This is a genomic window from Amycolatopsis saalfeldensis (assembly GCF_900110575.1).
In the GTDB taxonomy this organism is placed as follows: Bacteria; Actinomycetota; Actinomycetes; order Mycobacteriales; family Pseudonocardiaceae; genus Amycolatopsis; species Amycolatopsis saalfeldensis.
The window spans coordinates 111,771-227,113 of the sequence record NZ_FOEF01000001.1 but is presented as its reverse complement, the minus strand read 5'-3'; the positions used below and the strand labels follow the sequence as shown (position 1 = coordinate 227,113).

At 72.7% G+C, this 115,343-nt stretch carries 81 protein-coding genes and 2 pseudogenes (2 of these 83 cut by a window edge); 50 read left to right on the top strand and 33 right to left on the bottom strand.

All coding sequences use genetic code 11. From position 1 onward, the window contains the following. The 4 genes in view from BMY97_RS00925 to BMY97_RS00910 are tightly spaced (at most 60 nt apart) and all read left to right on the top strand, a layout consistent with a single transcriptional unit that may run on beyond the window. Positions 1-61, top strand: the final stretch of a protein-coding gene (locus BMY97_RS00925) for an FAD-dependent monooxygenase (RefSeq protein WP_091611069.1). It extends 1,130 nt beyond the left edge of the window; the window shows 61 of its 1,191 coding nt (coding positions 1,131-1,191); its start codon lies off the left edge, out of view; it ends in the stop codon at positions 59-61. 41 nt (positions 62-102) lie between these two features. Next, positions 103-495, top strand: coding sequence for a MerR family transcriptional regulator (locus BMY97_RS00920; protein ID WP_091611066.1), 393 nt, complete (start codon positions 103-105; stop codon positions 493-495). Then, positions 492-803 (top strand): thioredoxin, encoded by a 312-nt coding sequence (gene trxA / locus BMY97_RS00915; protein ID WP_091611064.1) that lies wholly within the window; start codon positions 492-494, stop codon positions 801-803. The genes BMY97_RS00920 and trxA overlap by 4 nt, the downstream gene beginning before the upstream one ends. A gap of 60 nt (positions 804-863) precedes the next feature. Further along, a complete protein-coding gene (locus BMY97_RS00910) occupies positions 864-1,514 on the top strand; it encodes a DUF998 domain-containing protein (protein ID WP_091611062.1) in 651 nt (216 codons plus the stop codon). Positions 1,515-1,543: 29 nt separating this feature from the next. Here BMY97_RS00910 and BMY97_RS00905 read toward each other — a convergent pair whose 3' ends face one another. Both BMY97_RS00905 and BMY97_RS00900 read right to left on the bottom strand, forming a co-directional pair. Beyond that, on the bottom strand, positions 1,544-2,164 hold the full coding sequence (locus BMY97_RS00905) for an Rv1733c family protein (protein ID WP_091611059.1): 621 nt from the start codon (positions 2,162-2,164) through the stop codon (positions 1,544-1,546). Positions 2,165-2,319: 155 nt separating this feature from the next. Next, positions 2,320-2,742, bottom strand: coding sequence for a hypothetical protein (locus BMY97_RS00900; protein WP_091611057.1), 423 nt, complete (start codon positions 2,740-2,742; stop codon positions 2,320-2,322). Between the two features lie 323 nt (positions 2,743-3,065). Between BMY97_RS00900 and BMY97_RS48095 the strand changes: the two genes are divergently transcribed. Both BMY97_RS48095 and BMY97_RS00890 read left to right on the top strand, forming a co-directional pair. Continuing rightward, entirely contained in the window at positions 3,066-3,701 is a 636-nt protein-coding gene (locus tag BMY97_RS48095) for a GNAT family N-acetyltransferase (protein WP_091611054.1), read from the top strand. Beyond that, positions 3,634-4,155: an LmrA/YxaF family transcription factor gene (locus BMY97_RS00890; protein WP_342743985.1), complete on the top strand. Its 522-nt coding sequence runs from the start codon at positions 3,634-3,636 to the stop codon at positions 4,153-4,155. Before BMY97_RS48095 ends, BMY97_RS00890 begins: the two co-directional genes overlap by 68 nt. A gap of 12 nt (positions 4,156-4,167) precedes the next feature. Here the strand turns inward: BMY97_RS00890 and BMY97_RS00885 are convergent, their stop codons facing one another. After that, positions 4,168-5,376, bottom strand: coding sequence for a cysteine desulfurase-like protein (locus BMY97_RS00885; RefSeq protein ID WP_091611049.1), 1,209 nt, complete (start codon positions 5,374-5,376; stop codon positions 4,168-4,170). Between the two features lie 52 nt (positions 5,377-5,428). On the opposite strand from BMY97_RS00885, the gene BMY97_RS00880 reads away from it, so the two are divergent. The 4 genes from BMY97_RS00880 (at position 5,429) to BMY97_RS00865 (ending at position 8,622) form a co-directional block, all read left to right on the top strand. Beyond that, positions 5,429-5,995: a TetR/AcrR family transcriptional regulator gene (locus BMY97_RS00880; protein ID WP_091611046.1), complete on the top strand. Its 567-nt coding sequence runs from the start codon at positions 5,429-5,431 to the stop codon at positions 5,993-5,995. Further along, positions 5,992-6,639 (top strand): peptide deformylase, encoded by a 648-nt coding sequence (locus BMY97_RS00875; protein WP_245787078.1) that lies wholly within the window; start codon positions 5,992-5,994, stop codon positions 6,637-6,639. Before BMY97_RS00880 ends, BMY97_RS00875 begins: the two co-directional genes overlap by 4 nt. A 69-nt stretch (positions 6,640-6,708) precedes the next feature. After that, entirely contained in the window at positions 6,709-7,713 is a 1,005-nt protein-coding gene (locus tag BMY97_RS00870; RefSeq protein WP_091611044.1) for an alcohol dehydrogenase catalytic domain-containing protein, read from the top strand. A 75-nt stretch (positions 7,714-7,788) separates the two neighbouring features. Continuing rightward, positions 7,789-8,622, top strand: a complete 834-nt coding sequence (locus tag BMY97_RS00865) for an isocitrate lyase/PEP mutase family protein (RefSeq protein WP_091611041.1) — start codon at positions 7,789-7,791, stop codon at positions 8,620-8,622. A 57-nt stretch (positions 8,623-8,679) separates the two neighbouring features. Here BMY97_RS00865 and BMY97_RS00860 read toward each other — a convergent pair whose 3' ends face one another. From BMY97_RS00860 to BMY97_RS00840, 5 genes are all read right to left on the bottom strand, one after another. Next, positions 8,680-9,105, bottom strand: coding sequence for a cold-shock protein (locus BMY97_RS00860; RefSeq protein WP_245787077.1), 426 nt, complete (start codon positions 9,103-9,105; stop codon positions 8,680-8,682). A gap of 165 nt (positions 9,106-9,270) precedes the next feature. Continuing rightward, complete coding sequence (locus BMY97_RS00855) at positions 9,271-10,641, bottom strand: NAD-dependent succinate-semialdehyde dehydrogenase (protein ID WP_091611036.1); 1,371 nt, start codon at positions 10,639-10,641, stop codon at positions 9,271-9,273. A gap of 75 nt (positions 10,642-10,716) precedes the next feature. After that, a complete protein-coding gene (locus tag BMY97_RS00850; protein ID WP_245787076.1) occupies positions 10,717-11,211 on the bottom strand; it encodes a methylated-DNA--[protein]-cysteine S-methyltransferase in 495 nt (164 codons plus the stop codon). Between the two features lie 11 nt (positions 11,212-11,222). Further along, positions 11,223-12,689 carry an AlkA N-terminal domain-containing protein gene (locus BMY97_RS00845; protein ID WP_091612743.1) on the bottom strand — a complete coding sequence of 489 codons (1,467 nt, stop codon included), beginning with the start codon at positions 12,687-12,689 and terminating at the stop codon, positions 11,223-11,225. 50 nt (positions 12,690-12,739) lie between these two features. Continuing rightward, positions 12,740-13,294, bottom strand: a complete 555-nt coding sequence (locus tag BMY97_RS00840; RefSeq protein WP_143086093.1) for a hypothetical protein — start codon at positions 13,292-13,294, stop codon at positions 12,740-12,742. Between BMY97_RS00840 and BMY97_RS45720 the strand changes: the two genes are divergently transcribed. Both BMY97_RS45720 and BMY97_RS00835 read left to right on the top strand, forming a co-directional pair. Next, positions 13,284-13,499 (top strand): hypothetical protein, encoded by a 216-nt coding sequence (locus tag BMY97_RS45720; RefSeq protein WP_143086092.1) that lies wholly within the window; start codon positions 13,284-13,286, stop codon positions 13,497-13,499. The genes BMY97_RS00840 and BMY97_RS45720 overlap by 11 nt on opposite strands. Before the next feature lie 30 nt (positions 13,500-13,529). Further along, a complete protein-coding gene (locus BMY97_RS00835; protein ID WP_091611027.1) occupies positions 13,530-13,949 on the top strand; it encodes a DUF5709 domain-containing protein in 420 nt (139 codons plus the stop codon). Here BMY97_RS00835 and BMY97_RS00830 read toward each other — a convergent pair. Continuing rightward, on the bottom strand, positions 13,930-14,841 hold the full coding sequence (locus BMY97_RS00830; protein WP_245787075.1) for a DUF3800 domain-containing protein: 912 nt from the start codon (positions 14,839-14,841) through the stop codon (positions 13,930-13,932). The two genes, BMY97_RS00835 and BMY97_RS00830, sit on opposite strands and share 20 nt — an antisense overlap. 128 nt (positions 14,842-14,969) lie before the next feature. On the opposite strand from BMY97_RS00830, the gene BMY97_RS00825 reads away from it, so the two are divergent. From BMY97_RS00825 to BMY97_RS00805, 5 genes are all read left to right on the top strand, one after another. Continuing rightward, on the top strand, positions 14,970-15,218 hold the full coding sequence (locus BMY97_RS00825; protein ID WP_091611021.1) for a hypothetical protein: 249 nt from the start codon (positions 14,970-14,972) through the stop codon (positions 15,216-15,218). Between the two features lie 1,548 nt (positions 15,219-16,766). Further along, entirely contained in the window at positions 16,767-17,831 is a 1,065-nt protein-coding gene (locus tag BMY97_RS48090) for a S1C family serine protease (RefSeq protein WP_245787074.1), read from the top strand. Positions 17,832-18,108: 277 nt separating this feature from the next. After that, on the top strand, positions 18,109-18,651 hold the full coding sequence (locus BMY97_RS00815) for a sigma-70 family RNA polymerase sigma factor (protein WP_091611018.1): 543 nt from the start codon (positions 18,109-18,111) through the stop codon (positions 18,649-18,651). Continuing rightward, positions 18,651-19,364, top strand: a complete 714-nt coding sequence (locus BMY97_RS00810; protein WP_091611015.1) for an anti-sigma factor family protein — start codon at positions 18,651-18,653, stop codon at positions 19,362-19,364. The genes BMY97_RS00815 and BMY97_RS00810 overlap by 1 nt, the downstream gene beginning before the upstream one ends. A gap of 100 nt (positions 19,365-19,464) precedes the next feature. After that, the gene (locus BMY97_RS00805; protein WP_091611011.1) at positions 19,465-19,797 is read left to right on the top strand and encodes a hypothetical protein; all 333 of its coding nucleotides are present in this window, start codon (positions 19,465-19,467) and stop codon (positions 19,795-19,797) included. Here the strand turns inward: BMY97_RS00805 and BMY97_RS00800 are convergent. Together BMY97_RS00800 and BMY97_RS00795 are read right to left on the bottom strand one after the other, a co-directional pair. Further along, on the bottom strand, positions 19,784-20,614 hold the full coding sequence (locus tag BMY97_RS00800; protein ID WP_091611008.1) for an alpha/beta hydrolase family protein: 831 nt from the start codon (positions 20,612-20,614) through the stop codon (positions 19,784-19,786). The two genes, BMY97_RS00805 and BMY97_RS00800, sit on opposite strands and share 14 nt — an antisense overlap. A 12-nt stretch (positions 20,615-20,626) precedes the next feature. Then, the gene (locus BMY97_RS00795; protein ID WP_091611004.1) at positions 20,627-22,072 is read right to left on the bottom strand and encodes a xylulokinase; all 1,446 of its coding nucleotides are present in this window, start codon (positions 22,070-22,072) and stop codon (positions 20,627-20,629) included. Positions 22,073-22,105: 33 nt separating this feature from the next. Between BMY97_RS00795 and BMY97_RS00790 the strand changes: the two genes are divergently transcribed. Next, on the top strand, positions 22,106-22,924 hold the full coding sequence (locus BMY97_RS00790) for a class I SAM-dependent methyltransferase (RefSeq protein ID WP_091611000.1): 819 nt from the start codon (positions 22,106-22,108) through the stop codon (positions 22,922-22,924). A 15-nt stretch (positions 22,925-22,939) separates the two neighbouring features. Here the strand turns inward: BMY97_RS00790 and BMY97_RS49455 are convergent. The 3 genes and pseudogenes from BMY97_RS49455 to BMY97_RS00780 all read right to left on the bottom strand — a co-directional run. Then, positions 22,940-23,044: pseudogene (locus BMY97_RS49455) on the bottom strand (aromatic-ring hydroxylase C-terminal domain-containing protein); the annotation flags it as partial. Positions 23,045-23,068: 24 nt separating this feature from the next. After that, the gene (locus BMY97_RS46785) at positions 23,069-23,287 is read right to left on the bottom strand and encodes a hypothetical protein (protein WP_091610997.1); all 219 of its coding nucleotides are present in this window, start codon (positions 23,285-23,287) and stop codon (positions 23,069-23,071) included. 125 nt (positions 23,288-23,412) lie between these two features. Further along, positions 23,413-23,589, bottom strand: coding sequence for a CsbD family protein (locus tag BMY97_RS00780; protein WP_091610994.1), 177 nt, complete (start codon positions 23,587-23,589; stop codon positions 23,413-23,415). Between the two features lie 128 nt (positions 23,590-23,717). Here BMY97_RS00780 and BMY97_RS00775 point away from each other — a divergent pair, with 128 nt between their 5' ends. Beyond that, the gene (locus BMY97_RS00775) at positions 23,718-25,199 is read left to right on the top strand and encodes an amidohydrolase family protein (RefSeq protein ID WP_091610992.1); all 1,482 of its coding nucleotides are present in this window, start codon (positions 23,718-23,720) and stop codon (positions 25,197-25,199) included. Positions 25,200-25,398: 199 nt separating this feature from the next. Continuing rightward, complete coding sequence (locus BMY97_RS00770) at positions 25,399-25,608, top strand: TOBE domain-containing protein (protein ID WP_091610989.1); 210 nt, start codon at positions 25,399-25,401, stop codon at positions 25,606-25,608. A 9-nt stretch (positions 25,609-25,617) separates the two neighbouring features. Here the strand turns inward: BMY97_RS00770 and BMY97_RS00765 are convergent, their stop codons facing one another. The 3 genes from BMY97_RS00765 to pdhA are packed head-to-tail and all read right to left on the bottom strand — an operon-like array spanning position 25,618 to position 28,987. Beyond that, on the bottom strand, positions 25,618-26,859 hold the full coding sequence (locus BMY97_RS00765) for a dihydrolipoamide acetyltransferase family protein (protein ID WP_091610986.1): 1,242 nt from the start codon (positions 26,857-26,859) through the stop codon (positions 25,618-25,620). Next, positions 26,859-27,887 (bottom strand): alpha-ketoacid dehydrogenase subunit beta, encoded by a 1,029-nt coding sequence (locus BMY97_RS00760; RefSeq protein ID WP_245787073.1) that lies wholly within the window; start codon positions 27,885-27,887, stop codon positions 26,859-26,861. Before BMY97_RS00760 ends, BMY97_RS00765 begins: the two co-directional genes overlap by 1 nt. Then, entirely contained in the window at positions 27,884-28,987 is a 1,104-nt protein-coding gene (gene pdhA / locus BMY97_RS00755; RefSeq protein WP_091610983.1) for a pyruvate dehydrogenase (acetyl-transferring) E1 component subunit alpha, read from the bottom strand. Before pdhA ends, BMY97_RS00760 begins: the two co-directional genes overlap by 4 nt. A gap of 150 nt (positions 28,988-29,137) precedes the next feature. Between pdhA and BMY97_RS00750 the strand changes: the two genes are divergently transcribed. Further along, positions 29,138-29,590, top strand: coding sequence for an Lrp/AsnC family transcriptional regulator (locus BMY97_RS00750; RefSeq protein ID WP_245787072.1), 453 nt, complete (start codon positions 29,138-29,140; stop codon positions 29,588-29,590). A gap of 14 nt (positions 29,591-29,604) precedes the next feature. Here BMY97_RS00750 and BMY97_RS46780 read toward each other — a convergent pair whose 3' ends face one another. Further along, entirely contained in the window at positions 29,605-29,751 is a 147-nt protein-coding gene (locus tag BMY97_RS46780; protein ID WP_177231119.1) for a hypothetical protein, read from the bottom strand. 30 nt (positions 29,752-29,781) lie between these two features. On the opposite strand from BMY97_RS46780, the gene BMY97_RS00745 reads away from it, so the two are divergent. Further along, entirely contained in the window at positions 29,782-30,201 is a 420-nt protein-coding gene (locus BMY97_RS00745) for a hypothetical protein (protein WP_091610978.1), read from the top strand. Between the two features lie 251 nt (positions 30,202-30,452). Here BMY97_RS00745 and BMY97_RS00740 read toward each other — a convergent pair whose 3' ends face one another. The 3 genes from BMY97_RS00740 to BMY97_RS00730 all read right to left on the bottom strand — a co-directional run bounded on the left by BMY97_RS00740 (position 30,453) and on the right by BMY97_RS00730 (position 32,334). Beyond that, positions 30,453-30,950: a GNAT family N-acetyltransferase gene (locus BMY97_RS00740; protein ID WP_245787071.1), complete on the bottom strand. Its 498-nt coding sequence runs from the start codon at positions 30,948-30,950 to the stop codon at positions 30,453-30,455. 71 nt (positions 30,951-31,021) lie between these two features. Continuing rightward, positions 31,022-31,750 carry a VOC family protein gene (locus BMY97_RS00735; protein ID WP_091610975.1) on the bottom strand — a complete coding sequence of 243 codons (729 nt, stop codon included), beginning with the start codon at positions 31,748-31,750 and terminating at the stop codon, positions 31,022-31,024. Positions 31,751-31,809: 59 nt separating this feature from the next. Further along, complete coding sequence (locus BMY97_RS00730; protein ID WP_091610972.1) at positions 31,810-32,334, bottom strand: TetR/AcrR family transcriptional regulator; 525 nt, start codon at positions 32,332-32,334, stop codon at positions 31,810-31,812. Between the two features lie 81 nt (positions 32,335-32,415). On the opposite strand from BMY97_RS00730, the gene BMY97_RS00725 reads away from it, so the two are divergent. The 3 genes from BMY97_RS00725 to BMY97_RS00715 all read left to right on the top strand — a co-directional run bounded on the left by BMY97_RS00725 (position 32,416) and on the right by BMY97_RS00715 (position 34,696). Next, a complete protein-coding gene (locus BMY97_RS00725) occupies positions 32,416-33,327 on the top strand; it encodes a TIGR03564 family F420-dependent LLM class oxidoreductase (RefSeq protein ID WP_218156648.1) in 912 nt (303 codons plus the stop codon). Positions 33,328-33,441: 114 nt separating this feature from the next. After that, entirely contained in the window at positions 33,442-34,140 is a 699-nt protein-coding gene (locus tag BMY97_RS00720; RefSeq protein WP_091610967.1) for a GNAT family N-acetyltransferase, read from the top strand. A gap of 94 nt (positions 34,141-34,234) precedes the next feature. Continuing rightward, on the top strand, positions 34,235-34,696 hold the full coding sequence (locus BMY97_RS00715) for a DUF2269 family protein (protein ID WP_091610964.1): 462 nt from the start codon (positions 34,235-34,237) through the stop codon (positions 34,694-34,696). On the opposite strand, the gene BMY97_RS00710 is transcribed toward BMY97_RS00715, so the two are convergent. Then, positions 34,665-35,525 carry an alpha/beta hydrolase gene (locus tag BMY97_RS00710; protein WP_091610962.1) on the bottom strand — a complete coding sequence of 287 codons (861 nt, stop codon included), beginning with the start codon at positions 35,523-35,525 and terminating at the stop codon, positions 34,665-34,667. The two genes, BMY97_RS00715 and BMY97_RS00710, sit on opposite strands and share 32 nt — an antisense overlap. Before the next feature lie 163 nt (positions 35,526-35,688). Here BMY97_RS00710 and BMY97_RS00705 point away from each other — a divergent pair, with 163 nt between their 5' ends. Genes BMY97_RS00705 through BMY97_RS00695 form a run of 3 tightly spaced genes read left to right on the top strand, consistent with a single transcriptional unit; the run spans position 35,689 to position 38,214 of the window. Next, positions 35,689-36,468 (top strand): thioesterase II family protein, encoded by a 780-nt coding sequence (locus BMY97_RS00705; protein ID WP_091610959.1) that lies wholly within the window; start codon positions 35,689-35,691, stop codon positions 36,466-36,468. Further along, complete coding sequence (locus BMY97_RS00700; protein WP_091610957.1) at positions 36,461-38,035, top strand: acyl-CoA carboxylase subunit beta; 1,575 nt, start codon at positions 36,461-36,463, stop codon at positions 38,033-38,035. Before BMY97_RS00705 ends, BMY97_RS00700 begins: the two co-directional genes overlap by 8 nt. Next, positions 38,035-38,214 carry an acyl-CoA carboxylase subunit epsilon gene (locus BMY97_RS00695; RefSeq protein WP_091610954.1) on the top strand — a complete coding sequence of 60 codons (180 nt, stop codon included), beginning with the start codon at positions 38,035-38,037 and terminating at the stop codon, positions 38,212-38,214. Before BMY97_RS00700 ends, BMY97_RS00695 begins: the two co-directional genes overlap by 1 nt. Positions 38,215-38,219: 5 nt before the next feature. Here the strand turns inward: BMY97_RS00695 and BMY97_RS00690 are convergent, their stop codons facing one another. The 4 genes from BMY97_RS00690 to BMY97_RS00675 all read right to left on the bottom strand — a co-directional run bounded on the left by BMY97_RS00690 (position 38,220) and on the right by BMY97_RS00675 (position 41,826). Next, on the bottom strand, positions 38,220-38,675 hold the full coding sequence (locus tag BMY97_RS00690) for a nitroreductase family deazaflavin-dependent oxidoreductase (RefSeq protein WP_091610952.1): 456 nt from the start codon (positions 38,673-38,675) through the stop codon (positions 38,220-38,222). A gap of 83 nt (positions 38,676-38,758) precedes the next feature. Beyond that, positions 38,759-39,412, bottom strand: coding sequence for a response regulator transcription factor (locus tag BMY97_RS00685; protein ID WP_177231118.1), 654 nt, complete (start codon positions 39,410-39,412; stop codon positions 38,759-38,761). 45 nt (positions 39,413-39,457) lie between these two features. Then, entirely contained in the window at positions 39,458-40,573 is a 1,116-nt protein-coding gene (locus BMY97_RS00680) for a sensor histidine kinase (protein WP_091610949.1), read from the bottom strand. Further along, complete coding sequence (locus BMY97_RS00675; RefSeq protein ID WP_091610946.1) at positions 40,564-41,826, bottom strand: nucleotide disphospho-sugar-binding domain-containing protein; 1,263 nt, start codon at positions 41,824-41,826, stop codon at positions 40,564-40,566. The genes BMY97_RS00680 and BMY97_RS00675 overlap by 10 nt, the downstream gene beginning before the upstream one ends. 298 nt (positions 41,827-42,124) lie before the next feature. Here BMY97_RS00675 and BMY97_RS00670 point away from each other — a divergent pair, with 298 nt between their 5' ends. Next, a complete protein-coding gene (locus tag BMY97_RS00670) occupies positions 42,125-43,075 on the top strand; it encodes a proline iminopeptidase-family hydrolase (protein ID WP_091610943.1) in 951 nt (316 codons plus the stop codon). Next, positions 43,068-44,027 (top strand): ACP S-malonyltransferase, encoded by a 960-nt coding sequence (locus BMY97_RS00665; RefSeq protein ID WP_091610940.1) that lies wholly within the window; start codon positions 43,068-43,070, stop codon positions 44,025-44,027. The genes BMY97_RS00670 and BMY97_RS00665 overlap by 8 nt, the downstream gene beginning before the upstream one ends. Here the strand turns inward: BMY97_RS00665 and BMY97_RS00660 are convergent. Further along, positions 44,020-44,265: a phosphopantetheine-binding protein gene (locus BMY97_RS00660; protein ID WP_091610937.1), complete on the bottom strand. Its 246-nt coding sequence runs from the start codon at positions 44,263-44,265 to the stop codon at positions 44,020-44,022. The genes BMY97_RS00665 and BMY97_RS00660 overlap by 8 nt on opposite strands. Positions 44,266-44,396: 131 nt before the next feature. Between BMY97_RS00660 and BMY97_RS00655 the strand changes: the two genes are divergently transcribed. The 9 genes from BMY97_RS00655 to BMY97_RS00615 all read left to right on the top strand — a co-directional run bounded on the left by BMY97_RS00655 (position 44,397) and on the right by BMY97_RS00615 (position 73,779). Then, the gene (locus BMY97_RS00655; RefSeq protein ID WP_091610934.1) at positions 44,397-45,920 is read left to right on the top strand and encodes an AMP-binding protein; all 1,524 of its coding nucleotides are present in this window, start codon (positions 44,397-44,399) and stop codon (positions 45,918-45,920) included. A 123-nt stretch (positions 45,921-46,043) separates the two neighbouring features. Further along, positions 46,044-46,415: a hypothetical protein gene (locus BMY97_RS00650; RefSeq protein WP_091610932.1), complete on the top strand. Its 372-nt coding sequence runs from the start codon at positions 46,044-46,046 to the stop codon at positions 46,413-46,415. 210 nt (positions 46,416-46,625) lie between these two features. Beyond that, positions 46,626-48,089: an AMP-binding protein gene (locus BMY97_RS00645; RefSeq protein WP_245787070.1), complete on the top strand. Its 1,464-nt coding sequence runs from the start codon at positions 46,626-46,628 to the stop codon at positions 48,087-48,089. Further along, positions 48,086-49,300: a type III PLP-dependent enzyme domain-containing protein gene (locus tag BMY97_RS00640; protein WP_091610927.1), complete on the top strand. Its 1,215-nt coding sequence runs from the start codon at positions 48,086-48,088 to the stop codon at positions 49,298-49,300. The genes BMY97_RS00645 and BMY97_RS00640 overlap by 4 nt, the downstream gene beginning before the upstream one ends. Then, entirely contained in the window at positions 49,297-49,794 is a 498-nt protein-coding gene (locus BMY97_RS00635; protein WP_091610925.1) for a cobalamin B12-binding domain-containing protein, read from the top strand. Before BMY97_RS00640 ends, BMY97_RS00635 begins: the two co-directional genes overlap by 4 nt. A gap of 72 nt (positions 49,795-49,866) precedes the next feature. Next, the gene (locus BMY97_RS00630) at positions 49,867-51,141 is read left to right on the top strand and encodes a methylaspartate mutase (protein WP_091610922.1); all 1,275 of its coding nucleotides are present in this window, start codon (positions 49,867-49,869) and stop codon (positions 51,139-51,141) included. Continuing rightward, complete coding sequence (locus tag BMY97_RS00625; protein WP_091610919.1) at positions 51,138-52,334, top strand: cytochrome P450; 1,197 nt, start codon at positions 51,138-51,140, stop codon at positions 52,332-52,334. The genes BMY97_RS00630 and BMY97_RS00625 overlap by 4 nt, the downstream gene beginning before the upstream one ends. 107 nt (positions 52,335-52,441) lie before the next feature. After that, positions 52,442-68,395 (top strand): type I polyketide synthase, encoded by a 15,954-nt coding sequence (locus tag BMY97_RS00620; RefSeq protein WP_218156647.1) that lies wholly within the window; start codon positions 52,442-52,444, stop codon positions 68,393-68,395. Then, a complete protein-coding gene (locus BMY97_RS00615; protein WP_281246872.1) occupies positions 68,392-73,779 on the top strand; it encodes a type I polyketide synthase in 5,388 nt (1,795 codons plus the stop codon). The genes BMY97_RS00620 and BMY97_RS00615 overlap by 4 nt, the downstream gene beginning before the upstream one ends. A 92-nt stretch (positions 73,780-73,871) precedes the next feature. Here BMY97_RS00615 and BMY97_RS00610 read toward each other — a convergent pair whose 3' ends face one another. Together BMY97_RS00610 and BMY97_RS00605 are read right to left on the bottom strand one after the other, a co-directional pair. Further along, entirely contained in the window at positions 73,872-74,138 is a 267-nt protein-coding gene (locus BMY97_RS00610; protein ID WP_245787069.1) for a hypothetical protein, read from the bottom strand. A gap of 119 nt (positions 74,139-74,257) precedes the next feature. Continuing rightward, entirely contained in the window at positions 74,258-75,052 is a 795-nt protein-coding gene (locus BMY97_RS00605; RefSeq protein WP_091610910.1) for a thioesterase II family protein, read from the bottom strand. Between the two features lie 229 nt (positions 75,053-75,281). Between BMY97_RS00605 and BMY97_RS00600 the strand changes: the two genes are divergently transcribed. Further along, complete coding sequence (locus BMY97_RS00600) at positions 75,282-77,885, top strand: helix-turn-helix transcriptional regulator (protein WP_245787068.1); 2,604 nt, start codon at positions 75,282-75,284, stop codon at positions 77,883-77,885. 67 nt (positions 77,886-77,952) lie between these two features. Beyond that, entirely contained in the window at positions 77,953-78,123 is a 171-nt protein-coding gene (locus tag BMY97_RS00595) for a helix-turn-helix domain-containing protein (RefSeq protein WP_177231117.1), read from the top strand. A gap of 79 nt (positions 78,124-78,202) precedes the next feature. Here the strand turns inward: BMY97_RS00595 and BMY97_RS00590 are convergent, their stop codons facing one another. Genes BMY97_RS00590 through BMY97_RS00580 form a run of 3 tightly spaced genes read right to left on the bottom strand, consistent with a single transcriptional unit; the run spans position 78,203 to position 81,156 of the window. Next, complete coding sequence (locus tag BMY97_RS00590; protein ID WP_091610901.1) at positions 78,203-79,162, bottom strand: NAD-dependent epimerase/dehydratase family protein; 960 nt, start codon at positions 79,160-79,162, stop codon at positions 78,203-78,205. A gap of 13 nt (positions 79,163-79,175) precedes the next feature. Further along, the gene (locus tag BMY97_RS00585) at positions 79,176-80,468 is read right to left on the bottom strand and encodes a nucleotide sugar dehydrogenase (RefSeq protein ID WP_091610900.1); all 1,293 of its coding nucleotides are present in this window, start codon (positions 80,466-80,468) and stop codon (positions 79,176-79,178) included. Positions 80,469-80,502: 34 nt separating this feature from the next. Further along, on the bottom strand, positions 80,503-81,156 hold the full coding sequence (locus BMY97_RS00580; RefSeq protein ID WP_245787067.1) for a PIG-L deacetylase family protein: 654 nt from the start codon (positions 81,154-81,156) through the stop codon (positions 80,503-80,505). Positions 81,157-81,454: 298 nt separating this feature from the next. Here BMY97_RS00580 and BMY97_RS00575 point away from each other — a divergent pair. Further along, a pseudogene (locus BMY97_RS00575) lies at positions 81,455-91,219 on the top strand (SDR family NAD(P)-dependent oxidoreductase); the annotation flags it as partial. Positions 91,220-91,392: 173 nt separating this feature from the next. Here the strand turns inward: BMY97_RS00575 and BMY97_RS00570 are convergent. After that, on the bottom strand, positions 91,393-92,127 hold the full coding sequence (locus BMY97_RS00570) for a TetR/AcrR family transcriptional regulator (RefSeq protein WP_091610892.1): 735 nt from the start codon (positions 92,125-92,127) through the stop codon (positions 91,393-91,395). Positions 92,128-92,197: 70 nt separating this feature from the next. Between BMY97_RS00570 and BMY97_RS00565 the strand changes: the two genes are divergently transcribed. The 8 genes from BMY97_RS00565 to BMY97_RS00525 all read left to right on the top strand — a co-directional run. Beyond that, positions 92,198-92,617 carry a hypothetical protein gene (locus tag BMY97_RS00565; protein WP_091610890.1) on the top strand — a complete coding sequence of 140 codons (420 nt, stop codon included), beginning with the start codon at positions 92,198-92,200 and terminating at the stop codon, positions 92,615-92,617. A 154-nt stretch (positions 92,618-92,771) separates the two neighbouring features. Beyond that, on the top strand, positions 92,772-93,008 hold the full coding sequence (locus BMY97_RS00560; RefSeq protein WP_091610887.1) for a hypothetical protein: 237 nt from the start codon (positions 92,772-92,774) through the stop codon (positions 93,006-93,008). A gap of 14 nt (positions 93,009-93,022) precedes the next feature. After that, a complete protein-coding gene (locus tag BMY97_RS00555; RefSeq protein WP_091612726.1) occupies positions 93,023-93,781 on the top strand; it encodes an ABC transporter ATP-binding protein in 759 nt (252 codons plus the stop codon). Next, positions 93,778-96,342, top strand: a complete 2,565-nt coding sequence (locus BMY97_RS00550) for an ABC transporter permease (protein ID WP_091610885.1) — start codon at positions 93,778-93,780, stop codon at positions 96,340-96,342. The genes BMY97_RS00555 and BMY97_RS00550 overlap by 4 nt, the downstream gene beginning before the upstream one ends. A 96-nt stretch (positions 96,343-96,438) precedes the next feature. After that, on the top strand, positions 96,439-97,350 hold the full coding sequence (locus BMY97_RS00545) for a nucleotide disphospho-sugar-binding domain-containing protein (protein WP_177231116.1): 912 nt from the start codon (positions 96,439-96,441) through the stop codon (positions 97,348-97,350). 191 nt (positions 97,351-97,541) lie between these two features. After that, positions 97,542-102,791 (top strand): type I polyketide synthase, encoded by a 5,250-nt coding sequence (locus tag BMY97_RS00540; RefSeq protein ID WP_091610879.1) that lies wholly within the window; start codon positions 97,542-97,544, stop codon positions 102,789-102,791. After that, positions 102,776-107,665 (top strand): type I polyketide synthase, encoded by a 4,890-nt coding sequence (locus BMY97_RS00535; RefSeq protein WP_425425222.1) that lies wholly within the window; start codon positions 102,776-102,778, stop codon positions 107,663-107,665. The genes BMY97_RS00540 and BMY97_RS00535 overlap by 16 nt, the downstream gene beginning before the upstream one ends. A 47-nt stretch (positions 107,666-107,712) precedes the next feature. Next, on the top strand, positions 107,713-115,343 hold the 5' portion of the coding sequence (locus BMY97_RS00525; protein WP_218156646.1) for a type I polyketide synthase. It continues 2,974 nt past the right edge of the window; the window shows 7,631 of its 10,605 coding nt (coding positions 1-7,631); it begins with the start codon at positions 107,713-107,715; the stop codon falls past the right edge of the window.

The following is a 115,343-nucleotide window of genomic DNA, read 5'->3' as shown; positions in this document are numbered from 1 at the left end:
GGGCTCCCGCGCCGCGAACGCGGTCGAGTACCGCGAATACCCCCACCGGGTCGCCAGCTGAGAGGTTGCCTTCACGCGAGCGTCAAGGTTTAGCGTCAGGGCATGCGGATCGGCGAGTTCGCCCAGCGGGCGGGGACCACACCACGGGCACTGCGCTTCTACGAGGCGCAGGGGCTGATGCCGGCGGAGCGCTCGGCGAACGGGTACCGGGAGTACGACGAGGACGACCTGCGTCTGGTCAGCGAGATCCAGACCCTGCGCACGGTCGGGTTCAGCCTCGACGACACCCGCCCGTTCGTCGAGTGCCTGCGCACCGGCCACGAGACCGGCGACTCGTGCGCCGAGTCGGTCGAGGTCTACCGCCGCAAGCTCGAAGAGGTCGAGGCCTGCCTGCGCGACCTCGGCGCCGTGCGGGCCGCGTTGATGGACAAGCTCGCCGAGGCCGCCGCCCGCACCGGGACCTGCGTCGTCCCCGCCGAGGAAGGAATCCGATGACCACCGATGCCACGTTCGCCGCCGAGGTGCTGGAGCACGACCAGCCGGTGCTGGTCGACTTCTGGGCCACCTGGTGCCCGCCGTGCCGGATGATCGCGCCGGTGCTGGCGGAGATCGCGCAGGAGCGCGCCGGCTCGCTGACCGTGCGCGAGGTGAACACCGACGAGAACCCCGAGACCGCGCGGGCGTACCAGGTGATGTCGCTGCCCACGCTGATGCTCTTCCGCGGCGGCCGGCCGGTGCGCGCGTTCGTCGGCGCCCGCCCGAAGGCCAAGCTGCTCGCCGAACTGGACGACGCCCTCAGGTGAGCCCTGAGCCGAGCCGATAACTTAAGGCAGGCAGCGTCGGACCACGGGGAGGCCCCACCCATGAACGCACTCGTCCGCTCGTACCTGTTCCTCCGCCGCGCGATCGGGGTGCTGGGCTTCGCCCTGCCGATCGTCGTGATCGCCGGCAAGGAGATCCTGGAAGGCGGTGGCCTGCTCGGCTCGTTGAGCGGCTACTACTACAGCGACATGCGCAACGTCTTCGTCGGCATCCTGTGCGCGATCGGCGTGTTCCTGATTTCCTATCGCGGCTACGGCCGGATCGACGACATCGCGGCCGACGTCGCGGCGGTCGCGGGCATCGGCGTCGCGCTGTTCCCCACGAGCCCGTCTTCGCCGACCGCCACGGAGCACGCGATCGGCGTGGCGCACCTGGTCTTCGCGGCAGTGTTCTTCCTGACGCTGGCCTTCTTCTGCCTGTTCCTGTTCACGAAGTCGGACGGTTCCGTTGCCACGCCGAGGAAAAAGGCACGCAACGTGCTGTACCGCGTGTGCGGGGTGGTGATGCTCGCCAGCCTGGCCCTGGTCGTGCTCGTGGGCCTCTTCTTCAACACCGCCACGGCGTCACTGCACCCGACGGTCTGGCTCGAGTCGCTGGCGATCTTCGCGTTCGCGCTGGCCTGGCTCGTCAAGGGCGAAACCCTCTTGGCCGACGTCCCGCAAGCGCGGGCGGAAGTGCCCCAGCCCGCTTGAGCCGCCGGCGACCCGATGTCCACAGTGGACTAACGCACGGCTTCCGGGCCGGCGAACTGCTGCCACTCGGCCGCCCACCGGGCCGCGCGCTGCCGGTCGAGCACCCGGCGGGCCACCCAGTAGGCCCCGGTGAGCAGGGCGATCACGCACAGCCAGGCGAAGGCCCCCACGAGCACGCCGTTGGTCACGGCGTCGGCGCGGGTCAGCGGAGCGGTGGTCTGCTTGCCCCGGTGGTCCAGCCAGATCGGCGTCCGCGCGCCGACGGTCGCGTCGCCGGCGGACACGGTGACCACGCCGGTGCGCGGTGAGCCGTTGGGCAGCCGCCAGCCGGCGGTCACGCGCGAGTTCTGCGTGATGGGCGCGCCGTCGCCGACGGCCGCGGGCTGCGGTGCGGTCTTCAGCACGGTCGCGATGACCTCGTGCCGGGTGCGGGCCTGCGCGTCGGAGGCCGCCGTCTCCATGGCCACGTCCGCCTGCCCCAGTGCCAGCACCAGCGGGACTGCCAGCAGTGCGAGCACGATCGCCACCGCGAGGAAGGCGCCCTCGAGCCGGTCGGACCGCCGCACGAGTGGATTGCGGGCGGCCCCGAGCCGCCGGAGCAGTCGTGTGCAGGGATGGGGCGGTCTGCCGCCCCGGGCCTTGTTCCGCATACCCCCATGCTCCTCTGACGGGTTCACGAGCGCTGTGTCCGGCACAACGTTTTGCCAGGATTTAGGGAGAAATCAGTGTGTTCCTCAGCACCATTCGGGCCTGGTGTCGCCCCTGTGAGTGAACGCGGGTCGCCGCGGCCCGGCTGTTCCGGTGCTCAGTCGACCAGCCGGAGGGCGGCCGTCGGGCTGTAGGACTTGCGGCGGCCCAGGCCGTGTTCCGCGACGATGCTCAGCTGGATCGAGCGGTCGGCGGGGGCCCAGTAGCCGGTGCGGACGAAATAGCCGTCCATCGAGCAGAGGCGGTTCGCGGTCTTGCGGGAGCTGATCGTCTCCCAGCCCCATTGCCGCCCGCTCGCCTCGACGCCGTTGCGCCGGACGTACAGCCGCGGATTTCCGATTTCCCGGCAGTACGTGCTGCCTTCGGAGATGTAGAGCACGCCGTCGACTTTGTAGAAACGCTTGCCGTCGAGCAGGCTCACCTGCCCGGAGAGGGTGAAGCGGACGCGACCGCCTTCATGGCCGTCCATCGTCCACTCGACGCAGAATTCCTTTGTCGGAACCTCGAGCGACTGGGTCATGGCCTTTCCCCTTTGCTGACCGAGCTGGAGAGTCCATTGAAAGATAGGGATAAAACCGGGTCCGGGGAGGTTTTGGGAACGGTTTTCACCCGATGAGGCCTACGCGGGAACTGATCGTGACCGACGCATGAATTCCGGCTTTTTTAGCGCCTATGGGTGATGGCGGACACGGCACGTGAATACGAATAACCTCCCGGGGTCCGCGTACCACCGTTTCGGCGGGGTGGGGCCGGTTCGCGGAGCCTGGCCGTGTCGCCTGCGTGAGCAATATTATGACACTCGTCATAGTGAGTCGATCAGCCCTGCCGTGCTAGACCTGGACTATGACAGCTGTCATAACGGTGGACGGGCCGGCGACGGACGAAGACGTGACCAGCCTGGTCCGGGCGTGCTCGCCGGAGAGCCTCCGGCTCCGCTTCATGCTCGGCGGGCCGCCGGACGCGGAGCGGATCCTGCTGCTCTACCGGCCTTACCTGCTGGCCGGGACCACGCTCGTCGCCAAGGCCGGCGACGTCCCGATCGGCTTGCTGAACCTCGTCCCGGACGACGTGCGCCGCGCCGATCTCGGCATTCTCGTGGTGGACGCGTGGCATCGGCGGGGCGTCGCGAGCGCGCTGGTCCGGCACGCCTGGCGGGAGGACCGCTGGCAGGGCTGGACGGTGCACGCGACCGTGCAGGAGGGCAACGCGCCCGCCGAGGGCCTGCTGCGCCGGCACGGGTTCCGCCTGATCCCGGTGTTCGAGCGCGGCGAGCGGGACTTCGAGCTGGTCGTGGCGGCTAGCCTGGCGAACGTGGTGAAGGAGGTCGTTGATGGCGGAGAGGCCGGCCAGGGAGCGGATGGTGTTCAGCGCCGCGCAGCTGCTGAGGACCCACGGGGTCGGCGGCACCGGGATGCGGGACGTGGTCGCGCACGCGGGTGCGCCGCGGGGCTCGCTCCAGCACTACTTCCCCCGGGGTAAGGACCAGCTCCTCGCCGAGGCCGTGGACTGGGCGGGCGGGTACGCCGCGCGCCGCGTGCGTCGCGGCTTCGAGTCCCTCGACGAGCCGACGCCGGGCGGTCTTTTCGCCGCGATGGCCGCCCAATGGCGCGATGAACTGATCGAACGTGACTACGACGGCGGCTGTCCGCTGGTCGCCACGGTCGCCGACGCGGCCGCGGTCAACGAGCCGCTGCGCGAAGCCGTCAGCTCCGCGTTCACCGGCTGGCAGCGTCCGGTCGCGGAGGCGCTTTCGCAGCTGGGAGTTCCGCCGGACCGCGCGGCCTCGTTGGCGGTGCTGATGATCAGCACGCTGGAAGGCGCCGTCGTGCTGGCCCGCGCCCATCAGGACGTGGGCCCGCTCGACGTGGTGGTGGAGGAATTGCGGCCGCTGCTGGACGGCGCGGTGGACAAGCGGCGTCGTCGGTCCGCCTGAAGTCCCGGTCCGTCAAAGGGCCGCCACCGCGCTGATCAGCCGGTCCACCTCCGCGGCGGTGGTGTACGGCGCGATGCCCGCGCGGACCGCGCCGGTGTCGCCGAGGCCGAGGTGCCGTGAGCACTCGATGGCGTAGAACGTCGCGGCCGGCGCGTTGATCCCGTGGCTCGCGAGGTGCTCGTACACGGCCTTCGGCGTGAAGCCCTCGACGGTGAACAGCACCGTCGGCGTACGGCGGCGGTCCGGAGAGCCGTATCGGACCACGCGGGGCAGCTCGGCGAGACCGGTGTCGAGCCGTTCGCGAAGGGCTTCCTCGTGTGCCTCCAGCTCGGCCATCGACGTCAGAAGGCGCTCTCGGCGGCCGCCTCCGGCCGGCACGAGGCCGGCGAGGAAGTCGATCGCCGAGCTGGCGCCCGCGAGCAGTTCATAGGGCAGGGTGCCGAGTTCGAACCGCTCGGGCACGGCGTCGCTGGAGGGCACCAGCTTGTCGGGCCGCAGCGTCTCCAGCAGCTCCGGGGCCGCGGCCAGCAGGCCGAGGTGAGGGCCGAGGAACTTGTACGACGAGCACGCGTAGAAGTCCGCGCCCAGCTCGCCGACGTCCACCGGCGAGTGCGGCGTGAGGTGCACGCCGTCGACGTAGCTCAGCGCGCCCGCTTCACGCGCTTTCGCCGTGATGGCGGGGATGTCCGGGCGGGTGCCGAGCAGGTTGGACGCCGCCGTCACGGCCACCAGCCGCGTCTTCGCCGAAAGCAGCGAGGCCACCGCGTCGACGGGCAGCTCACCCGTCACCGGGTCGAAGTCGGCCCAGCGCACGGTGACCCCGCGCGCCTCGGCGGCCTGGATCCACGGCCGGATGTTCGCGTCGTGGTCGAGGCGGGTGACCACGACCTCGTCACCGGCGCGCCAGTCCTTCGCGATGGCCCGCGAGAAGTCGTAGGTCACCTGCGTCATGCTGCGCCCGAAGACGACGCCCTCGGGCCGGGCGGCCAGCAGGTCGGCGGCCGCTTGACGGGCCTCCCGGACGATGCCGTCGGCGCGGCGTTCCGCGGGCGTGATCGCGCCCCGGTTGGAAATCGCGGAGCAGAGCGTGGCGGCGACGGCCTCGCCCACCACGTCCGGCACCTGGGACCCGCCGGGCCCGTCGAAGTGGGCAGCGCCTTCGTCCAGCGCGGGGAAGTGCTTGCGGATCGCGTTCACGTCGTAGGCCACGTCGCCCAGCATGCCGCAGATCGGCTGCTTGGCAAGGTGAGACGACCGGTCATATGCTGGCGGGATGCCTCGTCCCAGCGTTCGTGAGGTGATCGTCGAAACGGCGGTCACGGAGTTCCACCGCCACGGGTTCGCGGCCTGCTCGGTCGACACCATCACCCGGGCCGCCGGAGTGCCGAAAGGGTCGTTCTACAACCACTTCAAGAGCAAGGAAGACCTCGGGGCCGAGGTCGTCGCCCGGTACGCGGAGAACTCCGGGTGGCGCGACGGGCACGGCGACCTCGGGCCGCTCGACACCCTCCGCGCCCGCTTCGGCGTGATGCGCGACGTGCTGGTCGCGGCTGATTTCACCCGCGGCTGCCTGATCGGCAACATGGGCGCCGAGCGCGCCGACCACAGCCCGGTGATCCGCGAGCAGGTCGCGGCCAGCCTGAGCTCGTGGTCGGGCCACATCGCCGAGTCGATCCGCGAGGCCCAGCGGGCCGGCGAGGTCCCGGCCGACCGCGACGCCGACCGGCTCGGCCGGTTCGTGCTGGACGCGTGGGAGGGTGCGATCATCCGGGCCAAGGTGGCGAAGTCCGCCGCCCCGCTGGACGACTTCTTCGCGGTCGTCTTCGGCTCACTGTTGTGAAGGGGGAGCGCTTGCTCACCGACCTGGTGGACGAACTGCTCGCGCGGCCGCTGCCGTGGCCCATCGTCCAGGCGGGCGACCCGGTGCTGCGGAACCCGGCGCTGCCGTATGCGGGCGAGCTGGCCGACGGCACGCTGGCCGCGCTGATCGAAGGCATGAAGGTGACCATGCACGAGGCTCCCGGCGTCGGCTTGGCAGCGCCGCAGATCGGTCTGCCGGTGCGCCTCGCCGTGGTCGAGGACCGCGCGCAGGAGCGTCCCGGCGTGCCCGCGTCGACGCTCGAGGCACGCGGGATCGCGCCGCTGCCGTTTCGGGTCCTGGTGAATCCGCGCTACACCCCGCTGGGCGAGGAGCGCGCCGCGTTCTTCGAGGGCTGCCTGAGCGTGCACGGCTGGCAGGCGGTGGTTACCCGCCCGTTGCGCGTCCGCCTCGAAACGGAGGACGAGACGGGCTCGTCGCTGGAGGAAGAGCTGGCCGGCTGGCCGGCCCGCATCGTCCAGCACGAGACGGACCACCTGGGCGGGACGCTGTACCTGGACCGCGCGGAGCTGCGCAGCCTGTCCACCCACGCCGCGGTCGCCGAGCGCTGGGCCCAGCCGACCCCGGAGAACGCCGCGAAGGAACTGGGCTTCGAGCTGCCCTGAACACTTTCCGCCCGATCCGTCGGGCGAACTCTTTTGACAGTGCTTAAGACGACCGGTCATATTCAATTCATGACAACTTACCGAGCCTTCGAGGTCACCGGGTCCCGCCGGTTCCGGCTGGTCGAACGGGAGCTGGCCGAGCCGTTGCCCGGCCAGGTGCGGGTGAAGGTCGAATACTGCGGCGCCTGCCATTCCGACGTCCTCGGCGTCGAAGGGCTGCGGGCCCACCCCGAGCGTCCGGTGGTGCCCGGGCACGAGATCGTCGGCGTGATCGACGCCGTCGGCGCCGGGGTGCGGGCCTGGCGGGTGGGCGAACGGGTCGGCATCGGCTTCCTCGCCGGCCACTGCGGCGAGTGCGAGCACTGCCGCCGTGGGGACTTCGTCAACTGCGCCGATCAACCGCAGACCGGCAGCGACGTGGACGGTGGGTATGCCGAATACGCGTACGCCCGGACGTCCGGCCTCGCCCGGGTGCCCGATGGACTGTCCTCTGTGGACGCAGCGCCGCTGCTGTGCGCCGGCCTGACCACCTACAGCGCCCTCGGCCGGATCGACGCCCGCCCTGGTTCGCTGGTCGCGGTGCAGGGCATCGGCGGGCTCGGCCATCTCGGCGTCCAATACGCGAAGGCGCTCGGCTATCGCGTTGCCGCCATCGCACGGGGCACGGACAAGGCGGAGCTCGCCGCGGACCACTACATCGACAGCTCCGCCGAAGACCCCGGACGGGCGTTGCAGGCGCTCGGTGGCGCGGCGGCGATCGTCGCGACGGCCGCGAGCGGCGCGTCCATGTCCCCGCTGGTCGCCGGCCTCGCGCCACGCGGGCGGCTGATCGTCGTCGGCGCGGCGGCCGACCCGATCGAGGTGCAGACCTCGGACCTGATCTTCGGCACGCGGACCGTCAGCGGCAGCCTTACCGGTTCGTCGATCGAGAACGAGGACAGCCTGGCGTTCGCGAACGCCCGCGGCATCCACCCGATGACCGAGGTGCTGCCCTTCGCCGAGGCGCCCCGGGCGTACGAGCGCATGCTCTCCGGCCAGGCCCGGTTCCGCGTGGTGCTCGAACTGGGAGCTTGATCGGCGCGCGGTTTTTGTCGGTGCCCGCTGCTAGCTTCTCCCTGGGTCGGCGAGCGCCGGCCGGGGAGGATCGTCATGACACTGGAATCGTTGCGGGACAAGGCAAAGGCGTTCAGGGCGGCGCATGAGGGGTCAGTGCTGGTGCTGCCGAACGCCTGGGACGCGGGCAGTGCGGCGGTCATCGAGCGCGCGGGCGCCCCGGCGATCGCCACGACGAGTGGCGGCGTTTCGTGGGCCCTTGGTCAGGGCGACGGGCAGCGGCTCAGCCGGGCGGAGATGGTGGCGGCGGTGCGGCGCATCGCCGCGGCCGTCACGGTTCCGGTGAGCGCGGACATCGAGGGCGGTTACGGGGCGGCTCCGGCCGACGTCGCGGCCACGGTCTCGGCGGTCGTCGAGGCGGGCGCGGCCGGGGTGAACCTGGAGGACTCGATCGCGGGCACCCTGAACCTGTTCGCTCCATCGGACCAGGCGGAACGGCTGCGTGCGGCCCGCGAGGCGGCAGCGGCGGCCGGGCTGCCGGAGCTGGTGATCAACGCGCGGACCGACGTGTACCTGTTCGGCGTCGGCGCCCCGGAGGGCCGGCTGGACGACGTGCTGGCCCGGGCCGCCGCCTACGCCGAGGCGGGCGCGGACTGCTTGTTCGTGCCCGGCCTGGTGGACCTCGAAGTCCTGCGCGGGCTCACCGCGGCCGCCCCGATCCCGGTCGCCGCCATGGCGGGTCCGGGTGCGCCCTCGGTGTCCGAACTTGCGGATGTGGGCGTCCGCCGGGTGACCGTCGGCACGGCCATCGCCCAGGCGGCGTACACCCTCGCCGAACGCGCGGCGGCCGAGATGCTGACCAAGGGCACCTATGCGGAGCTGGGGCAAAGCCTGGACTTCGGCACGCTGAACGCCCTGTTCGGACGGTGAGCCGTGGTCAGCGCCCGCCGGAGCCGGTGGTCGCCGCCTGCCCGGCGGCGACCACGGTCAGTCGTCCAGCCAGCCGTGAGACCGCGCGAGCGCCGTCACGCACCGCCGCACGGCGAGGATCTGCTCACCGTTCAACGAGGACGCTTTGACCAGCAGCTGCTCGGTGAGCTCTTCGAGGAACTCGTGTTCCGGCAGCAGGTCACCGAGATCGTCGTCGTGCGCCGGACGGCGCTGCCCGGTTTCGACCAGGCTGACCCGGGCGGCCTTGAGGCCCCGGTCGCCCTCTTCGGTGTCGAATTGCAGCTGCACGCCGGGCGCGAGCAGTCGCTTGTCGAAGTGAATGTCATTCACATGCAGGAAGACATCGTCCCCGCCGTCGTCGGGCGAGACGAAACCGAACCCGCGAGCCTCGTCGAAATGAACAACTTTACCTGTGACCACAGCACTGTCCTCATCCTCGTAAATCCCACCGGACGGATCCACCGCACCGTCGCCAGCAGGATAACCACGAAGGTCGCGCGAGCCGGGAGGCGCCTGCCCGAACGCCTGCGACGGTGGCCGGGCCGGGCCGGCGGAGAGGTCGTCCGTCCACCGGAGACAGTGGCCGCCCGCCGTTCCGGATCGCCGGCGCGGGGGTTCTGCAGCAGGTTACTTCCCTTGCACCCACACGGTTTTCGGGTTCACGAACGAACGCGGGCCGAAGGCGGCCAGCTCCCGGCCGTAACCCGAGTTGCGGGTGCCGCCGAAGGGGACCTCCGGCGTGGACTCGGTGAACTTGTTGACGTACATCATGCCGGTGTCCACCTCGGCGACGAACTTCTCCTGCTCGGCCTCGTCGGTGGTCCAGGCCGAGCCGCTCAGGCCGAACGGGGAGTCGTTGGCGACGCGGACCGCCTCGTCGGTGCTGCTGACCCGCCAGACCAGGGCGACCGGGCCGAAGAACTCCTCATGGTGGCCGGGGGAGCCGTCCGGGATGTTGGCGAGCACCGTCGGCGGGTAAAAGTGACCCGGGCCGTCCAGGGGCGTGCCGCCGGTGAGCACGTCGGCGCCCGCTTCGACGGTGTCTCGCACCTGCTGGTCGAGGGTCTTCACCGCATCGGCCGAAGACAGCGGGCCGAGATCGGTGTCGTCGGCCATCGGGTCGCCGATCTTCAAGGCCTCCATCCGCGCGACCATGTGCCGCAGGAATTCGTCGGCGATGGACTCGTGCAGCAGGAAGCGCTTCGCGTTCACGCAGGACTGCCCGTTGTTCAACATCCGCGACGCCACAGCCTGCTTCGCCGCTTCCTCGACGTCCGCCGAAGGCATCACGATGAACGGGTCGGCCCCGCCCAGCTCCAGCACGCTCGGCTTGACCGCCCCGCCGGCCGTCGCGGCCACCTGCCGCCCGGCGGGCTCGCTGCCGGTCAGCGTCACCGCGCGCACGCGGTCGTCCTCGATCACACCCTTGACGGCCGAGGACGGGATGAGCAGCGTCTGGAAAACACCCTCGGCGAAACCCGCGCGCTGCAGCACGTCCTCGATCTTCAGCGCGCACTGCGGCACGTTCGAAGCGTGCTTGAGCAGCCCGGCGTTGCCCGCCATCAGCGCCGGCGCCGCGAACCGGAAAACCTGCCAGTACGGGAAGTTCCACGGCATCACCGCGAGCACCGGGCCCAGCGGCTCGTAGCGGGTGAACACCCGCGCGCCGTCGATCGGCCAGGGCTCGTCCGCCAGCATCTCCTCGCCGTGATCGGCGTACCAGCGGCAGCCCTTCGCGCTCTTGTGCACCTCCGCGACGGCGGAGGCCAGCGTCTTGCCCATCTCGAGCGTCGCGAGCCGGCCCAGCTCACCGGCCTCCTCGTCGAGCAGGTCGGCGGCGCGGTGGAGCCAGCCGGCGCGCTCGGCGTACGAGGTGTGCCGGTAGCTCGCGAACGCCTGAGCCGCGCGCGCCAGCTTCCCGTCGAGCTCGCCGGCGGTCAGCGCGTCGAACGAGAGCAGCCGTTCGCCGGTCGCGGGGTTCACGGATTCGATGGCCACAGCGCACTCCTTCGTCGGCGGTTCTCACGAGCCGGTTACCCGTCCGCACTCTGCCACCAAACCGCAGCTCATCGCTCAGAAGAGTGCCGGGGCGCGGCCGCTTTCGAAGTCCAGCAGCTGCCGTTTGCGGTCGAGCCCGCCGCCGTAGCCGGTGAGGCTGCCGCTGCTGCCGACCACCCGGTGGCAGGGCACGATGATGCTGACCGGGTTCTTGCCGTTGGCCAGCCCGACCGCCCGCGAGGCAGCCGGCCGCCCGATCTGCTCCGCCAGCTCGCCGTAGCTGGTCGTCTCGCCGTACGGGATGGTGGTCAGCGCGCGCCAGACCGTCTGCTGGAACGGCGTCCCGTGCAGTGCGAGCGGCAGGTCGAACTCGGTGCGCGAGCCCGCGAAGTACTCCTCGAGCTGGGTGATCACCCCGCCGAACGGCCGCTCGTCACGTTCGCCGAACGTTTCCCGCGGCGGCAGGTGCCGCTGCCGTGTCATGTAGACGCCGGCGAGCCGGCCGTCGCGGGCGACGAGGGTCAGCTCGCCCACCGGGCTTCCCAGCATCGTGTGCACGGTGGTGGGCATGGTCGTTCCTGTCATGCGGGGATGCGGTTCACGGCGTGGTCGCCGGTGGCCCACAGATACTGGACGGCGTACGCGCGCCAGGGCCGCCAGCGCTCGGCGCGTTCGATCAGCCCGGCCGGTTTCACGGGCAGCCCCAACGCCTCGGCGGCGAGCTTGATGCCCAGGTCGGTGGCGACGAACGCGTCGGGATCGCCCAGCGCGCGCATGGCGATGGTCTCCACCGTCCACGGTCCGAAGCCGCGCAGCCCGGCCAGCTGGGCCCGCGCCCGGTCCCAGTCGCCGCCGACGGTCAGGTCCACCTCGCCCGAGGTCAGCGCGTCGAGCAGCCCGAGCAGTGTGGACCGGCGTGACTTCGGCATCGCGAGAGTCTCGGGATCGAGGCCCGCCAAGTCCTGCGGGAGCGGGAACAGGTGGGTGAGGCCGCCCTCGCGGTCCTCGATCGCGGTGCCGTGGGCCAGCACCAGCCGCGCAGCGTGGGTGCGGGCCGCGGCCGTGGACACCTGCTGGCCGAGCACCGCGCGGACGGCGAACTCGTCCGGGTCCGTCGTCCGCGGCACCCGGCGGCCGGGGTTCTTCGCGACGAGTGGCGCGAGCTCGGGGTCGGCCGCCAATTGCTCGTCCACCGCGACCGGATCGGCGTCGAGGTCGAGCAGCCACCGGCAGCGGCTGGTCGCCGCCGCGAGGTCGCGCAGATCGGTGAGGTTCAGCCGGCACGCGATGTGGTCCGGAGTCGGCCGCAGTGAGACCACGCCGTGGCCATGGGGCAGGCGCAGCGTGCGGCGGTATGCGCCGTCGCGCCATTCCTCGACGCCGGGCACTGCCGTGGCCGCGAGGTGGCCGAAGAGGTTGTCCGGGCACAGCGGCTTGCGAAACGGCAACCGCAGCGAAAGCCCGCCCGGCGACGCCTGCTCCGCGCCTTTTGCGCGCGACCGCAGTTCACTGGGTGTCAGCGCGAAAACCGTGCGCACGGTGTCGTTGAACGTGCGGAGGCTGGCGAACCCGGCGGCGTGCGCGACGTCGCCCATCGGCATCCGGGTGGTCTCCACGAGCAGTCGCGCGGTCTCCGCACGCTGGGCCCGCGCGAGCGCGAGAGGCCCCGCGCCCAACTCGGCGTACACCTGCCGCTCCACCTGCCGGACGCTGTACCCGAGCCGCGCGGCGAGCCCGGTGACGCCCTCCCGGTCGACCACCCCGTCCGCGATCAGCCGCATGGCCCGCGCGACGAGGTCCGCGCGCTCGTTCCACTGCGGTGATCCGGGCGAGGCGTTGGGGCGGCAGCGTTTGCACGCCCGGAACCCCGCCGCCTGCGCGGCCGCGGCGCTGGGGTGGAAGCGCATGTTCTCGACCTTGGGAGGTACGACGGGGCAACTCGGCCGGCAGTAGATCCCGGTGGTCACCACGGCGGTGAAGAACCACCCGTCGAACCGCTCGTCCTTCGACTGCACCGCGCGGACGCAGCGTTCGGTGTCCTCGTACACGATGGTCAGTCTGCCCGGGGTGACCGACAAAACCTCGCGAAAAAACGACATCACCCTTGAGCGCAGTGAAGAAGACGAAGAGCACGTTCGCCACGAGCCACCACGTGCTGAGCGTGGACAGCTGGCCGGTTGCCGTTGAGAGGCCGGACAGCAGGAAGTAGCCGCCGGAGCCCACGAGAAAGCGCACCACAGACGCGAAGGCGGACGGCTTCTCGCCGCGCGCGTTGACACTGGTCAGCAGCACCGCGCGCTGGCCGACAGTCACGCCGTTGCCGGACGAGCAGCAGCACCACGGCGGGCAGCCGGGTGCCGAGCGCGGCGTCGAGCATCGGCTCGCCCCGGCCGGTGAGCTGCGCGGGGTCGTGGAGGTATTCCACCGCGCGCACGCGGACGACCAGCCCGGCGCCGAGCACTGTGACGCCCACCAGATCGAGCACCATGCCCAGCAGCCGCCGTCCGGTGCGGACCGGACGGGGCTCCTCCGGGGCCGGCTGGAACCGCCGGGCGAACACCCCCCATGGCACGAACAGCGCGACGTTGAACAGCACCTGCCGCAGCGCCGGGTTGCCGAGCAGCCCGGTGTTGAACTGCCGCATGTCGCTCAAGAACGAAGGCGAGGCCCACGATCGCCCGGCCCACGCCGAACTCGCCGCGTCGCCGGTGGCTGACCGCGACGTACGGCACCACGAGCACGATCGCGAGCCCGAACCCGGCGAACAGGGCCAGCATCGTCGGCCCACCCCACTGCGTCACCCGTTGACTCCTCTCCGTGCGCATCGGCGCGGGGAGGATATCGACGACGCGCAGTAGCCTTCGGAGAAGCACCCGAGAGGAGCCGTCGTGGACGACGACATCGAGGACAACGCCGACACCGGCGTGCTGGACTCCGAGGACACCCTGCAGGACAGCGATCCGTACGACGAGGGCTACTCGCCGCCCGAGCGGCCGTTGGCGGTCAATGACTGGGGCACCACGGCGGGCGAGGAGCTGACCGGCGAGAGCTGGGATGGCCGCCTCGCGCGCGAAGTGCCCGACACCCCGTACGACACCAGCGACGGCCTCGGCGACAGCGAGGACACCGACGGCGAACTGGTCGACGACGAGGTCGGCGACCTGCGCTCGGGCCGGCTGGTCGCGACCAACGAGGGCTTCGGCGTCGACAGTGACGAGGAGCTGCACGCTTCCGACGTCGGCATCGACGGTGGCGCTGCTTCTGCCGAGGAAGCGGCCGTGCACGTTGTCAGCCCGCGGGACCTCTAGGCAGAGCGTGATCTTCGGCCCACACCGAGGCCGGGAGCACGTACGGCCGGAGCAGGCCGGTCAGCTCGGCGTCGGCGTGGCCGTGCAGGTGGTCTTCGGCGATCCGTCGCGCGACGCCGGCCAGGAAGTCCGCCACCTGGACCCGCGGGTCGGCGCGGGAATCGACGAAGCGCAGGTCACGGCCGGGCCCGAGGAGCAGATCGAGCCGCTCGGGCGTGAGCGACTGCTGTTCGTCGTGGACGATGGTGGTGGGCCGCCAGTGCGCGACGGTGTCGACGAGCGCGGGCATCAGCGGGTCCAGCGGCGGCACGAGCTTGGGGTTCGCGAGCAGCTGTGCCCGTAATTCCTCGATGTGCGGCCGCGCCCGCGCGAACCGTCCGGCCCGCGCGAAGAACTCCGCGGGCGACGTTCCCTCGTGACGCGGTGAGGTGCGCAGCAGATCGGTGAACGAGCGCAGGAATTCCGTCCAGCCTTCGGTGCGCGCTCCTTCACGGTGCAGGGCGAGGGCCCGCGCGTCCGGGCGCCGGTTGAGGCATTCGGGGTAGGGGACCTGGTCCACGAGCAGGTCCACCACCTTGCCCGCGACGAACAGCGCCTTGTCGGCCAGCAGCACGCTCGCGTCGCCAGGGAGCGGTCCGGACGGCCCCAGCAGCCACACGAGCGCCGCGCGGTTCTTGCCCCTGAGCAGGTGGTTCGCCTTGTACTCCAGCGCGGGCGAGCGGATCCGTTCGCGCAGCTCGGCGACGCAGCCGGCGGCCTCGGCCACGGTCAGCCGGACGCCGGCGTGGGCGAACACGTCCGTGTTCGCGCCGATGAGGTTCTCGCCCTCGGAACCGGACTCGTCGCACGCGATCTCCGCGACGTCCCCGGCGGGAACGCGCCTGGGCCGCACGCACCCGGATCCTGCCAGACCGCGGTGACCGCGGCGACCCCGTTTCTCAGGGAACCCCTGGGGTGATTTTCCCGGATGTGACCATGGCCGCCGGCGGCGCACCATGGGGGACGGCGAAGGGAGTCGTCATGGTGCTGGCGGAGGAGGAAGTCCGAGCGCTCGAAGACGTGCGGCGGGGCCTGCTGGCCGTCCACAATGGATTCCTGGGGGCGGCGACGTGTTACCTGTGGTCCGCGGGCGGGCGCGTGCCGCCGTGGGAATGCCAGGCACTGGACCGGCTCCTGCGCCGCGGCCTCGCCGCAGTGGCCCGCCGCCGCGGCACGGTGGACAGCCCCGTGGTCCTGACCGACCTCGGCGCGGTGCGGTTGGCTGCTTGAGTCTGGGACTGTGCCTCGTCTCGGTCGGCCGTGCACGGTGCCCGGGCTGCCGAGTGTGAATGGTCCTGTCACGCCGTTCGGTTCGACGCGGGTTCTCTTCTGCCCCAAGGAATTTTCGACGCGTGGAGCCGCACGCTGCCCCGCGTCGAGCCGGCGTCTTATCGCGCTGCGCACTGGACTGACGCGTCGACGTACATCGAGTTCGGCGGACGACTGGCTGCGTGCGCGAGCCACTGACCAACTGAACGCGATGCGGCTATTGACCGCCTGCCGAAGCCGAGATGTGGCGGTTGGCCGGTCGCCGGGACTCGGTGCGGCTGTTGCCCGGCTGCCGGGATCGAGAGGTGGCGGTTGGCTGGTTGCCGCGACGCGGTGCGGCTGTTGCCCGATTGCCGGGGCCGAGGTGTGGCGGTTGACCGGTTGCCGGGACTCGGTGCGGCTGTTGCCCGGCTGCCGGGGCCGAGGTGTGGCGGTTGGCTGGTTGCCGGGACTCGGTGCGGCTGTTGCCCGGCTGCCGGGGCCGAGGTGTGGCGGTTGGCCGGCTGCCGGGATCGAGGTGTGGCGGCTGACCGGTTGCCGGGACGTGGTGCGGCGGTTGACCTGCAGGTGGGACTGAGATGCGGCAGCTAACCGGTTGCCGGGACTGCGATGTGGTGGTTGACCGGCTGTCCGGAGGGCGAGGCGGTTGCCGACCGGCCGCCGGGAGGGCGGGTGTGCACCGCGCTCCCGGCGGCACGGCGGTCGGCGGCCGTGGCGGTGATCCCAGTACCCCGCGCCGGCCTGGCGCCGACCTGGTGAAGGGAGCAAGATCAACTCGAACCTAACCCACGGCGGCAGGCGGACGGCAGTACTCTCCCCGATCGTGTCGGTTGAACCGCGCCGGCACGGGACCCGTGTAGGTGACGGATCGATCCGAGCGGCAGGTGAACACCCACGATGACCGAGCAGCCGAACTCTCCGCTCGGCGCGCCATGGGCGCAGCAACCGGTGCAGCCCACGGCCCCGCCTGGCCCGCGGCCTGCTCCGGGCCAGGGGCCAGGACCGGCGCCGGCCCCGAATGCCCAGCTCAGCGCCCCTCTGGCGCAGCAGCCGGCGGCCCCGTGGCCAAACCCGGGCTCGGCCACGGGGCCTGGATCTGGGCCGGGGTCGGACGGCGTGCTTGGTGCGCCGAGGGCGCAGGAATCGGTGCAGTCGGCGACCCTGCAGTCTGGCTCGGGCTCGGCTGCAAGGCCTGGATCTGCGCCGGAGTCGGATAGTCCGCTCAGTGCGCCGTGGACGCAGCAGTCGGCGGCTCCGCAGCGAGGTTCGGGGTCCGGGCCGGAACCAGACGGCCCGGTCGGTGCGCCTTGGGTGCAGCAACCGGCTTCGGCCGGTGGACTGCCGTCGGGGCCTGGGCCTGATTCAGAGTCGGACAGTCTGCTCGGTGCGCCGTGGGCACAGCAGGTAACGCAGCAGCAGCCACCGCAACAGCAGCCACCGCCGCAAGCGGAGCTGCCGTCGGGGTCAGGGCATCGGCCCAGGCCACGAGGCGAGGCGAGGCGTGGGCGGTTGCGGGCGTTCGGGATCTCGGCGGTGGTCCTCGTGCTCGCGGTGCTTGCGGGGGTCGCGCTGGGGCACTACGCGCAGGGGACGGCTCCCGCGCCGGTCAGTGAGGCTCGGGCGGTGCCGGCGAACCTTGACGTCGCGGCGGTAGCCGCGAAGGTGAGTCCGGCGTTGGTCAACATCGAGGTTCAGCTGGGGCTGGAACAGGGTGGCGCGGCGGGCACCGGGATCGTGCTGAGTGCCGACGGGCTGGTCCTGACCAACAATCACGTGGTCGAGGGCGCCGCCACGGTGCGGGCCACCGACATCGGCAACGGGCGGGCGTACAGCGCCGTCGTGCTCGGGTACGACCGGAGTCACGACATCGCCGTGCTCAAGCTCGACGGGGCGAGCGGGCTGGCTGCCGCGCAGCTCGGCGATTCGGCGAAAGTCGTGGCCGGCGACGGGGTGGTGGCGCTCGGCAATGCGGGCGGGCTCGGCGGTCAGCCGATCGTGTCGCCGGGGCGGGTGACGGCGCTGGGCCAGTCGATCACCGCGTCCGACGAGACCACCGGCGCCACCGAGACCCTGACCGACCTGATCCAGGTGGACGCCGACATCCAGTCCGGCGATTCCGGCGGCTCGCTGGCCGACGCGCAGGGGCGCGTGATCGGCGTCGACACCGCCGCCGGCGCGGGCTACCAGTTCGAGGAGGGCCAGCGCGCGCACGAGGGGTTCGCCATCCCGATCAACCGGGCGGCGGCCATTGCGGCGCAGATCGTGGCCGGGCGCGCTTCCCCGACCGTCCACATCGGACCCAGCGCGTTCCTCGGGCTGACCGTGGTCGACGGGGGCAACGGCTCGGGCGCGCTGATCAAGTCGCTGGTGGCCGGCGGCCCCGCCGCGAAGGTCGGCCTGAAGCCGGACCTGCTGGTCGTCGCGATCGACGGGCAGCCGGTGCGGTCCGCGACCGCGCTGATCACCGTGATGGACACCCGTCATCCCGGCGACCGGCTGAAGGTCACCGTCGCCGGGCAGGGCGGGCAGCAGGCCACGGCCACGGTGGTGCCGGAGAGCGGGCCGGTCGGCTGATCCCCTCCGGAAGCGCCGACGGCGGAATCGGCTGTCCTGCGCCGGACTGGCCGAACTGCCCGTAATGTCCTGGCACGAACGGGCAGGGTTCGATGTCCGAAGGACACCTCGCGCCCGACTGGCGGACTGCTCCATTCGAGGGACGTGTTCACTGTCTCGTGGCCGGCCTGGCCACCGTCAGTGGATACGAGCCTCGTGGGGGACGGCCGTTCGCGCTGTCCTAAAGTTCTGCGCAACACGGCGGGGGTGACTTCGCCGGTTCGGGAGGGTGGTCCGGATGGCCGGGTTGAGAACCCGTCACCGCCAAGAGGTGGCCGACGAGGCGCTCGTCCGCTCGTTGTTCGAAGAGCACGGCAAGGCGATGCTCGCCTACGCCACCAGGCTCCTCGGTGACCGCAGCGCCGCCGAGGACGTGGTGCAGGAGGCGCTGGTGCGCGCTTGGCGCAACCCGGAGAGCCTGGTCAACGGCAAGGGCTCGGTACGCGGCTGGCTGCTGACCGTGGTCCGCAACCTGGTGATCGACAAGGTCCGGGCCCGCGACGCGCGGCCCGCGGAGGTCGCCGAGTCGCCGACCACCGTCGCCGTGGAGCGCGACCACTCGGACCAGGTCGTGGATTCGATGGTGGTGCTCTCCGCGCTGGACGGGCTGTCGCTGGAGCACCGTGAGGTCCTCGAGCAGATGTACCTGCACGGCCGGACCGTGACCGAAGCCGCCGAAAAACTGGGTATCCCGCCGGGGACCGTGAAATCCCGCTCGTACTACGGCCTGCGCGCGTTGCGTGAGCTGTTCGGGAACCAGCGGGCGGAGGGGGTGGCCTGATGGGCATGCACGACGAGCACGCGGACCTGGCCGGCTACGTCGCCGGTGAGCTGTCCCCGGGCGAGGCACAGGCTGCTGAGACCCACCTGGCGACGTGCGGGGACTGCCGCGCCGAGGTCGAGTCGCTGAACGAGATGCGGGAGTTCCTCGGCGCGCTGCCGCCCGAGGCGCTGCTGGACGATCCGCCCGAGGGCGGTGACCTGCTGCTTCAGCGCACGCTGCGACAGGTGCGCTCGGAGGCGCGCAGTTCGGCCGGCCGGGGCCGGTTCCTCACGGTCGCGGCCGCTGTGGTGGTCGTCGCCGCCGCGCTGGGCGGCGGGGTGCTGGTCGGCCGCTCGGGCTCGGGCGGCGCGTCGCCGGAGGCCGGGGCGGGGCAGCAACCGCCGCCTCCCGCGACGTCGACCGCCGTGCCCGGTACGAAGGTCGTCACCGGCAGCGGGCCCGGGGCCAAGTTGACGGCGAGCATCGTGCCCGCCGCGGGCTGGGTCAAGGTGGAGGCGTCCGTGAGCGGCATCCCGGCCGGGCAGAAGTGCCGGCTCGTGGTGGTGGGCAAGAACGGCGACCGCGAGATCGCCGGCGGCTGGCTGGTGTCGGAGAAGGCCTCCCGCGAGGGCGCCAAGCTCTACGGCTCCGCGCTCGTCGCCCCCGCCGACGTCGCCTCGGTCGTGGTCGAGAACACCGACGGCCACGAGTTCGTCCAGGCGGACGCCTGACCGGTTGGTCCACTGAGGACAGACGGACGGGCCGAAAGTACGAGCGGTCCCGGCCGTCCGGGCGAGGCGCCGGTGGGGCCGGCGGGACGAGACTCCGGGCATGAGGAAGATCGTCCTGCTGGGCCTCGTGGCGCTGGGGCTCACGGCCTGCGCGGCCCCGCCCACCGTCGACGCCGAGTTTCGGGTGGAGGGCAAGGGAACCGCGCAGCTGACCTACCAGTTTCCCGGCTCGAAGCTGCCGGAAGTGGTGACGACGCAGCTGCCGGTGATCATCAAGCGCTCGCCGGCGGGCTCGGGCCCGGTGACGCTGAGCGTGCGGCCGGCGTCCGGGATCGTCACCTGCCGGATCGTGCTGGCGCACCAGGAAGTCGCGAAGCAGACCGGCGGGAACGTCGACTGTCGCGCCGATCTGGCCGGCGCTACGTCGAACTAGCCAGCCAGGCGCGGACGTGCGGCCAGGCCTCGCCCTCGAGATCGGTGACCTGGAAGTGGCTCAGGCCCGGCAGTTCGAGGTAGTCGACCGGGTCGCCCGCGGCCCGCGCGGCGGCGACGTAGGCGCGGCTGTGCTCCACCGGCACGCGGACGTCGGCATCGCCGTGGACGATCAGCTGCGGCAGGCCCAGCGGGAGGCAGGTCAGCGGTGACGCCTCGGGGTCGGGGGCGGTGAGGAAGAGGTCCGTCGCCCCCTCGCCAAGGCCTTCGGCGGAACTGCGCGGCAGATCAGTGAGCGGCGCGAGCCCGACGGCCGCGGACAGCCCCGCACGCGCGGCGGCCAGCAGGGCCAGGTGACCGCCCGCGGAGTGGCCGATCGCCACGGTGGGAAGTGCCGCACCTGCTGCGGCGGGCGGCGTCGCATCCGCTGCGGTGGGCTCGGCTGCGGCGGGCTCAGCTGCGGTGGACGCTGCCGAGGTGGATCCGGCTGCGGCTGACTCTGCTGCGGCGAGCCCGGCAGGGGTGGACACGCCGCCAGCGGACGCAGCATCGGCGCGGGCGGCGGCGATGGCGGCGAGGACGTCGTCGAGGGTCTGGGGCCAGGCGCCGCCGTCGCCTTCGGTGCGGCGGTACTCGATGTTCACCGTGAGCCAGCCGGCTGTGGCGAGGTCGGCGCACAGGGCGTCGAGCTGGTGCAGGTCGTGGCGGGCGCGCCAGAAACCGCCGTGCAGCACGAAAGCCGTGCCGTGCACGGGCTCGGCGCCGTGCACCTCGACGAACTGGCTTGGCTCGTCGCCGTAACGGATCGTCCTCGTCATCCGGCCATTACATCAGCCGTCGCGGAAGGTGGCGAGGTGCGAGTGGGCCTCCGCCAGGCCGTTGTACGAAGCGCGGTACGCCTCGTACAGCGGGGTCAGGTCTGTCGCCGGTTCGAAGACGCGCTCGACGGTGACGATCGCGTCGGCCGCCGTTTCCACGTCGCGGTACAGGCCCGCGCCGACAGCGCCCAGCAGGGCCGCGCCGAGCGCGCCGCTGTCGCGGACCCGCAGCCGTTCGAGCGGGCGGCCGAGCACGTCCGCGTGCAGTTGCGTCCAGAGGTCGCTGCGCGCTCCGCCGCCGGAGAAGGTGAGGGACGGCAACGGGCTGCCGCAGGCCTCGTCCACCGCCTCCAGCACGTGCCGCGCGGAGCAGGCGACCCCGGTCAGCACGGCGCGCGAGAGGTCCGCGCGGCTGGTGCCCGAGCCGAGCCCGAGGAAGCTGCCGCGCACGTCGGCGTCCCACAGCGGCGCCCGTTCGCCTTGCAGGTACGGCGTGAAGACCACCCCCGGTGCGCTGTCGGCGGCCGAGGCGAACACTCCTTCGACGCTCTGGCCGGAGACCCGGCCCCACCACCGCACCGCGTCGCCGGCGGCCTGCGTCGGCCCGGCGTGGACGAAAAGCCCGTCGCGCGGCGGAAACCGGACCAGCCCGCGCACCGCCGCACCCTGGCGTGACGCGCCGGCGACCACCAGCGAGGTGCCGCACGAGATCATGCCCCGGCCGGGCGAGGTGGTGCGGGTGCCGAACACCGAGCCGAACGCGTCCATGGTGCCGACCACCACGGGCGCGCCGCCCAGCTGCGGCGAAGGGCCCAGCGGGGTCTCGGGTTCGAGGAGCTCCGGCAGCCGCTCGGCCAGGCCGTCGACGAGTGCGACGGCCTCGGGCAGGTAACCGTCGGCGCCGGCGATCCGGACGCCGGAAAGCTTGTCCGTGGCGACGCGCCCGGTGAGCCGCGCGCCGATGAAGTCCTTGGGGCTCAACAGCCAGCGCGCCCGGGCCCACAACTCCGGCTCCTCGCGGGCGAACCACGCGGCGCGGGCGCCGGCGAACGACGCGTCCAACGCCACCGGGCCGCCCCAGATGCGGGTCTTGTCGTCGTCGGTGAACCGCGCGTCGAGTTCCCGCGCGAGGCCGGCGCACCGCTGGTCCTGCCAGATCACGGCCGGGGTCAGCGGGTTCAGCCCGGCGTCGGCGAGCAGGTGGGTGTTGACCTGGCTGACGATGCCCGCCGCGCGGACGGCCCCGGGCGGGAGTCCGGAAAGGACGGCCCGCAGCGCCGTCACGCAGCCGCGCCACCAGTCCTCCGGGTCCTGCTCGGCCCAGCCCGGCCGGGGCCGGGTGATCGGGTAGGCCACCGAGTGCGCGCCGGCGGGGCGTCCGCTCGCCGTGAACGCCGCGACCTTGACCGCGGTCGTGCCGACGTCGATGCCCAGCAGCACCGCCTCGCCGTTTTCCATGTCCCCACATCTACCAGGCGCTACGTTCGGGGCATGAGTGCATCCGCCGAGGACTTCCTGCGCCGCTACCACGACCGCAACCCGGACGCCAATTCCACGCTGGGGCTTTCCGGGCAGGTCGTCGGCGACGGCCGGAAGAGCTACGACGTGCTGGCCGACCGGGTCGCCGGGGCGCGGCGGGTGCTCGACCTCGGCTGCGGTGACGGTGTGCTGCTGGAGATCCTGGCCGGCCGCGGCGCCGAAGTCCTCGCGGGCATCGACCTCTCCTCGGGCGAGCTGGACGCGGCCCGGCGTCGTCCGGCGCTGGCCGGAGCCGACCTGCGCCAGGGTCGCGCGCAGGAGCTGCCGTTCGAGGACGGTTCGTTCGACGCCGTCGTGTCGCACATGGCGTTGATGCTGATGGCGGATGTGCCGGTGATCGCCGCGGAGGCCGCGCGAGTGCTGGCGCCCGGCGGCACCTTCGCGGTCGCCGTCGGGGCGGGCCCGGCGGACGCGGCGGAGGTGTTCCTTTCCCTTGCCCGGCCGATGTTCGACGCGGTGCCGAAGGAGCGGCAGCTGCCGAAGGCGGGCGATCCCCGGACCCGCCGCCGTGACGGCCTCGACGAACTGCTGGCGCCGGCCGGTTTCGAGCCGGTCTCGTGGGACACGCTGGTGCTCGACCTCGGCGGTCCGGCCGAGGAGGTCTGGCACCGCTGCTGCGAAACCTACTATCCGGTGTCCACATTGGACGACGCGCAACTGGCCGAGCTGCGCGTCGCGTTCGAGGCCTCGACCCGAGAGTTGCTGACCGAGGACGGCCGCCTTCCGTCGGGGGCCAAGATGAGCCTCGCCGTCACGCGTCTGCGGAGCTGATCTCCGACGGCGCGCCGACGCCCAAGCGACGTAACCGTCCGGCCGGATCAGCAGGGCGGTCGGCGCTTCGCCGGTGGCCGTGGTGGTGATCGTGTCGACGCGGTCCTGCCACGGAGCGGCGACGGCCGCCGGCGAGCCCCAGGTTCAGACCCGGCCCGCCGATCGACGAAGGGTGACCGGGACGTCGTCGTCGGTGATGGCGAGCAGCACGGGGTAGAGGTCGGTGGCGGCGTAGGCCTTGAGGAATTCCCCTTGCAGCGCGGGCTCGGCCAGCATCAGCCGGGTGCCTTCGATCCACTGTGGATCCGGGACCTGCTCGCCCGCGCCCGCGAGGTCCTGGGCGAAGCGGGGTCGATCCGGCAAGGCGCCACGGTAACCCCAACGTGCGTATCACGCAAACAGTGCGTGTTGCGCAAATTTAGCGAGAACGGACAAACGAGCCCCGGGACCCAGCGCTGGGCCCCGGGGCTCCGCGGTCTCGGTGAAGGTCAGTCCTTGACACCCTTGACGGCGTCCTTGACCTTGTCGGCCGCCTGCTTGAGGTGGCTCTTGCCCTGCTCGGCCTTGCCTTCGGCCTGCCACTGCTCGTTGTCCGTGGCGTCGCCGACGGCCTCCTTGGCACGGCCCTTCAGCTCTTCGGCCTTGTTCTCCATTTTGTCGTTCATCGTCAAATCCCTCCGGTAGTCCGTACTCGGCGGCTACCCGGCTCCGGAGGGGCCGAAACTTTCCCTTGTCCAGCCCGGCTGATCACCCCTACGTTGGACATGCCGGAGTCCCCGTCGCAGGAGCGATCGTGACCAGTTCGTCGGACAGTTTCCCCCTGGTGATCAGTGGCGGCCGGGTGATCGACCCGGAGAGCGGCTTCGACGCCGTCGCGGATGTCGGCATCAGTGACGGCACCGTGGGCGCGGTGTCGGTCACACCGCTGGCGGGCGCGCGGCGGATCGACGCGACCGGGCTGGTGGTCTGCCCCGGGTTCGTCGACCTGCACAGTCACGGCCAGGCCATTCCCGAGCAGCGGCTTCAGGCGTTGGACGGTGTCACCACAGCGCTCGAGCTCGAAGCAGGCATCACCCCGGTCGCCCGCGCGTACGCGAACGCGGCCGCGGAAGGCCGTCCGCTGAACTACGGCTATTCGACGTCGTGGGCGCTCGCGCGCATGGCCGTGCTCGCGGGCGCGCCGCTCGACGGGCCCGCGAACACCGTGATCACGCACTTGGGCAACCCGGCCTGGCAGGTGGACGCCTCGCCGAAGCAGCGGGCGGCGATCTTCGAGCACCTTTCGGCCGATCTCGCCGCCGGGGCGCTGGGCATCGGCGTGCTCGCCGGGTACGCGCCGCACCTCGATCCCTCGGAATACCTGGCCGTCGCCGAGCTGGCGGCGCAGGCCGGGCTGCCGACTTACACGCATGCGCGCCCGCTGGTCGAAGCGGACCCGGACGTCCCGGTCGACGGCGCCGAGGAGATCGTCCGCGTCGCGGGGCAGACCGGCGCGCACATGCACTACTGCCACGTGAACAGCACCTCGGCCCGCCAGATCGACCGCGTGCTGGGGCTGGTGGAGCGCTGCCGTCTCGAAGGCGCGATGGTGACCACCGAGGCCTACCCGTACGGCGCCGGCTCGACCGCGATCGGCGCGGCCTTCCTGTCGCCGGAAAACCTTGCGCGCCAAGGGATCCGCACCGACACGCTGGTGCTGGTCGCCACCGGCGAACGGATCGCCGACGCCGCCCGGCTGGCCGAGGTCCGCAAGGCCGACCCCGGCGCGCTGACGCTGCTGCACTTCCTCGACGAGGACGATCCGGCCGACCGCGCGCACCTGGACCGCGCACTGCTGTTCGAGGACGCCGCCGTGGCCAGCGACGCCATGCCGCTGACCTGGACCGGCGCGAGGCCCGACCCGCTGGCCTGGCCGCTGCCGCCCGGCGCGCTCGGCCACCCGCGTGGAGCGGGCACTTTCGCCAGGGCATTGCGCCGCCTCTACCGCGAGACGGGGAAGCTCACGCTGTCCGAGGCGATCGCGCGCTGCTCGCTCGTGCCCGCGCAGGTGCTCGATGAGGTGGTGCCCGCGATGCGGCGCAAGGGCCGCCTGCGCAAGGGGAGCGACGCCGACATCGTGGTGTTCGACCCCGAGCGCGTCACCGACCAGGCGTCCTACGCGGACGGCACCCGGCCTTCGCTCGGCATCCCGCACGTCCTGGTCAACGGCGTCCCGGTCGTCCGCGACGGCGAGATCGTGCCGGACGCGCTGCCGGGCCGGGCCGTGCGCGGCTGAGCCGGACTCGCCCGGGGCGTCGAAAGTCACAGCGATTCGCGGGTGCCGGTCGCCGGTGCCGATCCGTGCGCAGGTGCGGTGCCAGAGGCGTGACTATCGACGCAGCCGTCGTCACGCGGTCGCGGCGGGGCCGATACCGGGTGCGAAAGCCGTTTACCGTCACGGTGTTCTGCCCCTCCCAGCGTCAAGGACTGTCCACATGCGCCTGTCTACTCGCAACCAGCTCACCGGCACCGTCTCGGCCGTCAAGCCCGGCTCGGTGATGACCATCGTGACCGTGCAGCTCGAGGGCGGCCAGTCCGTGGTCGCCTCGATCACCAAGGACGCCGCCGAGGAACTCGAACTCGAGGTGGGCAAGCCGGTCACCGCGCTGGTGAAGTCCACCGAGGTCATGCTCGGCGTTGAATGACCCGGTGAGCTAGACGTTCCGCAGCAGGCGCAGCGGCGATTCGACGCAGTCGGCGACGAAGCGCAGGAAGCCGCCCGCCGTGCCGCCGTCGCAGGCGCGGTGGTCGAAGGCCAGCGTCAGCTCCGTGATCTTGCGCGGCACCACCTGGCCCTCGACGATCCACGGCCGGTCGATGATCCGGCCGATGCCCAGGATCGCCACCTCGGGGTGGTTGATGATCGCGGCGGAACCGTCGACGCCGAAGACGCCGTAGTTGTTGATGGTGAAGCTGCCGCCGGTCAGCTCGGCCGGCGCCAGCTTGCCCGCCCGCGCGCGCTCGGTCCGCTCGGCCAGCGCCGCGGACAGCTCCTCGACGGTCAGCGCGTGCGCGTCCGGCACCACCGGCACGACCAGGCCGCGGTCGGTCTGCGCGGCGAAGCCCAGCTGGACCGCCGACGGGACCACGATCTCGTCACCCTCGATGCGCGAGTTCAGCTCCGGGAAACGGCGCAGGCCGGCCAGCGCGAAGCGGGACAGCAACGCCAGCAGGCTGACCTTCGGCGCCGAGGGGTCGGCGTTCAGGGCGGCGCGCAGTTCCAGCAACGGGGTCGCGTCCACGTCGACCCACACCGTCGCCTCGGGGATCTCGCGGCGTGAGCGGGTGAGCTTGTCGGCGACGGTCTTTCGGATGCCCCGCAACGGGATCCGGTATTCACCGGTGTCCGCGACGGCGACCGGCGCGGTGGCCGGGGCCGCGGCCGCCCGCTCGACGTCGGCCCGGCTGATCAGCCCGCCGGTGCCCGAGCCGGTCAGCGTGCGGATGTCCACACCGGACTCCTTCGCCAGCCGCCGCACGAGCGGGGAGACCACGCGGATCCGGTCCTGGGCGGACTTCGGCGCGGCGTGCACGGCGGGTCGGGCCGCGCCGCGCGGGCGCCGCATCCGCCGGGCCCGCGTGGTGCCGGTGCCGTAGCCGATCAGCACGTTTCCGCTGCCTTCCGACGGGGCCGGTGTCACCACTCCGGGCTCGACGAACGCGCCCTCTTCCACGGTGATCAGCGGAGTGCCGACGGCGAGCGTGTCACCCGCCGCGCCGTGCAGCGTCGCCACGCGCCCGGCGAACGGCACCGGGACCTCGACGCTGGCCTTGGCCGTCTCGACCTCCACCACCGTCTGATCCACGGTCACGGTGTCGCCCACTGCCACGTGCCACGCGACGATCTCGGCCTCGGTCAATCCCTCGCCGAGGTCCGGCAGCTTGAAGACGGCCATCACGCACCCCCCGCCGGGGCGCTGTCGTCCCACTGCAAGCGTTCGATCGCGTCCAGGATCCGGTCGACCCCCGGCAGGTGGTGCTGCTCCAGATTCGGTGCGGGATAAGGAATATCGAAGCCCGCGACGCGCAGCACCGGCGCCTCCAGATAGTGGAAGCAGGTCTCGGACAGCTGCGCGGCGACCTCCGCGCCGTAACCGCAGAACCGGCTCGCCTCATGCACCACGACGGCGCGGCCGGTGCGGCGCACGGACGCGGCGACGGTGTCGAGGTCGAACGGGGAGAGGCTGCGCAGGTCGATCACTTCGGCGCTGTAGCCCTCTTCTTGCGCGGCCGCGGCGGCTTCCAGCGTGGTGCCGAGCGCGCCGCCGTAAGAGATCAGCGTGAGGTCGGTGCCCGGCCGGCGCACTTCGGCGCGGTCCAGCGTCGAGCCGCGGTGGTCCAGCCGCGCGGTCTCCTTCTCCCAGTACCGGCGCTTCGGCTCCAGGAAGATCACCGGGTCCGGGCTGTCGATTGCCTGGCGCAGCAACGCATACGCGTCGCTGGGTGAGGAAGGCGTGACGACGCGCAGGCCGGCCGTGTGGGTGTAGTAGACCTCGGAGGAGTCGCAGTGGTGCTCGACGCCGCCGATGCCGCCGCCGTAGGGGATCCGGATCACGATGGGCAGCTCGACCCGGCCGTGCGTGCGGTTGCGCAGCTTCGCCAGGTGGCTGGTGATCTGCTCGAACGCGGGGTAGGCGAAGGCGTCGAACTGCATCTCCACGACCGGGCGCAGGCCGTTCATGGCCATGCCGATGGCCGTGCCGACGATGCCGGCCTCGGCCAGCGGCGTGTCGAACACGCGGGCCTCGCCGAAGCGGGCGGCGAGCCCGTCGGTGACGCGGAAGACGCCGCCGAGCGTGCCGACGTCCTCACCGAACACGAGCACTCGCTCGTCCTCGGTCAGCGCGTCGGCCAGCGCGCGGTTGAGCGCGCCCGCCATGGTCAAGGTGTCCGAAGCCGACGGTGCCTCGGCGAACGTGGTCATGCCTGGTCCCCGGTGGTGAGTTCGGCGGTCAGCTCGGCGGCCTGCTGCCGCAGGGCGGCGGTCGGCTCGGCGTAGACGTGGCGGAACAGCTCCGCCGGGTCGAGTTCGGTGTCGACGTTCATCCGCTCGCGCAGCGTGGCCGCCTCGGCCTCGGCGCGGGCGTCGATTTCCTGCTGACGCGCGTCGTCGAGCAGCCCGCGGTCGGTCAGGTACTGCTTCAGCCGGGCGATCGGGTCGCGGGCCAGCCACTGTTCGACCTCGGCGCGGTCGCGGTAGCGGGTGGCGTCGTCGGCGTTGGTGTGCGATTCCACGCGGTAGGTGACGGCTTCGATCAGCGTCGGGCCTTCGCCGGCGGCGGCGCGGGCGACGGCCTGCTCCACCACGGCGTGCACGGCGGCGGCGTCGTTCCCGTCCACCAGCACCGAGGGCATGCCGTAGCCGATTCCCTTGTGTGCCAACGAAGGCGCCGCGGTCTGCTTCGCGAGCGGGACGCTGATGGCGTACCCGTTGTTCTGCACCAGGAAGACCACCGGCGCCTGCCAGACGGCCGCGAAGTTGAGCGCCTCGTGGGTGTCGCCCTCGCTGGTCGCGCCGTCGCCGAGCAGGACGAGCGACACGGAGTCCTCGCCCTTGATCCGCGCGGCGTGCGCGAAACCGACGGCGTGCAGGGTGTTCGTGGCCAGCGGCGTGCACTGCGGTGCGACGTTGGCGCGGTACGGGTCGTAGCCGCAGTGCCAGTCGCCGCGCAGCAGCGTCAGCACCTCGACCGGGTCGACGCCGCGGGCGACCACGGCCATCGAGTCGCGATAGGTGGGAAAGAGCCAGTCCTGCGGGCGCAGCGCGAGGATCCCGCCGATCTCGGCGGCCTCCTGCCCGCGCGCCGACGGGTAGACGGCCAGCCGGCCCTGCTTCGTCAGCGCCGTGGCCTGCGTGTCGAAGCGGCGGCCCGCGACCATGCCGCGGTACAGCCGCAGCAGCACCTCACCGTCGGGCAGCTCCAGCGCGGGATCGGGCACTGGGCTGCCGTCGGCGGCGATGAGCGCGAGCGGCTCCGCGCTGGGCAGCAGGTGCGAGGCGGCGGCACGTTCCGTGGTGGTCACCGGCAGCTCCGATCCGACGATTCGACGTGAAGACGGTTAAGGCGAATCCTCGCTCTCGGGCGATCAGCTATCCAGAGATCACGATCAAGTGTGGAACAATGGCTCGTTGAGCTGGGATCTGCTGGATCTATGGTGTCGAGAGGGGTGCGGATGCCCGAGTCGGGTGGACGAATGGCGGCGGTGCTCGACGAAGTCGACCTGAAACTGATCGCCGAGCTGAAGGCCGACGGCCGGGCGTCGATGCGCGCGCTGGCCGAACGCGCGCACATCTCGCGCGCGGGCTGCTACACCCGGGTGGAGCGGCTGCACCGCGAAGGCGTGATCACCGGGTACGCGGCGGTCACCGACCCGCGCCGGATGGGGCAGGGCCTTTCGGCGTACGTCTACCTCAAGGTCACGCAGAACTCCTGGCGCACAGTGCGCACGGCGCTCAAGCAGATCTCCGAGATCGAGCACGGCGGCCTCGTCTCGGGTGACAACGACTTGATCCTGTTCGTCCGCACGCGCGACGCGGACAGCCTGCGCGACCTGGTCTTCGAACGGCTCCAGTCGATGCCGGACGTGCTCTCGACCCACACGGTCCTGGTGTTCGACGAGCTTTAGCAGACCGGGTGGCATCACCCCGCCGGGTGGGCCGGGAGGCCGCCGGGCCGGGCGCGGCTCGCGTGAACCGGCTCCGCGTTGAAGACTTCGACGTCGAACGCGTCGGCGTTGAGGAACGAACCCGTGATCGCCCAGTCGGGTTTGACCGCTTCGTGGTTCACTCGCCGCACTTTCGCGGAAGGGAGTGGATCATGCGGCCGAGCACGGCGACCGGGCCGCTGCGGCACTGGGCGCCCGAGGTCGGGGACGCCGAGGTGGCCTTCGCGTGCGCGCCACTGCCCGGCGCTCCCGCCGACGCGCTGCCCCGCGTGTGGCCGGGCCGCGGCCTCGGCCTGCCCGAGACCGACGTGCCCGGGCTCGTCACCGCCCTCGGCGCCGTGATGGCGACGCCGCAGTTCTGGCGCGCCCGCCGCTCCGGCGCGGGCCGCGGCAGCGAGCAGATCTGGTCCATGCCCCACACCGACCCCTCCGACGGCTTCCTCTACGTCGCCGGCCCCTGCGGCCGCTGGAACAACACCGCGGGCTACCGCCCGGTCCACACCTTCGCCATCCCCCTCGGCGACGTGGGCGGCCTGCGCAGCCGGCTGGCCGCCCACTTGCACACTGGCTGAGTCGCCGGCAGTGCTTCACCGGGTACGCGGCGCGGGGTCGGGCGCGTTGCTTCGCCGGAAACACCGCGCGTCTGGCGGCTTTGCCTGGCTCGCCGGCGTTGCTTCTCCGGGTGCGCGGCGCGTGTGGGCGGCCCTGGCCGAGCCTAGGCGCGCTGGTTCGCCGGAAACACCGCGCGTGCTGGCGGCATTGCCGGGCTCGGGTCCGCTGTTTCACCAGGAACACCCCGCGTTCGGGCGGCACCGGCGCGGGGTCAGGCGCGTTGCTTGACCAGGAACACCGCGTGCGCGATATGCCCCGCCACCGGCCCGGGCTGGTCGACGAGGCGGTAGCCCGCCCGCTCGTACATCGAGATGTTGCGGGTGCTCTTGGCGCCGGTGAACAGGGTGAACCGGCGTAGCTCGGCGGGGGCCTGGTGCTCCACGTGGGCGAGCAGGAACCGGCCCAGGCCGCGGCCCGCGAGGTCCGGTGCGACCATCAGACGGCCGACTTCCCAGTCTTCGCCGTCGGGCTTGCCGCGGACCGCGCCCACCAGGCGGGGACCCTGGCGCACGGTCCAGACGCGCCACGTGCTCGTCCAGGCACGCACGTCTTCGAGGCTTTCGTGCAGCGCGGGGATCTCCAGGGTGTCGTTCAGCAGTGCTTCTTGCAGCCAGCAGCAGCGTTGCAGCACCAGCAGCTCCGGCGCGTCCGCCTCGGTCGCGGCCTGCAGGCGGGTGTCCGGGAGGCCGGTCAGCTCATCGAGTTCCACTGCACCTGTCTAGTCACCTTCTTCGCGGGCCGCAATGAGGTGGACCAGGGCGTGCACTGTGGACGGTCGGCTCAGCTGCGGGCGATCGCGGTGAACTCGGTGCCGAACGGGTCGGTGATCGCCGCCATGCGGCCGTACGGCGTGGGCTCGGCGGGCTGGGCCGTGCCACCCGCCGCGGTGGCTTTCGCGACTGTCGCGTCGGCGTCGGCTACCTCGAAGGTGGTGGCCCAGGCCGAAACCTCGGCGCCCGGGGCGGCGAAGATGCCGCCGACCTCGTGGCCGTCCGGGCGGCGCAGGAACGTGAAGTCGGCGCCGGGCAGGTCGTTGTTGCCGTCGAGGGTGAAGCCGAAGACCGCGCAGTAGAAGTCGCGGGCCTTTGCCGCCGCGGGGGTCAGCAAATCGTTGCGCACCAAGGTGTCCGGCTCGTTCACCAGCCTGGCCCCCGGGAACCCCCGGCCCAGCCACAGCCCGAACCGCGCCCCGGTGGGGTCGAGCGCGAACGCGGCCCGCCCCCGTCCCGCGACCTCGTGCGGCTCGGCCAGCAGCACCCCACCGGCGGCGGTGACGGCCGCGGCACTCGCGTCGACGTCCTCCGTGGCGAGGTGGACGTCCCAGCCGTGGCCGCTCTGGTCGGCCTGCCGCAGCCCGGCGACGGGGAGGCCGCGCAGCAGGCAGTCACCGCCGTCGAACTCCCAGCCGAACACGCGGCAGTAGAACTCCCGCGCGCGCTCCAGGTCGGGCACGGCCAGGTCGATCCAGGTGGGGGTGCCGAGCGGCTGGTTGCGGTCGACGCGGCTCATCGGGATTCCTTTCGACGGTGTGCTCGCAAGCTAATCCGCCATCAGGACAGCCGTGGTCCTCAATCCGCGCGGAGCCCGTCGAGCATCACGACGGTCAGGTAGTCGTCGGCGCGCGCGCCCGGACGGCAGACCACCACGCTCACCAGCCGCACCACCTCGCGCGGCGGGACGTCCTTCCGCAGCGTGCCCTCTTTCTGGGCCCGCTCGACGAGGTCGGCCAGGAGGTCGTCGACGGAGCGTTCCAGCTCGGCCAGCCCAGCCTCCTCCGGTACCAGTTCCGACAGCGACTTCGCCAGCGCGAGCGGCAAAGTCGCGCAGTGCCGCACGATCGCGTGCAGTTCGCCCCACGCCGAGTCCTCGCGTTCACGGGCGGCGCCGGCGAACTCCGTCATCGCGCGCAGCGCGCTCACGCCGATCTCCAGCGCGAGCGCCTGACGGTCGGGGAAGTGCCGGTAAAGCGTGCCGACGCCGAGGCCCGCGGCCGCCGCGATCTCGCACATCTGCACGTCGGGCCCGCGCTCGGCGAACAGCCGCACGGCGTTCGTGACGATCCGTTCGCGGTTGCGCACCGCGTCCGCCCGCATGACCAGCCCCTTCCCAGAAAGCGGAATCTCTGCTTCAGCTTAGGGTAGGGTCGGCGACACAAGGTGAATTCAGGATTCCGTTTGGGGGCAGTCGTGAAGATCGGGCTCTACTCCGCTCGTCCGCAGGGGCTCGAGGCCGTGGTCGAGGAGGCTGCGGTGGCCGAGCGTTCGGGGCTGGACAGTGTGTTCCTGCCGCAGCTGACTTCGTGGGACGCGCTCACGGTCGCGGGGCTGATCGGGCAGCGCGTGCCGCGGATCGGCCTCGGGACGGCGGTGGTGCGCACCTTCGCGAGCCATCCGCTCGCGCTGGCCGGCCAGGCGCTGACCGTGCAGGCGGCCGTCGGCGGGCGGCTGACGCTGGGGATCGGGCCGAGCCACCGGGAGATCATCGAAGGCCAGTACGGCCTGTCCTACGACCGCCCGGCGCGGCACGTCCGCGAGTACCTGCAGGTGCTGCAACCGTTGCTGCGGGGCGAAACCGTCGACTTCCGCGGGGAGACGCTGGCCGCCACCGGGACGGTCGACGTGCCGGGGGCCGAGGCGCCGTCGGTGCTGGTGTCCGCGCTCGGGCCGGTGATGCTGCGCCTGGCCGGCGAGCTGGCGGACGGCACGGTGACCGTGTGGACCGGCGCCGATCTGCTGGGCGACGACATCGTGCCGAAGGTGACCGAGGCCGCGCGCCGGGCGGGACGGCCCTCGCCTCGCGTGGTGGCGACGGTGATGGCCGGCGTGACCGCCGATCCCGGCCGCGTCCGCGAGGACATCGCGGCGCGGTTCAGCGGGGCCGGCGCGTTCGCCAGCTATCGGCGAGTGCTTGCGGCACAAGGGAAGTCCGGCCTGGAGGACACGGTGGTGGCCGGGTCCGAAGAGGAGGTGGCCGCCGAGCTGCGGCGGTTCGGCGACGCCGGCGTCACCGAGCTGGTGATCAGCCCGGTCGGTGACGAGGCGGAGCGGGCCCGGACCGTAAAGCTCGTGAGTGTTCACGACGCTTAGAACCGTCCTGAACACTCACGAGCGGTGGGGCCCACCAGGTGGGATCCGGTGGCGGCGGGCCCCGCGCCGAACGCATCCTGGATCGGGATCCCCGAGCACGGAATGGCAGGCAGGATGAGTTCGTCGCCGCTGGACAACCCGGTGTGGGCGGCCCTCACGGGGCCACACGCGGACTTCGCCGAGCAGAAGGGCCAGGTGCTGCGGTATCCCGTGGACGTCAGCCCGTTCCTCGCCGTCCCCGACGCCCCGGACGAGCACCTCTGGCAGGACATCGCCGATCTGGCCGGGCCCGGCGCGACGGTGGTGACCGTCGGGGGGCCGGCGGCGCCGCCGGAAGGGTGGACCCGGCTGCAGGACATACCGGGCGTCCAGATGGACGGCTCCGGCCTGGTGACCGAGGCGTTGACCGCCGGGGAGTTCACCGTCGCGCGGCTGGGCGAGGCCGACGTGCCGGAGATGCTCGAACTCGTCGCCAAGACCCAGCCCGGGCCGTTCCTGGCGCGGACGGTCCTGCTGGGCGCCTACCTGGGCCTCCGGTATGAGGGCGCGCTCGTCGCCATGGCCGGGGAACGGCTGCATCCGCCCGGATGGACCGAAATCAGTGCCGTGTGCACCGATCCGGCCTTCCGCGGGCGCGGGCTGGCCGCCCGGCTCGTGCGCGCGGTCGGCGCCGGGATCCGGGACCGGGGCGAGACGCCGTTCCTGCATGCGGCGGCGTCCAACGTCCATGCCATCCGCCTGTACGAGACGCTCGGGTTCCGGCTCCGCCGGGAGCTGGTCTTCTCCGCCGTCCGAGTACCCGGCGAGTCCTGATCGGACGTTTTCCGGGCTGGTGGCGAGAATCCGGCGGAACGAGGCGGACGAGCCGGTTCCGGGCGGGCCGGCGGCGGGGCTAGCGTGCTCGTTCGTGAGCAAAGTCTTCCTGTCGATCCACGTGCTGGCGGCGATTCTCGCCGTCGGGCCCGTGGCCGTGGCCGCCAGCATGTTCCCCGCCGCCCTCAAGCGCGGCGACACCGGCACGCTGCGGCTGCTTTACCGCATCTGCCGGGTGTACGCGTGGGTGGGCATCGCGGTGCCGCTGTTCGGGTTCGCCGTCGCGGGCACCATGCACGTCACCGGTGACACCTGGGTGCTGGTGTCCATCGGGCTGACGGCCGTCGCGGCGGCCGTGCTGGCGCTGCTGGTCCTGCCCGGGCAGCGCGCGGCGCTCGCCGAGCCCGAAGCCGAGCCTGGTGGCGGCGTCGCGACCGCTGTCGACACCCGCCGTCTCGCGGCCCGGCTGGGCATGGTCACCGGGGTGTTCAACCTGCTGTGGGCCGTGGTGACCGTGCTGATGATCATCCGGCCGGGCTCGTCGACCGGGGTGTGAGGCGCCCGGCCAGGATCCCCGCCAGCTCCGACGGCCGCACCAGTGCGCGCAGGTGGCTGCTGTCCAGGGAAAACACGTCGAACGGGCGGCCGGGGGTGAGCGCGTCGGCCTCCTTGATGAACCGGTCCTGCAGGGCGAGCGGGACGCTCAGGTCGCCGGTCAGCCGCACGTAGCTGTGCGGCACGCGGCCCCAGGTGTCCGCCTCGGCGCGGTCAGTGCCCGCGTCGAGGTTCTCGTCCGGTTCGAGGGTGGCGAGGAAGGCGTAGAACTCGTTGTCCGTGCCGTCGGCGAGCAGCGCGCGCTTCAGCGTGGCCAGCAGCGCCGGGTCGGTGGTCCGCCAGTTCATCCGCAACGCGCCGAGCTTCGCCGGGTCCCCGACCACCAGGCCCTCGACGTCCATCAGCGCGCTCGACGCGTACTCGGGACCGCTCGCGTACCCACCTGATGTGCTGGCCACGCAGCACCAAGCCGACACGTACACGACCCGTTCCAGCAGCTCCGGCACCGCGTTCGCGACACTCGTCAGCACGAGCCCGCCGCGGCTGTGGCCGACCAGCACCACCGGCCCGTGCTCGTGGGCCCGCCGGACGACGTCGATCACGTGCGCGACCCCGTCGGCGTGCGTGACGCCGGCGAGCGGCGACGGCTCCTCGGCGAAGGCCGCCAGGTCCTGTGTCTGGTACGCCGCCGAGAACCCGCCGCCGTTCCCGTGCCCGGGCAGGTCGACGGCCAGCGAACGGTGGCCGAGCAGCGCCAGCTCACGCTGCAGCGGGGCGTAGTACTGGCCGTTGCCGTAGGAGCCGTGGACGAGCACGAAGGTCGGGGTCATGCGGTCACCCTAGATCACCGGCTGGACAGTCCACAATGGAGTGTGTTGGCTAGGGGGCAGTTAGGGGTCGTTCCGCGGTGTCGCGCCGGGCTAGCGTGGCTTGTCGGGAAGGCGCCGGGGCGGGCTGTCCCTGGTCCGTGAGACGAACAGGCGGTGGGACAACATGGCCGGAAGTTCCGAGGACGCCGAGGAGAACTGGTTCCGCCGGTTCCACCCCTCGCCCGAAGCGAAGGCCAGGCTGGTGTGCCTGCCGCACGCCGGTGGCTCGGCCACGTTCTACTTCCCCCTCTCACGGTCGCTCGCGCCGGGCGTCGAGGTGCTCGCCGTGCAGTACCCGGGGCGGCAGGACCGGCGGCACGAGCCGTTCCTGACCAGCATCGGCGCGATCGCCGACCGGGTCGCCGAGCTGCTGCGCGACAAGGACGACCGGCCGCTGGCGTTGTTCGGCCACAGCATGGGCGCGATGGTCGCCTACGAGGTGGCGCGCCGGCTCGAACAAGCAGGCACCCCCGCGGAGGCGCTGTTCGTCTCCGGGCGGCGCGCGCCCTCCCGGCAGCGCGACGAAAGCGTGCACACCCGGACCGACGACGGCGTCATCACCGAACTGCGCCGCCTGAGCGGCACCGAGATGGACCTGCTGGGCGACGAGGACGTGGTCCGCATGATCCTGCCGGTGGTGCGCAACGACTATCGCGCGGTCGAGACCTACCGCGACACCGCGGGCAGCCCCCTGTCGACGCCGGTGGTGGCGTTCACCGGGACCGAGGACCCGGTGGCGTCCGTGGACGAGGTCGCCTCCTGGGCCGGCCACACCACCGCGGAGTTCGAGCTGGTGCCGCTGTCCGGCGGGCACTTCTTCCTGACCCGGCACCAGGACGTGATCCTGCGGCGCCTGGCGGATCGGCTGGCCAGTGCCTCAGACCAGGGGCGGGCCCATGTCTGAGGCACTGGCCGTCGAAGGCGCTTTCGGCAACCGGCTCGGGGAACTTCGCGAGATCAAGGAAGAGGCGCGGCGCGGGCCCGACGACGTCGCGACGCTCCGGCAGCACGAACGCGGCAAGCTGACCGCGCACGAGCGCATCGAGCTGCTGCTCGACCCCGGCACGTTCACCGAGCTCGAGTCCCTGCGCCGCCACCGCGCCACCGGGTTCGGGCTGGAGCACCGCCGCCCGTACTCCGACGGCGTCGTCTGCGGCTGGGGGACCGTGCACGGCCGCACCGTGTTCGTCTACGCCCACGACTTCCGTATCTTCGGCGGCGCGCTGGGCGAGGCGCACGCGCAGAAGATCCACAAGGTGATGGACCTGGCCGAGGCCGCGGGCGCCCCGCTGGTCTCCCTCAACGACGGCGCCGGCGCCCGGATCCAGGAGGGCGTGACCGCGCTCGCCGGCTACGGCGGCATCTTCCGGCGCAACACCCGGTGCTCCGGCGTGATCCCCCAGATCTCCGTGATGCTCGGCCCGTGCGCGGGCGGCGCGGCGTATTCGCCGGCGTTGACGGACTTCGTGTTCATGGTCCGCGAAACCTCGCAGATGTTCATCACCGGCCCGGACGTGGTGCAGGCGGTGACCGGCGAGGAGATCACGCAGAACGGCCTGGGCGGCGCCGACGTGCACGCCGCGACCTCCGGCGTGGCCGCGTTCGTCTACGACGACGAGCCGAGCTGCCTCGAAGACGTGCGGTACCTGCTTTCCCTGTTGCCGTCCAACAACAACGAGGCCCCGCCGCACGAGCCGGCCGGCGATCCGGCCGACCGCCGCACCGACCGCCTGCTCGACCTGGTGCCCACCGATTCGAGCCGCGCGTACGACATGTGCAGCGTGCTCGAAGAGATCGTCGACGACGGCGAGTTCCTCCAGGTGCACGCGGGCTGGGCGAAGAACGTGGTGTGCGCGCTGGCCCGGCTGGACGGCCACGTGGTCGGCATCGTCGCGAACCAGCCGGCCATGCTGGCCGGGGTGCTCGACATCGAGGCCAGTGAGAAGGCCGCGCGGTTCGTGCAGACCTGCGACGCGTTCAACATCCCGCTCGTGACGCTCGTGGACGTGCCCGGCTTCCTGCCCGGCGTCGACCAGGAGCACGGCGGCATCATCCGCCACGGCGCGAAACTGCTGTACGCCTACTGCAACGCCACGGTGCCGCGGGTCCAGCTGATCCTGCGCAAGGCCTACGGCGGCGCGTACATCGTGATGGACTCGCGCTCGATCGGCACGGACGTCTCCCTGGCCTGGCCGACGAACGAGATCGCGGTGATGGGCGCGGAGGGCGCGGCGAACGTGATCTTCCGCCGCGAGATCAAGGCCGCCGACGATCCGGAAGCCATGCGGCGCCTCAAGATCAAGGAGTACCGGACCGAGCTGATGCACCCGTACTACGCGGCCGAACGCGGTCTCGTGGACGACGTGATCGAGCCGGCCGAGACGCGGTCGCTGCTGATCCGCGCGCTCGCCATGCTGCGTACCAAGCACGCCGACATCCCGGCGCGCAAGCACGGGAACCCGCCCGTCTGATGGGCGCGCCCGAGGTGCGCATCGTGCGCGGTTCGCCGGACGACGCCGAGCTGGCGGCGCTGGTCGCGGTCCTGTCCGCGGTGGGCGCCGCCGCGGACAAGACCGTGGTTCTCCCCGCGCGGCTGGTCCCGCGCCCGCGCCGGTTCCAGGTGGCGACGAGCTGGCGTGCGGCGCGCTGAGCCGGTCAGGCCTGCGGAGTGAGCAGGACGATCGGGATCACCCGGTCGGTCTTCTGCGCGTACTCCTCGTACAGCGGGAAGATCCGCGTCATCAGCGTCCACAGGGGACCGCGCTCGTCCGGGGAGGCGACGCGGGCGCGCGCGGTGAACCGGCGGGTGCCGGCCTGCACCCCGACGCTGGGCTCGGCCTGGAGGTTCTTGAACCACTGCGGGTCCTCGTCGGCGCCGCCCTTGGAGGCGACCACCACGAAGTCTTCGCCGGAGGTGCCGTAGATCAGGCAGGTGCGACGCGGCTCGCCGCTCCGGCGGCCGGTGGTGGCGAGCACGAGCGAGTACACGCCGTCGGACTCGTGGCCCTCGGTGCCGCCGGAGTTCAGATACGTGCGGGTCTGCTCGGCGACCCAGCCCCAGTCCGGGTCGGCCGAGTCGGTCGCGCGGTCGAGGTCTTCGGCGACGGCCATGGCGGGCGGTCCTTCCTGTCGTACGGCCCTGGTGGCCGCGGCTGTCACGGGGACGGAGCCGGCCGGCCGTTCTCGACAGTCAATCACGCCCGCACGGCGGTGCTGTCCAAATAGGTGAGCACCGCGCGGATCCGGCGGTTCTCGTCGCGGCTGGCTTCCAGGCCGAGTTTGGCGAAGATGTTGCTGATGTGGTTCTCCACGGCGCCCTGGGTCACCACCAGCGACTTGGCGATCGCGGCGTTGGACAGGCCCTGGGCCATCAGGCCGAGGACCTCGGTCTCACGGGCGGTGAGCGCGTCGAGCGGGTCCTTGCTGCGGGAGAGCATCTGGGCGACCACGTCCGGGTCGATGGCGGAGCCGCCGCCGGCCACGCGGCGGACGGACTCCAGGAAGTCGGCCACGTCGGCGACGCGTTCTTTCAGCAGGTAGCCGACGCCGGAGGTGCCCTCGGCGATGAGGTCGACCGCGTAGCTGCCCTCGACGTACTGCGAGACCACCAGCACCGGCAGGCCCGGGATCTCCTTACGGGCGGCCAAAGCCGCGCGCAGGCCTTCGTCGGTGAAGGTCGGGGGCATGCGGACGTCGGCGATCACCAGGTCGGGATGGTGCTCGCGGATGGCGACCAGCAGGTCGTCGCCGTTGTCGACGGCGGCGGCGGTCTCGATGCCGACGTCGGCGAGCAGGCTCTGCACACCCGCGCGCAGCAGCACGGAGTCTTCGGCGATCACGACGCGCATGGGGTGCTCCTCGGGAGGTTCGGTGCTGAGCGGATGGCGGAGGGGTCACCAGCGGACCGGCAGGTCGGCGCGCACCACGGTCGGCCCGCCCACGGGGCTGACCACGGTGAGCACCCCGTCGATGGTGGCGGCCCGGTCGGCCAGCCCGGCCAGCCCGCCGCCGGGGCGCACCGAGGCGCCGCCGTGGCCGTTGTCGATGATCTCGACGACCACGGTGGCGGCGTCGCGGGTGACCCGGACCGAGGCGCGGTCGGCGCCGGAGTGCTTGGCGATGTTGGTGAGCGTCTCGCTGACGATGAAGTACGTCGTGGTCTCGACCGGCGCGGGCGGCCGCGGTTCCACCGTCACCTCGACGTCCACGTGGAGCGGCATGCGCGCGGTCAGCGAGGACAGCGCCGCGTCGAGGCCGCGGTCCTGCAGCACCGGCGGGTAGATCCCGCGCGCGAGGTCGCGCAGCTCGGAGACGGCGAGCTTGGCGTCGCTGTGCGCGGCGCCGATGAGTTCGCGCACGTCCGCCTGGTTGTCGGTGTCGAGCTTCAGCTGCGCGCGGCCGAGGCTCATCGCGACGGCCACCAGCCGCTGCTGCGCGCCGTCGTGCAGATCGCGTTCGATCCGCCGGCGCTCGGCCTCCACGGCGTCGACACCGCGGGCGCGCGAGTCCTTGAGCTGGCGCGTGCGCGCCTCCAGCTGCGCGGTCCGGTCCGGGCCGAGCATCGACAGCGAGAGCGCGCCGTGCATCGCCCCGATCCGCGGCGCGACGAAGATGCCGAACGGCGGCACCACCACCGAGACGATCCCGGCCACGAACTCGAAGATGCCCAAGGGCAGCGCCAGCAGCACGAACCCCAGCTCACGCCAGGTGACGGGGTCGATGAACCGGGTCTGCCACGTCTGCAGCAGCCCGTTCCCGTGCGGGCGCCGGATCGGGTCGGCGATCTCGATGCCGAGCATCGTGCGCACCCAGCGGCGTTCGAGGTCGGCGAAGCCGCGGGCGATGGACGTGGCGGCGATGAGGATCGGGATGCCGGCCCACAGCATGGTGGTCGCGACGCCGAGCACTATCGACACCAGCGTCAGGATGAACGCCGGCAGCCGCAGCGGGAAGCTCGCGATCAGGAACCCGATGGTCCGGATCGCGTGCGGCCGCTGCTTCACCGGCATCGCGCGATCCGTTCGAACTCCGGCACCAGCTCGTCCAGCGTCGGCGTGGCCAGCATCTCGTCGCGCACCTCGAGCGCGCTCTCGCGGAAGCCCGGCTCTTCCAGCAGCCGCTGGATCCCTTCGCGCACGGAGCCGGGCGTGACGTCCTCCAGGTCCACCAGCAACCCGTTGCCGCGCTTGACCTGCGCGACCGCCGAGACGCGCTCGCTCCAGGTGGTGCCGGGGATGACGAGCTGCGGAACGCCGTTGACCACGGCGTTGCCGATCGTCGCGCCGCCGCCCTGGTGCACGATCGCCGAGCAGCTCGCGAGCAGCTCGTTCATCGGCACGAAGTCGACGGCGCGGACGTTGTCCGGGACCTTGGGCACGGTGGCCAGCTGCGCGGCGTTGAGGGTCGCGATCACCTCGACGTCGAGGTCCGCGAGGCCGTCGAGCAGGTCGGCCACCGACGTCTCCTCGACGCCGAGCACCTGCCGGTTCGAGATGCCCAGCGTCAGCATCACGCGCGGCCGCCGCGGCCGCTCCAGCACCCATCTCGGGATCGCCATCGGCTTGTTGTGCGCTACGAAACGGGCCGGCACGTAGTCCACGTCGACGCCTTCGTAACGCAGGTAGGACGGGTGGCAGTCGATGGTCTTGACGCCGTAGCGCAGCGTTTCCCCGTAGTCCGCGCCGAACCGCCCGACGGCCGCGGACATCCACTCCACGAACGGGTCCGGCGCCGTGTCCTCCGTGCGGTGCGCGCGCAGGTCGCGGTACTGCGCGCCGATGCGCGCGGTCTGGTCCGCGGCGTACATCATCCGCAGGTGCGGCACACCGATGGCCTGCGCGACGATCGGCGCGGCGTAGATCATCGGGTCCCAGACGACGAGGTCCGGCTGCCACTGCCGGGCGAACCGGACCAGCTCGTCGAGCAGCGGCTCGGGGGTGGTCCAGCGGAAGACCTCGACCCAGTGCTCGTAGACGTTGCGCACGTACTCCTCGGTGTACCGCTCGGGCCGGCTCTCGGAGATGCGGAAGCCGCCCTGCATCGCGTTGTCGCCGTCGACCTGCAGCCGCCGGTGCCGGGCGATGTCCAGCTCGCCGCCGAACCACATCGCGTCGAGGCCGGTTTCGGCGAACGACTCCACCTCACGCGGATTGCGCTGCCCGGCGAAGCGGACCTCGTGCCCGGCCGCGGCCAGCGCCCAGCCGACCGGCGCCATGCTGTAGACGTGCGTCCTCGTGGGGAAGACCATCAACAGGACGCGCATGGCCGCACTCTCCGATTTCGCGGGTGGGAAACGCTGCTGGTACGGGGAAAACGGTAGTCCCGCCGGCCCGCCCGGCCGACCCTGGAAGCAGTGGCTAGGGGTGGCGCACCCCTGTTCGGGCGCCGGGGCCTTCCGCGGGGATCCGTTGAGCGGTAAGGAAGTGGTCGGGCTTAGCTGCGCTTTAGACGCCCCTTAGGGGCTGGTCGCGACGCGGGCGCGGCGGATAGACATGAAGGTGGATCCGGCCGCGAAGGCTTCGAAGCAACGCCGGACGAGGGAGACAAAAGAGGTGATGAGCATGGCCGTGGCACCCACCGCGAAGGGCTGGGTTCCTTTCGGCGAGTACCGCACGTGGTACCGGGTCACCGGCGACGTCGGCGGCGAGCTGCCTGCCGTGGTCGTGGTGCACGGCGGGCCCGGGAGCACTCACGACTACCTGCGCAATCTCGGTGAGCTGGCCGCGCACGGGTGGCCGGTGGTCCACTACGACCAGCTGGGCAGCGGCGGTTCGACGCACCTGCCGGAGCGGGGCGCGGACTTCTGGACCCCGGAGCTGTTCGCCGACGAGCTGGACAACCTGCTGCACCGGCTGGGCATCGAGGACAATTACGTCCTGTATGGGCAGTCGTGGGGCGGCTTGGTCGTCGCGCGGCACGCCGCGCAGCGCCCGGACGGCTTGCGTGGGCTGGTGATCGCGAACTCGCCGGCTTCGTACCCGTTGTGGCGCCAGGAGATGGACGTGCTCCGCGCGCGGCTCCCGTCCGATGTCGACGCCCGGCTGCGGGCGCACGAGGCCGCCGGAACCACCACCACGCAGGAGTACTTCGACCTGATGCGGGTGTTCTACGACCGCCACGTCTGCCGGACGCTGCCGTGGCCGAGTGACTACCTCGCCTCGTTCATGGAGATGGCGGAGGACAACACCGTCTACGCCACGATGAACGGGCCGAGCGAGTTCACCGTCTCGGGCACGCTGAAGGACTACTCCGTGATCGAGTACCTCGACGACATCGAGGCACCCACCCTGCTCATTTCCGGCCGGCACGACGAGGCCACCCCGGTGACCGTCCAGCCGTACTTCGACCGGATCCACGACGTGCGCTGGGAGATTTTCGAGCACTCCAGCCACGTCCCGCACCTCGAGGAACCCGAGCGGTTCCGGGAAGTCCTGCTGGGCTTCCTGCAGCACGTCCACCCCCGCGAGCCCGTGCGCCGGGCCGCCGAGAGAGAGGTCGCCAGTCATGGATGAGGCCAACCGGGCCGGATCGGCGGTCGTGTTCCCCGGGATGAGCCCGTGCCGGTTCGCCGACTTCGGCAAGTTCCTGCTGATCAACCCGTTCGCCCGCCGGCTGATCGGGGAGGCGAACGACCGGCTGGGCTACCCGCTGGTCGACCGTTTCCGCGAGGCCGACGGCGACTACTCCGAGTACGCCCAGGTCGGGTTCATGCTGACCTGTCTTGCGCTCGCCGAATGGGCCGAGCAGGAGTACGAGCTGAGCCCCGACTACTGCACCGGCCCGAGCTTCGGCGAGAAGCCGGCCAGTGTGTACGCCGGCTCGCTGACCTTCCCCGACGCCGTGTGGATGACCGCGGAGCTCGCCCGCTGCCTCAACGAGTTCTTCGCCACCGAGTACACCGACGTGGTCACGCACTCGTTCGTCCGCACCCCGGAGGAGAAGCTCAACGAAGCCCTCGCCGAGCTGACCGGCCGCGGCGAGTGGTCCGACATCTCGTGTTACATCGACCACGACTTCTACATGGTCTCGCTGCGCGAGCGGAACCTCGACTGGCTGAAGCAGGCGATCCGGAGCATGGGCGGGCTGTCGCTGTACACGATGCGGCCACCGCTGCACTCCGGCGCGTTCGGGGCGTTGCGGCGCAAGGCGGAGGACGAAGTCCTTGGCGGCCTCGACTTCCACGACCCGCTGCTGCCCATCGTCGCCGACCAGGACGGCTCGATCCTGCGCTCCGGCGAGCAGGTGCGCACGATGCTGCTGGACAGCATCGTCAAACCGCTGCGCTGGCCGCATGTCGTGTCCTCCTTGGAGCAGCTCGGCGTTCGGAAGCTCTGGGTGGCGGGGCCGGACACGCTGTTCGGCCGGGTCCGCGCCACCACGAGCCGGTTCGAGGTGGTCACCGTGAACCCGCGGATGGCCCTTCAGCCACGGCGCCGGGGCGCGGGTCCGTCCCGCGTCAGCTAGCCGGCTGGAGCTCGGACAGGGTCGCCCACAGGCGGCCGGGGTTCTCGAACGTTTCCAGGTTCAGGGCGTCGTCTTCGAAGCGCACGTTGTAGTTCTGCTCCAGCAAGGCGAGCAGCTCGACGGTCGCGAGCGAGTCGAGCCCGTACTCCCGCAGCGGGGTTTCGGCGGTCAGCGCCTCCTCGGCGGGCAGGAACGGAAGGAACGTGCGAAGGGTCTCGTCGAAAGTGCTGTCCCACATGGCTGCTCCGGATCGACTAGGTTCGGATCTCCCAGGCATGAAACCGACCGCCCGGTTCGGTTTTGGACTCTACCTCGCGTCGCCGTCCCGGATCGACGCGTTGGCACCCCTATTACTGGCGGAGGACCACGATGGACACGAGCTTCACCGGCGGACTGCACTCGCGGTTCCTGCGCGGCCTCGAACGATCGGACGGCGGCGTGGCCGTCCACGTGGGTGAGCAGGCCATCACCTACGACCGGCTGCACGAGCTGGCGCTGCTGTGGGGCGGTGCGCTGGCCGAGGCCGGCGCCCGCACCGTAGGGGTGCTGGCGGGCAAGGGAGTCACCGCCTATGCCGGGATCCTGGCCGGGCTGTACGCCGGCGCGACGGTGGTCCCGCTGCGCCCGGACTTCCCGGCCGCCCGCACCGCGCAGATGATCGAGGCGGCCGGGGTGGACGCGGTGGTCGCGGACGCGCGCGGCCTCACCCTGGTGCCTCCGTCGGTCACCGTGCTGGCGCCCGAGTGCGGCGACCAGCCTTCGGTACTGCGCCCGCGCGAGGCTCAGGCGTTGACGACGCCTCGGCCGGTGCGTCCGGAGGACACCGCGTACGTGCTGTTCACCTCCGGCTCCACCGGGCGCCCCAAGGGGGTCCGGATCGGCCACGCCGCCACCGAGCACTACTTCGGCCTGCTCGACGAGCGGTACGACTTCACCCCGGAAGACGTGTTCTCGCAGACCTTCGACCTGAACTTCGACTGCGCGATGTTCGACCTGTTCTGCGCGTGGGGAGCGGGGGCGCCCGCGGTGGTGCTGCCCGGTACGGCGTACCGGAACCTGCCGGCGTTCGCGGCCGAGCGCGGGCTGACGGTGTGGTTCTCCACGCCGAGCGCGATCGACCTGGTCCGCCGCACCGGCGGGCTCACCCCGGGCGCGCTGCCGGGGTTGCGGTGGAGCTTCTTCGCGGGCGAGGCGCTGACCGTGCGGGACACGGCGGACTGGCGGATCGCGGCGCCGAACGCGATCGCGGAAAACCTGTACGGCCCCACCGAGCTGACCATCACCGTCGCCGGTTACCGGTGGGACGACGAGGTGACGCCGCGGGTCGCGGTCAACGGCGTGGTCCCGATCGGGGAAGTCCACGCGGGCCACGACTACCTGCTGCTGGGCCCGGGGGATGTCGAGGAACCGGAGGAAGGCGAGCTAGCCATCGCAGGCCCGCAGCTGACGCCGGGTTACCTCGACCCGGCCGACGAACGCGGCCGCTTCCTCGACCGCGACGGCCGCCGTTTCTACCGCACCGGCGACCGCGTCCGCCGTCTCGGGGGCGACGACCTGGCCTACCTCGGCCGGCTCGACTCGCAGGTGCAGGTGCTCGGCTGGCGCATCGAGCTGACGGAGGTGGAGCACGCGTTGCGCGACTGCGGCGTGCTGGATGCGGTGGCCCTCGGCGTCGCGGGCGACGCGGGTACGGAGCTGTTCGTCTTCTACACCGGCGGGGAACGGCCGGTCATCGAGCTGGTCCGCGCGCTGCGCCAGGTGCTGCCGGAGGGGGTGATCCCGCGGCACTACCGCCATGTCGACGAGTTCCCGCTGAACACCAACCGCAAGATCGACCGCAAGGCGCTGGCGGGGGTGGCGGCCGAGCTGCTCAGCCCGGTGCCGGTCGGGTGAGGCCGGTGCTTCTGCCTGGCCGGCGGGTTGGTTAGAACCTCTCACTTTGCCTATTGCCTCCTATGACGAAGTGTTATAGCTTCTAACTAACGCAAGAAGCACTGGCCACCTGAGGAGAAGACGATGACCACCACCGCTCCGCACCGCGACCGTACGAACGCCGCCGTCCGCCGCACCTCGCTGACCGTGCTGATCGCGGCCTGGCTGGTCCCCGTCTTCGTGCTCGGCCAGTTCGCCTTCCTGGCGGGCCTCCCGATCGCCGTGGTGGTGATCGGGACCCTGCGAGACACCCGCCTGCGCGCGCTGGGTTGGTGGACCGGCGCGCTCACCGCGGCTTACGCCGTGCCGATGGCGGTCTGGCTGATCGGGCCGAGCACCGCGCCGAGCCTGTCGAAGTTCCTGAGCCCGGTCGCGACCGGAGCCGTTGTCGCGGTTGGTGTCGCCGTCGCTGTGGCACACCACATCGGCCGCCGTCGCTCGGGCGTGCGCGGCTAGTCTCAAGCGGATCTGAAAAGGCCTGCTCTGCCTGGGTTTCCGGGCGGGGCAGGCCTTTTCGCGTGCCGTCCCGGGAAGCCGCTTAGGGGCCGTTAGGGGTGTGACCGCGCGAGGCGTCGCGGCTAGTTTTCTGCCACGTCGGGGGAGGGGATTCCGCGCCGGCACGCAGTCATTCGGGGCAGTCCCGTCGAGTACATGGGAGTGGCAGTCGTGAACGATTCTCCTGGCGGTTCGCTGGTGTTTTCGCCGCTGGACGAGGCCGTGGCCGACGCGGCGGGGGCCACGGCGGTGCGCGACCGCGAAGGCGGGTGGACCTACACGGAGGTCGCGGAGTGGAGCCGGGCGGTGGAGGCCGTGCTCGCCCGTCGCGGGGTGGGGCACGGGGACCGCGTGGTCGTGCAGCTGCCGACCAACCGCGAGCTGGTCGCGCTGTTCTACGGGACCACCCGGCGCGGCGCGGTGTTCGTGCCGATCAACCCGGCGATGAAGAAGTTCCACTTCGACTCCGTGGTGGCCAACGCCGAGCCGCGGCTGGTGCTCACGCCCGCCGAGTTCGGTCCACTGTGGAACGAGGTCGACGCGGCGTTCCGCGCCGGCGAGCGGGCCGAGCCGACCGAGGTGGCGCCCGACGACGTCGCCGTGCTCATCTACACCTCCGGCAGCACCGCCGCGCCCAAGGGCGTGATCGGCCCGCACCGCCAGGTCACCTTCGCCGCCCGCGCGATCCAGGCCGTGCTCGGCTACCGCGCCGACGACGTGGTGTTCTGCCGGTTCCCGATGTCCTGGGACTACGGCCTCTACAAGGTCCTGCTGGCCACCCTCGGCCGCAGCGAGATCGTGCTCGCCGACGCGGAATCCGACCTGCGGCTGCTGCAGCGGATGCGCGAGGTCGGCGCCACGGTGGTCCCCATCGTCCCGTCGCTCGCCACGATGATCGCCACGCTGGCCGAGCGCGAGACGGCCACCGCGCCCGTGCGCCTGTTCACCAACACGGGCGCCGCGCTGCCCGACGCGACCATCACCAAGCTGCGCAACGCCTTCCCGGGCGCCCGCGTGGTCCGCCAGTTCGGCCAGACCGAGTGCAAGCGGATCACCATCATGCCGCCCGAAGAGGACACCGAGCGGCCAGGCGCGTCCGGGCTGCCGCTGCCCGGCACGTCCGTGCACATCCTCGCGGCCGACGGCACCGAGCTGCCGGCCGGCGACATCGGCGAGATCGTCGCCGCCGGCCCGCACGTGATGCCCGGCTACTGGCGCGCGCCGGAGCTGACGGCCAGCGCGTTCCGCCCCGACGAGGCCACCGGCGGGCTCCGCCTGCACACCGGCGACTACGGCCGCCTGGACGCCGACGGCTACCTCTACTTCGAGGGCCGCCGCGACGACATGTTCAAGCGCAAGGGCATCCGGATGTCCACTTTGGAGATCGAGGCCGCGGCGATGGACATCCCCGGGGTGCGCGCGGCCGGCGCGATCCCGCCGAGCGAGACACGGGACCTGGCCATCTGCGTGGAGAGCGACCTCCCGCCGACCACGGTCCTGCGGGAGCTGGCCCAGCGGCTGGAACCGCAGAAGGTCCCTTCGCTCTGCCACGTCGTCGACGAGTTCCCGCTCACGGCGCACGGCAAGAACGCGACCAAAGAACTCGCCCTGCTGGTGGAAGGTGCCCAGGCATGAGCCAATACCCCGAGCTGGCCGCGAAGTTCGGCACGCCCGCGTATGTCTACGACCTCGACGTGGTCGCCGAGTCCCGCGACCAGTTGTTCGGCCTGCTGCCCGAGGGCTTCCAGCTGTACTACGCGCTGAAGGCCAACCCGCACCCGGAGATCGCGCGGGAACTGCGTTCCGGCGGCTGCCGCGCGGAGATCAGCTCCACCGGCGAGCTGGCGAACGCCCTGGCCGCCGGCTTCGAACCGGGGGAGATCCTTTACACCGGGCCCGGCAAGACGAACGGCGAGCTGGAGCACGCGATCGCCACTGGCGTCCGGACGTTCTCCGTCGAGTCGCTTTCGGACCTGCAGCACGTCGGCGCCGCGGCGGAAAAGCACGGCGTGACGGTCTCCTGCCTGCTGCGCGTCAACACCACGCAGGGCAGCGCGTCCAGTGGCATCCGGATGATGGGCCGTCCCTCGCAGTTCGGCATCGACGCCGAGACGCTGCCCTCGCTCATGCCCGCGCTGAAGGCGGTGCCCGGCACCCGTGTCGTCGGCGCGCACTTCTTCACCATGAGCAACGCGCAGGACGAGGACAGCCTGCTCAGCGAGTACGAGTTCGTGTTGCAGTCGGCCGCGCAGCTGCGCCGGGAAGTCGGGCTGCCGCTGGAGTTCCTGGACATCGGCGGCGGCTTCTCTTCGCCGTACGCCGTGCCGGGCCCGCGCACCGACTACCCGAAGCTGCGCGCCGGGCTGGAGGTGCTGCTCGACCTGTACCTGCCCGAGTGGCGTGACGGCGGCATCGAGCTGGCCTGCGAGTCCGGCCGTTACCTGTCCGGCTCCAGCGGCTCGCTGCTGGCCGGCGTGGTGAACGTGAAGGAGAGCCGCGGTCAGCGGTTCGTCATCCTGGACGCCGGGATCAACGCGCTCGGCGGCCTGTCCGGCATCGGCCGGCTGCTGCCCGCCGCGGTCGGCGTCGAGGGCGAGGAATTCCAGGTCGGCAGCCTCGTCGGTCCACTGTGTACTCCCGGGGATTCGCTGGCGAAGGCGGCCAAGCTGCCCGAACTGTCGGTCGGCGATGTCGTGACGGTGCCGAACGTCGGCGCGTACGGCGTCACCGCCAGCCTGATCAGCTTCCTCGGCCGCCCGGCCCCGACGGAGGTCGTGGTGCGCGGCGCGGACGTCGTCTCGGTGTCGCGTTTGGACTATCAGCGGGCCTACGAGGTTTCCCCATGAGCGAGGAAATGCGCGCTTACGGCGGAAGTGTCGCGGCCGTGCCGGACCGGCACACAGTGATCGTCAGCAGCATGGCTTCGGATTCGCACACCTGGAACCTGGTGTACCTGGAGCTGCTGGTCGGCGAGCTGGGCTTCGACGTGGTGAACCTCGGCGCCTGCGTGCCCGACGAGCTGCTGGAGTCGGAGTGCCTGAGCCGCCGGCCCGCGATGCTCGTACTCAGCAGCGTCAACGGCCACGGCTACCAGGACGGTCTGCGGGTGGTCCAGCGCCTGCGGGCGTTCGAGGAGCTGCGGGCGCTGCCCGTGGTGATCGGCGGCAAGCTCGGCGTCGGCGGCCCGCTGACCGAGGAGGAGACCGGGCAACTGCTGCTGGCCGGGTTCGACGCGGTGTTCGACGACCATCAGGGCGCGGCTTCGTTCCGCCGGTTCGCCGCGGCGTTGCCGGGGGCTGGGGCTCAGCTGCCGGTGCGGGCGGAGGGGCCGGCAGTATGAGCACCGCCGACGTGCTTTTTCCCGCGGAGGCGGCATGAGCACCGCCGACGCAATTTTTCCCGCGGAGGCGGCATGAGCTTCGAAGAGTTCGTCGCGAGCCGGCACGCGGCCGGCGAACTCGTGGTGCAGCCGCGGCTGGGCTTCGCCGACCCTGCGGTGATGCGGGCCGGGCTGGCCGCGACGAAGGCGGCGGATGCCGTGAGCGTCGGCACCGTCACGCTCGACAGCTACACCCGTGTCTGCGACACCGATTCCGTGGCGCACGCGCTGCGCAACGGGATCGCGCTGAACGGCTACCCGATCGTCAACCATCCCGCCGAGGTCACGCGGGCCATGCTCGACGGCATCGAGGGCCCGGACTTCCCGGTGCAGGTGCGACACGGTTCGGCGCGGCCCGCGGACATCTTCCGCGCGATGATCAAGGCCGGCCTGCACGCCACCGAAGGCGGCCCTGTCTCCTACTGCCTGCCCTACAGCCGCACGCCGCTCGACGAGGCCGTGCGCAACTGGTCGCATTGCTGTGACCTGTTGATGGACGCCGAACACCCGGCCGGGCGCCCGCACCTGGAGACGTTCGGCGGCTGCATGATGGGCCAGCTGTGCCCGCCCAGCGAGCTGATCGCGCTGAGCGTCCTGGAGGCATTGTTCTTCTACCGCAAGGGATTGCGCAGCATTTCGGTGAGCTACGCGCAGCAGACCGACCTGACGCAGGACCAGGAGGCCGTCTCCGCGCTGCGCCGGCTGTGCGCCGAGCTCCTGCCGGGGGCGACCTGGCACGTGGTCATCTACGCGTACATGGGCCTGTTCCCCCGCACCCCGGACGGCGCGCGCGGCCTGCTCGCGAAGGCAGCCGAACTGGCGATGACCACGGGCTCGGAACGGCTGATCGTGAAGACGGTCGCGGAGGCGCACCGCATCCCGACCGTCGCGGAGAACGTCTCGGCGCTGGAGCACGCGACCGCGACCGCGCGCTCGGTCACCGGAAAGGCCACAGTAGACAGTGACAATCAGGTCTACCGCGAGGCGTACGCACTCGTCGACGCCGTGCTGAACAGTCACGCCGACCTCGGCCGCGCGATCGTGGTCGCGTTCAAGCGCGGCCTGCTCGACGTCCCGTTCTGCCTGCACCCGGACAACGCCGGGCAGGCCCGCAGCTACCTCGACAGCCACGGCCGGCTCGGATGGTCCGACCTCGGCTCGCTCCCGCTCAGGCACGTCGTGGAGCGCCGGAGCCCCGGGAAGATCACCTCGTCGACGTTGATGTCGGCGCTTTCGCATGTCCAGAACACCTACGACGCCCAGTTCCTGGAGCAGCCCATGACCGCGATTGGAGGGGATTCGCGATGAGCACCCGACGGACCGTCCGCGCCTATCCGTTCGACATGCACGAGATCTCCGTTTCCGAGCAGTACCACGTCCTGCAGCGCGAAGAGCCGCTGAGCCGGGTGCAGATGCCGTTCGGCGAGGCCGCCTGGCTGGCCACGCGGTACGCCGACGTCAAGCTGGTGACCACCGACTCGCGGTTCAGCCGCGAGCTGGCGCAGGGCCTCGACCAGCCGCGGATGCGCCGCCAGCAGATGGGTGACGGCATCATGGGCATGGACCCGCCGGACCACTCGCGGCTGCGCCGGCTGGTGGGCAAGGCGTTCACCGCGCGCCGGCTGGAGCAGATGCGGGAGGGCGTGCGCGAGCTGGTCAACCGGCTGCTGGACGAGATGACGGCCGAAGGCGACTCGGCCGACCTGGTCGAGCAGCTGGCGCGGCCGCTGCCGGTCACGGTGATCTGCGACCTGCTCGGGGTGCCGCAGGAGGACCACAAGATCTTCAGCGAGTGGACGCAGGCGCTGGTCAGCGACGCCACGGCGAAGGGCGACGTGCTCGACGTCTACGGAGACCAGCTCGACGCGTACGTCGCCGGCCTGGTGGCCCAGCGCCGTGAGGAGCCGACCGACGACCTGCTCGGCGCGCTCGTCTACGCGCGTGACGCGGGGGACAAGCTCACCGAGAACGAGCTGATCTCGATCGCCGGCGCCGGCCTGCTGACCGGTGGTGTGGAGACGGTTTCCACGGCCCTGCCCAGTTTCATCTTCACGTTGCTGACGAATCCGGACGAGCTGGCTCTGCTGCGCGCCGACCCGGACCTCATGCCGACCGCCGTCGAAGAGCTGCTGCGGTACGTGCCGATCAACACCGCGGCGATGTTCGCCCGGTACGCCACCGAGGACATCCGCTTCGGCGACGTCGTGGTGCGCGCGGGCGACCCGGTGCTGCCGGCGCTGCACGCGGCCAACCGCGACCCGGAGGTGTTCGCGAACCCGGACACCATCGACCTGACGCGCAGCCCCAACCCGCACGTCGCGTTCGGGCACGGCCCGCACCACTGCATCGGCGCGCAGCTGGCCCGGCTGGAGCTGCAGGAGGCACTCAAGGCGATCCTCGCCCGATTCCCGGAAATGCGCCTGGCGGACGGCCGCGAAGGCGTGAAATGGGAATACGGCGTGATCGTCCGCGGGCCTTCCGAGCTGCGCATCGCCTGGTGATTTCCCGCCCCTAATCGGTTTCTCTGGGGATCCGGACCGGCGGCGAGCCGTCTTACGATCCCGTCAACGACCCTGAATGCTGCCTTGCTACCGCGGTGGAGTGCGTAATGCCTGAGAGTGAGAAGAATCGGGAATCCGGCTTCGCGGAGCGACTGGCGAAAGTGCCGCCGGGCGACCGCGCGGCCTTCCTGGCCGATGTCGTGCACGACGCCACCCGGGCCGCGCTGCGGGCGGTGCGGCCGGACGTGCCGGCGGTGCTGGACCCGGACAAGGCGTTCTCGGACCACGGGTTCGACTCGCTGGCGGCGGTCGAGCTGCACACGCAGCTGACCGCGGCGACCGGGCTGGAGCTGCCGGTCACGCTGGCGTTCGACCAGCCGACGCCGTCCGCCGTCGCGCGCCATCTGCACGCTTTGGTGTTCGGCGCGGAGATCGTCGACAGTGGACCGACAGCGCTGTCGGCCGCGGTGGACGAGCCGGTGGCCATCGTCGGCATCGGCTGCCGGTACCCCGGCGGCGCGGCTTCGCCCGAACAGCTGTGGCAGCTCGTCGCCGACGAGGCGCACACCATCTCCGGCTTCCCGACCGACCGCGGCTGGGACCTGGACAGCCTGTACGACCCCGATCCGGACCGCCCGGGCAGCAGTTACGTGACCTCCGGCGGCTTCCTGCCCGACGCCGGCGAGTTCGACGCGGGCTTCTTCGGCATCGCCCCGCGCGAGGCGTCCGCAATGGACCCGCAGCAGCGGCTGGTGCTGGAAACGGCCTGGGAAGCGTTGGAGCGGGCCAAGATCGACCCGGGCACGCTGCGCGGCACGCCCGCCGGCGTGTTCATCGGCGCGGAGGCCCAGGAGTACGGCCCGCGCCTGCACGAGGCCCCGGACGGCCTCGACGGTTACCTGCTCACCGGCAACGCGCCCAGTGTCGTCTCCGGCCGCGTCGCGTACGCGCTCGGGCTCGAAGGCCCGACGCTGACCGTCGACACGGCCTGCTCGGGCTCGCTGGTCGCGCTGCACCTCGCGGTCCAGGCCCTGCGTCGCGGTGAGACGCAGCTGGCGCTCGCCGGCGGCGTCGCCGTGATGGGCGGACCCGGGACGTTCACCGCCTTCAGCCGTCAGCGCGGCCTGGCCGAGGACGGCCGTTGCAAGGCCTTCGCCGAGGCCGCCGACGGCACCGGTTTCGCCGAGGGTGTCGGCGTTCTGGTGCTGGAGCGGCTTTCCGACGCGGTCGCGAACGGGCACACCGTGCTCGCGATCGTGCGCGGCTCGGCCATCAACTCCGACGGCGCCTCGAACGGCCTCACCGCCCCGAACGGCCCGTCGCAGCAGCGCGTGATCAACCGCGCCCTCGCCGACGCGCGGCTGGAACCGTCCGAAGTGGACGCCGTCGAGGCGCACGGCACCGGCACGCGGCTCGGTGACCCGATCGAGGCGCAGGCGCTGCTCGCCACCTACGGGCAGAACCGCGAGACCCCGCTGCTGCTGGGCTCGGTCAAGTCGAACATCGGCCACACCCAGGCCGCGGCCGGGGTCGCCGGCGTGATCAAGATGGTCGAGGCGATGCGCCACGGCGTGCTGCCGAAGACCCTGCACGTGGACGCGCCTTCGTCCAATGTGGACTGGAACGCCGGTTCGGTCGAGCTGCTGACCGAGGCCCGCGAGTGGCCGGAAGCCGAGCGTCCGCGCCGGGCCGGGGTCTCGTCGTTCGGCGTGAGCGGGACCAACGCGCACGTCATCATCGAACAGGCTCCGGACGCCGTCGAGGATCCGGCGGGTGAACAGCTGCCCGTCGTGCCACTGGTTGTTTCGGCCCGCAGCGAAGAGGCCCTTCGCGCGCAGGCCGGAAAGCTGGCGGAGGTCCTCGAGCCGGGTGCGAACCTGGCCGACGTCGGCTTCTCGCTCGCCACCACGCGCGCCGCGCACGACCACCGTGCCGTGGTCGTCGCCGAGCACACCGAAGACGCCGTGCGCGGCCTGCTCGCGCTCGCCGCCGGTGAGCCGGATTCCGCCGTGGTCACCGGTTCCCGCACCCCCGGCAAGCTCGCGATGCTGTTCACCGGCCAGGGTTCACAGCGGCTCTCCATGGGCCGCGAGCTGTACCTGGCCCACCCGGTCTTCGCCGAGGTCTTCGACGAGGTGATCGACAACCTCGACGTGCAGATGGACCGCCCGCTGCGCGACGTGCTGTTCGGCGACGACGCCGAAGAGCTGAACGGCACCCAGTACACGCAGTGCACGCTGTTCGCGGTCGAGGTCGCGACGGCGCGGCTGCTCGAGTCGTGGGGCGTCAAGCCGGACCTGCTGCTGGGCCACTCGATCGGCGAGCTGGCCGCCGCGCACATCGCCGGGGTCTGGTCGCTTTCGGACGCCTGCCTGGTGGTGGCCGCGCGCGGGCGCCTGATGCAGGCGTTGCCCGAGGGTGGGTCGATGGTCGCGATCGCCGCGACCGAGGACGAGGTCCAGCCGCTGCTGAACGACCGCGTGAGCATCGCCGCGGTGAACGGGCCGTCGTCCGTGGTCGTCTCCGGCGAGCGCGACGCGGTGGCCGGCGTCGTGTCGGTGTTCCGGCTGCAGGGCCGCAAGACGAGCGAGCTGCGCGTCTCGCACGCGTTCCACTCGCCGCTGATGGAGCCGATGCTGGCCGAGTTCCGGGAGATCCTGCAGGTCGTCGACTACGCGCCGCCGTCGGTCCCGGTGGTCTCGAACGTGACCGGCCGGGTCGCCACGGCCGAGGAGCTGTGCTCGCCGGGGTACTGGCTGTGGCACGTCCGCCGTCCGGTCCGGTTCGCCGACGGGCTCGCGACGCTGGCCGAGGCCGGCGTGACCACGGCGATCGAGGCCGGCCCGGACGCCGTGCTGTCCGCGATGGCCGCCACCGGCCCGTACGCCGAGCAGATCGGTTTCGTTCCCGCGCAGCGCCGTGACCACGCGGAGGTGGCGACGCTCGCCGCCGCGCTCGGACGCCTGCACACGCGCGGTGTGGCGGTCGACTGGACCGCGGTCTTCGGCCCGGCCCGACGGGTCGACCTGCCGACGTATGCGTTCCAGCGCAAGCACTTCTGGCTCGTCTCGCCGTCCGGGCACGGCGACGCGGCCGACCTCGGCCAGCTCGCCTCCGCACACCCGCTGCTGGCCGCCGAGATCGGCCTCGCCGACCACGACGGGCTGGTGCTCACCGGCCGCGTCGGCCTGCGTTCGCACCCGTGGCTGGCCGACCACACCATCGCCGGCACCGTGGTGCTGCCCGGTACCGCGTTCGTGGAGATGGCACTGCACGCCGCCGAGCAGGCCGGCTGCGACGTCGTCGACGAGCTGACCCTCCAGTCGCCGCTGACCCTGCCCGAGGGTGGCGCGGTCGCACTGCAGGCCGTGGTCGGCCCGGACGCCGGCGGCCGTCGCGGCATCGAGTTCTACTCGCGCCCCGAACAGGACGCGGACGCCGTGTGGACCCGACATGCCGTCGGCGTGCTCGCCGAGGCGGACGCCGTCACGCCGGAGCCGTTGACCGAGTGGCCGCCGCGTGGTGCCGAGGTCGTTGCCACCGCCGAGCTGTACGGCGAGCTGGCCGAGCAGGGTTACGGCTACGGCCCGCTGTTCCAAGGCCTGCGCACCGCGTGGAAGCGCGACGACGTGGTGTACGCCGAGGTCGCCCTGCCCGCGGCGGGCCGGGACGCGAAGTTCGGCGTCCACCCCGCGCTGCTCGACGCCGTCCTGCACGCCACCGACTTCGCCCCGGGTGAGGCGCGCGAGGCCGACGAGATCCGCCTGCCGTTCGCGTGGACCGGGGTGCGGCTGCACGCCTCCGGCGCCACGGAGGTGCGGGTGCGCATCACCTCGCCCGCGACCGGCGGCGTCACGCTCGAAGTGACCGACGCGGCCGGCTCGCCGGTGCTGTCGGTCGAGTCGTTCCGCTCCCGTGCCATCCGCGGCGCCGACCTCGGCACGCGGGCCCAGGACCTGCTCTACACCGTCGAGTGGACGCCCGTCGCGGCTTCCGGCGAGCTGCCTTCGCTGGCCGCGCTGGGCTCCGTCGCCGGTCTGGACGTGCCGGTGGTCGACTCGCTCGTCTCACTGGTCGACGTGCCGGACGCCGTGCTGTTGCCGGTTTCGTTGCGCGGCAAGAACATCCCGGCCGCGGCGAAGCAGACCGCGCACCGGGTGCTGGTCGTGCTGAAGCAGTGGCTCGACGGTGAGCGTTACGCCGGGTCGCGGCTGGTCGTCGTCACCCGCGGGACGCTGGCGGACGCCGCCGTTCGCGGGCTCGTGCGTTCGGCGCAGGCCGAGCACCCGGGCCGCGTGGTGCTCGTCGAGGGCGCGCTTTCGCCCGCCACGCTGGCCGCCGCGCTCGCCTCGGGTGAACCGGAGCTGCGGGTGGACGGGGACTCCGTGCAGTCCGCCCGGCTGGTCCGGCTGGTCGGAGACCCGGACGGGACGACCTGGAGCGCCGACGGCACCGTGCTGATCACCGGCGGCACCGGTGGCCTCGGCGCGCAGGTCGCACGGCATCTGGTGACCACCCACGGCGTCCGTTCGCTGCTGCTGCTGAGCCGCCGCGGCGCCGACGCGCCGGGCGCGGCCGAGCTGGTCGGCGAGCTGACCGGGCTGGGCGCCACGGTGGCGGTCGTCGCCGGTGACGTCACGAAGAAGCGCTCGCTGACCGCGGCGCTGAAGAAGGTCCCGGCCGATCAGCCGTTGTCGGCCGTCGTGCACACCGCCGGGATCCTCGACAACGCCATGATCGGCACGCTCACCGAAGCGCAGCTGGACGCCGTCGTCGCGCCGAAGCTCGACGCGGCCTGGGCACTGCACGAGCTGACCGCGGAGCTGGACCTGACCGCGTTTGTCCTGTTCTCCTCCTCGGCCGGTCTGGTCGACGGCGCGGGCCAGGCGAACTACGCGGCGGGCAACACCTTCCTCGACGCGCTGGCCACGCACCGCCGCGAAATCGGCCTGCCCGCCACGTCGCTCGCTTGGGGCCTCTGGGCACCGGACGACGGCACCGCGCTCGGCATGGGCGCCACACTGTCCGAAGTGGACCGGAACCGGATCGCGCGGCTGGGCCTGGCCCCGTTGTCGGTCTCGGAGAGCCTGGCCGCGCTCGACGCGGCGCTGGCCACCGGTGCGCCGGCCTTGGTGCCGACCCGTGTCGACCGCGCCGCGCTGCGGGCCCGGGGCGAGGACGTCCCGGCGCTGCTGCGTGGCCTGGCTCCGGCCGGCCGCCGCCGGATCGCCGCCGCCGTCCCGGCCGGGGAGCTGACGCCGGAGCAGCAGTTCGCCGAGCGGTTCGCGCACCTCACCGAGGCCGACCGCGACCGCGCGATCCTGGACCTGGTGCGCACCCACGTCGCCGCGGTGCTCGGGCACGACAGCGCCGAAGCGATCAGCCCGGCCCGCCCGTTCGGCGAGATCGGGTTCGACTCCCTCGCCGCGGTCGAGTTGCGTAACGTGCTCGACTCCGTCACCGGCCTGCGGCTGCCCGCCACGCTGGTCTTCGACTACCCGACGCCGCGCGCGCTGGCCTCCTACATCGTCACCCGGCTGGTCGGGCTGGCCCCGGCGAAGCCGATCGCGCCGGTCACCATCGCGGACCCGGAAGAGCCGATCGCCATCGTCGGCATCGCCTGCCGCTACCCCGGCGGGGTCACGACTCCGGAGGACCTGTGGCGGCTGGTGGCCGACGGCGAGGAAGCGCTCACCCGGTTCCCGGCCGACCGCGGCTGGAACGTCGACGCGCTGTACGACCCCGAGCCCGGCAAGCCCGGCCACAGTTACGTCAAGCACGGCGCTTTCCTGCACGACGCCGCCGAGTTCGACGCCGACTTCTTCGAGATCAGCCCGCGTGAGGCGCAGGCCATGGACCCGCAGCAGCGGCTGCTGCTCGAGGTTTCGTGGGAGGCGTTCGAGCGGGCCGGCATCGATCCGGTTTCGTTGCGTGGCAGCGCGACCGGGGTGTTCGCCGGCGTGATGTACCACGACTGGGGGACCCGGCTCGGCACGGTTTCCGACGACATCGCCGGCTACCTCGGCAACGGCAGCCTCGCCAGCGTCGTCTCCGGCCGTGTGTCCTACGCGCTGGGGCTGGAGGGCCCGACCGTCACCGTCGACACCGCGTGCTCCTCGTCGCTGGTCGCCCTGCACTGGGCGGTCCAGGCGCTGCGCCGCGGCGAGTGCACGCTCGCGCTGGCCGGTGGCGTCACGGTGATGTCCACTCCGGACACTTTCGTCGACTTCAGCCGTCAGCGCGGCCTCTCCGCCGACGGCCGCTGCCGCTCGTTCGCCGACGGGGCCGACGGCACCGGCTGGGGCGAGGGCGCGGGCATGCTGCTCGTCGAGCGGCTGTCCGACGCCCAGCGCAACGGCCACTCGGTGCTCGCGTTGCTGCGTGGGTCCGCGGTGAACCACGACGGCGCGTCCAACGGCCTGACCGCCCCGAACGGTCCCTCCCAGCAGCGTGTGATCGCCAAGGCACTGGCCGACGCCGGCCTCGAAGCGTCCGAAGTGGACGCAGTCGAGGGCCACGGCACCGCCACCACGCTGGGCGACCCGATCGAGGCGCAGGCCCTGCTGGCCACCTACGGCCAGGACCGGGACGGCGAGCAACCGCTGTGGCTGGGCTCGATCAAGTCCAACATCGGGCACACCCAGGCCGCCGCCGGCGTCGCCGGGATCATCAAGATGGTCATGGCGATGCGGCACGAGCAGCTGCCGCGCACCCTGCACGTGGACCGTCCGTCCACTGTGGTCGATTGGGAGTCCGGCGCCGTCCGGCTGCTCACCGAGCCGCAGGAATGGTCGGCCGACGGGCACCCGCGCCGCGCCGCCGTCTCCTCGTTCGGCATCAGCGGCACCAACGCGCACGTGATCCTGGAGCAGGCCCCGGCCGAAGCCGTGGTCGAGCCGCCCGCTTCGCCGACCGGCGCCGTGGTCCCGGTCGCGCTGTCCGGTCGTACGCCCGCCGCGGTGCGTGGCCAGGCCGCCAAGTTGCGGGCTTTCCTGGCCGAGCACGAAGACCTCGATGTGGCCCAGCTGGCGCGTTCGCTGGCCTCGACCCGTGCCTCGCTGGAACATCGCGCGGTGATCGTGGCCGGGACCGCCGCCGAGCTGGCCGACGGTCTGGACGAGCTTGCCACCGGAAGCTCTTCCGACATCGGCAGCACCACCGACGGGAAGCTCGCCTTCCTGTTCTCCGGGCAGGGCGCGCAACGCGTCGGCATGGGTCAGGAGCTGTACGCGGCGTACCCGGTGTTCGCGGAGGCGTTCGACGCCGTCTGCGCCGCCATCGACCCGCTGCTGGACGTGCCGCTGCGCGACGTCGTCTTCGGCACCACGGCGCTGGCCAACCGCGGGCTGCTGGACCAGACGCAGTACACGCAGACCGGCCTGTTCGCCGTTGAGGTCGCGTTGTTCCGGCTGGCCGAGTCGTGGGGGGTGACTCCGCAGTATTTGGCCGGGCACTCGATCGGCGAGCTGGCCGCGGCGCACGTCGCCGGGGTGCTTTCGCTCGCCGACGCCGCCACGCTGGTCGCCGCTCGCGGCCGGCTGATGGGCTCGCTGAGCGAGCCGCCGGGCGCGATGGTCTCGCTCGCCACGTCCGAGGAGACGGCGCGGGCACTGCTGGCCGGGCACGAGGACGAGGCGAGTGTCGCCGCGGTCAACGGTCCCGCGTCCGTGGTCGTCTCGGGCGTCGACGAGGTGGTGTCCGGCATCGAGCGCGAAGCTTCGGCGGCCGGCATCCAGACCCGCCGGCTGCGTGTCAGCCACGCGTTCCACTCGCCCCTGATGGCCCCGATGCTGGCGGAGTTCCGCACCGTCGCCGAAGGCCTTTCCTTTGCCGCGCCCCGGATTCCGATCGTCTCGACGGTCACCGGCCGCCTTGCGGCGGAAGACGAGCTGCGCTCACCTGAGTACTGGGTCACCCACGTCCGCGAAGCCGTGCGCTTCGGCGACGCGGTGGCGGCCATCGAGGCCGCCGGGGTGCGGACGTTCCTGGAGCTGGGGCCGGACAGCGTGCTGTCCGTGCTCGGCCCGCAGAGCGTGCCGGACCCCGACGCGGTGGCGTTCGTGGCGCTGGGCCGCCGGGACACCGACGAGGTCCGGACGGTGCTCGCCGCCGTCGGCCGCCTGCACGTCCGCGGCGCCGCGGCGCTGGGCAAGCTGCTCGGTGACGGCCCGGTCCGGCTCGACCTGCCGACCTACGCCTTCCAGCGCAAGCGTTACTGGCTGGACGCCACGCCGTCCGGCGACGTGACGTCCGTGGGCCAGCAGCCGCTGGCGCACCCGATGCTGGGCGCGGTCGTGCCGCTGTCCGGTTCGGACACCACGGTGCTCACCGGCCGGCTCTCGGCCGAGTCCGTGCCGTGGCTGGCCGACCACGTGGTGAAGGGCGCGATCCTGGTGCCCGGCACCGGGTTCGTCGAGCTGGCCATCGCGGCCGGCGACCAGGTCGGGCACCCGACGGTCGAAGAGCTGACGCTCCAGGCGCCGCTGGTGCTGCCGCCGGGCGAGGCCGTCGCGCTGCAGGTGGTGGTCGGCCCCGCCGCCGAGGACCGCCGTCCGATCACCGTTTTCTCCCGCCCCGCGGGCGCGGCCGACGGCGAGTGGACCCAGCACGCCCTCGGCACGCTTTCCGCGGCGCCGCGGCCGGAGCCCGCAGGGCTCACCGAGTGGCCGCCGGCCGGCGCGAACGTCATCCCGGTCGAAGGCGCCTACGAGCGGCTGAACGACCGCGGTTACGGCTACGGCCCGTCGTTCCAGGGCCTCAAGGCCGCCTGGCGCCGGGGCAACGAGGTGTTCGCCGAGGTCGCGCTGCCGGAGCCGGCGGCGTCCACGGCGGGCGCGTACGGCCTGCACCCGGCCCTGCTCGACATCGCCATGCACGCCGACCTGCTCGGGGACCCGGACGGGCAGACGCTGCTGCCGTTCGTGTGGAACGAGGTCACGCTGCACGCCGTCGGCGCGTCGGTGCTGCGGGTGCGGATCGTCCGGCTGGACGGTGACGAGGTGTCGGCCATCGAGGTCGCCGACAGCGAGGGCCGCCCGGTCGCGACCGTCGGCTCGCTGGTCTCGCGGCCGGTCCACAAGGAACTGTCCACAACAGACAAGGCCGATGGCTCGCTGCTGAAGATCGCCTGGCAGCCGGTTTCCGTGCCGTCGGTCGAGGCCGGCGACGTCGTCGCGGTCGGCCGCGGCCGGGTCGGGGTGTCGGCTACGTACGCCGGTTTCGCGGACCTCATCGGGGCGGTCGACCGTGGTGAGCCGGTGCCGGATGTGGTGACGCTGACCGTGCCCGCACTGGCCGCCGGTGTCCCCGAGGCGGCCCGCGCGAACACCGCGTGGCTGCTCGCCGAGATCCAGGCCTGGCTGGCCGAGGGCCGGTTCGCGGGCACCAAGCTGGCCGTGGTGACCCGTGACGCGGTGCCTGCGGGGGAGTCCACTGTGGACGTCACCCAGGGTCTGCTGTGGGGCCTGGCCCGTGGGGCGCAGGCCGAGCACCCGGGCCGGGTCTTCCTGGTTGACGCCGATGCGGACACTTCCGTGGAGACCATCGCGGCGGTGATCGCTTCCGGTGAGCCGGAGTCCGCCGTTCGCGCGGGCTCGGTGCTGGTGCCGCGGTATGCCCGGACCGAGTCCGAAGGCGGCTCGCCGTGGCGGGCGGAGGGCACGGTCCTCATCACCGGTGGCACCGGCGGGCTGGGCAGCCTGCTGGCCCGGTACCTGGTGGCCGAGCACGGCGTCACGAACCTGCTGCTCACGAGCCGTCGTGGGCTCGAGGCGCCCGGCGCGGCCCAGCTGGTGGAAGATCTGACCGATCTCGGTGCGAAGGTGACTGTCGCGGCCTGTGACGTCGCCGACCGGGCCGCGGCGGAGGCGCTGATCGCGGGTGTGCCCGCCGATGCGCCGCTCGCCGCCGTGGTCCACGCGGCCGGCACGGCGGACAGCGGAGTGTTCGAGTCGCTGACCGCCGCGCAGGCCGACGCCGTGCTGCGGCCCAAAGTAGACGCGGCCTGGCACCTGCACGAGCTGACCGCGGGGCTCTCGGCGTTTGTCCTGTTCTCCTCCGCCGGCGGCCAGGTGCTGCCCGCGGGCCAGGCGAACTACGCGGCCGCGAACGCGTTCCTCGACGGCCTCGCCGAGCACCGCCGGGCCCACGGCCTGCCGGCGACGGCGCTGGCCTGGGGTTTGTGGGCGGAGAACACCGGGCTCGGTGGCGACCTGGCCGAGGCGGACCTGGCGCGGATGGCGCGCCTGGGACTGCCCGCGGTCACCGCGGAACAGGGCCTCGCGCTGTTCGACGCGGCCGTGTCCGCCGACGAAGCCGTGATCGCCCCGCTGCGTGTGGACGTCCCGGCGCTGCGGGCCCGCACCGACGAACTGCCGGCCCTGCTGCGTGGTTTCGTCCCGCCGAAGGCCCGCCGGGTCGCGAAGGCGGCGAAGGCCAGCGACAACGCGTTGGCCGCCGAACTGGCCGCGCTGGTCGAGAGCGAGCGCGACCGCGTGCTGCTGGACATCGTCCGCACGCAGGTGGCGATCGTGCTCGGCTACGCGGACAAGTCCGAAGTGGACGGAACCCGCGCGTTCAAGGAGCTGGGCTTCGACTCGCTGGCCGCGGTGGAGCTGCGCAACCTGCTCGGCGCCGCCACCGGCCTCTCGCTGCCCGCGACGCTTATCTTCGACCACCCGACGGCCAAGGCGGTGGCCGACTTCGTCAAGGGCAAGCTGCTCGGCGCTGTGGCCAAGGTTCCTGCCACGACCACCCGCACGAACGCGTCCATGCAGGAGCCGATCGCGATCGTCGGCATGGCCTGCCGGTACCCCGGCGGCGTCCGGTCGCCGGAGGACCTGTGGCAGCTGCTCGTGGACGAGGTCGACGCGACCACCGGCTTCCCGGTCAACCGCGGCTGGGACATCGAGGGCATCTACGACCCCGAGCGCGGCAAGCGCGGGAAGACCTACGCCAACCGCGGCGGCTTCCTGCACGACGCGGCCGAGTTCGACCCGGCGTTCTTCGGCATCGGCCCGCGTGAGGCGCTGGCCATGGACCCGCAGCAGCGGCTCCTGCTGACCACGGCGTGGGAGGCCATCGAGCGGGCGGGCATCGACCCGACCGCGCTGCGCGGCAGCCTGACCGGCGTCTTCGCGGGCGCCATGTACGACGACTACGGCAGCCGCGTCCCCGGCGCGCCCGCCGACGTCGCCGCCTTCATCCCCAACGGCAGCTCGGGCGCGGTCGTCTCCGGCCGCATCTCCTACCTGCTCGGGCTGGAAGGCCCGTGCATGACGGTCGACACCGCGTGCTCGTCCTCGCTGGTCACGCTGCACCTCGCGGTGCAGGCGCTGCGGGCGGGGGAGTGCGGGCTGGCGCTGGCCGGCGGGGTCACGGTGCTCTCGCAGTCGGACCTGTTCGTGGACTCCAGCCGTCAGGGCGTGCTCTCGCCCGACGGCCGGTCGAAGTCCTTCTCGGCCGCCTCCGACGGGGTGGGCTGGGCGGAGGGCGCGGGCCTGCTCCTGCTGGAGCGGCTCTCGGACGCGCAGCGCAACGGGCACGAGGTGCTCGCGGTGATCCGCTCCGGCGCGGTCAACCAGGACGGCGCGTCCAACGGCCTGACCGCGCCGAACGGTCCTTCGCAGGAGCGCGTGATCCACGCGGCGCTCGCCGGGAGCGGCCTCCGTCCGTCCGAAGTGGACGCCGTCGAGGCGCATGGCACGGGCACCAAGCTGGGCGACCCGATCGAAGCGCAGGCGCTGCTGGCCACCTACGGCCAGGACCGGCCCGAGGGACACCCGCTGTACCTGGGCTCGGTCAAGTCCAACATCGGCCACGCGCAGGCCGCCGGCGGGGTGGCCGCGGTGATGAAGGTGGTGCAGGCGTTGCGGCACAACTTGTTGCCGAAGACGATGCACGTCGATGCGCCCTCGCCCGTCGTCGACTGGACGACCGGGGACATCGAGCTGCTGACCGAGGCCCGGCCGTGGCTGCCGAACGGCCGTCCGCGCCGGGCGGGCGTCTCGTCCTTCGGCATCAGCGGCACCAACGCGCACCTCATCGTCGAGGAGGCACCGCCGTCCACTGTGGAGGAACCGCGCCGCACGGCGCCGCAGCTGCCGGTGGTCCCGCTGCCGATCGCCGGCTCGGCGGATCAGGCGCTCGCCGACCAGGCGGGCCGGCTGGCCGCGCACCTGCGGGCCGACCCGGAGCTGGACCTGACCAACGTTGGCTACTCGCTCGCCACCGGCCGTGCGGCGCTCGACCACCGCTCGGTCGTGCTGGCGGCCGACCGGGAAGCCGCGCTGAAGGCGCTTGAGGGCCTGGCTCTGGGACAGACCCCGGCGAACACCGTGACCGGAACCGTCAGCGCGACCGACCTGACCGCGTTCCTGTTCACTGGCCAGGGCGCGCAGCAGCCGGGCATGGGCCGGGGGCTGTACGAGGTCTTCCCGGCGTTCGCCGGCGCGTTCGACGAGGCTTGTGGTCTCTTCGACGCGGAGCTCGAGGTCTCGCTGAAGCAGGTGATCTGGGCCGAGAAGGACTCGGCGGACGGGCAGCTGCTGAACCAGACCGCGTACACGCAGTGCGCGCTGTTCGCGATCGAGGTGGCGCTGTACCGATTGGTCGAGTCTTGGGGAGTGACGCCGGACTACGTGGCTGGGCACTCGATCGGCGAGCTGGCCGCGGCGCACGTCGCCGGGGTGTTCTCGCTGGCCGACGCCTGCTCGCTGGTCGCCGCCCGTGGCCGTCTCATGCAGGCGCTCCCGGCCGGGGGCGCGATGGCGGCGATCGCCGCTACCGAAGAAGAGGTGCGCGCTGCGCTTCAGTCCGAGGGCGACACTGTGGACGTCGCCGCGGTCAACGGCCCGCGTTCGGTGGTCATCTCCGGTCCCGAGGCGGCGGTCCAGGCGGCCATGGCGGTCTTCTCCGAAGCCGGACGGCGGACGAAGCAGCTGGTCGTCTCCCACGCCTTCCACTCGACGCTGATGGAGCCGATGCTGGACGAGTTCCGCGAGGTCGCGGCCCGGCTGGCCTACGCCGCTCCGGCGGTCCCGGTCGTGTCGAACGTGACCGGCCGGATCGCCACGGCGGAGCAGCTGTGCTCGCCCGAATACTGGGTGGGCCACGTGCGGGAGGCCGTCCGGTTCGCCGACGGCGTCTCCACCCTCCTGGCGGCCGGCGTCACCCGGTTCGTCGAGCTGGGCCCGGACGCGGTGCTCACGGGCATGGCCCGCGAGTGCGACACGGCGGGGGCGGCCCGGCCGGACCGCGTGGTCGGCGTTCCGGCGCTGCGCCGGGGCCGAGCCGAGGTGCCGACCCTGTTCACCGCGCTCGCCACGCTGTACTCACGGGGCGCGAAGATCGACTGGCGGGCCGTCTACACCGGCCGTGGTGCGTCCACTGTGGACCTGCCGACCTACGCCTTCCAGAACAAGTCCTATTGGCTCGAGGCCACCAAGCCGACCGGTGACGTGACCTCTCTCGGCGCGAAGTCCGCCGCGCACCCGCTGCTGGGCGCGCTGGTGGAACTGCCCGACGGCGGCGCGGTGCTGACCGGACGGCTCGCGGTGGACACCCAGGGCTGGCTGGCCGACCACGTGATCATGGGCCGGACCATGCTGCCCGGTGCGGCGTTCGTCGAGCTGGCCCTGCACGCCGGCGACCAGGTCGGCTGCGACGTGCTGGACGAGCTGACGCAGCAGGCGCCGTTGCTGCTGCCGGAAAAGGGCGGGGCCGACATCCGCGTGGTGGTCGGCGCACCCGGCGCCGGCGGCACCCGGGAGCTGTCGGTGCACTCGCGCACCGAGGAACCCGGCGCGGTCTGGACGTTGCACGCGGCGGGCACGCTGGCGACCGGGGCGCGGCCCGACGAGTTCGACCTGACGGAGTGGCCGCCGTCCGGCGTCGAGGCTGTGGACCTGACCGGGCTGTACGACGACCTGGCCGGGCTGGGCTTCGGCTACGGCCCGACGTTCCGCAACCTGAAGGCCGTCTGGCTGCGCGAAGGCGCTCGGGGGACCGAGGTCTTCGCCGAGGTCGCGCTTCCGGAGGGCACGGCCGCGAGCGAGTTCGGCCTGCACCCGGGGCTGCTCGACTCGGCGCTGGGTGCGACGGACTACCTGATCCCGGGTGGCCCGAAGGCGCTGACCGAGACCACCATCCCGTTCGCGTGGAACCGGGTTTCCTTGCAGGCCTCCGGTGCGACGGCGCTGCGGGTGCTGGTGCGCAAGGACGTCACCGGCTCCTCGCTGGCGCTGGCCGACGCGGCCGGCAACCCGGTGGCGTGGATCGAATCGCTGGTGACGCGGCCGGTGTCGGAGGGCCAGCTGGGGGCGAAGGCGCCCGACTCGCTCTACCGGATCGACTGGCAGCCGGCGGGCGTCCGTCCGGCCGGCTCGCTCGACGGCTGGGCCGTGCTCGGGTCCGACGACCTCGGCCTCGGCATTCCGGTGCTGGATGCCGCCGAGCCGGTCGACGTGCTGGTCCTGCCGGTCACGCCGGGCTCGGGTGAGGTGCCCGAGCAGGTCCGCGGCGCCGTCCACCAGACGTTGGCACAGCTGCAATCCTGGCTGGCCGACGACCGGTTCGCGGACGGCAAGCTGGTCGTGCTGACCCGAGCCGCAGTGTCCGCCGAGGACGGTCCCGATCTGGCTCAGGCTCCGGTTTGGGGCCTGGTGCGGGCTGCCCAGGCCGAGAACCCGGGTCGGATCCAGCTGGTCGACGTGGACGCGGCGGCCGAGTCGGTGCGGGTGCTGCCCGCGGTGGTGGCCTCGGCCGAGCCGGAGGCGATCGTCCGCGACGGTGCGGTCCGCGTGCCGCGGCTGGCCAAGGTGACCACGCTCGGCGAACCCGCGGCGTGGGATCCGGACGGCACGGTGCTGATCACCGGCGGCGCCGGCCTGCTCGGCGGGCTGCTGGCCCGGCACCTGGTGGACCACGGCGCCCGCAACCTCCTGCTGACCAGCCGCAAGGGCCTGGACACGCCGGGGGCGAAGGAACTCGCCGAGGAGCTGACCGAGCGGGGTGCCCAGGTGACGGTCGCGGCCTGCGACGTCACCGACCGCGCGGCGCTGGCCGAGCTGATCGGTTCGATCGGCTCGGAACTCACCGCGGTGGTGCACGCCGCGGGTCAGATGGACAGCGCCGTGCTCAGTGCGCTGACCCCGGAGCAGGTCGACAATGTCTTACGCCCCAAGGTGGACGCGGCCTGGCACCTGCACGAGCTGACCGCGGACCTCGACCTGGCCGGGTTCGTCCTGTACTCCTCGGCGGGCGGCCTGCTGCTCGCCGCCGGGCAGGCGAACTACGCGGCGGGCAACGTCTTCCTCGACGCGCTGGCCGAGTACCGAACGGCTCGCGGACTGCCGGCGACCTCGCTGGCCTGGGGCCCGTGGCAGGGCACCGACGGTGAGGTGGACCTGGCGCACATCACCCGGTCCGGCGTCGCGGAGCTGTCCGCGGCCGACGGCCTCGCGCTGTTCGACGCCGCGCTCGCGGCCGGCGAGCCGGTGCTGGTGCCGGTGAAGCTCGCCGAACTGCGGGACGTCGACGCGGTGGCCCCGCTGCTGCGTGGCCTGGTCACGGCGGCCCCACGCCGGGTCGCCGCGGCGGCCGGGCCGCAGACGGCGGCACCGGTGGCCGGGTTCGCGGACCGGCTGGTCACGTTGTCCCCGGACGAGCGGGAGAACGCGGCGCTGGAGCTGGTGCGCGAGCACGCGGCGGCCGTTCTCGGTTACGACGACGCTTCGGCGGTCGGCGCCGAAAAGGGCTTCACTGACCTGGGCATCGACTCGCTGGCGGCGCTGGAACTGCGCAACCGGCTCGGCGCCGCCAGCGGGCTGCGCCTGCCGGCCACGCTGATCTTCGACTACCCGAGCCCCGTGCCGCTGGCCAAGCACCTGCTCGCCGAGCTGCTGCCGGAGATCGGCAGTGCCGTCGGGGAAGCGGCTGCCGACGAAGCGGCCTCTGCGAATGGAACCGACGAGGGCGCGGCCATCGCCGCGATGGACCTGGCCGACCTGGTCCGGTCCGCGATGGGCGGGAGCCCGACCGACGAACGAGGTGAGTCCCTGTGACGCAGTCGCCCAGCACGCAGCCGTCGACCGAGCAGATCGTCGCCGCCCTGCGCCAGTCCATGATGGACAACGAACAGCTGAAGGCGGACAACAAGAAGCTCACCGCGGCGATGACCGAGCCGATCGCGATCATCGGCATGGGCTGCCGGTTCCCCGGCGGGGTGAGCACGCCCGCGCAGCTGTGGGACCTCGTCGCCGGCGGCACGGACGCGATCGGCGGGTTCCCCGAGGACCGCGGCTGGGACACGGCCGCGCTGTTCGACCCCGCCGGCGCTCCCGGCACGACCTACTCGAAGGAGGGCGGTTTCCTCTACGGGGCCGCCGACTTCGAGCCGGAGTTCTTCGGGATCTCGCCCCGTGAGGCGCTCACGCTCGACCCCCAGCAGCGGGTGCTGCTGGAGACGGCGTGGGAGGCTGTGGAACGGGCCGGGATCGTGCCGTCGACTTTGCGCGGCTCGAAGACCGGCGTGTTCGCCGGCGTGATGTACCACGACTACGGCGCGGGCAGCAGCGACGGCAGCCTGATCTCCGGGCGCGTCTCCTACACCCTCGGGCTGGAAGGCCCTTCGGTGTCGGTGGACACGGCGTGCTCGTCTTCGCTGGTGGCCATGCACTGGGCGGCGCAGGCCCTGCGCCGCGGCGAGTGCTCGCTGGCGCTGGCCGGTGGTGTGACCGTGATGGTGACGCCGGACATGTTCGTCTACTTCAGCGAGCAGCACGGGCTTTCCTCGGACGGGCGCTGTAAGGCGTTTGGCATCGGCGCCGACGGCGTCGGCTGCTCCGAGGGCGCGGGGATGCTGCTCCTGGAACGGCTTTCCGACGCGCGCCGCAACGGTCACCACGTGCTCGCGGTGCTGCGCGGCAGCGCCGTCAACTCCGACGGCGCGTCGAGCGGCATCACGGTCCCCAACGGCCCGGCCCAGCAGCGCGTGATCCGCGCGGCGCTGGCCGACGCCGGACTGGAACTGTCCGATGTGGACGCCGTCGAGGCGCACGGCACCGGCACGAAGCTGGGCGACCCGATCGAGGCGCAGGCGCTGATCTCCACCTACGGCAAGGTGGCCACCCCGGAGCGGCCGCTGTACGTCGGCTCGTTCAAGTCGAACGTCGGCCACACCCAGGCGGCCGCCGGGGTCGGCGGCGTGATCAAGATGGTGGAGGCGCTGCGTCGCGGTGTCCTCCCTCCCACGCTGCACGCGGAAGAGCCATCGCCGCACGTCGAGTGGACGGACACGGTCTCGCTGCTCGGCGAGCGGCGGCCGTGGCCGGAGACCGGGCGGGCCCGGCGGGCCGGGGTGTCGTCGTTCGGCATCAGCGGGACCAACGCGCACGTGATCGTCGAGCAGGGTGATCCCGCTCCGGCGCTCCCGGAATCGGCCACTGATCCGGCCCCGGTGACCTGGCTCCTGTCCGCCAACGGGCCGGAGGCGTTGCGCGCGCAGGCAGGACAGCTGGCCGCGTTCGCCACCGATGCTTCCCCGGACGAGATCGGCTTCTCCCTGGCGACAAGCCGGACGCGGGCCGAGTACCGCGCGGGCGTCGTGGCCGCGGACCGCGAGTCCGCGCAGCGAGCGCTCGCCGAGTACGCGGCGGGGCGTAACCCGGCCGCGGTGGTCGAGGGCGTTGCCGGTGAGGGGCGCACGGCGTTCCTGTTCACCGGGCAGGGCGCGCAGCGAGCCGGAATGGGCGCCGAGCTGGCGGCCGCGTACCCGGCGTTCGGCGCGGCACTCGACGTGGTCGCCGCCGAGCTGGACAAGCACCTGGATCTGCCCCTGCGTTCGCTGCTCGGCGACGCCGGGAAGCTGGACCGGACCGGGTACACGCAGCCCGCGCTGTTCGCGGTGGAGGTCGCGGTGTTCCGGCTGCTGGAGTCGTGGGGCGTCCGGCCGGATTACCTGCTGGGCCACTCGATCGGCGAGCTGGCGGCGGCGCACGTCGCGGGGGTGCTGTCGCTGGAGGACGCCTGCACGCTGGTGGCGGCGCGGGCGCGGCTGATGCAGGCGTTGCCCGCGGGCGGGGCGATGGTCGCGGTCGCGGCGACGGAGGCCGAGGTCACTCCGCTGCTCACGGACGGCGTGGGGATCGCGGCGGTCAACGGCCCGTCCGCGGTGGTGCTGTCCGGCGAGGAGGACGCGGTGCTCGCGGTCGCCGGCCACTTCAGCCGGACCTCGCGGCTGCGGGTCTCGCACGCGTTCCACTCGCCGTTGATGGAGCCGATGCTGGCGGAGTTCGCCGCGGTCGCGGAAAAACTGGCCTATGCGGCGCCGTCCATCCCGATCGTCTCCACGGTCTCCGGCGGTGACACTTCCGAGCAGCTGGCCACTCCTGGGTACTGGGTGCGGCAGGTACGCGAGGCGGTCCGGTTCGCCGACGGCGTCCGGCAGCTGCTCGACGCCGGTGTCACCACGTTTGTCGAGGTCGGGCCGAGCGCGGTGCTGACCGCGATGGGCGAGGGTTGCCTCGTCGACGGCGAGCGCGCGACGTTCGTGCCGGTGCTGCGCAAGGACCGCCAGGAGGGCGAGTCGGCGGCGGCCGCGGTGGCGAGCCTGTTCACCGTCGGGTCCACTGTGGACTACGAGGCCTTCTACGGCCGCGGGCGGCTGGTCGAGCTGCCGACCTATGCCTTCCAGCGCAAGCGTTATTGGCTGGAGAACCCGACGGGCGCGCGAGTGCGTGGCGTCGCGGAGGTGGGCCAGCTGGCCGCGGAGCACCCGCTGCTGGGCGCCGTCGTGGTGGCGGCCGATTCCGGCGGCGTCGTGCTCACCGGCAAGCTCTCGCTGCAAACGCAGACGTGGCTGGCCGACCACGTGGTGCAGGGCGCGGCGCTGTTCCCCGGCACCGCGTTCGTGGAGCTGGCCGTCCGCGCCGGCGACGAGGCCGGCTGCGGTCACCTCGACGAGCTGACCCTGTCCGCGCCGCTGATCCTGCCCCCGCGGGGCGCAGTGCGGCTGCAGGTGGTGGCCGGCGCTGCGGACGAGTCGGGCCGCCGCTCCCTGGGCATCTACTCACAGGCTGACGACGCTCCGGCGGATCAGTGGACGCAGCACGCGGATGGCTGGCTGTCTCCCTCGACGGGCGCTCTGCCGGTGCCGTCCGAGTGGCCGCCGTCCGGCGCGGTCGAACTCGACGTGACCGGTCGCTACGACGAGCTGGCCGCCCAGGGCTTCGACTACGGGCCGGTGTTCGCGGGGTTGCGCCGGGCCTGGCGCGCGGGCGGCACGCTGGCCGCCGAGGTGACGTTGCCGGAGCACGTGGACGCCAGCGCGTTCGGCCTGCACCCGGCGTTGCTGGACGCGGCGCTGCACACGATCGGCCTCGCCGGGGCGACCGCGGACGAGGCCGTGCTGCCGTTCGCCTGGTCCGGGATCTCGCTGCACGCCGGTGGCGCTTCGAGCCTGCGGGTGCTGCTCTCCTCGGACGTCGAGAACACCGTGTCGCTGACGGCCACGGACCCGGCCGGCGCGCCGGTGCTGACCGTGGACTCGCTGGCGCTGCGGCCGATCGCGGCGGACGCGTTCGCCCCGGCCGAGCGCTCGGCCGTCGACGACTCGCTCTTCCGCGTCGACTGGGTGCCGTGGCCGGGTGAGGCCGCCGCGATCGGGCGGTGCGCCGTACTGGGCGACGCGGCGTTCGGCCTGCCGGGTGAGTCCTATGTGGATTTGGCCGGCCTGGTGGCCGCGGTCGGCGGCGGGGAGGCGGTGCCGGACGTGGTGTTCGCGCCGTTCGCTGCACCGGAGTCCGCTTCGCCGCAGGCCGCCCGTGACGCCGTGCACCGGCTGCTGGCGCTGGCGCAGGCCTGGGTGGCCGAGGAGGTGCTGGCGGCCTCCCGGCTGGTCGTGGTCGCGGCCGGCGCGATCGCCACCCGGCCCGACGAGGGCGCCGACGACCTGACCCACGCCGCGCTGTGGGGCGTGATCCGGACCGCGCAGCTGGAGTACCCGGACCGGTTCATGGTCGTGGACACCGACGGCGGCGAGCTGCTGCTGGGCGCGGTGTTCGGCGCGATGTACGGCGACGAGCCGGGGGTCGCCGTCCGCGACGGTGCGGTCCTGGTGCACCGGCTGGCGAAGTTCGTGCCCGCGCCGGGTGTTTCGGCCCCGCTGGACCCGGCGGGCACGGTGCTGGTCACCGGCGGCACGGGGGTGCTCGGGCAGCTGATCGCGCGGCACCTGGTGACCTCGCACGGGGTGCGTCACCTGCTGATCACCAGCCGCCGTGGCGCGGCGGCCCCGGGGGCGGCGGAGCTCACCGCTTCCCTGACGGAGCTGGGCGCCTCGGTCACGATCGAGGCCTGTGACCTGGCCGACCGTGAAGCCGCGGCGTCGTTGCTCGCCGGGGTCCCGCCCGAGCACCCGCTGACCGCGGTGATCCACACGGCCGGCGTGGTCGACGACGGCGTGCTGGTCGCGCTGACACCCGAGCGGATGGACACCGTGCTGCGGCCCAAGGTGGACGCGGCGTGGAACTTGCACGAGCTGACGACCGGGCTGGACCTGGCGGCCTTCGTGCTGTACTCGTCGGCCGGCGGCACGCTCGGCGCGGCGGGGCAGGCCAACTACTCGGCCGCGAACGTGTTCCTCGACGCGCTGGCCCACCACCGCGCCGCGCTCGGCAAGCCCGCCGTGTCGCTGGCGTGGGGACTGTGGTCCGAGGGCGGCATGTCCGGCGAGCTGGCCGAAACCGACCTGATCCGGATGGCGCGCTCGGGGGTGTTCGGTCTGTCGTTCGCCGACGGACTGGAACTGTTCGACGCGACGTTCGGCACTTCCCAGCCTTCGCTCGTGCCGGTGCGGCTCGACATGTCCGGGCTGCGGGCCGACAGCCACGGCGCTGGTGAGCACAACGTGCCGGCCATGCTGCGTGGCCTAGTCCGCGGCGGGGTGGCCCGGCGCCGCGCCGAGGTCGTCGACGACTCGTGGGCGCGGATCGCCGCGCTGCCCGCCGCGGAACGGGACCGGGCGCTGCTCGACCTCGTCTGCGGCACCGCGGCGGTGGTGCTGGGGCACGAGAAGCGTGACGCGGTCGACCCGCGCAAGGGCTTCATCGAGCTGGGCTTCGACTCCCTCACCGCGATCGAACTGCGCAACCGGCTCGACGCGGTGACGGGCAAACGGCTGCCGGCCACGCTCATCTTCGACCACCCGTCGGCCGCCGCGCTCGCCGAGTTCCTGGGCGAGGGCTTGGATTCCTCTCCGGTGGACTCGCAGCTTTCCGGACTCGAGGCGGCGCTGCGGGAGGCCGTGCTGGACGAGGAAGGCCGCGCGAAGGTCGTGTCCCGGTTGAAGGACCTGCTCGCCGCGTACTCCTCCGGCGACGATCTGCAGGAGGCCTCCGCCGACGAGTTGTTCGCCCTGCTGGACGAGGAGCTGGAGTCCCAGGGCTGAACGGAAATCTCCGGGGCCGCTCGCGACAGTGCCGTCGCGGGCGGCCCTTCGTGCGTCGTGGCTGCTGCGATTTCAGGGTGAGCGCGGGCGGCTCAGACCTCGGTGAGCAGGCCCAGGGAGCAGAGGGAGCCGGCGAGGGCGACGATGTCGTAGCGGGTGTCTTCGGGGTCGGTTTCCCAGAGGGCGGCCAGGACGTCGGCGGCGCGGTCCACGTCGCCGTTGTGCTGCTTCAGGGCGATCCACATGGCGGCCGCGACGGGCTCGCACTCGACCTGGCGGCGGGTGGCGCGGCAGGAGAGCTCGAGGTGGCCGTTGGGGAGCATCCGCTGCGTGACACCGGGAGCGGTCTGGATCGCCATCATGACTTCCTCCGAGGGCTGGTGGTTCCGGCTGTTTCCTTGATGTACCCAGTTTGGCGAATCCGGGGCCGCGCAACCATGGGGGCGGCACCTGAACCCGAGGTGGGGTTTCCTCACCCTTACCGGGTGCGCCGGCCGGGCGCGCTCGCGTTGCTCGCGGTCACCCATTCCCGGAGCCGGGCCGCCACCGTGGCCAGCACGGCTTCCAGCCGCGCGTTCAGGTAGAAATGCCCGCCAGGGAAGACTTCCAGGGCACAGCCGCCCGTGGTGTGGGCTCGCCAGGCGTCCGCTTCCGCCAGGGTCGTCACCGGGTCCGCGTCGCCCACCAGCACCTCGATGGGGCAGGCCAGCTCGGGCCCTTCGCGGTGCCGGTAGGTCTCCACGGCGGTGTAGTCCCCGCGGACGGCGGGCAGCACCATGCGCAACAGCTCGTCGTCGCCCAGGACGGCGGTGTCGGTGCCGCTCAGCTCCTTGAGCGCGGCGATCAGGCCGTCGTCGTCGCGTTGGTGGACGTACTCGACGCGGTGCCGGGACGGCGCGCGGCAGGCGGACGCGAACAGGCCCAGCAGCTCCGTTCCCCGCGTCTCCAGACGGCGCGCCACCTCGTAGCCGACGGTGGCGCCCATGCTGTGGCCGAACAGCGCCAGCGGGCGGTCGGACCACGGGGCCAGGTCGTCGGCGATCGAGTCGGCCAGGTCGCCGACGTCGTCGTAACAGGGCTCCGCGCGCCGGTCCTGACGGCCCGGGTACTGCACGGCGACGACCTCGGCGTCCAGCCCGGCCGCGGCGGCCGCGCGCGAGAGCGGGAAGTACGCGGTCGCCGACCCGCCCGCGTGCGGTAGGCAGACCAGCCGCACGCGCGCGTCGCCGGCCGGGTGGAAGCGCCGGATCCACCGGCTCGAAGTCTCGTTCACGGCAGTCACAGTTCGGGAAGTCTCCGGGGCTTTCCGTTGGGGGACAACCCCTATCCGGTTGCGACAGTCTGTAGTCAATACGCCCCTTCGGGTGACTTTAGATCGCGGTTGGCTGCACTTAGGGCTTGGCTGGAACTGTCGTTGTCGCAGGAAGATGACCGCCTGCGTCGAGGAGCTAACGATGGGCGTGAACTGGGGGCAGAACCGCCGAAACGATCCACAGGGAGCGGTGGCGTTTATCGAGGGCCTACTGATCGAATGCGATGCCGGAGCCGGCGAAACCGTGCTGGTCGGCGGGGGACCGGCCAGCGGCAAGACACAGGTGCAGAACCAGGTGGTGGCGCGGGCCGGGGAACTGGGCATCCTCACGCTCACAGCGGCGGGCGCGGCCGACGAACGGGACGTGGACGGCGGGGTGATCGACCAGCTGCTGGCCGGTCCCGCGCTGCCGCGGGCGATCACCGGGCTGCTCACCGAGGGTGACACCGAGGACCGGATCGCCGGTCTCGTCAGCGCGGTGCACCGGCTGGCCCGCGAACGCGCGGTGCTGGTGGCGGTCGACGACCTCCACCACGTCGACGAAACCTCGGCGCGGCTGCTGCTCCGGCTGCAGCGCCGGACCCGCTCGGCCGCGCTGCTGCTCGTGCTGAACCACCCGGACAGCTGGTATGCGGGGGACGGGCTGCCGTTCGCCGCCCAGCCGCACCGGCACGTGCAGCTGACGCCGCTGTCGGTGGCGGCCATCGCCGAACTCGTCGCGGCCGCGGGCCACGACGGCAGGCCCGAGCGGATCCACGAGCTGACCGCCGGGAATCCGTTGCTGGTCAACGCTTTGCTCGACGCGTACCGCGGCAATGCCGACGACAGCCGCGTCGGGCTCGCCTACTCCGAGGCGGTCCAGCGCCTGCTGCACCGCTACGGCTCGCCGCTGCGCGAGGTGGCGACGGCGATCGCGGTGCTGGACACCGACGTCACGACCGAGGCCGTGGCCGCCGTCGCCGGCGTCGACCCGCTCGACGCCGAGGCGTCCGCCGGGGTGCTGGCCGACAGCGGCCTGGTCGCCGGCGTCCGGTTCCGGCAGCCGCCGGCCGCGGCGGCCGTGGTCGGCGGCTTGCGCGGGCCGGAGAAGGTGCGGCTGCACGTCCGGGCCGCCGAGGTGAAGCACGCCCGTGGCCTCGCCGCCGCGGACGTCGCCCGGCACCTCGTCGCGGCGGGCGAGGCGAACGCCGACTGGGCGTTGCCGGTACTGGTCGAAGCCGCGGAGCAGGTGATGCTCGGCGACGACGTCGACTTCGCCACCCGCTGCCTCAAGCTGGCCGCGACCGTCGCGACCGCGAAGTGGGAGCAGCAGACGATTTCGCAGCTGCTGGCGAAGATCACCTGGCGGGTCAACCCGGCCGCGGCGGTGCCGCACCTGGAGTGCCTGCGCCAGGGCGGGGACCAGCTGGACCAGTCGGACCGGATCGCGCTGGTGCGCCAATCGCTGTGGTTCGGCGACCGCGAGACGTTCGAGCGCGCGTTCGCCGCGCTCGGCGACGACATCGAGCCGCTCGACCCGCGCACCGCGGCCGAGCTGAGCCTGGCCGGGCAGTGGCACTACGGCGTGTCCGCTGCGGTACCGGAGTCCGGCGACCCGTGGCTGCACACCGCGAGCACGCTCGGCGCGGTATGGCGCACCGGCGGGGGCGAGGCGACTTCTGCCTGTGCGGAGCGGATCCTGCAGAACTGCCGGCTTTCCGACACCTCGCTCGAGGCGCTGGCCACCGCGATACTGGCGCTGGCCTACGACGGCAAGTCCGACCGCGCCGAAGGCTGGTGCACCTCGCTCGGCGAGGAGGCCGAGTACCGCGGCGCGGTCACGTGGAAGGCGATGCTCGACGCGATCGGCGCCGGATTGGCGCTGCGCCGGGGCGACGTCGCCGCCGCGACCGAGCAGGCCGCCCGCGCGCTGGCGATGCTGGACGCGCCGAACTGGGGCGTGGCGATCAGCTACCCGCTGGCCACGCTGCTGAGCGCGCACACCGCGGCCGGCGCGTTCAAGGCGGCGGCCGCCGTGCTGCGGCACCCGGTGCCGGACGTGGTGTTCACGACCCTGGGCGGCGTCCGCTACCTGCGCGCCCGCGGGCAGTTCCACCTGGCGACGAACCGGGGCCTCGCCGCGGTCAGCGATTTCCAGCAGTGCCAGCGGATCCTGCGGGACCGCGACCTCGACCTGCCGGCGATCGTGCCGTGGCGCACCGATCTGGCCGAGGCGAATCTGCGGCTGGGCAACCCGACGCTCGCCGTCGAGCTGGCCAAGCAGCAGCTCGGCTGCTCGGCCCCGACCGACAGTTACTCCCAGGGCTCGGCCCTGCGAGTGCTGGCTTTCGCCGGCGACAGCGCCGCGCGCCCGGGGCTGCTCAACCGCGCGGCCGAGGCGTTCAAGGCGTCCGGCGACCGGCTGGAGCTGGCGAAGACCGTGCGCACGCTCAACCAGCTGGGCCAGCGGGCGGAACGGTCCGCGGGGCTGGTCAAGCCGGTGCACGTGCCGCGGCAGGCGTCCGCGGCGGCGTCCAGGGCACCGCGGCCGGTGGCACGGCCGGTGGCGGCCGAGCCGAACGGCGCGGCGGTGACCGAGGGGAATCCGGCCGGGAATCCGGCGACGTTGAGCGAGGCGGAGCTGAGGGTCGCCGAACTGGCGGCGCACGGGCGGACCAACCGGCAGATCTCGGAGACGCTGTACATCACGGTGAGCACGGTGGAACAGCATCTGACGCGGGTGTACCGCAAGCTCGGCGTCCCCGGGCGCTCCGCGCTGGCGGGCGAGCTGGCCGGCGCCGAAGGCGGGCAGTGATGGCCGGCGTGGGCGGGGCGGGTGGTGGTGGCGCGGTGGGATTGCCGCTGCGGCAAGGGAGTGCCGGGTGAGCGGCGATCCGGTGGTGCTCGACGAGACCGAGCTGCGGGTGGCCGAACTGGCGGCGCACGGCACGGGTGTCCACGCGATCGCGGAGGCTCTGGGGGTTTCCACGAGCGCGGTGCGAGAACACCTGACGCGCGTGTACCGCAAGCTCGGCGGCGTGGCCGGGGGTTGAGCGCCCGGAGCACGTATACGTGAGAAGGCCGCGTCCCGGTGCAGGACGCGGCCTTCTCACGTGGCAGTGGCAGCCGCGGTCAGGAGCGGCGGTCGGCGACCACCGCGGCGATGATGTCGTCGAGGGTGCGGGTCGGGGAGAAGCCGATCTGCTCGTACGCGCGGGTGCAGTCCGGGATACGGCGCTGCATGTCCTCGTAGCCTTCGCCGTACGCCTCCTCGTACGGGACCTTCGCGATGCTGCTCGCGGAGCCCGTCTTGGTGATCACGCGCTCGGCGAGCTGCGAGATCGTGGTCTGCTCGGTGCTGCCGAGGTTGAACACCTTGCCGTACGCGGATTCGTCGGACAGCAGGGCGACCAGCGCCGGCACCACGTCGTGCACGTGGCAGAAGCAGCGGGTCTGCTGGCCGTCGCCGAACACGGTGAGGGGCTCGCCCGCCAGCGCCTGCGTGACGAACCGCGGGATGACCATGCCGTAGCGCCCGGTCTGGCGCGGCCCGACCGTGTTGAACGGGCGCACGATCACCGTGCGCAGCCCGTGCTCCACGGCGTAGAGGTGGGCGAAGGTTTCGTCCAGCGCCTTGGCTTCGGCGTAGGACCAGCGGTTCTTCAGCGGCGAGCCGATGATCCGGTCGGCGTCCTCGGTCAGCCCGCTGGCAGTGTTCTTGCCGTAGATCTCGCTGGTGGACGCGACCAGGATCGGCACGTCGTGGCGCAGCGCGGCGTCCAGCAGGTTCTCGGTGCCGTGCAGGTTGGTGCGGAGGCTGTCCATCGTCTTGTCGAGGATGGTGAACACGCCGACCGCGGCGGCGAGGTGGAACACGGCGTCGATGCCGGCCATGCACGACTCGACCGAAGCCGGGTCGGTCACCGAGCCGCGGACGAAGCGGAAGCCCGCGTGCCCGGAGACGCCGGCGAGGTTGTCGAGCGTGCCGGTGCTGAGGTTGTCGAGGGCGACGACCTCGTGCCCGAGGCCGAGGAGGTGTTCGGTGAGGTGGGAGCCGATGAACCCGGCCCCGCCGGTGATGAGGTAACGCACGTCAGGAGTCCTCTCAGTTCGCGAACAGCGCGCGGTCGAAGCGGTAGGTGGCGTCGACCACGGTGTCGCAGTCGGCGAGCCACTCGTAGGAGTGGCCGGGCTGGATCGTGTGGATCAGGGCGACGTCCCAGTCGCCGCCGTCCGGCTCGGCGATGCCGTCGAGGGCGCCTCCGGTCACTCGCACGTTGGGCACGAGCGGGTCGTAGTAGCCGACCTTCGCGCCCTTCGCGGCGAGCAGGTCGAGGATGTCGAGCGCCGAGGACGAACGCACGTCCTGGACGCCGGGCTTGTAGGTCACGCCGACCACAAGGATCCGCGCGCCCGCCATTCCCTTGCCGTCGCGGGAAAGCGTGTTCAGCACGCGCTCCACGACCTGCTTCGGCCGTTCCGCGATGGCGTGCATGGCCTGCGTGACGAGCGGCGCGTTGCTCTGCGTCGCGCGCAGCTGCCACAGCAGGTAGTGCGGGTCGCACGGGATGCAGTGGCCGCCGACGCCGGGGCCGGGGTGGAAGGCCATGAACCCGTACGGCTTGCTCGCCGCGGCGTCGATCACCTCGATCGGATCGATCGCGAAGCCGTCGCTGATCTCCGCGAACTCGTTGGCCAGCGCGATGTTCACCGCGCGGAACGTGTTCTCGAACAGCTTGGTCATCTCCGCCGTCTCCGGCGAGCTGACGCAGTGCACGGCGGGGGTGAGCACGTTGATCACGCGCTGCGCCATCGCGGTGCACGCCGGGGTCACGCCGCCCAGCACGCGCGGGGTCTCGGCCTGCGTGTGCGTGACGTTGCCCGGGTCGATCCGCTCCGGGCTGGACGCGACGAAGATGTCCCGGCCGACCTTGAAACCCTTGGCCAGCAACGGTTTCACCAGCAGCCGCTCGGCGGTGCCGACGTAGCTGGTCGAGGTGAGGATCAGCGTCTGGCCGGCCCGCGCGTGGGCGATCAGCTCGGCACAGGCGCTCTCCAGCGGGCCGAGGTCGGGCATCAGGTACTCGTCGAGCCCGGTCGGCACGCACACCAGCACCGCGTCGGCCTCGCCCATCCGGGCGGAGTCCGTGGTGAGCTGGAAGTCCTCCTGGTGCACGGCCTTCTCCAGCCGGCGGTGATCGCTCTCGATCAGGTCGACCTCGCCGGAGCGGATCGAATCCAGGCGGTTCTGGGACAGGTCGATGCCGATCACCCCGACCCCGCCGGCGTGCAGGCCGAGCGCGGTCGGCAGCCCGACGTAGCCCATCCCGATCACGGCGACAGAGGCCAGCTTGTTCAGCTCGGCGACGGTTTGGTATTCAGCGACAGTACTGGTCATTCCGGTTCACCTGTTTCTGACACGGAGAAAATGCTTAGTGGACGACCCGGACGATTTCGAAGGCCTCGGCCAGTCCGGCCGAAATCTGCGAGCCCCGGTATTCGGCGAGCGCCCGCACTCCGCGCTCGCTGCGCGGGTTGGGCCACGGCTCCAGTTCCTTGCCGTACGCCCGCAGCGCTTCGAGCTTGCGGTCGAGGTGCGTCTCGTCGAGGCGCTGCCAGCAGTTGGGCCGGAAGGCGACCGGCAGGCCGGAGGCCTCACCGACGTCGGTGGCCGAGCGGATTTCGAACGTCCGCACCTCCTGCACGCTGCCCTTGCCGGGACGGCCCGCGACCCGGGCGGCGCGGCTGACCAGCGCGTGGTCGGTGCTCAGGTCGCACATGCTGGTGGTGAGGATCGTGTCCGGCTCGAAGTCGCGGACCTCGCGCTCCACCACGCGGTTGAGTTCGAGATGGCTGACGGTGTCGAGCCGGTTGTCGCCGAACTCGCTGATCCGCACGCGCTCGACGCCCAGCGTCTTCGCCGCCAGCTCGATCGCGGCGGTGCGGTCGGTGACCCCGGCGCCGGTGGCCGACCGCGAGCCGTCGTCGTTGGTCAGGATGCAGAGCGAGACCACCGCGCCCTCGTCGGCCAGGCGGGCGATGGTGCCCCCCGCGCCGAGCGTTTCGTCGTCGCCGTGTGCTCCCACGACCAGGAGCCTGCGTATGTTCCTGTGCATATCGATCCCCAGTCCACATCGGTGTCGTCGAGCTCCGGGCGCGAATTCCTTGAATCTGGAGGAAATCTGACATCGGCGGGGTGTGGCGGACAACCCCTAAAGACCGTCTAAAGCGGACCTTGGCGGCCTCGTCGGGGCGGTGTTCCTGGGGCTGTTAGGGGTGGGTCCGGCGACGGCGGCGCTCGTATCGTCAGCCCGGTCGGGCCTCAGGCGACGGTGGAAGGAACGAGGACACGTGGGCAACTCCGAGGAAAAACTGGTCGGTGCGCTCCGGGCGTCGCTGAAGGAGACCGAACGGCTGCGTGACAAGAACCGCCGGCTGACCGACGCCGCGCGCGAACCGATCGCGATCGTCGGCATGGCCTGCCGGCTGCCCGGCGGGGCGAACACCCCGGAGGACCTCTGGCGGCTCCTCGACGGCGGGGTCGACGCGATCGGGGAGTTCCCCGCCAACCGCGGCTGGGACCTCGACCGGCTCTACGACCCCAGCGGCGAGCGGCCCGGCTCCAGCTACGTGCGGGAGGGCGGCTTCCTCCACGACGCCCTCGACTTCGACGCCGACCTGTTCGGCATCAGCCCGCGCGAGGCACTGCTGATGGACCCGCAGCAACGGCTCCTGCTGGAGACGTCGTGGGAGGCGTTCGAGCGGGCGGGCATCGCGCCGCACTCGGTCAAAGGCAGTCCCACCGGGGTGTTCGCCGGCACGATGTACCACAACTACCAGGGCAGCTACGGCTCGTCCGGCGTGATCTCCGGCCGGCTCGCCTACACCTTCGGGCTCGAAGGACCCGCGGTCACGATCGACACCGCGTGCTCGTCCTCGCTCGTCGCGCTGCACCTGGCGGTGCAGGCCCTGCGCGCCGGTGAGTGCTCGCTGGCACTGGCCGGCGGCGTCTCGGTGATGTCCACGCCGCGCACCTTCGTCGAGTTCTCCCTCGACGGCACGCTCGCCCGCAGCGCTCGCTGCCGCACGTTCGCCGACTCCGCCGACGGCACCGGCTGGTCCGAGGGCTGCGGCATGCTGCTCGTCGAGCGCCTGTCCGACGCGCGCCGCAACGGCCACCCGGTCCTCGCGCTCGTGCGCGGCACCGCGATCAACCAGGACGGCGCGTCCAACGGCATGACCGCGCCCAACGGCCCGGCCCAGCAGCGGGTGATCCGCCAGGCGCTGGCGAACGCGAAGGTCGGCCCGGAGGAGGTCGACGTCGTCGAGGCGCACGGCACCGCGACCAAGCTCGGCGACCCGATCGAGGCGCAGGCCCTGCTCGCGACGTACGGCCAGGGCCGTCCCGAGAACAGCCCGCTGCGGCTGGGCTCGATCAAGTCCAACATCGGCCACACGCAGGCCGCGTCCGGCGTCGCCGGGGTGCTGAAGATCGTGCTGGCGCTGAACCACGGCGTGCTGCCGCGGACACTGCACGTCGACAAGCCGACCCGGCACGTCGACTGGACGGCCGGGCAGGTCGAGCTGCTGACTGAGCCGCGCGAGTGGCCGCGGGGCGAAAGTCCCCGCCGTGGCGCCGTTTCGTGTTTCGGGCTGAGCGGGACCAACGCGCACATCATCCTCGAGGAAGCGCCCGACCCCGAGGCTTCGTCCTCTGTGGACGGAGATGCCGAGGTGGGCAGCCCGGCCGCGGTGCCGTTCGTGTTGTCCGGGCGTACCCCGCAGGCGCTGCGGGCGCAGGCCGCGCGGCTGGCCGAGCACCTGGCCGCCGAGCCGGGGCTGCCGCCGCTGGACGTGGCGCGCACGCTGGCCGCCGGGCGCACGCACCTGGACCACCGCGCCGCCGTGGTCGGCCGCGACCGCACCGAGCTGCTGGCCGGGCTGACCGCCTTCGTGAACGGCGGGCCGGGCGCGATCACCGGCGTCGCGCGCGGTGAGGTGAACACCGCGTTCCTGTTCTCCGGTCAGGGTTCCCAGCGCGCCGGCATGGGCCGCGAGCTGGCCGCCGCGTACCCGGCGTTCGCCGCCGCCTACGACGAGGCCTGCGCCGAACTCGACCGGCACCTGGACCGCCCCATCCGCGAGGTGATCAACACCGACGCGGACGCGCTGGCGCGGACGGGGAACACCCAGGCCGCGCTGTTCGCGTTCGAGGTCGCGCTGTTCCGCCTGGCCGAGTCCTGGGGCCTGGTCCCCGAGGCGGTGTGCGGTCACTCGATCGGCGAGCTGGCCGCCGCGCACTGCGCCGGGGTGCTGTCGCTGGCGGACGCCGCCACGCTGGTCGCCGCGCGCGGGCGGCTGATGCAGGCGCTGCCCGGCGGTGGTGCGATGGTCGCCGTCGAGGGCACGCCCGAGGAGGTGGCCGTCCACGATCCACAAGGGACGGTCGACGTCGCCGCCGTGAACGGCCCGCATTCGGTGGTGCTCTCCGGGACGGAGGCCGCCGTGCTCGCGGTGGCCGCGAAGTTCACCGAAGCCGGACGCCGGACGACACAGCTGCGTGTCTCGCACGCGTTCCACTCACGCCTGATGGAGCCGATGCTCGCGGAGCTCCGTGCCGTCGCCCAGGGTCTGGCGTATCACCAGCCGACGCTCACCGTCGTCTCGTCGGTCACCGGCGCCGAGGTCTTCGACGAGCTGACCGACCCCGAGTACTGGGTGCGCAACGTCCGGCAGCCGGTGCGGTTCGCCGACGCGGTCCGCGCGCTGTCGGCCGAGGGAGTCAACCGCTTCCTGGAGCTGGGCCCCGACGCGCCGCTCACCGCCGTGGTTCCGCAGTCGGCCGCCGACTCCGCCGTCGCCGTGCCCGCGCAGCGGCGTGACGTCGCCGAGGACGTCGCGGTCGCCACCGCGCTGGCAACGCTGCACGTCCGCGGCGTGGTGCCGGACTGGTCCGCGCACTTCGCCGCGCGGGGGGCGGGGCAGGCCGCGTTGCCCACGTACGTCTTCCAGCACCAGCGGTACTGGCTGGAGGTCTCCTCGGGTTCCGGCGACGTGACGTCGATGGGCCTCGACCCGGTCGAGCATCCGCTGCTGGGCGCGGCGACGCTGCTCGCGGACGCCGACGGGCTGGTGCTGTCCGGCCGGGTCTCCGCGGCCACCCACCCGTGGCTGAACGACCACGTGGTCGGCGGCGCGATCCTGCTGCCCGGCACGGCGTTCGTCGAACTGGCCGTGCGCGCCGGGGACGAGGCCGGCTGCGGCCGGGTCCAGGAACTGACGCTGCACGCGCCGCTGGTACTGCCCGAGAAGGGCGCGGCGCGGATCCAGGTGCGCGTCGGCACCCCCGCCGAGGACGGCTCGCGGCCGATCAGCATCCACTCGCGCCCGGACGACCTCGCGACCGCGGCCGCTTGGGTGCGGCACGCCGACGGACGGCTCAGCGCGGTTTCGCCCAGCGCGCCGTTCGACCTGAGTGCCTGGCCTCCGGCGGGGGCCGAGGCGGTCGACGTCGAGGGCATGTACGAAATGCTGGCCGAGCACGGAATGGCGTACGGCCCCGTGTTCCAGGGCCTGCGTGCGGCCTGGCGGGTCGGAGAAGACGTGTACGCCGAGGTCGCGCTGCCCGAGCAGGACCGGCTCGGCGCGGAGGCGTTCGGCCTGCACCCGGCCGCGTTCGACGCGACGCTGCATGCCGTCGGGCTCAGCTCGGCCGCGGGGGAGGGCACGACGCTGCCCTACGCGTGGTCCGACGTCGAGCTGCTGGCCGCCGGAGCGGCCGCCCTGCGCGTGCACATCCGGCCGACCGGTGAGCAGGCCGTGGAGCTGCGGCTCGCGGACTCCGCCGGCGCGCCGGTCGCCCGCGTCGGCGAGCTGAAGCTGCGCCGGATCAGCGAGGAGCAGCTGGCCGCCGCCCGCGCGGTGCCGAGCAGCACGGACGCCCTGCTGCGGGTGGACCCGGTCCCGATCGCCCTGCCGGACGCGCCCGCTTCGCCGGACTTCACGGTGTACGAGGTGAAGCCGGGGAAGGACGCGGCCGCGGCGAAGAAGGCCGTCCACACGGCACTGGCCGAACTCCAGACCTGGCTCGCCGCAACGCCTTCCGGCCGTCTGCTCGTGGTGACCCGGGGCGATCTCGCCGGGGCCGCCGTCGCCGGGCTCGTGCGCTCGGCCCAGGGGGAGAACCCGGGCCGGATCGTGCTCGTCGACGGCGACGCGACGCCGGAGCAGCTGGCCGCGATCTCGATCGCCGACGAGTCTTCAGTGTCCGTTGTGGACGGTGTGGCGCACGCGCCGCGGCTGGCCCGCGCCGTGGTGGACTCCGGGACCGGACCGTCGCTTTGGGACAGTGGCACTGTGCTGCTTTCGGGCGGCACGGGCGCGCTGGGCAAGCTCGTCGCGGCGCACCTCGCGCGGCAGGGGGCGAAGAAGCTGCTGCTCGTCAGCCGCCGCGGCATGGACGCGCCGGGTGCCGCCGAACTCGTCGCCCAGCTCTCGGAGCTGGGGGCGGAGGCCAAGGTGGTCGCCGCCGACCTCGCCGACCGGGCGAAGGTCCGTGCCCTGCTGAAGAAGCACCCGGTGACCGCGGTCGTGCACGCCGCCGGGGTGCTGGACGACGGCGTGCTGCCGTCGCTCACCCCGGACCGGATCGACCGCGTCTTCAACCCGAAGGCGCTGGCCGCCTGGCACCTGCACGAACTGGCGGGTGACCTCACGGCGTTCGTCACCTTCTCCTCGGCCGCAGGCGTGCTCGGCGCGCCCGGCCAGGGCAACTACGCCGCCGCGAACGCCTTCCTCGACGCGCTCGCCGTCCGTCGCCGGGCCGAAGGCAAGCCCGCGCACTCGCTCGCGTGGGGCATGTGGGAGTCCGATGCCGGTATGGCTGGTGTCTCTCTTGTGAGGGGGTCTGGGGGGTTGCCCCCAGGCGGGGTCCGGGGGTTGCACCCCCGGGGGACACAGCGCGGTCTTGGTGCTTTCACCGCGGCCGAAGGCCTCGCGCTCTTCGACGCGGCCCTCGGCTCGACCGGCGAGGTGTACGTGCCGATCAAGCTGGACCTGCCCGCGTGGCGGGACGCCGGTGGCGTGCCGGACCTGTTGCGCGGCCTGGTCCCGACGGCGCGGCGCACCGTCTCCGACCGTGAGGCCGGGGCGGACTCGTTGCTGGGCAAGCTGATCCGGCTGCCCGCGGGCCAGCGGCTGGACCATCTGCGCGAGCTGGTCGTCCGGCACGCCGCCGCGGTGCTCGGCCACGGCTCGGCCGACGTGGTCGACGCCGACCGCGCGTTCAAGGACCTCGGCTTCGACTCGCTCACCGCGGTCGAGCTGCGCAACACGCTCAACGAGGCCACCGGGCTTTCCCTGACGGCCACGCTGGTCTTCGACCACCCGACCGCCGGCGACCTGGCCGCGCACCTGCACGAGTCGCTGCTGGGCGACCTCGGCGACCCGGCTGTGGCCGAGGACGCCCCGGTCGTCGCGAGCACCGACGAGCCGATCGCGATCGTCGGCATGGCCTGCCGCTTCCCCGGCGGCGTCGGCTCGCCGGCCGACCTGTGGCGCCTGGTCGCCGAGGGCGGCGACGGCATCGGCGACTTCCCCGGCGACCGCGCGTGGGACATGGACCACTGGCTGGAGCAGGTCGCGCCGGACGGCGGCACCCCGCAGGGCGGGTTCGTGGCCGCCACCGACTTCGACGCGGCCTTCTTCGGCATCAGCCCCAACGAGGCCGTGATGATGGACCCGCAGCAGCGGCTGCTGCTGGAGTCCGCGTGGGTCGCGCTGCAGGGCGCGGGCCTGGACCCGTTGGCGCTCAAGGGAAGCAACACGGGTGTGTTCGTCGGCGTGATGCAGACGGATTACGACCCGGGTGACGCGATGGAGCAGGGCGGCGGCCTCTACCGCGGCTCGGGCGCGCTGAGCAGCGTCGTTTCCGGCCGGGTCGCCTACGCGTTCGGGCTGGAGGGCCCGGCGGTCTCGGTGGACACCGCGTGCTCGTCCTCGCTGGTCGCGCTGCACCAGGGCGCGCAGGCGCTGCGCGGCGGCGACTGCTCGCTGGCGCTGGTCGCCGGCGTCTCCGCGCTCGTCTCGCCCGCGCCGTTCGCGCAGTTCGTGGACGGCGCGGTGGCCCGCGACGGCCGGTGCAAGCCGTATTCCACCGCCGCCGACGGCTTCGGCTGGGGCGAGGGGGTCGGCGTGCTGGTCGTCGAACGGCTGTCCGACGCCCGCCGGCACGGTCACGACGTGCTCGCGATCGTCAAGGCCAGCGCGGTGAACGCCGACGGCGCGTCCAACGGGCTCACCGCGCCGAGCGGCGCCGCCCAGGAGCGGCTGATCCGCCGGGCGCTCGCCACGGCCGGGCTCGAAGCGTCCGAAGTGGACGTCGTCGAGGGGCACGGCGCGAGCACCCCGCTGGGCGACCGCATCGAGACCACCGCGCTGCTCGCGACCTACGGCCGGGAGCGGCCGGCGGACCGGCCGTTGTGGCTGGGCTCGGTCAAGTCGAACATCGGGCACACCCAGGCCGCCGCGGGGGTCGCCGGCGTGATCAAGATGGTCGAGGCGATGCGCCACGGTGTGCTGCCGAAGACGCTGCACGTCACCGAGCCGACCGACGGCGTCGACTGGGCCGCCGGCACCGTCCGGCTGCTCGAACAGAACCGCGACTGGCCCGGTGCCGACCGTCCGCGCCGCGCCGCGGTGTCCGCGTTCGGCTACAGCGGGACCAATGCGCACGTGATCCTGGAGCAGGCACCCGCCGAAGTCGCGGAGCCCGTCGAGCCCGTCGTGGACCCCGGTGGGGTGCTGCCGCCGTTCGTGCTGTCGGCCCGGACCGCCGCGGCGGTGCCGGACCAGGCGCGGGCCCTGCTGGAGCTGCTCGACGCCACACCGTCGCCGGAACTGCTCGACGTCGCGTACTCGCTGGCCGGCCGCCGGCCGCTGTTCTCCCACCGGGCCGCCGTGGTCGGGGCTGATCCGGCCGAGGTCCGCGCGGCGCTCACCACTCTGTCTACTTCGGACAGTTCCACTGTGGACAACATCGCGACGGGACGGGCGCGCTCCGGCGGCACCACCGCCTACCTGCTGCCCGGCCAGGGGACCCAGCGGGCCGGCCTGGGCGCCGGTCTGTACGAGGCTTTCCCGGCGTTCGCGCTGGAGCTCGACCGGGTGGCGGAGCAGTTCGACGTGTACCTGGGCCGCTCGCTGCGGGAGGTGATGTTCGCCGTGCCGGGTTCCGTCGGCGCGCAGCTGCTGGACCGGACGCAGTTCAGCCAGGCCGCGGTGTTCACCTTCGAGGTGGCGCTGTTCCGGCTGCTGGAGTCGTGGGGCCAGCGGCCGGACGTGCTGGTCGGCCACTCCGTCGGCGAGATCGCGGCCGCGCACCTGGCCGGGGTGCTTTCGCTCGGCGACGCGGTGAAGCTGGTCGCCCACCGCGGTCAGCTGATGGCGGAGATGCCCGCCGGTGCCGTGGTCGCGATCGAGGCGGACGCCGGTGAGGTCACGCCGCTGCTCGGCGCGGGGGCCGCGCTGGCCGCGGTGAACGGGCCGAACGCCGTGGTCGTGTCCGGCGAGGAGGGCGACGTGCTCGCCGTCGCCGAGCACTTCACGAAGCTGGGCCGCCGCACCAACCGGCTCGCGATCGGCTGCGCGGTCCACTCGCCGGTGCTCGACGAGATCCTGGAGGAACTGGCGGAGATCGCGGGCGAGCTGACCTACGACGAGCCGCGGCTGGCCGTGGTGTCCACCGTGACCGGCACCGCGGTCACCGGCGAGCTGCGCGACCCGGCGCACTGGGTGGCCAACTGCCGGGGCACGGTGCTGTTCGCCGACGCCGTGCGGGCGACCGGCGCCACGCGGTTCGTGGAACTCGGCACCGACGGCGTGCTGACGGCGCTGGCGCAGTCCGTGCTGGCCGATGCCGTCTTCGTCCCCGTGCTGCGGAAGAACCGGCCGGAGGCGGCGTCCGCGCTGCTGGCCGCCGGGCGGCTGCACGTCACCGGCGCCGGGCTCGACGTGCGGCGGATGTTCACCGGCCGGGCCGCGAACCCGGTCGCGCTGCCGGACTACGCCTTCCACCGCACCCGGTACTGGCCCTCGGTCGACATGGAGGCGCGCCGGGGGACCGGCGACCTTTCCTCGAGCGGGCTGAACTCCAGCGAGCACCCGCTCGCCGGCGCCGTGCTCAGCGTGGCCGGCTCCTCGACGGTCGTGCTCACGGGCACGCTGTCGACGGCCACCCACCCGTGGCTGGCCGACCGCCGCGTGGACGGGGCCGCGGTGTTCCCGGCCGCCGGGTTCGTCGAGCTGGCGATCCGGGCCGGCGACGAGGCCGGCTGCGGACGGCTGGTCCGGCTGGCGACCGCCGCGCCGCTCGTGCTCGGCCAGGAGAAGACGCAGCTGCAGGTCCTCGTCGGCGCGCCCGGCGAGGACGGGCACCGGCCGGTGACCGTCCACTCGCGACAGGACGGCGACTGGACCCGGCACGCGGAGGGCTCGCTGGCCCCGGACGAGGGTCCCGAGCCGGATCCGCTGACGCAGTGGCCCCCGCCCGGCGCGGTCGCCGCCGACGTCGGCGAGCTGTACGGCCTGCTCGCCGACGCGGGACTGGACTACGGCCCCGGCTTCCGGCGGCTGCGCTCGGCCTGGATCGCGGACGGCTCGGTGTTCGCCGAGCTCGACCTCGACGCCGGCATGGGCGCCGACCGGTTCGGGCTGCACCCGGCCGCGCTCGACGCCGCCCTGCACGCCACCGCACTGTCCACTGTGGCCGCGATCGACCAGGTTCCGGCCGAGTGGAGCGATTTCCGGCTCTTCGCCACCGGCGCCGCCCGGCTGCGGGTCCGGCTGACGCCGATCGGCGAGGGGGCCGTCTCGCTGCTGCTCACCGACCGTTCGGGGACCCCGGTCGCCGCCGCCGGTTCGGTGACGCTGCGCCGGGCGGAGCTGCCCGAGACGGTCGGCACGGCCAAGCGGGCGACGACCCGGGCGCGGCGGACGGTGGTGGAAATGCCCGTCGCGGAACCGGCTTCGCTGGAGCTGACCGAGAAGGGCCTGCGGCAGTTCGTGCTCGACCGGGCCGCGGCGCTGCTCGGTTACGACGGGACGGACGTGATCGACCCGGACGCGCACTTCCTGGAGTTCGGCTTCGACTCGCTCACCGCCGTCGAGCTGCGCAACGTGATCGCGCAGGCAGCCCAGGTGACGCTGCCGGCCTCGGTGGTGTTCGACCACCGGACCCCGGCGGGACTGGCCAAGCACCTGCTCGGCCTGCTCACCGGCGGCGGTCCGGCGGAGGTCGCGGGGGACCCGGTGAAGGAGCTGTTCTTCGAAGCGGTCCGCGGCGGCCGGGTGGAGGACGGGATCGCGCTGCTCGGCGCGGCGGCCCGCCTCCGGCCGAAGTTCACCGGTGCCGCCGACCTGGCCGAGGAGCCCCGGCCGCTGGAGCTGGCCGCCGGTGCGGCCTCGCCCCGGCTGCTCGCGGTGCCGCCGCCCGCGGCGATGGGCGGCGCGTACCAGTACGCGAAGCTCGCCGCGCAGTTCCGCGGCGTCCGGGCGTTCTCGGCCCTGCCCACGCCCGGTTTCCTTACCGGGGAACGGGTTCCGGCCGATGTCGAGGCCATGCTGGACGTGCTCGCCGAGAGCGTCCGGCTCGGCGCGGACGGGCAGCCGTACGCGCTGCTCGGCTACTCCTCCGGCGGCGTGCTGGCGTACGCGCTGGCCGCGCGGCTGGAGAAGACCGGCCCCGCGCCGGCGGCCGTGGTCCTGCTCGACAGCTACGAGATGGACGGCGGCGGCGAGGCCACCGCGGACACCGTGTCCGACATGGCGGCGGGCATGATCGAGCGCGAGGAGCAGTACGGCCCGTTCGACCGCGACAAGCTCACCGCGATGGCCCACTACCTGGGCTTGCTGGAGGAGGTCGACCTCGGCGAGGTCGCGGCGCCGACCGTGCTCGTCCGGCCGGAACACCGCTTCACCACCGGCGGCGAACCGGCGCGGGACACCGGGGACCCGGCCACCTGGCGCACGACCTGGCACCGCGCGGACACGGTGCTCACCGTCCCGGGCGACCACTTCAGCCTGGTCGACGCCGACGCCGCCACAACCGCGAAGGCCGTCGGCAGCTGGTTCGAGGGGCTCGGCTCGGACTGATTTGCCGATGGTCGTTGCGGTTGGTCGGACGGGCTGGGCGTGGACTGACTCGTCGACGATCGCCGCGGTTGGTCCGACGGGCTCGGCACGGCCGCCGAGGCCGTCTAACCAGCCTGCTCCGCCGCGGGTGGCGTTCGGTGCGCCGGATGCCACCCGGGCCTGCGACGGCCGGGTCAGCGGCGGGAACCGGTGAGCAGCCCGGCGATGCCGTCGAGCACGCGGTCCAGCCCGAACTCCACTGTGGTGGCCGCGGGGTAGCGGCCGGCCGCCGCCAGTGCGGCCAGCCGCGGGTAGCCGCGGTCCGCGAGCAGGGGCTGCAGGAACGCGCGCAGCTCCTCGGCCTGTTCGGGGGCGTCGGCCGAGTGCGGGTCGTCGAGGGCGCGCTGCCGTTCGGCGGCGGTGCGGGCGAAGTCGGTCACCAGCCGGGCGCAGCCGAGTGCGTCCACATCGGACAGTCCGGCGCCGTCCAGTGCGGTGAGCAGCAGTTCCGTCCAGCGGAGCCGATGCGGGGTCACCGCGCCGCCGCGGAACGGCACGTCCAGCAGCCACGGCCGGCTGCGGTAGCGCTCCAGCGCGGCGTGGGTCCAGGCCCGGACGGTTGCCCGCCAGTCACCGGCCGCGCCCAGGTCCGCCGGCGGCGGCCCGAAGCCGGCGTCGGCCAGCAGGACCACCAGTTCGTCCTTCGACCCGACGTAGCGGTACAGCGCGTTGGTGGTCAGCCCGAGCGAGGCGGCGATGTTCGGCAGCGAGGCGGCGGCCAGTCCTTCTTCGTCGGCCAGCTCGACGGCCGCGGCCACGATCGCCGCGACGGTGTGCGACGGCTTGGGCCCGCGCCGGGGGCGCGGCGCGTCGGACCACGCGGGCCGCAGCCCCGGCGGCAGGTCCCGGGGATCGTTTTGAGTCGGCATCTATCGCTCCGCAGTCTCCTTCAGTAAACTGTGTAAGTCTTACACTAATCGGAGCTGGGGGCGAGCGGACGTGAGCGAGACCAACCGGTTCGGGCTGGGTCGGGTGACCGAACTGGATCGGAAGCTGGCGGCGACCGAGATCGAATACGCCCGCTCGACCGGGTTGTACGACGGCCAGGAGGCGGCCCGCCGGCTGGCCCGCGTCCGGCTGGCCACCACCCGGATGGCGTTGCGGCTGGCGGTCGAGGGCGGGTCCGGCGAGGCCGCGCCGGCGTTGCTGGAAGCGGCGCCGGGGATTGCGGCCCGGCTGTGGGCGCTGGTCGGCGGCGTGAACGTGCTGATCTGGCTGTTCATCGGCGCGATCGGCGGCCAGTGGGACCCGCTGTGGCTGATCTGGGTGCTGCTCGGCGGTGGGGTGCTGGTCGCGGGCATCTGGGGCCTGCGGGACTGGGACCGCCGCCTGCGCGCGACCGCCGGCGACTCCGCCTGAGCTTTCCCGAAACCGGCCTGCGGAGACCCCTGAAGGGCCACACTCGGATCCCCGGACCTGGGGGTGGCTTCCCTGATCGGCCCGGCTGCGCTAAACTGTGCAAGCCTTACACAATTAATCCCGTCACTCCGCCGACGCCGATATGGGGGGCCTCATGCCGGAGAGCACCGAAGAAACCCGCTCGGCGGGTGGTACCGCCCGCCGGATCATCACGGTCGTCTGGGCCGTGGTCAGCGGCGTGCAGTTCGTCATCTGGCTCCTGATGAGCCTGATCAGCATGTCGTTCAAGTCGCCGTTCTGGCTGTGGACGATCGGTATCGGCGGGGTCGCCCTCGCCCTGTGGTGGTATCTCGACCCGGCTCGCCGCGGCGCCCGGGGCGGAACGGAGTGAACGACGTGCCCACGATGACCTCAGTCGAGTCGCCGGTCCAGCTGGACGCGGTGCACAAGACCTACGGCTCCGGCGACAGCGCGGTCGAAGCGCTCGCCGGAGTCTCGGTTTCCTTCCCGGCCGGGACTTTCACCGCGGTGATGGGCCCGTCCGGTTCCGGCAAGAGCACGCTGCTGCACTGCGCGGCGGGGCTCGACAAGCCGACCTCGGGCCGCGTGACCCTGGTGGGGACCGACTTGAAGGGCAAGAGCGAGACCAAGCTGACGCTGCTGCGCCGCGACCACGTCGCGTTCATCTTCCAGTCGTTCAACCTGATGCCCGCGCTGAACGTGGAGCAGAACGTCACCCTGCCGACGCTGCTGGCCGGCCGCGAGCCGGACCAGGCGTGGGTGGACCAGGTGATCGCGCGGGTCGGGCTGTCGCAGCGGGTGAAGCACCGTCCGGGCGAGCTGTCCGGCGGGCAGCAGCAGCGCGTGGCGATCGCCCGCGCGCTCGCCGCCCGCCCGGCGGTGGTGTTCGCCGACGAGCCGACCGGCGCGCTCGACACGAACACTGCGCTCGAGGTGCTCACGCTGATGCGCGAGCTGGTGAGCGCGGGCCAGACCATCGTCATGGTCACGCACGACCCGGTCGCCGCCTCGTACGCGGACAACGTGCTGTTCCTGGTGGACGGCCGGATCGTCACGCAGATGGCCGCGCCGGGCGTCGAGGCGGTCGCGGCCACCCTGGCGCAGCTCGGTGCCCAGGCCAAGCAGGCCCGGGGGCAACGGTGAGCTCGCGGCGGGTGGTCCTCAACCTGGCGCTGTCGAGCCTGAAGTTCCGCGCGGCCGCGTCGCTGGCGTCGTTCGTCGCCATCCTGATCGGCTGCGGGCTGCTGATCGCGTGCGCCGGGCTGTTCGAGACAGCGATCGTGCTGCAGGCCCAGCCGCAGCGGCTGGCTTCCGCGCCGATCGTGGTCGGCGGCTCCGCCGGCTTCAAGCTGCCGGACGAAGAGTCCCAGGTGGTCCCGTACGCCGAGCGCGCCGGGCTGCCCGAGGCCCAGGTGGCGAAGATCGCCGGCGTCCAGGGTGTGCAGCGCGCGGTGCCGGACGTCTCGTTCGCCGCGGTGCTGCTGCCGGACGGCGCGCCGCAGACCAGCGGTTCGTCCGTCCTTTCCGGACACGGCTGGGACTCCGCCGCGCTCGGCGGCTACACCCTGCGCGAGGGCGGGCAGCCGCAGGCGCCGGGCCAGGTCGTGCTCGACTCGGCCACCGCGGCCGCGGCCGGGATCAAGGCCGGTGCCACCGTCGAACTCGCGGTGGACGGGCAGAAGCAGGGTTTCACCGTGTCCGGGATCGCCGAGCCGGCGTTGACCGTGCAGTCGCCCGCGTTCTTCTTCTCGAACGGCGACGTCCAGCGGTTCTCCCCGCACCAGGGCCAGGTCGGCCTGGTCGGCGTCTTCCCGGCCGACGGGGTGGACGCCGGTGAGCTGGCCGGGCGCATCGCGGACCAGGTCCCCGGCGTCAGCGTGCTGACCGGTGACGACCGCGGCGCGGCCGAGTTCCTCGGCGTCGACGCCAGCCAGCTGCCGCTGATCCTGCTCGCCGCGGTGTTCGGCGGCATGGTGCTGGTGGTCATGGCGCTGGTCGTCTCCGCGACGATCAGCCTGACCGTGCGGCAGCGACAGCAGGAACTCGCGCTGCTGCGCGCGACCGGCGCGACCCCGAAACAGGTCCACCGCATGGTGCTCGCCGAGACCATGGCGGTCGGCGCGATCGCCGCGGTGTGCGGCGCGTTCCTCGGCAGCCTGATCGGCAACCAGATCTTCTCGACCAGCGAGTCGATCGGCATCGTGCCGCCGGAGCTGGCGTTCCGGCAGGACATCATCGCGTTCGCCGCCGGCATCGTGGCCACGCTCGCCATCACCTACGGCGCGGCCTGGTTCGCGGCGCTGTCGGCGGCGCGGGCGCGGCCGATCCAGGCACTGGCCGAGGCCGCGATCCCGAGCGCGAAGGTGAACCCGTTGCGCCGCATGGGCGCGCTGGTGTTCGGGGCGGCGACGGTGCTGCTGGCCGCCACGACGGTGTTCATGCCCGCCGACACGGCGTCGGCGATCGGCGGACCCGCGGTGCTGACCGGGGCCATCGCCGTGGCGCTGTTCGGCCCGGAGATCATGGCGTACGTCGCCGACCGGTTCGGCCCGCTCATCCGCCGGGTCGCGGGCCGGGACGCCACGCTGGCCGTGATCAACTCGCGGGCCCGCGCGGTGGCGTTCGCCGCGGCGCTCACGCCGATCACGCTCGCCAGCGCGGTCGCCCTCGGCAACGTGTATTCGGAGACCACGGCGCAGAAGGCCCAGGTGGCGGCGTATGCCGACCAGCTGCAGGCCGACGCGGTGGTCAGCACCGGCAACGGGGGCGTCTCGCCGGAGGAGTTCGCGCAGATCCGCAGCACGCCCGGCGTCGGCACGGCTTCGCCGCTGGTCACCAGCTCCGGCTGGATCGAGCAGCCTTACGACGGCAACGGCAGCGACCCGTTGCGCCTGCTCGGCGTCGCCGCCGAGGACCAGGGCGGCTCGGTGCTCTCCACCCCGGTGACCGAGGGCTCGCTGAAGAACCTCACCGGCGACAGCGTCGCGCTGCCCGCGAGCGTCGCCGACGACCTCGGCATCAAGCTGGGCGACAAGATCACCATGCGGCTCGGCGACGGGGCGCAGGCCCAGGTGGGCGTGGTCGCGCTGCTCGACAGCCCGTCGAGCTACGCGAGCATGGTGCTGCCGGCCGACCTGCTCACCGCGCACACCACCAGCGGCCTGCCCGCGCAGGTGCTCGTCAAGGCCGCCGGCGGCACGGACGCGAGCGACCTGGTGTCGAAGCTGAGCGACCAGGCCAAGGTCTGGCCGGGCGTGAGCGTCGGCGGCGACGAGGCGCTGACGCAGAACTTCCAGGCCAGCGCCGACGTCGAGGCGATGATCAACTACCTGCTGGCCGTGCTCGCCATCGCCTACGCGGCGATCGCGGCGGTGAACACGCTGGCGGTGGCCGTGCTGGCCCGTCGCCGGGAGTTCGGCGCGCAGCGGCTGGCGGGCGCGGACCGCGGGCAGGTGCGGCGGATGCTGTTCATCGAGGGCGGCATCGTCGCGGTGACCGGACTGGTGCTGGGGATCGTCATCTCGCTGTTCACCGTGCTGCCGATGGCGATTTCGACCGGCGAGATCATCCCGTCCGGACCGGTCTGGGTATTCCTCGGCGTGGTGCTCGCGGTATTCCTGATCGTCTGGCCGGTCACCGCGCTTTCCGCGCGGCTGGCGATGCGGCGCAGTCCGATCGAGGCAGTGACCCTGCCCGGGCAGTAGTTTTGTAGGGGTACGCGGGCCGCTCCGGCGTGGATAGTCTCGAATTCGACTATCCGCACCGGGTGCGGCCCGGTTCCCTTTTCTGGAGTGAATTCCATGCGAGTACTGCTGGCCGCTCCGTCGTCGCCCGCCCGCCTGCGCAACCTGGTGCCCCTCACGTGGGCATTGCGCACCGCCGGCCACGACGTGAAGATCGCCGGACGGCCGTCGTTCGTCGAGGAGATCCTTCGCACCGCCACCGTCGCGGTGGACCTCGAGAGCGGGGACGGCGCCGCGCTCACCGAGTCGGCCGCGCTCACCGAATTCGCGAAGCTGTGGCGGCCCCGGGTGGTGGTCTCCGATGGACAGGCGCCTGCCGGGACGGCCGCTGCCCGCGCCGTCGAGGCCGTCGCCGTGCGCCTGCTCGGCGCGCTGGACGAGCCGGGCGAGAGTGACGCCGACCTGACCTTCGACGCTGTTCCCGCTTCGCTGCGTGACAGCGGCGACGGGGTGTCGCCGATGCGGCACGTGCCGTACTTCGGGCCGGTCGAGGTGCCGACCTGGTTGCGCCGCAAGGCAAGGCGCAGCCGGGTGCTGCTGACCCTGTCGGACGCGACGTGGTTCGGCCCGGTCTTCGACGCCGTCGCGGAGGTGGACGCCGAGGTGGTCTGCGCGGCGAGCACGGCGGACTTCCCGGCCGGGACGACCGTGCCCGCGAACGTCCGCCTGGTCGACTCCGCGCCGCCGGCCGCGCTGCTGCCCACCTGCGCCGCCGTGCTCCACGACGGTGACGCGGAGCTGGCGCTGGCCGCGGCGGCGCACGGGCTCCCGCAGCTTTCGCTCACCGCGTCGGCGCTCGCCCGGCGGGTCGAAGCGGCCGGCGCCGGGCTGGTCGACGCGGCACCCTCGACCGGGCAGATCCGTGATCTGGTCGCCGGCGGAACACTGCGTGCCGGGGCGGACGCGCTGCGGGACGAGATCGCCGCGGCACCGGCCCCACGCGCGGTCGCGGCCCGGCTGACCCGCTGATTGTGGGGCCGTTAGGGGTGGGGCGGCCAAAAGGACCTCGGTAGCGTTTTCGGCGTGGCGCGGTAGCCATTCACGAGGCCGAATGCGTCTTTTCGCGGTTAGGTGGTCGATTACGTGAGTATCGATTTCTGCTCCGGCGGTTCTTTCCGTGCCGCCATTTCCCGGCGATCCGCCGGAATGGGGGTAATGGCGTGAGCGCCGAAAGCGAGCGCAAGCTCCTCGACTACCTCAAGCGCGCGACCGCGGACCTGCGCGACGCCAAACTGGCCCTGCAGGAGGCGCGCAGTCGCGAGGCCGAGCCGATCGCGATCGTCGGCATGGACTGCCGGTACCCCGGCGGGGTCGCCTCGCCCGAGGACCTGTGGGAGCTGGTCGCCACAGGCACCGACGCGATCGGCGGCTTCCCGCGGGACCGCGGCTGGCCGCTCGACGCGCTGTACGACCCGTCGCTGGAGCGGCCCGGCACCACGAACACCCGCGAGGCCGGTTTCCTCCACGACGCCGCGGAGTTCGACCCGGAGTTCTTCGGCATCTCGCCGCGCGAGGCGCTCGCGATGGACGCCCAGCAGCGGTTGCTGCTGCAGACGTCCTGGACCGCGCTGGAGCGCGCCGGCATCGTGCCCGAGACCTTGCGCGGCAGCGACACCGGGGTGTTCGCCGGCGTGATGTACCACGACTACCTCGGCCACGCCGCCGCCGGCAGCTTCGTCTCGGGCCGCGTGGCGTACGCGCTGGGGCTTGAAGGCCCCGCGGTGTCGGTGGACACCGCGTGCTCGTCTTCGCTCGTCGCGCTGCACTGGGCCGCGCAGGCGCTGCGCCGCGGCGACTGCTCGCTGGCGCTGGTCGGCGGCGTGACGGTGATGGCGACGCCCGAGACCTTCGTCTACTTCAGCGAACAACGCGGCCTCTCCGACGACGGCCGGTGCAAGGCGTTCGCCGCCGGCGCCGACGGCACGGGCTGGGGCGAGGGCGTCGGCGTGCTGGTGGTCGAGCGCCTTTCCGACGCCCGGCGCCTGGGCCACGAGGTGCTCGCGGTGGTCCGTGGCAGCGCGGTGAACTCCGACGGCGCGTCCAGCGGGCTGACCGTCCCCAATGGACCCGCCCAGCAGCGGGTGATCCGCCGGGCGCTGGAGTCCGCGGGCCTGAGCGCCGCGGACGTCGACCTGGTCGAGGGCCACGGCACCGGTACGAAGCTCGGCGACCCCATCGAGGCCCAGGCCCTGATCGCCACCTACGGCCGTGACCGGGCGGCGGGCGAGCCGCTGCGGCTCGGCTCGCTCAAGTCGAACATCGGCCACACGCAGGCGGCCGCGGGGGTCGGCGGCGTGATCAAGGTGGTGCAGGCGATCCGGCACGGCGTGCTGCCGAAGACACTGCACGTGGACGCGCCGTCGCCGCACGTCGACTGGTCGGCCGGCGCCGTCGAGCTGCTGACCGAGGCGCGGGACTGGCCGGACGCGGGCCGTCCCCGCCGTGGCGCGGTGTCTTCGTTCGGGCTCGGCGGGACCAACGCCCACGTCATTATTGAGCAGGGCACCGTCGACCAAGCCGAGCAAGTGGTCACCGTGCCAGTCGAGCTGCCCGTGGTGGCCTGGCCGCTGTCGGCGGACGCGGCCGACGCGCTCGCCGCGCAGGCACGAAGGCTCGCCGCGCACCCCGCAGAATCGTTGGCGGACATCGGTTTCTCGCTCGCCACCACGCGTTCGGCGCTGGACCACCGCGCGGTGGTCGTCGGTGCCGACCGCGAGGAACTGCTCGCCGGGCTGGCCGCGCTCGCGGCCGATGAGGGCGCGCCCGGCCTGGTGCGCGACCGGCGTGGCACCGGCCGGACCGCGTTCCTCTTCACCGGCCAGGGCGCCCAGCGCGCCGGGATGGGAACGGCGCTCGCCGCGAAGTACCCCGTCTTCGCCGAGGCGCTGGACGCGGTCTGCGCCGCGCTGGACCAGCACCTGGGTCGTCCACTGAGGACGATAATCGAAGACGAAGAAGCCTTGCGGCAGACCGGTTTCACCCAGCCCGCACTGTTCGCGGTCGAGGTGGCGTTGTTCCGGCTGCTGGAGTCGTGGGGACTCAAGCCGGACTTCCTGCTCGGCCATTCGATCGGTGAGCTGGCAGCCGCGCACGGCGCCGGTGTGCTGTCGCTGGCGGACGCGTGCACACTGGTGGCGGCGCGGGCCAGGCTGATGCAGGCGTTGCCTGCCGGTGGCTCGATGGTGGCGCTGCAGGCCACGGAGGCCGAGGTCTTGCCGCTGCTGACCGGCGAGGTGAGCATCGCGGCGATCAACGGCCCGGATTCCGTGGTGGTGTCCGGCTCGGCGGACGCGGTTGCCGCTGTGGTGGCGCGGTTCGAGGGCCGCAAGTCGTCGAAGCTGAAGGTCTCGCACGCGTTCCATTCGCCGTTGATGGAGCCGATGCTGGCGGAGTTCCGCGCGGTCGCGGAAACCCTGACGTACGCGAAGCCCGAGATCCCGGTCGTCTCCACGGCCGGTGCCGGCGCCGACCTGAGCACGCCGGGCTACTGGGTGGAGCAGGTCCGCTCCGCCGTCCGGTTCGACGACGGCCTGCGCGCGCTCGCCGGCGAGGGGGTCACCACGTTCCTCGAAATCGGTCCCGCCGCGGTGCTCACCGCCGCCGGCCGGACCGCGCTGGACGACGAAGCGTTCGCCTTCGTCCCGGCCCAGCGCGCCGACCGGGACGAGGCCCGCACCGTGGTCACCGCGCTCGCGACCCTGCACGCCCGCGGGATTCCCGTGGACTGGAACGCTTTCTACGCCGGTGCCCGCCGCGTCGAGGTGCCGACCTACGCCTTCCGCCGCACCCGCTACTGGCTGCCCGTCACGAGCGCGACCGGCGACGCCGCCGACCACGGCCAGGCGCCCGCCGGGCACCCGATGCTCAGCGCCGTCGTCCGGGTCCCCGACACCGGCGCGGTGGTGCTCACCGGGCGGCTGTCCGCGGCGACCGTGCCGTGGGTGGCCGACCACGTGGTGCTCGGCACGATCCTGGTGCCCGGCACGGCGTTCGTCGAGCTGGCCCAGCGCGCGGCCGACGAGGCCGGCTGCGCCGGCATCGAAGAACTGACCCTCGAGGCCCCGCTGACCCTCGCCGAGGGCGCGGGCGCGGCACTGCAGGTGACGGTGGACGCGGCCGAGGACAGCGGCCGCCGCCGCGTCACCGTCCATTCGCGACCGGACGGCGAAGACGCCTGGACGCGGCACGCCGCCGGGTTCCTGAGCGCCGAGGCCGGAACGCCGTCGTTCGACCTCGCCGAATGGCCGCCCGCCGGTGCCGTCGAGGAAGAGCTGACCGACCCGTACGCGCAGCTCGCCGAGCTGGGATACGACTACGGCGCGGCCTTCCGGGGCCTGCGCGCGATGTGGCGGCACGGCGACGACGTGTACGCCGAAGTCGCCCTGCCGGACGGTACCGAGGCCCGCGACTACGGCCTGCACCCGGCGTTGCTGGACGCCGCGATGCACGCGCAGTTGCTCGGCCCGGCGACCGGCGACGGCGAGGCCCGGCCGATGCTGCCGTTCGCCTTCAGCGGCACGACGCTGCACTCGGCGGGCGCTTCGGCGTTGCGGGTGCGCGTGTCGCCGATCGGGGACGACGCCATCACGCTGCAGATCGCCGACGCCACCGGGAGCCCGGTGCTGTCCGTCGAGTCGCTGGCAGCCCGCCCGATCTCGCTGGACAAACTGGCGCCGAGTTCGCTGTTCCACGTGCGGTGGGAGCCCGCGTCCGACACCGGGAACCCCGCCGCCACCAAGGTTCTTGAAGTGTCCACTCAGGACGGTCAAGTCCCTGTTACCGCGCGGAAGGCGGCCGGGCAGGTCCTGGCCGCGATCCAGGACCTGCTCGCGGAAGAAGGCGACACACGGCTGGCGGTCGTCACGCACGGCGCGGTGTCGGTGGACGGTGAGGACGTCGACCCGGCGATCGCCCCGGTGTGGGGCCTGGTCCGCGCGGCCGAGGCCGAGAATCCCGGCCGGTTCGTCCTGGTCGACGGCAGCGGGGCGGAAGCCGCGCTGGCCACCGGGGAGCCCGAGACGGCCGTGCGCGACGGCAAGGTGCTGGTGCCCCGCTTGACCGCCACGGCCGCAGCGCCGGGTGCATTGGGCTGGAACCCGGACGGCACGGTCCTGATCACCGGCGGTACCGGCGGACTCGGCGCGGTCGTCGCGAAGCACCTGGCAGCCCGGCACGGCGTTCGCCGCCTGCTGCTCACCAGCCGCCGCGGGGCCGACGCGCCGGGAGCCGCCGAGCTGCGTGACGAGCTGACGGCGCTGGGGGCCGAGGTCACCATCGCGAGCTGCGACGTCACCGACGCCGCGTCCGTCGCGAAGCTGCTGGACGGCGTTCCCGCCGAGGCGCCGCTGACCGCGGTCCTGCACGCCGCGGGCGTCCCGGCCGCGGGGCGCGTCGAGACGCTCACCACCGACGAGCTGGATCGCGTCTTCGCCCCGAAGGTCGACGGTGCCTGGCACCTGCACGAGCTGACCCGCGATCTGGACGCCTTCGTGCTGTTCTCCTCCGCGGCGAGCACGGTGCTGGCGGCCGGGCAGTCCGGGTACGCCGCCGCGAACGCGTTCCTCGACGAGCTGGCCCGCCACCGGCACGCCCACGGTCTGCCGGCCACGTCGCTGGCCTGGGGCGCCTGGGCCGAGGACGGCGGCATGGCCGGGGAGCTCGAAGAGGCCGACTTCCGCCGCCTGCGCCGCCTCGGCACCCCGCCGTTGGCGACGGCCGACGCGCTGGCCCTGCTCGACGCCTGCCTCGTTTCCGGAGAGCCGGTGCTCGCGCCGGTGAGGCTGGACTTCGCGGCTCTGCGCGCTCGCACGGACGCGTTGCCGCCGACGTTGCGAAGCCTCGTCCGTCCCGCATCGCCGCGACGGACGCCGGCGCGCGCGGGCGGTTCGGTCACCACCCGGCTGGGGACGCTGCCGGAGGCCGAGCGTGAGGCTTTCCTGCTCGGCGTGGTCGCGGAACAGGTCGTGGCCGTGCTCGGGTTCGCCTCGGCGGCGTCCGTCGAGCCGGAGCGCGCGTTCCAGGAGATGGGCTTCGACTCGCTCACCTCGGTGGAGCTGCGCAACCAGCTCGGTGCGCTGACCGGGCTGAAGCTGACCGCGACGATCGTCTTCGACCATCCGACGCCGTCCCGGCTGGCGCGGCGGCTGCACGAGCTGCTCGGCGCGGCCGGTGGCGCGGCGGACCCGCTGCTGGCCGAGATCGACCGGCTCGAAGCCCGGCTCGGCGGCGCCGCCGGCTCGCTCAACGGGTCGGCCGCGAAGGTCACCGCCCGGCTCGACGCGCTGGCCCGCAAGTGGGCCGAGGCGCACACCGGCCGCGCCGCCGAAGACGACCACTCCGCCGCAGACCTCGGCGCCGCCACCGATGACGAGCTTTTTGCCGTGCTGGACGACGAATTGGGCATCTCATGAACGGGCAGACCATGGGGAACGAGGACAGGCTCCGTGACTACCTCAAGCGCGCGACGGCCGATCTGAAGCAGGCCCGCCGGCGGGTGCACGAGCTGGAGGCCAAGGACACCGAGCCCATCGCGATCATCGGGATGAGCTGCCGGTACCCCGGGGGCGTCCGCACCCCGGACGAGCTGTGGGACCTGGTCGACGAGGGCCGTGACGTGATCGGGGAGTTCCCTGCCGACCGTGGCTGGGACATCGAGGGCGTGTACGACCCGACGCCCGAGCGCCCCGGCAAGACCTACACGCGCCACGGCGGATTCCTTTACGACGCCCCGGACTTTGACGCCGAGTTCTTCGGCATCAGCCCCCGCGACGCGCGCCGGGCCGACCCGCAGCAGCGGATCCTGCTGGAGGCCTCGTGGGAGGCGTTCGAGCGCGCCGGGCTGGACCCGCCCGCGCTCAAGGGCAGCCCCACCGGGGTTTACGCCGGCGTGATGTACCACGACTACAGCGGCGGCAGCCCGGACGGCAGCCTCGTCTCCGGCCAGGTCTCCTACACCCTCGGCCTGGAAGGCCCGTCGGTGTCGGTGGACACCGCGTGCTCGTCCTCGCTGGTCGCGCTGCACCTGGCGGCGCAGGCCCTGCGCCGCGGCGACTGCACGCTGGCGCTGGCGAGCGGCGTCGCCGTGATGGGCACGCCGGAGATGTTCGTCGACTTCTGCAGCCGCCGCGGTCTCGCCGCCGACGGCCGCAGCCGCTCGTTCTCCGACGACGCGGACGGCACGTCGTGGGCCGAGGGCGTCGGCGTCCTCGTGCTCGAACGGCTTTCCGACGCGCGCCGCAACGGTCACCGGATCCTCGCACTGCTGCGCGGTTCCGCGGTGAACCAGGACGGCGCCAGCAACGGCTTCTCCGCCCCCAACGGGCCCTCCCAGGTCCGCGTGATCGAGGCGGCGCTCGCCGACGCGGGGCTGACAGTGTCCGATGTGGACGCCGTCGAGGCGCACGGCACCGGCACCGCGCTCGGTGACCCGATCGAGGCCCAGTCGGTGATGGAGACCTACGGGCAGCGCACCGCGGGCGAACCGCTGCTGCTCGGTTCGATCAAGTCGAACATGGGGCACCCGCAGGCCGCCGCCGGCGTGGCCGGGGTGATCAAGATGGTGCAGGCGATCCGGCACGGCCGGCTGCCGCGCACGCTGCACGTCGGCACGCCGTCGAAGCACGTCGACTGGACCGCGGGCGCGGTCGAGCTGCTGACCGAGCCGCGCGAGTGGCCGGAGACCGGCCGCCCTCGCCGTGGTGCGGTGTCGTCGTTCGGGGTCAGCGGCACCAACTCCCACGTGATCCTGGAACAAGCGCCGGAAGCCGCGGAAATCGAGCCTTCGCCGGCTGCCGTGTATCCGCTGGTGCTCTCGGCGAAGACCCCGGCCGCGCTGGCCGAGGCGGCCGGACGGCTGGCCGCGGGCGTGGACGGCGATCTGACTGACGTCGCCTATACGCTGGCCGCCGGGCGCGCGTCCTTCGACCACCGCGCCGTGGTGCTCGCCGAAGACAGCGCGCAGGCGGCCGAAGCCTTACGCGCGCTGGCCGCCGGCGGTTCGCGGCCCGACGTGGTCACCGGCACCGCCGACGTGCGGGGCAAGACCGTGTTCGTGTTCCCCGGCCAGGGTTCGCAGTGGACCGGCATGGCGATCGAGCTGCTCGGGCAGTCGCCCGCGTTCGCCGAACGGCTGGCCGAGTGCGACGCGGCGCTGCGGAAGTTCGTGGACTGGTCAGTTCTGGCCGTCCTGCGCGGGGAGCCGGGCACGCCGCCCGCCGACCGGGTGGACGTCGTGCAGCCGATGCTGTGGGCGGTGATGGTCTCGCTGGCCGCGCTGTGGCGCGCGCACGGCGTGGAGCCGGACATGGTGATCGGCCACTCGCAGGGCGAGATCGCCGCCGCGAGTGTCGCAGGTGCACTGTCGCTTGAGGACGGTGCCCGGGTGGTCGCGTTGCGCAGCAAGGCGATCGGTGAAGTGCTGGGCGGCCGGGGCGGCGGGATGCTCGCCGCCGGGCTGTCCGCGACCGACCTGCGCGCCCGTCTCGACGCCTGGGACGGCCGGATTTCACTGGCCGCCGACAACGGCGCGACCTCGGCCGTGCTGTCCGGCGACGGCGACGCACTCGATCAGCTGCGCGACGAGCTGGTCGCGGAAGGCTTCCGTGCCAAGCGGGTGCCGGTGGACTACGCCTCGCACTCCGCGCACGTCGAGCACCTGTCCGACCGGCTGCTGGCCGACCTCGGCCCGATCGAGCCCCGTCTCGGCTCCGTCGCGATGACCTCGACCGTGAACGAGGAGCCGGTCGGGGAGTCCACTCTGGACGCGGAGTACTGGTTCACCAACCTGCGCACGACGGTCAGCTTCGCCCCGGTCGTCGCGAAGCTCGCCGCGGCCGGCTACACGCGGTTCATCGAGGTCAGCCCGCATCCGGTACTGGCGATGAGCATCCAGGAGACGCTGGACGAGACCGGGCACGCCGGCGCCGTCTCCGGCACCCTGCGCCGCGACGAGGGCGGCCTGGTCCGGTTCGCGACGTCGATGGCCGAGTACGCGGTCCGCGGCGGCGCGGCCGGCTGGACCTCGCTGGCGCCCGGTGGCCGGCTGGCCGACCTGCCGACCTATCCGTTCCAGCACAAGCGTTTCTGGCACGAGGACGAGTCCGCGGCCGAGCCGCCTACCGCCGCGCCGGTGGCCGATCAGGAGTTCTGGCAGGACGTCACCGGCGGCGATGTCGACGCGCTGGCGGCCCGGCTCGGCGTCGAGGCGGCACCGCTCGCCGAGGTCGTCCCGGCGCTGGCCGCCTGGCACGGCCGCCGGACCGAACTGTCCACGGTGGACTCCTGGCGCTACCGCGTTTCGTGGGCCCCGCTGCCGGGGGTCGCCGGTGGGCTCAAGGGCGCCTGGCTCGTGGTCCTCCCGGCCGGGGTGCCCGAGGCGGCCGAGCTGGCCGACGCGCTCACGGAGCAGGGCGACATCGTGCGGGTCATCGCGCCTGCCGAGCGCGCCACATTGACCGAGGTGATCACGGGGGCAACTGCGCTCCGCCCATTCGACGGCGTGCTTTCGCTGCTGGCGCTCGACACCCGTGAGCACCCGGAAGGCCCGGCGCTGACCACTCCGGTCGCCGCGACCATCACGCTGCTGCAGGCCCTGCAGGACGCCGCCGTCGACGCGCCGGCCTGGGTCGTCACCCGCGGCGCCGTCGCGGTGGACGCGTTCTCCGACGCCGACCCGGCCGCCGCGGCGGTGTGGGGTCTCGGCACGGTCGCCGGGCTCGACCGCCCGGGCACCTGGGGCGGTCTGGCCGACGTGACCGGTGCGGCGGACGCGCCCCGGCTGGCCGCGGTGGTGTCCGGAGTGGACAGTGAGGACCAGGTGGCGATCCGGCCCTCCGGGGTATTCGGCAAGCGCATGGTGCGCGCGCCGCTCGCCGGTGCCGGTGCCCGGCGGGATGGGGCGGCGCAGGCCGGAGCTGGCGCCCGGCTGGATGGGGCGGCGCAGGCCGGAGCCGGTGCCCGGCGGGATGGGACGGCGCTCGCCGGGGCCGGCGGTGCGGCCGAGCCGTGGCAGCCGCGGGGCACAGTGCTCGTCACCGGGGGCACCGGCGCGGTCGGCGCGCACGTCGCCCGCTGGCTCGCCGGCCGCGGTGCCGAGCACCTCGTGCTGACCAGCCGCCGCGGGCTCGACGCGCCCGGCGCACGGGAGCTGCTCGAGGAGCTTTCGGGCACGCGGGTCACCGTCGCGGCTTGCGATGTTTCGGACCGCACGGCGCTCGAAGCCCTGCTGGCCGAGCACCCGCCGTCCGCCGTCGTGCACGCCGCCGGGGTGCTGACCGCCGAGCCGCTGCTGGCCGATGTCACGCCGGCGGAGTTCGCCGCCGCCACCCGCGCCAAGGTCACCGGCGCCGCGCTGCTCGACGAGCTGCTCGGCGAGACCGAGCTGGACGCGTTTGTGCTGATGTCCTCGGGAGCCGCCGTCTGGGGCACCTCGGGCCAGCCCGCGTACGCCGCGGGCAACGCTTACCTCGACGGGCTCGCCCGCCGTCGTCGCGCGACCGGGAAGACCGCGACTTCGATCGCCTGGGGCTCCTGGGGCGGCGGGGGCATGGTCGACACCGAGGCGAGCGATCTGTTGCGCCGCATGGGATTGGCCGAGATGGACCCGCGGCTCGCCGTCGAGGTCTTGGGCCAGGCGCTCGATCACGACGAGAGCCAGCTGGTGGTCGCGGACATCGACTGGACCGCGTTCGCGCCGGTTTACCAGCTCGCCCGGCCGCGGCCGCTGCTGCGCGGGCTGCCCGAAGCGGCCGATGACACCGGCGAGTCTTCGCCCGAGCCGACCGGAGACCTCAAGGGGCAGCTGGCTTCGCTCACCCCGGCCGAGCAGCAGCGGACGCTGCTGGAGCTGGTGCGTGGCCAGGTCGCCGTGGTCGCCGGGTACGACGCCGGTTCGGCGGTCGAGCCGGCCCGGGCGTTCAAGGAACTGGGCTTCGACTCGGTGACGGCCGTCGACCTGCGCAACCGGCTCGGCGCCAGCACCGGGCTGAAGCTGCCGGCCACCGTCGCGTTCGACCACGTGAACTCCCACGCGCTGGCCGAGCACCTGTGGACGCAGCTGTGCGAGGGCGTCGCGGAGGTTCCGCTGGAGGTCGAGCTGGACCGGCTCGAGTCCGTCGCGGCCGGGCTGGACGCGGCGGAGATCGACCGGTCCCGGATCGTCGCGCGGCTGCAGGCGATGGTCACCACGCTGCACCAGACGATCGCCGGCGGGACCGCCGGCGCGGCGCTGGAGGCCGCGACCACGGACGAGCTTTTCGCCCTGATCGACAACGAGCTAGGCGCCTGAGCGCCGCCCACCCGCAGGACCACCGGAGCGACAAGAGGGTTCCCAAGATGACTGACGAAAGCAAGCTGGTCGACTACCTGAAGCGGGTGACCGCGAACCTCCAGGAGACGCGGGAGCGGCTGCGCGCGGTCGAGGCCGCCGAGGCCGAGCCGATCGCGATCGTCGCGATGGGCTGCCGGTACCCCGGTGACGTGCGCTCGCCCGAGGACCTCTGGGAGCTGGTGGCCCAGGGCCGCGACGCCGTCGGAGACTTCCCGGCCGACCGCGGCTGGAACCTGGGCACGCTGTTCGACGCCGACCCGGACGCGCCCGGCACGAGTTACGTCAGCGAGGGCGGTTTCGTCCACGACGCGGGCCAGTTCGACGCGCCGTTCTTCGGCATCTCGCCACGCGAGGCGCTGGCGATGGACCCGCAGCAGCGGCTGGTGCTGGAGCTGGCGTGGGAGACCGTCGAACGCGGCGGCATCGCCCCGCACTCGCTGGCGAAGCAGCAGGTCGGCGTGTTCATCGGCAGCGGCGGCCAGGACTACTACGACGAGCTGCCGCCCTCGGTGCTCGCCGGCGAGGTCGAGGACTACCTGAGCACCGGCAACGCCGGCTCGGTGATTTCCGGCCGGATCGCCTACGCGCTGGGCCTTGAGGGCCCGGCCGTGACGATCGACTCGGCCTGCTCCTCGTCGCTGGTCGCGCTGCACCTGGCCGTGCAGTCGCTGCGGCAGCGGGACTGCTCGCTGGCGCTGGCCGGCGGGGTCATGGTCATGTCGCGCCCCGGCCCGTTCCTGGCGTTCAGCCGCCAGCGCGGCCTGGCCGCCGACGGCCGTTGCAAGCCTTTCTCCGACAGCGCCGACGGCACCGGCTGGGCCGAGGGCGCGGGCACCCTGCTGCTCGAACGGCTCTCGGACGCCCGCCGCAACGGGCACCCGGTCCTGGCGGTCGTGCGCGGCTCCGCGGTGAACTCCGACGGCGCGTCCAATGGTCTGACCGCGCCGAACGGCCCTTCGCAGCAGCGCGTGATCCGCCAGGCGCTGGCGAACGCGCAGCTCTCGGCGTCCGATGTGGACGCTGTCGAGGGCCACGGCACCGGCACCACCCTCGGCGACCCGATCGAGGCCCAGGCGGTGCTGGCGACCTACGGCCAGGACCGCCCGGGCGCCCCGCTGTGGCTGGGCTCGATCAAGTCCAACATCGGCCACGCCCAAGCCGCGGCCGGCGTCGGCGGAGTGATCAAGATGGTCATGGCCCTGCGCCACGGACTGCTGCCGGAGACCCTGCACGTGACCGAGCCGTCCACCGAGGTCGACTGGGCTTCGGGCAATGTCGAGCTGCTCCGCTCGTCTCGCGAGTGGCCGTCGGAGGGCCGCCCGCGCCGTGCCGGGATCTCGTCGTTCGGCGTGAGCGGGACCAACGCGCACGTGATCGTGGAAGAGGCGCCCGCCCCCGAGGCGGTGTCGCCGGCCGCGTCGGTGTCGCCGGCCTGGCCCGCTGCCCTGCCCGTGCCGATGCCGTTGTCCGGCCACGGGTCCGCCGCGCTGAAGGCCCAGGCCGGGCGGCTGACATCTAACATGTCAGTCCCGGCACTGACATCTAACATGTCAGCTGCCGAAGTGACATCTAACCTTTCAGCTGCCGCACTGACATCTAACCTTTCAGTCCCCGAGCTGACATCTAACATTTCAGACCGCGCACTGACATCTAACATGTCAGTTCCCCAGGTGACATCTAACATGTCAGTGGCGGAGCGCTCGCCCCTGAACCTCGGCTTCTCACTAGCCACCTCCCGCTCGCCGCTGTCGCATCGGGCTGTGGTGCTGTCCGAGGATCCGGAAGCCGCCATTGCCGCGCTTGCTGCCGGTGAGAACCACCCGGGTCTGGTGACCGGCGCGCAGGTCGAGGGGCAGACCGCGTTCCTGTTCTCCGGGCAGGGCGCCCAGCGGCCCGGCATGGGGGCCGGGCTGGCGGCCGCGTTCCCGGTGTTCGCCGAGGCGCTGGACGAGGTCTGCGCCGAGCTGGACCCGCGGCTGGACCGTCCACTCAAGACAGTGATGGCCGACAATCCCCGCCTGATCAACCAGACCGGCTACACCCAGCCCGCGTTGTTCGCGATCGAGGTCGCGCTGTTCCGGCTGCTCGAATCGTGGGGGATCAAGCCCGACTACCTGCTCGGGCACTCGATCGGTGAGCTGGCCGCCGCGCATGTCGCCGGGGTGCTGTCGCTCGCCGATGCCGCGAAACTTGTTGCGGCCAGGGCGAAACTGATGCAGGCGCTTCCTGGCGCAAGGATTGCGTCGCGCAGCGACTCCGCTGAGGGCGGCGGCGGGGAAATGGGTGGTGGCTCGATGGTCGCGCTGCAGGCGACCGAGGAGGAGGTCCTGCCGCTGCTGACCGCCGAGGTGAGTATCGCGGCGATCAACGGCCCGGAGTCCGTGGTGCTCTCGGGCACCGAAGCCGCCGTTGCCGCCGTGGTGGCGCAGTTCGAGGGGCGCAAGTCCTCGAAGCTGAAGGTCTCGCACGCGTTCCACTCGCCGTTGATGGAGCCGATGCTGGCGGAGTTCCGCGCGGTGGCCGAGACCCTGGCCTATGCCCAGCCGGTGATCCCGATCGTCTCCACAGTCGGTGCGGATGTCGACTTGGCGACTCCGGGGTACTGGGTGGACCAGGTCCGCGCGGCCGTCCGGTTCCACGACGGCATCGGCACGCTGGCGGCGCAGGGAGTCGGCCGGTTCGTCGAGGTCGGGCCGGACGGGGTGCTCTCGGCCCTGGTGCGCCAGATCACCGAGAGCGCCGTGGTGATCCCGGTGCAGCGCAAGGACCGGCCGGAGGCCCACACCGCGCTGACCGCGCTCGCCGAACTGTTCGTCAGCGGCCTGGTGCCGGACTGGGCCGCGGTCTTCGCCGGCCGTGGCGCCCAGCGGGTCGACTTGCCGCCCTATGCCTTCCAGCGCAAGCGTTACTGGCTCGACGCCCGCGCGAACCGCGATGAGATGACCGCCGCGGGCCTCACCTCGGCCGGGCACCCGCTGCTCGGTGCCGCGGTCGCGCTCGCCGACACCGACGGGGTGGTGCTCACCGGCCGGCTGTCGGTCGAGACGCACGCGTGGCTGGCCGAGCACCGGCTCGGCGACGTCGTCACCGTGCCCGGCACCGCGTTCCTGGAACTGGTGGTCCGTGCCGGCGACCAGGTCGGCGCCGGCCGGATCGCAGAGCTGACCCTGGGCAGCCCGCTGGTCGTCCCGAACCGGGGCGGGGTCCAGGTGCAGGTGACCGTCGGCGCCGCGGGCGACGACGGCCTCCGCGCCGTGACCGTCCACTCGCGACTGGAGGACGAAGCCGGTGAGTGGACCTCCCACGCCACCGGCACGGTGGCAGCGCAGTCGCACCGCGGGGGCTCCGCGCTGACCGAGTGGCCGCCGGCCGGCGCCGAGCCGGTCGCGATCGACGGCGTGTACGACGACTTCGCCGACACCGGCCTCGGCTACGGCCCGCTGTTCCGCTCGCTGCGCGCGGTGTGGAGCCGGGGCCGAGAGGTGTTCGCCGAGGTGACGCTCCCCGAGGACAGCGAGGCCGAGCGCTTCGGCCTGCACCCGGCCGCGCTCGATGCCTGCACCCACGCCCTGCGGGTCGCGGGTGGCGGTGACGGCGGCGTCGGCCTGGTCCCGTTCTGCTGGACCGGCGTCGAACTCCACGCCACCGGCGCGTCCGCGCTGCGGGTGCGGTTCGCGCCGACCACCAGCGAGGGCTTCGAGATCACGCTGGCCGACGCCACCGGCGCGCCCGTCGCCACCGTCGCGGAGGCAGTGTTCCGGCCGTTCACCACGCCGGTCGACGCCGGTCCGCCGCTGTATCGCGTCGAGTGGCAGCGGGCGGCCGCCCTTGAGGCCACTGTGGACACTTCGCACGCCGAGGTCTTCGAGTGCGCCGGGGAAAACCCGCAGGAGACGCACGCACTGACCCACCGCGTGCTCGCCCGGCTGCAGGACTGGCTGGCCACCGAGCACGCCGACGACGCCCGTCTCGTGGTCGTCACCCGCGGCGCGGTTTCGGTGGGTGGCGCCGACGTCACCGACCTGGCCGCGTCCGCCGCCTGGGGCCTCGTGCGCTCGGCGCAGGAAGAGAACCCGGACGCCTTCGTCCTGCTTGATCTCGATGACGAATCCGCCGCCGAAGACGTGCTGCCGCAGGTGCTCGCCGCCGGGGAGGCGCAAGCCGCGGTCCGCCTCGGGGTGCTCCTCGTGCCCCGGCTGGTCCGCGCGGCGCCGGAGACCGAGCCCGCGTACTTCTGCCCGCACGGCACCGTGCTGGTCACGGGCGCGTCCGGGGCGCTGGGCGGCAGGCTCGCCTGGCACCTGGTCACCGAGCACAACGTGCGCCGCCTGCTGCTGCTGAGCCGCCGGGGCACGCCGGAGCTGACGCGGCTGGCCACCGAAATCGGCGAGCTGGGGGTGGCGGTCGAGGTCGCGCAGTGCGACGTCGCCGACCGCGCCGCGCTCACCGCGGTTCTGGCCACCATCCCGGCCGAGCACCCGCTCACCGCGGTGGTCCACGCCGCCGGGGTGCTCGACGACGGGGTGGTCACCGCGCTCACGCCCGACCGCGTCGACACGGTGCTGCGGCCCAAGGTCGACGGCGCGCTGAACCTGCACGAGCTGACCCGCGACACCGCGCTCTCGGCGTTTGTGCTGTTCTCCTCGGTTTCCGGCGTGCTCGGCGCGCCCGGCCAGGGCAGCTACGCCGCCGCGAACGCGTTCCTCGACGCCCTCGCCGCGCACCGCGTCGCCCATGGCCTGCCCGGGCTGTCACTGGGCTGGGGCCTGTGGGGCGAGGTCGGCGGCATGGGCGGCACGCTCTCGGCCGAGGAGGTCACGCGGCTCGCGACGAGCGGGGTCGTCCCGCTGTCCACCGTGGAGGGACTGGCCCTGTTCGACCGGGCGCTGGTGGTCCGCCACGCCACCGTGGTCCCGGCGAAGCTGGACCTGCCCACGCTGCGCCGGCTCGACCGGATCCCGAAGACCCTGGAAGAGCTGGTCGGCCGGGCCGGACGGCGGATCGCCGCCGGTGCGGCCGCGGCGAGGGAAGACTCGTTCGCGACGCGGCTGCTGGACCTGCCCGAGGCGGACCGCCGTGACGCGGTGCTGGAGCTGGTGCGCGGCCACGCGGCCACCGTGCTCGGGTACGGCGGTGCGCACGAGATCGAGCCGTCGGCCCAGTTCCAGTCGCTCGGCTTCGATTCGCTCACCGCGATCGAACTGCGCAACGGGCTCACCTCGGCCACCGGCCAGCGGCTGCCCGCGACGCTGATCTTCGACCACCCCACGCCGTCCGCGCTCGCCGGCCACCTGCTGGCGGAGCTGGCCGGCACCACCGCCGAGGTGGTCACCGCGGCCGCGCGGACCTCCGGCGACGAGCCGATCGCGATCGTCGGCATGGCCTGCCGGCTGCCGGGCGGGGTCACCTCGCCGGAGCAGCTGTGGGAGCTGGTCGCCGAGGGCCGCGAAGCCATCGGCGACTTCCCGGCCGACCGCGGCTGGGACGTCGACGGCCTGCTCGACCCGAGCGGCCGGCGGCCCGGCACCACGTACGTCGCCCGAGGCGGTTTCGTCTACGACGCCGGCGACTTCGACCCGGCCTTCTTCGGCATCTCGCCCAAGGAAGCCCCGATGATCGACCCGCAGCAGCGGCTGCTGCTCGAGTCGTGCTGGGAGGCCCTCGAACGCGCCGGGATCGACCCGGCCTCGCTCAAGGGCAGCCCGACCGGCGTGTACGCGGGCGTCCAGTACCACGACTACGTGGGCGCGAGCAGCGCCGGCTCGATCGTCACCGGCCGGGTGTCCTACACGCTCGGGCTGGAGGGCCCCGCGGTCAGCGTGGACACCGCCTGCTCGTCTTCGCTGGTCGCGATGCACATGGCCGCGCAGGCGCTGCGCGGCGGGGACTGCTCGCTGGCGCTGGCCGGAGGTGTCACCGTGATGGCGACGCCGGAGACGTTCGTCGAGTTCGCCCGCCAGCAGGGCCTCGCGGCCGACGGGCGGTGCAAGGTGTTCTCCGACGACGCCGACGGCACCACCTGGTCCGAGGGCGCCGGCGTGGTCGTGCTGGAGCGGCTGAGCGACGCCCGCCGCCTCGGCCACCCGGTGCTCGCGGTGCTCAAGGGCAGCGCGGTCAACCAGGACGGCACGTCCAACGGCCTCACCGCGCCCAACGGCCCGGCCCAGCAGCGCGTGATCCGCGCGGCACTGGCCGATGCCGGCCTGGTCGCGTCCGATGTGGACGCCGTCGAGGCCCACGGCACCGGCACCAAACTGGGCGACCCGATCGAGGTCCAGGCGCTGCTGGCCACCTATGGCAAGGAGATCGCCGCGGACCGTCCGTTGTGGATCGGCTCGGTCAAGTCGAACATCGGCCACACCCAGGCCGCGGCCGGCGCGGCCGGGGTGATCAAGATGGTGATGGCGATGCGCCAGGGCGAGCTGCCCGCGACGCTGAACGTCGGCCGCCCGTCCACCGAGATCGACTGGTCCTCGGGCGCGGTCCGGGTGCTGGCCGAGCCGGTCAAGTGGCTGCCCAACGGGCACACCCGCCGGGCCGGCGTCTCGTCCTTCGGCGTGAGCGGCACCAACGCCCACGTGATCCTGGAGGAGGGCGACCGCCGCGAGGTCGCCGGCGGCGGCGTGCCCGAGCACGACGGCCCGGTCGCCTGGCCGGTCTCCGGCCGCGGCGCCGCGGCGCTGCGGGCCAAGGCCGAGCAGTTGATGTCCTATGTGGACGAGGAGCCGGACGGCAGCCTCGCGGACATCGGCTTCTCGCTGGCCACCACCCGCAGCGCGTTCGACCGCCGCGCGGTGCTGATCGGCAACCGCTCGCCGCAGTTCGTCCGCGGCCTCGCGGCACTGGTGGACGAGGAGGAGGCGCGCGGCGTCGTCAGCGGCGTCGCCACCGCCACCGGGCGCACGGCGTTCCTGTTCGCCGGCCAGGGTTCGCAGCGCGCCGGCATGGGCGCGCGGCTCGCGGAGCAGTTCCCGGTCTTCGCCGCGGCTTACGACGAGGCCTGCGCCGCCGTCGACCGGCATCTCGACCGGCCGATCCTCGAGATCATCAACGGCGGCGAGGACCTGAACGAGACGCGCTACACCCAGCCCGCGCTGTTCGCGCTCGAGGTCGCGCTGTTCCGCCTGGCCCGGTCGTGGGGCGTCAAGCCCGACGTGCTGGCCGGGCACTCGATCGGCGAGGTCGCCGCGGCCCACTGCGCCGGGGTGCTCTCGCTGGCCGACGCGGCGAAGCTCGTTGTCGCCCGCGGCGCGCTGATGCAGGCGCTTCCCACGGGAGGCGCGATGGTGGCGATCGACGCGACGCCCGACGCCGTACTCGAAGCCGCCGGTGACACCGTGGACATCGCCGCGGTGAACGGACCGAGCGCCGTGGTGATCTCGGGAGCCGCCGAAGCCGTGGCCGCGGTGGCCGCGAAGTTCGAGCGCACCAAGCAACTCCGCGTCTCGCACGCGTTCCACTCGCGGCTGATGGACCCGATGCTGGCGGAGTTCCGGACCGTCGCCGAAGGGCTCGCCTACGCCGAGCCGCGGATCCCGGTGCTCTCCACCGTCACCGGTGAGCCCGCCGATCTGACGTCACCGGAGTACTGGGTGCGGCAGGTGCGCGAAGGCGTCCGGTTCCTCGACGCCGTCAC

Bases quoted from the DNA above. Each gene is read 5' to 3' on its own strand.
- BMY97_RS00765 (WP_091610986.1), bottom strand. From the start codon at position 26,859: ATGGCCGTCTTCAAGCTGCCGGACCTCGGCGAGGGATTGACCGAGGCC.
- BMY97_RS00865 (WP_091611041.1), top strand. From the start codon at position 7,789: ATGACACTGGAATCGTTGCGGGACAAGGCAAAGGCGTTCAGGGCGGCG.
- BMY97_RS00585 (WP_091610900.1), bottom strand. From the start codon at position 80,468: ATGACCAGTACTGTCGCTGAATACCAAACCGTCGCCGAGCTGAACAAG.
- BMY97_RS00555 (WP_091612726.1), top strand. From the start codon at position 93,023: ATGACCTCAGTCGAGTCGCCGGTCCAGCTGGACGCGGTGCACAAGACC.
- BMY97_RS00735 (WP_091610975.1), bottom strand. From the start codon at position 31,750: ATGAGCCGCGTCGACCGCAACCAGCCGCTCGGCACCCCCACCTGGATC.
- BMY97_RS00640 (WP_091610927.1), top strand. From the start codon at position 48,086: ATGAGCCAATACCCCGAGCTGGCCGCGAAGTTCGGCACGCCCGCGTAT.
- BMY97_RS00625 (WP_091610919.1), top strand. From the start codon at position 51,138: ATGAGCACCCGACGGACCGTCCGCGCCTATCCGTTCGACATGCACGAG.
- BMY97_RS00795 (WP_091611004.1), bottom strand. From the start codon at position 22,072: ATGGAAAACGGCGAGGCGGTGCTGCTGGGCATCGACGTCGGCACGACC.
- BMY97_RS00730 (WP_091610972.1), bottom strand. From the start codon at position 32,334: ATGCGGGCGGACGCGGTGCGCAACCGCGAACGGATCGTCACGAACGCC.
- BMY97_RS00690 (WP_091610952.1), bottom strand. From the start codon at position 38,675: ATGGCCGTCGCCGAAGACCTCGACCGCGCGACCGACTCGGCCGACCCG.
- BMY97_RS00760 (WP_245787073.1), bottom strand. From the start codon at position 27,887: ATGACCACGTTCGCCGAGGCACCGTCGGCTTCGGACACCTTGACCATG.
- BMY97_RS00655 (WP_091610934.1), top strand. From the start codon at position 44,397: ATGGACACGAGCTTCACCGGCGGACTGCACTCGCGGTTCCTGCGCGGC.
- BMY97_RS00650 (WP_091610932.1), top strand. From the start codon at position 46,044: ATGACCACCACCGCTCCGCACCGCGACCGTACGAACGCCGCCGTCCGC.
- BMY97_RS00910 (WP_091611062.1), top strand. From the start codon at position 864: ATGAACGCACTCGTCCGCTCGTACCTGTTCCTCCGCCGCGCGATCGGG.
- BMY97_RS00720 (WP_091610967.1), top strand. From the start codon at position 33,442: ATGAGTTCGTCGCCGCTGGACAACCCGGTGTGGGCGGCCCTCACGGGG.
- BMY97_RS00790 (WP_091611000.1), top strand. From the start codon at position 22,106: ATGAGTGCATCCGCCGAGGACTTCCTGCGCCGCTACCACGACCGCAAC.
- BMY97_RS00635 (WP_091610925.1), top strand. From the start codon at position 49,297: ATGAGCGAGGAAATGCGCGCTTACGGCGGAAGTGTCGCGGCCGTGCCG.
- BMY97_RS00665 (WP_091610940.1), top strand. From the start codon at position 43,068: ATGGATGAGGCCAACCGGGCCGGATCGGCGGTCGTGTTCCCCGGGATG.
- BMY97_RS00670 (WP_091610943.1), top strand. From the start codon at position 42,125: ATGGCCGTGGCACCCACCGCGAAGGGCTGGGTTCCTTTCGGCGAGTAC.
- BMY97_RS00815 (WP_091611018.1), top strand. From the start codon at position 18,109: ATGGCCGGGTTGAGAACCCGTCACCGCCAAGAGGTGGCCGACGAGGCG.
- BMY97_RS00810 (WP_091611015.1), top strand. From the start codon at position 18,651: ATGGGCATGCACGACGAGCACGCGGACCTGGCCGGCTACGTCGCCGGT.
- BMY97_RS00680 (WP_091610949.1), bottom strand. From the start codon at position 40,573: ATGCCGGTGAAGCAGCGGCCGCACGCGATCCGGACCATCGGGTTCCTG.
- BMY97_RS00880 (WP_091611046.1), top strand. From the start codon at position 5,429: ATGCCTCGTCCCAGCGTTCGTGAGGTGATCGTCGAAACGGCGGTCACG.
- trxA (WP_091611064.1), top strand. From the start codon at position 492: ATGACCACCGATGCCACGTTCGCCGCCGAGGTGCTGGAGCACGACCAG.
- BMY97_RS00545 (WP_177231116.1), top strand. From the start codon at position 96,439: ATGCGAGTACTGCTGGCCGCTCCGTCGTCGCCCGCCCGCCTGCGCAAC.
- BMY97_RS48095 (WP_091611054.1), top strand. From the start codon at position 3,066: ATGACAGCTGTCATAACGGTGGACGGGCCGGCGACGGACGAAGACGTG.
- BMY97_RS00570 (WP_091610892.1), bottom strand. From the start codon at position 92,127: ATGCCGACTCAAAACGATCCCCGGGACCTGCCGCCGGGGCTGCGGCCC.
- BMY97_RS45720 (WP_143086092.1), top strand. From the start codon at position 13,284: ATGTCGCTCAAGAACGAAGGCGAGGCCCACGATCGCCCGGCCCACGCC.
- BMY97_RS00705 (WP_091610959.1), top strand. From the start codon at position 35,689: ATGGCCGGAAGTTCCGAGGACGCCGAGGAGAACTGGTTCCGCCGGTTC.
- BMY97_RS00920 (WP_091611066.1), top strand. From the start codon at position 103: ATGCGGATCGGCGAGTTCGCCCAGCGGGCGGGGACCACACCACGGGCA.
- BMY97_RS00750 (WP_245787072.1), top strand. From the start codon at position 29,138: ATGCCCGAGTCGGGTGGACGAATGGCGGCGGTGCTCGACGAAGTCGAC.
- BMY97_RS00770 (WP_091610989.1), top strand. From the start codon at position 25,399: ATGCGCCTGTCTACTCGCAACCAGCTCACCGGCACCGTCTCGGCCGTC.
- BMY97_RS00685 (WP_177231118.1), bottom strand. From the start codon at position 39,412: ATGCGCGTCGTGATCGCCGAAGACTCCGTGCTGCTGCGCGCGGGTGTG.
- BMY97_RS00560 (WP_091610887.1), top strand. From the start codon at position 92,772: ATGCCGGAGAGCACCGAAGAAACCCGCTCGGCGGGTGGTACCGCCCGC.
- BMY97_RS00800 (WP_091611008.1), bottom strand. From the start codon at position 20,614: ATGACGAGGACGATCCGTTACGGCGACGAGCCAAGCCAGTTCGTCGAG.
- BMY97_RS00660 (WP_091610937.1), bottom strand. From the start codon at position 44,265: ATGTGGGACAGCACTTTCGACGAGACCCTTCGCACGTTCCTTCCGTTC.
- BMY97_RS00610 (WP_245787069.1), bottom strand. From the start codon at position 74,138: ATGGCGATCCAGACCGCTCCCGGTGTCACGCAGCGGATGCTCCCCAAC.
- BMY97_RS00700 (WP_091610957.1), top strand. From the start codon at position 36,461: ATGTCTGAGGCACTGGCCGTCGAAGGCGCTTTCGGCAACCGGCTCGGG.
- BMY97_RS00695 (WP_091610954.1), top strand. From the start codon at position 38,035: ATGGGCGCGCCCGAGGTGCGCATCGTGCGCGGTTCGCCGGACGACGCC.
- BMY97_RS00620 (WP_218156647.1), top strand. From the start codon at position 52,442: ATGCCTGAGAGTGAGAAGAATCGGGAATCCGGCTTCGCGGAGCGACTG.
- BMY97_RS00675 (WP_091610946.1), bottom strand. From the start codon at position 41,826: ATGCGCGTCCTGTTGATGGTCTTCCCCACGAGGACGCACGTCTACAGC.
- BMY97_RS00870 (WP_091611044.1), top strand. From the start codon at position 6,709: ATGACAACTTACCGAGCCTTCGAGGTCACCGGGTCCCGCCGGTTCCGG.
- BMY97_RS00780 (WP_091610994.1), bottom strand. From the start codon at position 23,589: ATGAACGACAAAATGGAGAACAAGGCCGAAGAGCTGAAGGGCCGTGCC.
- BMY97_RS00710 (WP_091610962.1), bottom strand. From the start codon at position 35,525: ATGACCCCGACCTTCGTGCTCGTCCACGGCTCCTACGGCAACGGCCAG.
- BMY97_RS00850 (WP_245787076.1), bottom strand. From the start codon at position 11,211: ATGCCCACCACCGTGCACACGATGCTGGGAAGCCCGGTGGGCGAGCTG.
- BMY97_RS00905 (WP_091611059.1), bottom strand. From the start codon at position 2,164: ATGCGGAACAAGGCCCGGGGCGGCAGACCGCCCCATCCCTGCACACGA.
- BMY97_RS00825 (WP_091611021.1), top strand. From the start codon at position 14,970: ATGGTGCTGGCGGAGGAGGAAGTCCGAGCGCTCGAAGACGTGCGGCGG.
- BMY97_RS00890 (WP_342743985.1), top strand. From the start codon at position 3,634: ATGCGGGACGTGGTCGCGCACGCGGGTGCGCCGCGGGGCTCGCTCCAG.
- BMY97_RS00805 (WP_091611011.1), top strand. From the start codon at position 19,465: ATGAGGAAGATCGTCCTGCTGGGCCTCGTGGCGCTGGGGCTCACGGCC.
- BMY97_RS00885 (WP_091611049.1), bottom strand. From the start codon at position 5,376: ATGCTGGGCGACGTGGCCTACGACGTGAACGCGATCCGCAAGCACTTC.
- BMY97_RS00745 (WP_091610978.1), top strand. From the start codon at position 29,782: ATGCGGCCGAGCACGGCGACCGGGCCGCTGCGGCACTGGGCGCCCGAG.
- BMY97_RS00630 (WP_091610922.1), top strand. From the start codon at position 49,867: ATGAGCTTCGAAGAGTTCGTCGCGAGCCGGCACGCGGCCGGCGAACTC.
- BMY97_RS00900 (WP_091611057.1), bottom strand. From the start codon at position 2,742: ATGACCCAGTCGCTCGAGGTTCCGACAAAGGAATTCTGCGTCGAGTGG.